This window comes from Paenibacillus sp. RC67 (assembly GCF_030020805.1).
Taxonomy (GTDB): Bacteria; Bacillota; Bacilli; order Paenibacillales; family NBRC-103111; genus Paenibacillus_S.
In genome coordinates this window covers 430,685-546,027 of sequence record NZ_CP125098.1, presented here as the reverse complement: position 1 = coordinate 546,027, position 115,343 = coordinate 430,685, and the positions used below count along the sequence as shown (strand labels likewise).

Here is a 115,343-nt window from a genome sequence, read left to right as displayed (position 1 = left end):
GATAAAATATATTGATAAGCACTCAATGTGAATTCAGTAGGAAACAATACAAACGGCTTGCGTGCCATCTCTTCAGCTGTAGTAAACGAGCCCATAACCACGTGAAGGAACGGCAGAAGCATAAGCAGCGAAACGATGATAAGGAGAAAAATATTAAAAAAGTCGAATAATCGGCTGGCTATTGTTTTATCTTGAACCATGTGGATGCCTCCTTTGAAGTAAACGGCTTAGTAAATTCCGTCCTCACCGAATTTCTTAGCCAGCCAGTTGGAGAATAGTACCAGAATTAGGCCAATGACGGATTTGAACAAGCCGACTGCGGTACTAAAGCTGAATTGTCCTTGCTTCAAGCCGGCAGTATAAACGAAAGTATCGAGAATCTCGGCCACATTTTTATTCATTGAGTTCAACAGCAAGTAAATATGCTCAAAGCTGGTATCCAGGACGCTGCCCACTTTCAGAATAAGCAGAACGATAACGACGCTTCGGATACTCGGAATCGTAATATGCCAGATTTGACGGAATCGTCCAGCTCCATCCATTCTTGCCGCTTCATAAAGACCTGGGTCAATAGCTGCCATTGCGGCTAAATAGACGATGGTTCCCCAGCCCGCTTCGCGCCAAATGACTTGAAGGACATAAATCGGGTTAAACCACTCCTCGCTCATGAGGAAGTTGACCGGCTGTCCGCCGAAATAAGTAATTAGCTCGTTAATAAGCCCGCCATCCATCGTCAGCATTACGAACGAGATGGATACAACGATAACCCATGACAAAAAGTGAGGGATATAAACAATCGTCTGCACGACGCGCTTGAAATACGAATGAGTGACTTCATTAAGCATAAGTGCCAATACTATCGGTACCGGAAAATAAAACACAATGTTGACGACAAACACAACCAACGTATTTTTGAATATGTTCCAAAATTCCGAATCGGTAAACAGTCTTTTAAAATGCTCCAGCCCTACCCATTCGCTTCCCATAATCCCTTTATACGGCTGGTAATCCTGAAACGAGATAATTAGACCGAACATTGGAACATATTTAAATATTAGAAAATAGAGAAATCCCGGCAAAATCATCAGGTAAATGTAACGGTTGCGAACGACCCTTTTCCAAAGACTGCTTGTTGGCTTGGGAACAATCACTGCGGTTGACTGTGCAGCCGTATTATTCATAACGTTCATTCCTTTCTATCGTTAGCAATCATGAGATGCATGAATAAATGAGATAGGCTTAGGCTGCCGATCGGCTCAGCAGCCCTTGCCATGAATCACCTCTTATGGGATCAGCTTATTTGCCACCGTTGCTTTTATACTGTTCGTTGAATTCATCGATGATTTTTTGACCACCGTCATTTTGCCACTTCTTAATTGCTGTTTGGTAAGCAGCTTCATCGATTTTACCCATTACGAATTGGTAGGTTGCATCTTTAATCTGATCCTGAAGTCTTGCGCCCTTCTCGTTGTATGTTTTGGAATCCAGAGCCACAGTAGGATCTGTAACCATAAATTTAACTGCTGCATTGGATAAATTGTTCGCTTTCTCAGCAACAGGCAATGTGTAGAAGGAAGGCGTAATATTGGTTGTTTCATACAGAGCCATGTTCAAGTAAGGTCTTACTTCTTTCTCTACCAATTTGCTGTCTGTCGAAGGCAATACTTTACCGTCTTTCTTGGTGTAATGCTCGCCTTCCACGCCGAATTTCAACAGGTCAGCAATTTCAGGAGAGTAGAACTTATCCATAACGGTCAGGATGCTTTTCAAATCCTTCTCGGTTTTAACAGACGATTTAGGGAAGAGTACAACCGTTCCATATCCTGGAAGGCCCCATGTAATAGTTTTACCAGTGTTATCTTTAATCTCGTTAACGACATCGAACTTCGCTTCAGGGAAGTTTTTCTCCGTTTTCTCCTGCATCGTTTTAACATCGCCCATCGTTCCGATGTACGCTCCCGCTCTGCCTGTATACATCAGGTTTTGCTGGTCGGTTTTGCTTGTTACAGGGAAGTCTTGGTTGATCAAGCCCTCTTCACGCAGCTTTTTATAAAATTTAAGTGTATCTAAATAGCCTTTGCTCATGAAATCTGGTGTCAGCTTGCCATCTTGAACGCCCCAGCCATTTGGAGTGCCGAAGTACATGGCGACCGTTTTGAAAGATCCGTAAACCAAATCATTACGGTCTGCCAACGGAATTGTTTTGCCTCCGCCCGCCAAATCAGCTTCTTTAAATTTCTTCAGCATGTTATAAAAATCGTCTACGGTTTGAGGAGCTGGGATGCCTAGTTTATCAGCCCAATCCTTCCGGTAGATTAAACCGGAGCGAGCTGGTTGTCTTTCTTGGTACAGGGAATAAATCTTGCCCGCTACTTCTGTATTTTTCAAAACTTTAGGATCCAAATTTTTCAGATTCGGATAATCCTTCAAGTAAGGACCGATTTCCCAGAACTGACCGTTCTTGATAGCATCTCTCATCAGAATGAAGGAAGCTTGGTTCTTAAGATAAACCACTTGAGGCAGGGAACCGGTTGCAAAAGCTGCTTGGAATTTCTCATCATACGAACCGTCTGGAACCCATTGAATATCAAGCTGGGAGTTTGTTTTTTCTTCCAATATTTTTTCGAGCTTATCTGAAGGTACCTCAGTTGTCTGCAAGTCAGCCATCATTGTAATTTTTACAGGTTGTTTATTGTTATCATTGGAGCCTGCGGCTGCATCTTTTGTTTCAGTTCCTTTACTGCTGCTGCATCCCGCAACGACTGAACCAGCCAAAGCGAGTGTACAAATAGCGCTTACCCATTTCAAATCTTTAGAAGACTTTCTCATTTTCTCTTCCTCCCCATTTTCCTAACTCTGTATTTATAAACTATAAACTGCTGCTCATGTGCTGCTATTCCGTCTGTCGATTAATAATGTAACCTCTATTACAGATTTCGTACATTATCCCTGACTCACATCTTATAAACCCAGTATTGGCGCGGGTTCACGCTAATCGGATATGCAGAAATTAACCTGATATAGCCCCTGTACAGCGTTTTTGTAATGACATAAAACGACAAAAAACCCGCCAAGCTGGAGCCTGGCAGGTTCAATTTATCATTCATTTATCGGGCAGCTGTCTTACTTTTATTGTACGCTTCCTCAAACTCCTTAATAATCTGAGCTCCGCCCCTGTTCTTCCAAGATTCGATTTCATTACGGAAGCCTGCGGCGTCAATTTTGCCGAGAATATAATTATAGGTCGCGTTGGTCATGATTGAGCCCAGTTCCGTTCCATGAGCATCATTGGTTAGCGAAGACAAGCCTACGGTCGGATCATGAATCAGCATACTTTCGTTATCCGCAACCAGCTGATTCACTTTTTGAAGAATAGGCTCCTGTCCCTTTTCGCTTGGCTTCAACAGATTAGGATTGCTGATGTTCGCTATCATAAGAGACAAGAGAGGGCGAACCTCCGCATTCATCCGCTGGAACATCTCTGTAGGAACGGCAACCTGCCCATCCTTAATCAAATAATGCTTGCCCTCCTGGCCGTAGAGCATCAGGTTAGCTGCATCCTTATTCATCGTTTTATCGAAGAATGCAAGAATCGCTTTCAGCTCTTCTTGAGTTTTGATCGACTTTTTGGAGAAGAGGAACAGCCCGCTATAATGCGGAATGGACCAAACTCCATAGCCCTTTGGCCCCTGAATGTGGTTGATGAGCGTTAAATCGGCGTTGGCATTCACCTGCTTCATTTCCTCAAACATCCTTGGCGCATCGGAAAGGCTGCCCACATAGACGCCTGCCTTCCCGCTAATCATCATATAACGCTGCACTTGTTTGCTGGCTACTGGAAAATCCTTATTCATGATATTCTCGCTGTACAGCTTTTTCATAAAGTTCATGGTGTCCATATATTCTGGCGTCTCAAAGTCAGGAATAAAGGTGCCTTTGGACAACAGCCAATTGTTTGGCGTTCCGAAATAGGAGCTTAACGTTTTGAACGCGCCATAAACCAAATCATTACGGTCGGTCATTCCCATCGTATCCTGTTTTCCGTTGCCATCAGGATCATCCAAGGTGAACGCTTTAATAACCTGATAAAGCTCATCCATCGTAGTCGGTTCTTTCAGGCCCAGCCGTTCCAGCCAATCCTTGCGGATCATGATTCCTTGACGTGAGGAAGGACGCTCATTGTACAAGCCATAATATTTGCCGTCCAGCATAGTCTCGTTGAGCGTATCCTTACTTAGCGTTTTTAAGTTCGGATAATAGTCCAGGTAGGGTCCGATGTCCCAGAACATATCTGATCGAATGGAGTTTTTCACCAGATTGTAGTCAATTTGCCTGACATAGGTCACCTGTTTTAAGGTGTTGGTTTCCAGTGCATTCAACATCTTACTCGTATAAATATCATCCGGAATCCACTGAACATTCAGTTCAGCGCCGGTTTTCTCATTCAGCTCGCGCATAAGCTCATCCGTGGGCGGTTGAGGCTGGAACAACGGTACCATCATACTAATCGGGGTCAGCGCCAGCTTGGCTTTTTCCTTCTCTGCATCAGGTACTCCAGAGGAACAGGAACTGAGCAGCACTCCAGCGCTAATAACCAGTATAGCCAGCCTAATCCAACGTAGAGCATATTTATTCATCCTAGTCCAACCTCCTTCCAACTCATTCTAACATCTCATTATACACGAAAAAAGTCGAAAACCTGGCTTGTCGTGACGAATTTTTGTTATATTTGTCATGAATACGCATTGCTCTTACCTCTTTAACCTTGCTACAATTAGGAAGTAAGATCTACAACCAACAGACGGGGAGGTATTCGATGAGAAAATACAGCTTTTTAACTAAGATGACTCTATTTGGCTGTATTTTGTGTACGCTTCCCGTTATTTTTATAGGGTTCTTCTCCTATATGAAATCCTCACAGGAGATTCAGAAGCAGGTTAACTCGGAGCAGCTGCAAATATTGACACAAATGAACTCCAACGTAGAGCAAACTTTACAAACCGTGAATCACGCATTAGACCAATTAAACAATTCTACCGTGATGTCCGAGGCGCTGAAGCGCCCAATTACCGAGCAGGACTTCATTCTATATAAAGATCTTCGCAAAGAAATTAGCAATACCCAGTCGTTCTATACGAACCTAGAGGATGTCGTTATCGTCAACCTTAAACAAAACTGGATGTTAAAAAATTCAGGTTTTTACCGCATGGATCAATACATTCATCGTTCCCAGATTTCCAATCAGATGATGCTCCCGAGCTCCACATCATGGGTTTTGAACCCAAGCATATGGTTCTACAGCGAAGAAAAGGCCAATGCCAGCACATGCCCTTATACGATCAGTCTTGTCCAGAAGCTGCCGACCCAGGACCTGGATAAGTTCGGCTTGTCCATTGCCAACATTTCTTCGTGCAATATGCCGGGTATCCTGAACTATAAGCCCCGGGAATCGGAAACCGTCATGATATTAGATGACCAGGACCGGGTAATATACCATAACGATCAATCCATGATCGGCAGATATGCAATCAACACGGGATTTATCAAAAATCCATCGATTTTTAATAAGCCCTCCGATCAATTTCAAACGGAAGTCGACGGCAAGAAGTATACAGCCACCTATTTGCGTTCTTCCTATAACAATTGGATTTATATGTCGATTATTTCTATAGATAGCCTTACCAAGGAATCGGTCAAAATTCGGAATTTTACCATTCTGGTCAGCGTTATTATTGTATTGGTGTTTATGACCGTTGCCTGGATCTCCTCCAGACGCATGTACAGTCCGATTCGCCGCATGATCAAACAGATTCCGTTGAAAGACACGCATCACAGCGGTCCCCGGCTTAATGAATTCGATATGATCGGCAGAACGATGCAGGACCTCTCCTTATCCAAGAGCAGGTTGGAGCAGGAGACGCACCGCCATTTTCAACAAGCGCGGGACTTTTTCCTTATGAAGCTGTTCCAGGGGACAATGCGCCGTAAAGATATTATTGAAAAAACGGAGCAGCTCGGCTTCAGCGGCAAGTTCGACGAATGGAAAGTCATGTCTGTCATTACCATACAGATTGACACGCTTGAAGATACCTCTTATGAGAAGGAAGACCTGGATCTGCTGCTCTTTGCCATCAGCAACATTACGGAAGAAACCATCCCCGAGGGCTTCCGACTGCCTCCAGTTACTATCGACCAGACTTTGGTTATTTTGGTTGGACAGCAGAGCGGGCATTCTGAGGAATACAACCGATGGATCTACTCGCTGACGGAATCGCTTCAACAGATGATTCAAAACATTTTGAAGATGAAGTTCAGCATCGGAATTAGCCTCCCTTTCAATGACCTGAAGCATACGGCCATCGCCTACCGGGAAGGTCTTGAGGCATTGAAGCACCGCATTCATTTGGGAGTCGGCGTCATTATTCATTATGCCAATATGAATGCTGGGAAGCATCAGATGAATCTGGACTACCCATGGCTGACGGAAAGCGAAATGTTCGACGCTATCCGATTAGCAGACGAGCAGAAGGCAATTGAGCACTTCGAGCATTTGATGAAAACGATCTTCAAGCATGAAATGTCGCCGCAGGAATATCAGGTCCCGATCATGAGACTGCTCAACAATATGCTTATCATGATTCAGGAGGCTGGTATTCGCTTAAACCAATTGAACCCGAGCGGAGAGTCTTACTACGAAGAACTGAATAGGCTGCATATCGGCAAAGAGATTGAGGAATGGTTCTTATCCAGGCTTATTCTGCCGCTGACTCAAATCTTCCGTGAGCGGCTGGATTCGCAGTATCAGAGCATATCCGAGACGGTGCTGGATCGTATCCACAAGGAGTTCGACACTGAGATCACCATTGAGCAATGTGCCGCGGACTTACACTACAATGCTAACTATCTAAGCAGTGTATTTCGGAAGGAAACCGGCCAGACCTTTAGCGATTATCTTACCGCCTTCCGTATAACGATGGCTAAAAAGTGGTTAATAGAGACGGATATGCCTATTAAGGATATTGCTCAGAGGCTGCAGTATCAACCTCAGAACTTCAACCGCTTTTTCCGAAAGCAGGAGGGCATGACCCCAGGGCAGTACCGGGAAAGCTTCCGAAAAAATCAGTCCTGATCCTCTGACTCTACACTATGCACTACCCTGCATCTCAACATAAGAAAGCAAAGCGACCGTTTGCATAACGGTGTGCTTTGCTTTTGTTGCTTTTGCACACTTCTCTCAAGGCTCAATCCTCAAAAAATAGACGGGATCACCGGTCTTCCCCAGTCGATATTCGTTTGGCGTCGCACCGACAAAGGAACGAAACACCTTAATAAAGTAATTCGTGTACTCGAACCCCGCTTCCTTGCCTATCATCTCCACCGTCTTGTCCGTGTGCCTTAAAAGCCAAGCTGCGTGCTCAATCCTGATTTTGCGCAAATATTGATTAGGCTTCAACCCTGTTTTCTTCATAAACTGTCGGCAAAAATGATATTTGCTAAGACCCGCTGCCTCTGCCATATCGTCGATGGACACATCAGTGGAGTACCTCGATTTCATCAGCTTTATAGCCGCTCGCATCGAATCCGGCATATCCTGAGGAGCACGGACGATATCCCTTCCCTCCGCAAGCCTATGAAGCGACATCAACAGTTCATACAGTCTCGAAGAAATCGTGTATTTATCGAGCTGGGGATCGCGGTATACATCTGCATACAATCGGCTCAGTATTGCTAAGGGCTCCTTGTACTCCCGGAACGAGAGTACCGGTCCCATCTTTTTGACTATATCCGTGAAATGATTTAGCGCATCCGCCCCGTTAACGACGATGTAAAGAAATTCCCACTCCTCTTCACCCTCAGGAAAGTAATAATCCTGGTCGCTTGGTACTATCGTAATGAAGCCCGTATCCTTGGACAGCGAATAAAACGTATCCCCATCTCTCAACACCCCGCGTCCCGTGAGCGTATATTGAAACACGATAAAGCCTCCTCCTCGCTCCTTACCGTTCCAACGATAGTCCGGAGAGGTAACGCGGTCCCAGCCGATATTAATTAGGCGGATAGGAAGCTCGGCATGGCTTAAGTATTTGAAACCGTAGCTCGACCGTTCATAAGCCTCATGCTGATACAGCAATATAGTATCATCCTTTCGATAATATGTTATCATTGTAAGCCTTTTCTCTTTGTTTTATTATGGTACTGTCAAATACGGAAGTCAACGAAGATACGGCTGTTATATATCAAATAGCAGGTAGGAGGACTTATCTTTATGTTGAAGATTGCTATGATTGGCGCTGGAAGCATTGGATTTACACGCAGATTGGTTATGGACATCCTCGCGGTTGAGGAATTTCAAAATGCGCAATTTCGTTTCATGGATATCAATGAAGAAAGCTTGGAGATGGCAGCCAGTTTATGTCGCCATATGATTGAGAAGAACAAGCTCCCTGCAACTATCCACGCAACGACCAATCAGCGTGAAGCTCTGTCTGGAGCAGACTATGTATTCTGCACTGCACGCGTCGGCGGACTTGAAGCATTCCGCCATGACATCGAAATCCCGCTCCGCTACGGCGTCGACCAATGTGTCGGAGACACGCTCGGGCCTGGAGGCATCTTCTTCGCACTGCGTACGATTCCCGTTCTGCTCGATATTGCCCGTGACATGCGGGAGGTTGCCCCGAATGCACTGCTTCTCAATTATTCCAACCCCATGGCGATGAATACGTGGGCGGTACGCCGGGCTGGCGGCATTAAGGTTGTCGGACTGTGCCATGGCGTTCAGCACAGCCATTCACTCATTGCCAAAGCTCTTGGGCTGCCTAAACAAGAGTTAGACTATACCGCTGCAGGAATCAACCATCAAACCTGGTTCATCCAGGTGTCACATCAAGGGCGAAACTTACTGTCCGAGATTCTTCCTGCAATGGAGAAGAATCAGGATATTGCCTCCAAGGAGCCTTGCCGCATCGATGTGCTTCGCCGCTTCGGTTATTTCTCTACCGAATCGAACGGTCATCTGAGCGAATATTTGCCTTGGTATCGTAAACGGCCGGAAGAGACCGCTCAATGGATATATCCTGACACGTGGATCGGCGGTGAAACAGGAGGTTATTTAAACCATTGTTTGAGCCGTGGGGATGAGTATAAGGAAAATATTCCGAAGTGGCTTAGCGGTGAGTTGGAATCGATACCGCTCGGCCAGCGGTCGGAGGAGCACGGCTCCTACATACTTGAAGCGCTGGAGACGGGGCGCGTATACCGCGGCCATTTCAACATCGGCAACGATGGCTTGATAACGAATCTGCCAGAGCGCAGCACAATCGAGATTCCCTGCTATGTTGATCGCAGTGGTATTCAGCCAACATTCATCGGTGCTCTCCCGCTTGCTTGCGCCGCAACTTGCCGCACAAGCATCAGTGTACAGGAAATGGCGGTCGAAGCCGCTTTGACCGGCAATCGCGCGCTGGTCAAGCAGGCGGTGCTGCATGATCCGCTGACCGCCGCCGTCTGCACGACAGACGAGGTATGGCGCATGTGCGATGACATGCTCGAAGCGTTAGCTCCTTGGCTCCCGCAATTTAACGGGGACAACCGCACATGGAAGGACATCCCGCTGCCGGACGACGGAAAGCTCTCCTTTATTAAATAGTAGAAATGGCTTGTAGCATAAAGCCGTTCTGATATAAATGGCACCAATCGCTCCACCCAAAAAAAACAAGCTGACTTCATACAACGAAGTCAGCTTGTCTATCCATCAGCTCGCCTCAAACATCTTCTTAGCGAAATCCATGACTCAATCCGATCATCGTCAGCAGTCCCGCAATAAAAGCGAAGGTTGCCGGTCTTTCATGACCGTCCCCGTGACTTTCAGGAATCAACTCCTTATATACGACGTAGAGCATCGCTCCAGCCGCAAATGCCAAGCCGTATGGAACAATCCCGCTAATCCGCGAAGTAAAATGAAAACCGGCGAAACACGCCGCTAGTTCCACTAAAGCGGTCCCCGACGCAAGCAGTATCGCTTTCCATCTGTCAACCTGATGGGAAATGAGGAACAAAGCGATTAAAAATCCTTCCGGTACATTTTGCAGCCCAATGGCAAACGAAACGAGAGGGCCAAGATCCGGGTGATCACTGGCATAGCTCACTCCGACGGAGAGCCCTTCCGGCAAATTATGCAAACCCATGGCAAGCAAAAAGAACATGGACTTATCTTCCATAGCCCGTTTGTCTGAAGAATGAACCGGCTCTACATGCGGAATGGCTTTCTCCATCAACGTTAGCACAGCTGTTCCTGCCAATATGCCTACAGCCAGCACTAGCAGATTGGACAGCTTTAGAGCAGAAGGGATAAGGCTGTATGTCGATGCTGCAACCATAATGCCTGCCGTATAAGCGAGAAGACTATCTCTTCTGCGGTGTGAAACATGCTTGAACAGCAGTGCGGGGATAGCTCCTAGCACCGTGCATAAGGAAGCAATGATCCCGCTTAGCGCCATTTGTTCCATCTGAACCAACTCCATATGAGACATATCAGACCCTTATCATCATATGTACAAGCTCGAAAAAAAGAACTTCAGACTATTGTGCTTCTCTTTCTCAGACAGGCACTGAGCCTCTTTAATACTAGGTCTACTTCCATTTGGTAATAACAAAACCTCCTGCGATGACGGCGAGACCGAAATACGTCTTCCAAGTCGGTATTTCTTTCAGAAACAAATAGCCCATCACAACACAAATGAAAATTTCCAAGCATTTGGATAAGCTAAGCGCTACCGTCAAGCTGCCAAACGATTTGTAACAAAATTTGATTCCGTAGCCTATCATCAAATTAGCTGTAAACAGAACCGGCAGCAGCTTGAGCTGATAAAAAAACGTTGGCCAAAACGAAGAATCGATATGCTTCGCTTGATACGATAATACCCCGTTAATTGCAAACAGTCCCCCTAATAGCAGCCCTATTCCATAAACGACAATCATTTTCACGACTCCTTTTCCTTCTGCAGCTGTGGAAATAATGCTTCTGCTATTTAATGTTTGCTGTTCACAATTTTTTTAACCACAGTGAATTAACTTGCATTAAGGAAAGATATTTCGAATGTTCGGTTAACGAAAACTACGCAACAAAAAAGGACCTCCCAGAGGAGATCCTTTACTATTAGTTTGCCCAGCACTTTATGCCAAGGCTCTTACCGGAAGTCCGGCGGAATACGGCGAGCTAGGCCAGTGCTAATAGCAGCTTCAATAACCGCATGACGCACGTTAGTCACAACATGCTCGTTAAAAATACTTGGAATGATATACAGTTCATTCAACTCAGCATCGCTAACAACCGAAGCGATAGCGCGAGCAGCAGCCAGCTTCATTTCTTCATTGATTCGACGTGCGCGGCAGTCGAGCGCTCCACGGAAAATACCCGGGAAGCAAAGCACGTTGTTGATTTGGTTCGGATAATCGCTTCGTCCAGTCGCCATGACACGTACATAAGGCTGTGCCACTTCCGGATCGATTTCCGGCTGCGGATTAGCAAGTGCAAATACGATCGGATCTTTAGCCATCGATTGAACATGATGAACTTTCAACAATCCTGCGCGCGATACGCCGATGAATACGTCTGCTCCTTGAATTACATCATCCAAGGTTCCTGCTTTCGCTTCTACCTGCGGCTGCTGTGCAAGCCACTGCCACATAGGCTGTTCATACGTACCGCCATGAACAATCGCTCCGTCACGATCGACAGGGACAAGTCTGCCCACACCGGCTGCCAAGAGCATCTTGCAGACGGATACTCCGGCTGCGCCGATCCCGTTAACGACGACGCGGATCGATTCGATAGGCTTGCCAACGACTTTCAATGCGTTAAGCAGTCCCGCCATCATAACGACGGCTGTTCCGTGCTGATCATCGTGGAATACCGGGATGTCCAGCTCTTGCTCCAATCGGGATTCAATCTCGAAGCAGCGAGGGGAGCTAATATCTTCAAGGTTAATGCCTCCAAAAATCGGGCTCATCGCTTTAACAGTACGAATAATTTCTTCCGTGTCTTTGGTATCCAAACAAATCGGGAACGCGTCTACTCCAGCCAGCTGCTTGAATAGCATGGCTTTACCTTCCATTACCGGAGCCGCAGCTTCCGGGCCGATATCTCCAAGACCAAGTACGGCCGTACCGTCCGTAACAACAGCTACCGTATTCCGCTTAATCGTAAGGGAATAAGCTTTATTCGGATCCTCATGAATAGCGGTACATACTCGGGCCACACCTGGTGTATAGACACGAGACAAGTCGTCCCGGTTTTTGATCGGCATGCTTGGAGTAACGGAAATTTTCCCGCCCAGATGCGCCAGAAAGGTCCGGTCGGATACGTTGATTAGCTTGATCCCCGACAGTGCCTTAATGCCTTGAACGACTTGCGCTTCCGCAGAGTCCTGAACGTCTACCGTAATGTCGCGTATCGAGGATTCCTTACCGACACGAATAACGTCGATTGAGGTTACATCACCGCCTGCCCGACTTATAGCAGCTGCTACGTCACCGAATGTAACTTCTCCGTGAGTCAGCTCCACCCGCAAAATAATACTTGTATTGGCCATAAAGAATGCCTCCTTGAGTTCGATATTATGAACTTGTTTCCAAATACTGATTTTTAATATTTCAAATCATATCACGCAAGCTTTTAATTACGCAATATGAAATTTATCCGCTTACATTCCCTATCTTCTATCCGGTCACTTACTTTTCCAGTAAGAAAATCATTTCACCGCTTTTTTCAGCATGTCTTCATCCATTGCGCCTTGATGCTTTTTACGGATTATTCCCTGCTCATCAAGCACATACGTAGCCGGATAGGCCGAAACTTGATAGGTTTTCCCTACTTGTCCATCTACATCCAGTACCAAGGGAAATGTGAGCCCCCAATGCTTTTGGAACGATTCCACTACCGTATGGCTAGCCTCGGTATGCGTAGCATCAACAGATAAAATAACGACATTGTTATCTTGATTCTCGCTATAAAATTTTTGCATAACGGGCATCTCCACTCTACAGGGTGGGCACCATGTAGCCCAGAAGTTGATCATCACCTTTTTCCCTTTATAATCCGAAAGCTTGACCTTCGCTCCTTCGAGAGTCAACAATTCAAAATCAGGAGCAGTCTGACCGATACCAATGCCGATTACATCCGATGCTTGGCTTCCTGAACCCGGTTTATCCCATGTGTTGGCGGCAACAGCACTAAGCAGCGCATGTATAATAACGAAGGACACGAACACCGTCTGCATCCTTGTGCGTCCCGCCTGAGGCTCTCTCATCCATCCGATAACGACGGTACCTATACCCAGTAAAGCTATAATAGCGTTAGTGGTAACATGCCCTTCCAAGAAAGCCACTTCCAAAATTCGATACAACGTATAACCAGACACAATGGAAACTAGCCACGCGTCAAGATAAATGCCACGATTAGACGATGAACGGTCCTTATACCCTACATAACACGCTGCAAGTAGTGTTGCTAGCCAAGCTCCTTTAGTCCCACCGCTAAAATACAACAGTGTCATCGGGTCATTCCACACGCTCTGTGCTTGAAATAGGATTACGCTCAGCTTCCATACCAAAAACCAAATCAGCATCGCTTCAAATGGTCTTTCGTAGCCTGTTCCTTTGGTTAGTGCGCTTCGCAGCCGAAGCCTCATCACTGCATAAGCTGCAACCACCGCAGCCGCAACGACCAGGACTTGGCCAGACACAACCAACGGCCCTAACGTCCACGTATTCAAATCCCGCTACCTCCTAATCCTAGCCTATGTTCATTGTGTATCGGATGTTTGGACATGTCAAATCACGTCTTTTTACACACCATATAGAACTATCTTATAAGGCAAGTAAAGAGGCAGCATTTCATCCTTCTTCCAAGAGAAGTAGCAACTTACTATTCAAAGACTAAGAATCAGCAACTCTCGTCTAATTGGATTATATTCATGATGGAATCAACCTGCTTGCACTCTCCGCCTCCATCCGTCGTTTTCCTTGAAAATCTTAGTTTCGACCCTGTTTTCCCCACTCCATTACGAAGTAAAAAGAAACGATAAATGGCTATAAATTTGGAGGATTAATCCTGAGCTGAACGAAGTCATTCCCTTTGAAGCCATGATTACGGGCATATCCCATTCTACCAATTAACCATTATCATCTAACAACGAATGTTATAATATTAATAACGCTAACTGTTCTTAGCCACCATTGAATATTCTATACCCATGTATGGTATAATACTATTTAAATCATTTTGCTCTAATCGGGGGTACATTCGTATGAAATTCAATTATTTGATCCCTTTATCCGGAATGGTTGCTCTTTCGGTTCTCCTATCCGCCTGCAGCTCCTCGTCCGGCAAATCAACAACAGCCATGGCCCCTCATGCCTCTCATCAGCAGCATGCGCCTAACGGCGATCTGCAAGAAACAACCTCAGGTCTAACGAAGCTCCCCTCGTTCCTTGACAAGCAGCGGCCGGAAATCAAGCAAGCTTATCAGGTAGCAGCCTCTGTTGCCGATCTTCTTGAATGGATTCCTTGCTATTGTGGGTGTGGAGAGAGTGCAGGACACAAGAGCAACAAAAATTGCTTTATTAAAGAAATCAAGCAAGACGGCAGTGTCGTATGGGATGATCACGGAACTCGCTGCGGCGTATGCCTAGAAATTGCCGTCACATCGGCAAGATTGAAGCAGGATGGCAAAACTGCGAAGGAAATCCGGGCCTACATCGACCAGAAATATCAAAAAGGTTATGCCAAGCCTACAGATACCCCATTGCCTGCTTAATTTAGTACCTGTAACAAAAAAGAAGCGAACGAGGACCTATGCCCCGCTCGCTCTTTTTACATCTTCCATAATGAAAGCATTGTCTATCCTAGTTAGTCCGTACTCGGAAGTACAACCGTAACCGTAGTTCCCTCTCCTTCTTTACTGCTCACTGCAACCGTCCCATTGTGCATCGATACAATTTTCCTCACCAGGGACAGCCCTAACCCACTTCCTTCAGCAGCGCCCGTTCGAGAACGGTCCGCTTTATAAAACTGGTGGAAAATCATCGACAGCTCCGCTTCCGGAATGCCTATGCCCGTATCCGTGATAGTCACCTTGACTTGATGTACTTCAGCTGACGCCCTTATTCTGATTTTGCCTTCCTCCGGCGTAAATTTGATGCTGTTGCCAAGCAGATTGATCCATACTTGATTCAGTAAATCCTCGTCGGCGGCAATGACCGTTTTGGGCAGATTCAACTCCAGATGCAGCCGCTTAGCGCTCCATAAAGGCTCGCATACGACAGCTACATGACGAATTTGCTCATCAAGCCGATAAGTCGTCTTCTGAAACGGATGATGCTTGGATTCCAAAGAAGCCAGCTTCAGCAAATTATCGCTCAGACGGGACAAACGCTCGCTTTCGGATTGAATAATATCCAAGTAATACAATCGTTCAGCCACAGGCATGGTGCTGCTTTTTAAAGCTTTTGTAAAACCAATGATGGAGGTTAGTGGTGACTGGATTTCATGCGATACATTCGATACAAAATCCTGCCTCATTTGCTCCAGCTGCTTCAGCTCCTTCGTCATTTCGTCGAAGCTTTGAGTCAAAATACCGATCTCGTCGTTTCGTTTCAAATTCATTTGCACATTGAAATTCCCTTTGGCGAGTTCTCGTGTTGCCTTCGTCAGCATATTCAACGGCTTGACCAAATACTGTGCGGCCACAACCATAACCAAGCCTCCCAATACCAATACAATAAGGAGATTCAATTGGATACTGTTTTTAATGGAGTGACTGATTGTCATATAATTCGGTTGGATAAACAAAGCGAATGCTTCCGTGCCTCGCTTTAACGGAAATCCCATAAGCCATGCCGGGAGCTCATGATTCCGGTTATCAATAAATTCTTGGTATGAGCTTCCGGACAAGACCTGCACCACTTGATCTTCCGAAACCGTGAAGGAGGTTGAAGAACTTGCCTGCTTCTTCCCAGAGGAGTCATATATGCTGATATAGGACGATTTCATGTCCGCAAAGCGCTGCAAAATCAATCCCCATCGCTCCGGATCAGCCTCGCGCAATATAACCATCATGTTTTCTGCCGATCGGCTTGTATCTTCCTTCATCCAATCCTGCATCTGCTTCTCAAACATCCGGTTCGTCACCAGGAGGGAGCCTACCAGACCGATCATGACCGCTATGATAAAAGCTACCACAACTCGAGTATAGAGGGATTTGATCATTCCTCCATCTCCAATCGGTAGCCGAGCCCGCGAATGGTGCTTATTTTGAATGAAGCGTGTTTTTGATGGAATCGTTCCCTCAGCCGTTTGATATGAACGTCTACCGTTCTCTCGTCTCCCTCATAATCCATGCCCCATATTTGCTGAATCAATTGCTCTCTCGTAAATATTTGTCCTGGATAGCTGGCCAATTTGAACAACAGCTCAAATTCCTTTAAGGGCAGCAGGACTGTTTCCTCTCCAACCTTCATTTCATGTGAGGATTGATCCAGCAGGGCATTACCTATCTGAATCACATGAGAGGCTGCAATTTTATATCGTTTCAGCAGCGCTCTGACCCTAATCACAAGCTCTATAGGATCAAATGGCTTCACCAAATAATCGTCTGTACCCAACTGGAAGCCTTTCACTTTCTGTCCGGTTTCCCCTTGGGCTGTAACCATTAGTACCGGAATGTCATAGTGCGCCTTAATTTCCTTGCAGAGCTCCCACCCGTCCATCTCGGGCATCATGATATCTAGTACGACCAAATCCATCCGCTCCGAATCCAGCCGGGCTAATGCTTCCTTCCCGTTATACGCTTCCCGTGTGACCCAGCCTTCCCTCTCCAGGAATAAGGTCATCAGCTTGACGATATGCCGATCATCATCTACAACCAGTATATTAGCCATAACCGTATTCCCCCTGAACTGCTTGTTCTGTCCATAGTATAACCATGTTGCGGGAACGGATGAATGGAGGCAAAAAAAGACTCCGTTCTTTGAACGAAGTCAGACTGATACGAAACCTATGAAATTGAAAAATTTGATCTAGTACTCCGGTGGGGTATCCCCTTCCGACCGCTGTTGTTCTCGGGAAATCATGATTATATCATTCTTATAGTGGATATTTCCCAAGAACAAAGGCGGATGCTGTCGCTCCTACAGGGGATACCCCACCTACCGATAAAGCAAATTTCTCAAAACAGATTCCATAACTCAACCCATTCATTGAACGAAGTCTTTTTATTAATAGCTGCTAGAGCCCCAAAATCGCATCAATCATAGGCTTGGTATCTCCACCTGGATACATAACGTACAGAAGAACGTAAACCACAACGCCTGTAGGCGCTGTAATCAGCCACATAACCGCTGTCCAACGTCCGATCTTTTTGTGCTTGGCAAACCGCTTATTGAAAGCGTGCAGCAAGGTTATGACTCCAAAAACGCCGGCTAACGTAGCCAAGGTAATATGGAAAAAGAGGAACAGATGGTACGCTAGCTTGAGCGATTCCGGACCTCCGAAAGTGGTGTTACCCACAAAGATGGTCCGCGATACATAAATGATGAAAAAGGCCAGGGCAAAACCGGCTCCCCAGAGCATCAACTTCTCATGCCCTTTACGGTTTCCCTTCAAGATTTGTCTCCAGCCGAAGGCTACAAAAATAGCGCTAATAACAATAAACGATGTGCTGATCGTCGGCAATATATGCATTCTCGCTCCACCTCATCTTCCTTAATCAGGCCCGGTTTGCATGGACCGAAGAATGAGCGAACGACTCATTCTGCAAATCTTCTTCTTCTTCCTCCTGGCGTTCTCTGCGATACCAGCGGAAGAAAACGTAGGCTAATGTCATACCATAAACAATCTCTTGGACGATCTTCATAATGACACCGCCCAGCTGCTGATCATTCAAAAGAGACATAAACAAAAATTGCTCCGATACACTCTCGTAATTCGCATACATAGGTTCTCCTGCGAAAATAATGAGTGCACACGCCGGTGTCAGCAATATCCCGTTAACGAAGATGTAAGCCATTTTCTTAAGCTCCGTCATCCGACTGTATTCAGGCAGAGGGCAGAACACGGGAAACCACATTTGAAACGCAGCAAGCAAAAACACGGTATTGTATACCTCATGGAGCAGAGGGTTAGCCATCAGCGTATCCATGATCATTGGAATATGGTAAAAGGAGAATACCATGTTAAACACGAACAACGAAAGCAATGGTGACGTCAGCGCATGCATAATCCGATTGGCTTTCGGACCTCTAAACAACGGTCGCAGCAGCCAACCTGGTATACTCAACAACAATACCGGAGGCATGACCAAGTATAGAAGTGATTGTTGAAACATATGGGTACTAAAGCTGTAGTGATGCCCATAATAGCTTAACGGGCTACCCTCCGCTATATAGTACAAAAGCAAACCGATATAAAAGTACATCTGATGCTTTATTGAAACAGGCTCCGATTCTGCAAACCGATGGCGCCAACGATTGACAGCCATTCCGTACAACCACCCGATAACAATAAGAATAAGCAGCAAGCCGGGACTCCACAATGTAGCAAAATCAGCTGTTGCACCATGACCTCCATGCCCCATCTGTCCCATTGGATCCGTATTCATGCTAACCTCTCCTTTCTTAGCTGATTGAGTCAAAATTTGGATTGTTACTAATTTGTGAAAAATAGTGCAAGCTTAAGAAAAAAAGAGGGGCTTTCATCTCTAAAAGCCCCCCCCCTTACTACCACCACGTCCAGAAAACACCTGCTGCTACTGCTGTCAGGGCAACAATCGCCCCGAAAATCAGACCCACGATCGGGAATAAATGTCCTCTTTCCTTCATGTGCATCCAATAAGCTAACTGGAACAATATTTGCACGACCCCAAGGCCGGTCAAGAACCAAAGCAAAAATGCGCGATCCAAACCGCCGTACAGCACAGCTGCAAAAGCGATCATAGTTAGTACAATGGATACAATATAGGACAAGTAATGGTTCTTAGGGCCTTCCAACTTATGCCGATTTCCGGCAGACGACGAATGCTGTTGGCTGCTCATTTACGGTCCCACCTTCCCCATCAAGTACACTACGGTGAAGATAAATACCCAAACTACGTCGATAAAGTGCCAGTAAAGACCAGCAACGTAAAACTTCGGTGCCGTTACTACCGTTAATCCTTTTTTTAAGGAAGAGATAATCAACAGCGTGATCCACAATACCCCGAACGCAACGTGCGCTCCATGGAAACCAACTAACGTATAGAACGAAGTTGCAAATGCGCTCTTGGAGAATACGTGACCTTCGTGTACGTACTCCCTAAACTCATAAATCTCAAGACCCAAGAAGCAAAGACCCAAAAGTACCGTTATACCCATCCAAGTCAGAAGCTTACCAAGCTGACCGCGGTGTAATGCCATCGTTGCAAATACACTGGTTAAGGAGCTCGTCAACAAAATGAATGTTGACAAAGCTACCGTACCCAATTGGAAAATCTCTTGTCCCGTAGGACCGTCAGGAACTTGATTGCGCAAAGCGATAAATGAAGCGAATAACGTACCGAACAATACGCACTCTCCACCAAGGAAGAGCCAGAAGCCCAATACTTTATTTTTACCTTCTAATGTTGCTGTTTCCGCGTGAGGTGGCAGGGCACCGCCTACTTCGTGATGTGCACTCATGCCTTTACCCCCTTATCATTGAGTTCTTCCGGTTCAATATGATAACCGTGATCATCATATACGGATCTTAAGAACATGCTGAGCAGCATAATTCCCAAGCCTACTCCAGATACCCAATACGTATGGTACATGAAGCCGAAACCGGCGATGAAGAAACCAATTGAGAATACAAGCGGCAAAATTGATGGAGACGGCATATGAATTGAACCGATTGGTTCTGCAGGTGTCATCTCTTTATTGCCAGCCATTTTTTCTTTCCACAATGGATCCAAACCGCGAACGAGCGGAGTTTGTTTAAAGTTGTACTCTGGAGGCGGAGATGGAATCGCCCACTCCAATGTACGGCCATCCCACGGATCCGCAGGAGCATTCTTAGGCTTCATGGATGCTGCAATAATATTGATCAAGAATACGATCGTACCGATACCCATCAAGAAAGCACCGATCGTACTAATAAAGTTACCTTCTTCTAAACCAACGCCTGGCTGGTATGTAAATACGCGACGCGGCATCCCCATCAATCCTAAGAAATGCTGCGGGAAGAATGTCATATGGAAGCCTATGAAGAACGTCCAGAAATGAACTCTACCTAATGTTTCGTTCAGCATACGACCGAACATTTTTGGCCACCAGTAGTAAGCACCGGCGAACAAACCAAGCACCAAACCACCTACGATAACGTAGTGGAAATGCGCTACAACGAAGTACGTATCGTGGTACTGATAGTCAGCTGCAGGAACCGCAAGCATAACCCCTGTAATACCACCCATAGTAAATGTCGGGATAAACGATGTTGCAAAAATACTTGCTGTCGTAAATGTGATTTGACCGCCCCAAAGCGTGAACAGCCAGTTAAAGATTTTAACTCCTGTAGGTATGGCGATAGCCATCGTAGCAATCGCGAAGATTGCGTTACCGACAGGACCGATACCCGTTGTAAACATATGGTGAACCCAAACCATGAAGCCCAGGAACCCGATCAGTGCTGTTGCAAATACCATGGAGCTATATCCGAACAAACGTTTTTTCGAGAATGTACTTACAATCTCAGAGATAATACCAAATGCAGGCAAAATCAAAATGTAAACTTCAGGGTGACCGAAGATCCAGAATAAGTGTTCCCACAGTACCGCGTTACCACCTTTGGATACATCGAAGAACGCACCGCCGAACAAACGGTCAAACATCAATTCTACCAAACCTACAGTAATCGCAGGGAAAGCGAACAAAATCAAAGCGGATGTGATGAATGCAGTCCATGTAAACAACGGCATTCTCATATATGTCATACCAGGAGCACGCATGTTGATGATCGTAACAAGGAAGTTAATCCCCCCGATCAGCGTTCCCAAACCGGCAATCTGCAGACCAAGGACGTAGAAGTCTACACCGTGATAACCCGTCGTTGTATCAATGATACTAGAAAGCGGTGAATATGCCGTCCAGCCCGCTGCAGGCGCTCCGCCCAAGAACCAACTGGTATTGAGCATTACACCACCGAAGAAAAACAACCAAAATCCAAGCGCATTCACAAAAGGGAATGCTACGTCGCGCGCACCGATTTGAAGCGGCACTACCGCATTCATAAAAGCGAATATGATCGGCATCGCTGCAAAGAAGATCATTGTCGTACCATGCATGGTAGTCAGCGCATTAAAGGTATCGCCAATAAAAATCTTTTGGTCTGGATACAAAAGCTGAATCCGGATTAGGATCGCTTCTACACCGCCCATCAGGAAGAACAAGCCTCCTGCAATCAGGTACAATATCCCGATTTTCTTATGGTCAACTGTAGTAAGCCAATCCATTAAACCGGTGTAATGTTTTGTTTTGTGAGAGTGAGCCAACGTATTAACCTCCTTTGTTCCAAGATGTTCGTTATCTCAATGAATTCAAATATTTAACCAAGTCGTTGATTTGGTTATCCTGCAATGGAACTTGAGGCATTTTGTTGCCCGGTTTCACCGATTGAGGATCTTTGATCCATTTTTTAATGCTTTCATCGTCGTGAGGCAGAATACCTGCAACCATTTCACGAGTTCCAAATCCGTTCAAGTTAGGTCCAAAGCCCAGTCCTTGTGCGTTAACCGCGTGACAGGACAAGCAGTTATCTTTAAAGACTTGCTCTCCGTTCTTAGCCTCAGCAGGGATCGAAGCCGGAGTTTTCATTTTTTCTACCCATTTGTTGAAGTCCGCTTCTGATTTGGACACAACTTTAAAGTCCATCAGAGCATGGGACGCTCCACAGAGCTCGGCGCATTTACCCATAAAGGTATCTGCATCATCCGCTTCCAAATAGAATACATTCGTCATCCCTACGTTCGTATCTTGTTTACCGCCCAGGGAAGGTACCCAGAAAGCGTGAAGTACGTCAGCAGAAGTAAGCTCGAATGCAATTTTTTTGCCTGCAGGAATAACCAGATCTTGTGCTGTAGCGATTCCAAGTTCCGGATACTCAAATTGCCACCAGAATTGGTGAGCGGTTACTTTAACGTGTACTGCATCTTTGTCACCGATGTGATTCTCCGCCAATTTCACCGTATAGCTCACTGTTGGCACCGCCAAAATGAGCAGCAAAATGATCGGAATCACTGTCCAAATGATTTCAAGCGTATGGCTTCCTTCTACTTGCTTCGGAATAATATCTTTATCGCCTTTCTTCTTCCGGAAGCGAACTAACACGTAAATGTAGATTACGAATACAACCACGACAACCAAGATCATAATGCCCAAGCTCAGCTTCATCAAGAACAGCTGGTCTCTGGCTACCGGACCTCTTGGCCTCAAGGCGGAAATCCTATCGTCTCCACACCCCGTCAGAAGCAACATCATCAACCCGAAAAGAGGGATGAAACGCCACAGATTTTGCCATCGATTCATCTTATCAATCCCACCTCTAAAGCTAATATTTTTCGAACAAAAGGTCATATATTGTCAATGAACCTAATCACCATATTAACTATAAATTCGTACCACTTTTTTGTCAATGAATCTGAAGAAGTTCACAAATTGTTCTCAAACAGCCATTTTCATAGCATTTTCATTGGTTTTTCTCCTTTGCCTCTCTTGTTTTATTTCCATAATTCAGGGCTTTTATGCATCTCAACACCTTTTGTCGAATAACGCATATTTCTCCCGAATTAACGGATTCTAATGTAGAAGAAACTCATTTTTCATTTCGCAATACGAACCGCTATGTGAATCAGTTTTCTCAACAGTGCCCCCAATTTATGCTTACATTGCAAAACTTATGAGGAGGTTATGATGATGTTCCATCTACGGCTTACCTGGGCGGCTGTTTGTACAAGCTCCCTCATTCTCCTTAGCGGATGCTTCTCAACTTATGATTACAACAGCGCCAACAACTTCGGAAGTAAGCGAGATGCCCCTAGACAAGACACCACCCGGGCCTATCAAACGCAACAGCAATATGCCATTGTATCTCACAAACACTCCAGTCTAGAAATGAATCAGTTCTTGTCGGATCAGATAGCAGCGATGGATGGAGTCAACAGCGCCATTGTGATGCTCGCCGACAACACCGCTTATGTTGCCATCACCATTGATAAGTCAGCAACCGGGACACGCAGCGGACTTTCCGGCCAAGAAACGAATAATGCAGGTACGGTGCGTGGCTTATACAACCCTGCTACCCCATTTAACGATTATGCGGATCCAAAGAAACTGGCGACCGGAACCAACTCTTACGAAACAGTGAAAAACCATGCCCATTTAAGTCATCTGTTCAAGCAAAAAATCGCCGAGAAAATTCGTTCCCTTCAGCCAACCGTATCGGATGTATATATATCGGCTAATCGTAACTTTATTAATGAAATGAACCGAATGGCCCAAGAGGCTTGGAAGGGGCAAGATTTGAAGCCGTTTCTTCCTCAATTCGACGCTATGTCCGAGGATATTTTCGGAACGCAGCCCACTCATCCGACAAGCACTGAAAACTAATCCGCAACCTTCGACTATAAGCCTCATGATTCGCCCTGAGTATCGCTTCATATTATATATGAAGAAACTCGGGGTTTTTGAGCTGCAAAGAATATATAATCGCATGTAACCGATACTGGTAATAATCCCTTTTTTGAGCCATAAGCTAAGGAAGTCGTATATAGCGATTATTTTTGTGATGAAAAGGAATAACGTCGGTTTCTTTTTCCTACGGCTTCCTGTAGAATGCATGTAGACGCCACAAGTCTGTTCAACGTATCTTGTCTTGCGGTCGATCTCGTTTGAACGGCCTAAGATCTTGAACGGCTCGCATCCTATTATAGAAGAGAAATTTTTGGCTGCTGCTTATTGATAAGGATAAATCTCCGTTTGAGACGGTTAGGGAACAGACTTATGATGAATGAACTGGAAGATAAGGAGACAATCTATAATGAAAACCAATTTATTTGCCTCACTAGGCATTAGTGAAGAGATTGTGGAAGCCTTGAGCAATCAAGGGTATACGGAACCTACGCCGATTCAGCAGGAATCTATTCCTGTTGTGCTCGCAGGTGAAGATGTTATCGCTCAAGCACAGACAGGAACCGGTAAAACGTTAGCCTTCGTTCTGCCGATCCTAGAGCGTATTGACCCTAAGAAAAACTTCACTCAAGCTCTGATCGTAACGCCTACCCGTGAGCTGGCTATTCAAATCGCAGGTGAGGTGCAGAAATGGGCGCCGGTTAAGGGTGTTCGTGTCCTAGCCGCATATGGTGGACAAGATGTCGAGCGGCAATTGAAAAAGCTCGAAGGCACTGTCCATATGATCATTGCAACGCCAGGCCGTTTGCTTGACCATTTGCGCAGAGAAACGGTACAACTGCAGCGTCTATCCACCTTGGTTCTTGATGAAGCGGATCAAATGCTGCACATGGGTTTTCTGAAGGAAGTTGAGGAAATCATCGTACAGACATCCCCGAAAAGACAAACCTTGCTGTTCTCAGCTACGATGCCAGGGCCTATTCGCAATCTGGCAAAAAGCTATATGAGAGATCCACAGGAAATCAAGGTAAAAACCAAGCAGGTTACGCTAACCGAAATCGAGCAAATTGCCATCAAAACGACAGACCGCGGCAAGCAGGACGCACTGGTTCGTCTGATCGACGAATATCAGCCTTATTTGGCCATGATCTTCTGCCGGACCAAACTTCGTGCCTCCAAGTTGAATGAAGCTTTGCAGGATCTAGGCTATGCCTCTGACGAGCTGCACGGCGATCTCACTCAAGCCAAACGGGAACAGGTTATGAAACGATTCCGCGAAGCCAAAATCCAGCTTCTTGTAGCTACGGACATTGCAGCACGCGGCTTGGATGTTGAAGGCATTACTCATGTGTTCAACTACGATATGCCTCACGATGTCGAAGGCTATATTCATCGAATCGGGCGGACGGGACGCGCAGGCCAACGTGGTATGGCCATTACGATGGTTGCACAACGGGATCAAGGAACACTTGAGGCAATTGAAAGAGGCATAAATGCCGAACTGCCAAGGCGGACAGTGAAAGCGGACGGCGAGCTGAGCGAAGCAAGAACTAGCGGTCCACGCAAAGGAAGCGAGCGCGAAGAATCAGGACGCGGGCGGACAGCGGAGCCACGCAGGGGTGAAAGACGCGGCGGCTCACGCCAAGTTAAAGCTAGCGGCGGACGTGGGCGCGGCGACAGAGCTCAGTCTGCGGGACGCGAGCAGCGCGATTGGAACGCTGGCGGAGAACGCAGCGGACAGCAGGCGCGCGGGCGCGGCGACAGAGCTCAGTCTGCGGGACGCGAGCAGCGCGATTGGAACGCTGGCGGAGAACGCAGCGGACAGCAGGCGCGCGGGCGCGGCGACAGAGCTCAGACGGCGGGACGCGAGCAACGCGATTGGAACGCTGGCGGAGAACGCAGCGGACAGCAGGCGCGCGGGCGTGGTGACAGAGCTCAGACAGCGGGACGCGAGCAGCGCGATTGGAACGCTGGCGGCGAGCGCGGTGGACAGCAGGCACGTGGGCGTGGCGACAGAGCCCAGTCTGCGGGACGCGAGCAGCGCGATTGGAACGCTGGCGGTGAGCGCGGCGGACAGCAGGCGCGTGGGCGTGGCGACAGAGCTCAAACGGCGGGACGCGAGCAGCGCGATTGGAACGCTAGCGGCGAGCGCGGCGGGCAGCATACTCGCGGGCGTGGCGAAAGAGCTCAGTCAGCGGGCGGTGCACAGCGTTCCTGGAACGCGGGTAACGACCGTGCTGGGCAGCAAGCTCGTGGGCGCGGCGATAAACAGCGTAGCGGACAATCAAGCAGCAGTCCACGTACCGGACGTAACGACACTAGCGCTCGTGGACGCCGCGGACGCTAAAATCCCGTAGGTTCACCGTATAACTTGTTTGTTAAAATGCATAAGCCTTTACCTTGGCATGGAAAACATGTAAAATAAGGTATACGGTAAGTCGGCAAGGAACTTCCAAAACCAAGGAGGGGTTTCTATGTACGAACTAAGGGATAAGGATTTTATCTTTATTTTTACGGGACCTAATGGTGCCGGACGCAAAACTGTAGCTCAGATGTCAGGCGAGACACTCGGAATGAAGAAGGTCATTTCGTATACAACACGGGCCCCTCGTTCCTCCGAGTTCGACGGACAGGATTACCATTTTGTATCTCTAGATACCTTTCTTGAGGCGGAAAACAATAACGAGTTTGTGGAAGTCATCGAAATGGATGGCAACCGTTATGGCGTTAAAGAAAAGGATGTCGCCCAAATGCTTGATAAGTATGGCGCGATTTATCTGGTTCTTAACCGTTTTGGGGCCGAGTCGCTTAAGAAGCTGTATGGCAATAAAGCCGTGCGGATCTTCATTCATGCCGATTTGAAAACCATTGTAAAACGTGAGGAAGATCGTGGAGATTCTCCGGAATTAATCCAACGTTATACATCTCATTATGATGAGGAAATGGCGTACAAGGACCAATGCGAGCACATTTTCGAAAATCTTGATTTGGCTCATACGGTATTCGATCTTACGAAGACTTTGGATGACAACTACTTGCACCGCAATTTGGTCGATAAAGACTAACACAGCTCATCCGATATAATAGGTACAAAAAAGAGTCCCGCTTGAAAAAGCCGGACTCTTTTTGTACCTTCATTATTATTTTTTCTTTAAGCCTTCGATTAACTTAGTGATCTCTTCATCGCCTTCTCGAAGCGCCGTATTAATATCCTTGCCATCCAGAATAACATCCAGAAGCTTATTATTAACAACGGCATCAGCACCTGTAGGGATTAGTGACATCAACTCAGGAGCACCACCGGATCCAGGGGTCGGAGCAGATTGATTGTAATAGTAAGCGCCTACATTTTTACCACCCATTAACGGTGAATCGGAGCCGAATGCTTTCTTAATCGCATCATTCGTCGTTGGAGTACGTACGCCGCGCTTAGATTCCGTCATGAAGAATTCATCCGATGTCAAATAGGACAATACTTCAAAGGCCGCTTCCTTGTGCTGGCTTGTTTTCATAATACTATACATCCAAGGTGACGGTTGATCGGCGATTTTAGGTTTATCGGCAAAAGTAGGCATCGAAACGACATCCCAATTCATGCCTTCCGGTATTAACTTTACGTGATTCAAGTCATTGTTGATAACAGCCATCGCAATCGTCTGCTCCTTAGCGAACGCCTGAAGCTCCGGATTCGTCGATCTTGAATTAGGTCTGTTGTTGCCAGGGATTTGATAAATACGGACCAGATTTTGATACAGCTTCTTCCACTCTTCGGTGTTCAGGCTTGCTTTTCCCGTAGTCGGATCAAGCGGTCTTAAACCGTATGGATTTTCCCTTAACAAATATCCGTGGAATGTCGATAAACCGCGATATTTTGTTCCGTCGACTTGCCGTGTCATTTTCGTCGCCAAATCGTATACTTCATCCCAAGTCATTCCGTCTTTCGGATACGGCATTCCGAACTTATCGAACACATCTTTGTTATAATACATAACGGAAGTGCTAGCTACGAAAGGAAGACCATAGATGCCCTTACCGCCAGTGTATTGATCCAGTGCTTTTAATGAAGCAGGGTCCAGACGGCTCGTATCGTATTTATTCTTTTTGATCAAGTCCGACATATCGTAATCAAGACCTAATCCTTGAATCAAATTCGGGTAACGGTTATAAACGTACCAGAAAATATCCGGTGTCGTTCCTGCCGTAACAAGATCCTCAAGGTTGCTGCCTTTACCGCGTTCAATATATTTTACTGTAATCCAAGGGAATTTTTTCCTAATGGGATCCCCGATTTCTTTCTCGAAATCCTCCGGCGTCTTACCTAATTCCGAGGAAAAAACAAGTTCAACCGGTTCTCTATTTTGCGGTTCGTTTGCTTTTCCCGATTCGCTGGATTTACCGCCAGAGCCCCCCTGGCCGCCAGAGCATGCCGTGACCAACATACTTAAAGCTAGAAAAGGAACCACCTTACTCATTTTCATTACTGTAACCCCTCCTGAAGAAATGTGATGTGTCATTCCCAAACCATCGATGCTTTCACACCGGAGTACAGCGACATATGTAATCGCTTGCAAATCTATTATATCAGCACATTTCCAACATTTGTGTTGTTGTATTCGTATTAAATGTTGCTGCGCTATCCTAAGCGAAGCTTACAATATGTTGATAACTTTTACATATAATTCAAACACGCAAAAAAGAGCTGAGCATTTGCTCAACTCCTTTTTGGCTTATGATATAAACTACTGTGCGGCAAGAAATTTGCGCAACCTTAGGGTCTCAATCCCGGCTAGCAGCACAATTCCGATCCCATGAGTATCGTTTAACAACCAGGATAATTGATCCTTATAATATAATGGAGAGTAAGAATAGCCCGATCCCCGGCATACGCCGTAAATATTGCCGTACTTATCGATGCAAGTGGCGGCCAGACCGTCCCAGCCCTTAAATACTGCTTGAATGTAAGGCTCCGGATTCGTTATCCATCCAAAACGTACCGCACGAGCAAAAGCATACATGAACATGGATGTGCAGGAGGCTTCATCGTAGGATTCCGGATCAGTCAATACTTGATGCCATAAGCCCCGAACTCCCTGCAAGCGCAAATAACCTTCACACAGCTCCTGCAAGAAGCTTATCAGCTCCTCCCGAAGTCCATGATCTTCAGGCATTACCGATAACAGCTCCGTCAGCGAGAACAGCACCCAGCCGTTCCCCCTTCCCCAAGGCACACCATTGGTCTTATTGAACTTCATATCATAGACATGATGCATAATTTGCTTCTCGGGCATGAACAGCTTGCTTTTATATAGTAGAAACTGTTTCGCGGCATCATCCAAATAGGAAATATCCTTCGTCAGCTCATAGTACCTGCACAAGAATGGGGTGCTCATGTACAAGTCGTCGCACCAAATCGTATCCTTCATAAAATCGACCGTACCCCGTACCCGATATAAGCAGCCGTCATCCAGCCTGTCCTGCACGTTGGTTATGTAGTGGGCAATTTGATCTGCCGCCCCTCGCGCCCCTTGCAGCTCGCGTTCTTTATTGGCCTGCAGCATGGTAGCACCGAAAGATCCGCAATCGTCCAGACTATCAATAAGCGTCAGCTGACTGTTCAAACCCGGAGCTCCATATTGTCGGCTGTCCCAATGAGCGTATTCATTGTATGAGGTACACTGCTCTATGTGGTCGGCCACATAATCGATGTATGGATTGCAGGCCAACTCCCTGCCTGTCTGCAAAATACCGTACAGGGTGACACCGAGCGGATAATTCCATTTTCCGAACATGGTATTCTCCAAATAAGGTCTTACCCAAGTATCCGGTTGATCCGCACGCCAGTACGTTTCTTCGCCTTCCGGCCCAAATACTTTGTCGAGCCTTGCCGTATCACCCGCAGCAGGAGCAGAGGATACAGAGAATGGCCCTAAGTAAAGCCATGTATCCGTTAATCCCTCTATAGGATGTGGCGAAGTCCATTGAATAGCTCCCTCACTTAACTCCTCCCATTGAACGCCCCATTCACTCGATGTGCATGTCGACTTCACTACAAGATCGTGGGTTCCGGGTGAAAGAGATAACGGGAGTTCAAAGCTGCCGCTATCCTCACTTCCCTGATGGATAAGCTCCCCATTCATATAAAGTGCCCATGGGCCCTGATGCTTTCCTTGCAGTGTAAGCTGCTGTGGCTTATAGTCCTTGTTATGCAGCTTGGACCATGCGAAAGCCTGCTGTCCCATTGCATTTCCGAATATACGTGAGAAGCTGCCCCGATTCGAGTCCTCTTCCGACCATTGGTTACGGGGGAGCCACTGAAACCCTGTGCCCGCTTCTGTTGCTTCCGCTCGGGGCAAGCTGGAGACGGACCATCTCTCGCTTTGAGGCCCGCTGTATATCCAGCCCTCCTGCCCTTCCCTCTCGGCCGATGGTGCCAGAAAATGCAGCGGGAACCCTTTGGCAGAACCTGTACCGAATCTGGCGCCGCAACCGGTACCCGTTTTTTCAAACTCGATGACAAAGTGGTTCCAGCCCTGGGATAGCTTTGCACGGAAATCCGTCTTGAGCTCTGGGAAAACATCTTGATTGATATTGGATTGAAATTTTTTCTCTCCATTAATATAGACTCGAACAGGTCCGTAACAGCTCACCCGAAAAGGAAGATCGTTCTCCTGCTCCATCCACAATTTGCCCCAAACGTAGACGAAGCTTCCCACCGGCATATCCGGGAATTTTTCGTGCAAATTCATCTCATATCGATAGTCCGACCTTCTTAAAAATCCACCTCGATTAAAAGTGCGAAACAACGGAGCCTTCCTCGGATGAGAACCGATAAACCGGTTAGTCACCGTCGTCAACACATCCTCGATCAGTACATCAGCGCCCTTGGCTATCGACTCGCGTTCATGAAAATAGGTCATAAAGGTACCTCATCTCACCGTTAGATTTCCCCACCGGGATAAAGCGTGGAATGATACAATCTTTTGCTTTGCGGCAAAGCATGGCCTGATGCTGATACAGCCACATCGTAATTGCCTTTTGAATAAATGGAGGCCTTATCGTTATCATAGATAACGATTTGTTCATTACTTGAGCCAAGCAAATCTGCATGCGTCACATACCCGTCCGTCGGGAATTGAACGACAATGTTCATATGCCCATCATATAAAGCAGGAAGAACACCGCCGCCCCTTCTATAAGCCAATATGTAATCCAAACGGCTATCGTCCCATCGGCTTACCGTTTCAATAATAGTCAGCCATCCGTCTGTCTTCCGATCTTCCTTCCACACTTCTTGCCCTTCGGCATCGAGAAGAAACATCCCATCTTTCCCTTTGCGTTTGCCTGCTCCATCCCCTCTTACAATGCGGTCAAGTCCAGCAACCTGCAATCCGGGAAGGTCATTACGGAATTTGCCTAACGCTACATGCTGCGATTCTATAGATCCGTCATAACGCCATAGCTCTTGGCCGCGTGAATCGTACATTACCGTTACACTTCCACCGATGACCAGCTCCGGTTGTCCATCGTCGTTCACATCTCCAACCCAGATGCAATCGGCATGATCGTCCAGATCACGACAGCTCCACAGCAGCTTGCCTTGATGATCAAGCAGATCATAGCCTGCCATAACTTCATCGTATCCATCGCCATCCAGGTCGACTGGCCACGGGAAGTGACCCGGATTGCCGGTATGGGTCCACAGAAGCTCAAACTCCGAGTTCAGAGCCCACATGCGGTGATATCGATCCTTCAGGATGAGATCACTTGGTCTTTTCCCTCCCGTGAGATTGGCAATCATAATGCAGTCGTGAGCTTGCGGATCTGGAAGTTCAAAGCTCCGCTTCACTTTTCCGGTCTGTCCGTCGAGAATGTGGAACCGACCGTTCATGACGCAAAGCACCTCAAGGTGCCCATCACCATCCAAATCGTAAATTTGAGCCGGATAATCCGAGCCAGGCCCTCCCGCTTCGGTGTCAGGCGTACCTGTTTGCCACAGCAGCTTGCCCTGAAGATCAAACACCGTTATACACTGAACTTGATGGGGAATGTATCGTACATCCTGACGATGATCCGGCTGTACCATCACAATTTCCATCCTGCCGTCTCCGTCAAGATCCCCCAGCAGCATTTTGCATCGCGGACCTGCTGCACTGATATCCAACTCGCTTAATAAAAATAAATCAGCGTTTACCGCTCTCATCTTTCCCCCTGCCTTCCGTTACATCGTTTGGGTCTTTTGTTATTAGCTATGAATCATAGCGATAAAAACAAACTACCCGCTCCTTAGCTAGACGTTTCCCCTGTAATTCAGCTCCCTCCTAATCATATCCAGCTTGAACATTTATCTACAACCATACTTTTTTGCTAAAAGGACTATCTAAGCCGCCTTACACCGCATAAAGCTTGGACTTTTTTGTTTCATTAAGGCTTTTCATATAAAACCGGAGTTTGGATCATTTCTACTTCTAGACCAGCGTAATAAAATTGGGTCCTCAAGATGATCTGTCAAAAAGGTTACCTGGTGTCCGTTCGCATCAAAGCTCAAAATAAGTTAAACTGAAGGGGAGAACCAACCAACTATAACCTTCGGAGGATTCCTTATGAAGCTTATTTCTATAGAACCTACGCCAAGTCCTAATTCCATGAAACTGAATGTGGATGAAGTGCTGCCGAGAGGGGTACGGCTTACTTACAAAGCCAATCAAGCCGAGGAAGCGCCTGAACCACTCAAAGGCTTGTTAGCAATAGAGGGAGTACGCAGCGTGTTCAGAACGGCGGACTTCATTGCTCTGGACCGTACCCCTAGCGCTGACTGGGCGGCCATTCTTGCAGCGGCCAGACTGCTGCTGCTAACGGATAGCAGCGAAGGCCAGTCTGCTGAGCAAGCTGTGAGCCCGACGACCAGCTACGGGGAAGCGCAAGTACTTGTCCAGATGTACCGTGGAATTCCTATGCAGGTACGTGTCAAAACCGGAGATAGAGAAGTACGCTCTGCTTTGCCTGCTCTATTCGGCGAGGCTGTTCAGCAAGCGGCAGGCTCCTCCATGATCAGGGAACGCAAGCTGGAGGAATTCGGTGTTCGTTACGGGGAACTCGAAGAAATTGCAGCTGAAATTGTGAGTGAATTGGAAGCCTCTTATCCTCAGGAGAGGCTCGATGAGCTTGTAAAGCTGGCTAAAGAACAGGGAAGCGACTCCGGTCAGGAGAATTCATCTATAACCCGCCCGGCTCCATTGTCCTTGTCTGAGCTAGAGGAGCAGCTCCAGTCCGAGGATTGGAAGCAGCGTTATGCTGCTCTGGAGAGATTCGAACCGTCCGTCGAGGCGCTATCGGTGCTTGCTAAGGCATTGATGGATGACAATGCTTCCATCCGCCGTCTCGCGGTGGTCTACTTGGGGGATCTGCGCCAAACCGAAGCACTGCCTTATTTATTTCAGGCGCTGAAGGACTCTACAGCGGCGGTTCGCCGTACAGCTGGCGATACTTTGTCGGATCTCGGAGATCCGGCAGCGATAGGGCCTATGATTCAAGCATTAAGCGATAAGAACAAGCTCGTCCGCTGGCGCGCCGCACGCTTCCTCTACGAGGTGGGGGACGAATCAGCCATAGAAGCTCTCCGCCTAGCTTCTAACGATCCGGAGTTTGAAGTACAGCTGCAAGCCAAAATTGCACTGGAGCGAATAGAACGCGGTGAGGAAGCCGCGGGTTCTGTCTGGCAGCAAATGACGGAAAGCCGCAAGGAAGGCAAGGAATGAGCAAGAAACCCCCTGGGTAGCCCTAGGGGGTTTCTTGCTTTATTGTCTCTCCGTGCAGGAGAATACGCAGTGCCTGCTCCGGTAGCTCTCTGCGCCGCCACTCAGCGGTAAGTCGATCCAGTGCTTCTCGCGGCGTATCGTCTGCAAGGCGGAAAGCGCCATAGTGCATCGGGACGAAGATGTCCCCCTTCACATCGAGGAATGCTTGCACGGCCTCCTCAGGCGTTACGTGCTGCATCGACATGAACCATTCCGGCTCATAAGCGCCGATGGGCATAAGAGCATAGCGGATCGCGAATCGCTCGCCGATCTGGCGGAAGCCGGGGAAGTAGCCGCTATCCCCGGCAAAATAAACCGCCTCGCGCTTACCGCTCTGCTGCGCGGGCTGTATGACCCAACCGCCCCAATGGGAGCGGTTGGTGTCCCACAGCGTGCGGCGCGTCCAGTGCTGCGCCGGAACAAAATGCAGCTCAAGTCCCTCGAGCTGCACGTGCTCCCACCAGCCCAGCTCCGTTACGCTGGCAAAGCCCTTCGCCCGCAGCTTGCCGCCGAGCCCTTCGGGCACGAACAAACGTGCCGCTTTGAAGGCTCGCAGCGTGCGTAAATCCATATGGTCATAATGGCTGTGCGAGAGCAGCACGGCATCTATCGGAGGCAGCTCAGCCAAGCTCAAGCCCGGAGGAGCCAGCCTTTTGGCAAATCCCATTCGCTCGGCCCACACCGGATCGGTTAAGATATTAACCCCGCCGATCTGAATAAGGAAGGAGGAATGGCCGATCCATGTCATCGTCGTCTCCTGACGGTTGCTGCGCAAATAATCAATCTGTTTATGCTCGGCAGGAGGAACCGTAAAAGACAAATCCTTTACCTTCGCCTTCCGCTCCTTTTGCCACTGACGAAGCTCTTTGAAACCTTTTAAGTTTTTGACGCCGTTCATGTTCTCATATCGTTTCTCCGCCATGGAATCTCTCGCCCCACTCTCTGCCCTTTTACCGAACCCTCATCAGTTCTTCAATTCATCTATTTCTCATTCTACTATACCGTTTACGATGGCTCATCGCAAAAGATGCAGGTTATAGCGCGCTCAAGCCGTATTCCATAGAAGGCCTTGTTCAAGGAAGGCACACTGCCTTAGCCATGCCCATTGGCAACTATTTGTTTAAACAGATTCATGGCGATATGCAAAAAGCCTTCATCATTCGGATGTAAATAAGCATCACCGAATAAAGCCGGTAAGTGTGGAATTAGCTTCTGTCCGTCCACCACCGTTATATTCGGATACGCTTCGCCTATTTCACGCAGGATGTCACTGAGCTGCTGCAGCGTTCCCATCGGAACCTCCTTATTTTGATCAGCTCTCCAATACGGAGTTAGTACGTACATCGGAATACCGGCATATAGCTTGGCTGCTTTAGACATAAATTCAGCACAATGGTAGCGGAATAGGTCCAATGTTTCAAACCTGCCCCAATCATTGGTTCCGTAGGCGATGGTGATCAAATCCGGCTTGTACGGCAAGCTCTCATCCAGGCTGTTCGCATCGAACACATAGCCGCCAACCCCGTGGTTAAGAAGGTTCATCTCCAGCGCTCGGGATAGCAATACTGCATAAGTAGAGGACGGCTTCTTCGCATCCATCCCTTGAGTAATGGAGTCACCCAAACAAAGCAGATTGCGTCGATGAGGCTTAGCCGCCTCGATGGTTGCTCCTTCCGAGAGCTTCAGCGAATGAAACGTCAGCGTCGCATTCTGCGGCAAGTAAATCGTCCATCTTCTTTGCTCGCCAACCGGGAGCGCAGTATCCAGTTCATAAAAGACCTTTCCTTGATCTTCCTCTAAAGTGTCCGACCCCAGGCTTGCCACCATTTCATCGTTCAGCCAAATATCGAAATAGGCCCATTTACGAACCATGCTGCCCAACGTATAATTCAACTCAACAGACGTCGTGTCCGATACGAAATCGAGGCAAATGCCCGCCGGACAATGACTGCGGACATGAAATCTTTCCTCCTTGCTGTATAATTTCATTTGGCTCTCTGTGAATCGAACCGGAACCAACTCTTCTCCTGTCTGCTCAATACGCAGCGTGTTAGCAAATAATCCACGAGCGATAATAGCTTCCATTTTCATTCGTTATTCCCCCAGTATTGAATTCCTTATCAAAAAAACGGTTTTTGCATACTTATAAATTGTTTTCCATTTCAATATCTGCACACGTTAACATTATCATAGAAATATTCCAACTGTACACCTGTTACTAACGTAATAAGAAGGCCCGATATTTCAGGGATTCTCGCAAAAAGCTTGACAGCCTCATGGCTTCCTTCATCCTATAATCCACGCTTGCAATAAGAATTTTTCCGCTTCCAAGGTCTCTTGAAATTGTTTCTTGGCTGTACTTTACGCTCTCCCTTATATGCTACAATATAATGACTTATAAGCAGGTAAAAGGAAAGGAACAGAGTACAATGTCAGACGCTTCTCGCATTATCATTTTTTCCGGAGGAAATCTCGGTCCGTGGGCGCTTAGGCTTATACAGCCCGGAGACCTGCTGGTCGGAGCAGACAAAGGAGCTCTTTTCCTGCTGCAGCATGGATTTACGCCAGACCTTGCTCTTGGAGATTTCGATTCGGTTACTCCGGAGGAGGCGCTTCGAATCGAGCGTGATAGTAAGCGATTCATAACCTGCGATCCGGTGATGAAGGACTTGACCGACACCGAAATGGCCATGAACTGGGCATTAGAGCAGCAGCCGACAGAAATCGTACTGTGCGGCGTCCTTGGCACACGCTGGGACCATTCGCTGGCTAATCTCCATTTGCTGCGCAAAGGGCTGGAGGCAGGTGTCTTATGCAGCATTGTCGATGCGTATAATCGCATCACATTGACCGATAATAGACGTCCACTGCAAATTCATAATAATCAATACTCTCACGTCTCATTGCTCCCGCTGAGCCTAGATGTGACTGGGATTACACTCGAAGGATTTCAGTACCCTCTACACAACGCAACCTTGACGATAGGTCAATCTCTTGGCATCAGCAATGTGCTCATAGAACCTGTTGGGGTCATTACGATTTCATCCGGAATGCTTATTGTCATTCAGAGCAGCGATACGCCGCAATAAGCTATCAAGATAGCGCTGGCCGCTTTTACTCCTATGTACAAAAAGAACCCCTTCATGAGGGGCTGAGTCTATGAAACTTATTAATCGAAGGTAGCTGCAGGTGTCAGGTGGGGTATACCTGAGGAAGGATACCCCATCTGAATACCGCGTACGCTTACGAAGTTACATGGGTTTCTCTTGACATTCCTTGCTCCTTCACAAGGACCTCTTTTTCTACCCCATCTTACTGCTGAACCTCTCATTCTGCCCTGTCCTATCACTTGGTGTGTTACTATTTCAAGATTGTTTTAAATGACTAATTCATGGCGTTAATGAGCCGATCCGTTGGAAAGCCCAATCCGTTCAATAATTTTGCGGCTTTCCGAATTCAAACCGGTGAGCGTGACTTTTTTTCCCAGTCCGGCATATTTCTGAGTAACCTTGGTTAACGCCGTCACAGCGGAATGGTCCCATACATGAGATGCGCTCATGTCGATCACGATTTGTTCAGGGTCTGACGCATAATCAAACAGGTCCACAAAATGCATCATCGTCCCAAAAAACAGCTGTCCGGAAATTTCGTACACCTTATGTCCGTTCTCATCCGTGAAGGTGCTGCAGCGTAGACGCGCCATTTTCCAGCCGAAATGTACCGCACTCAGGATAACCCCGGAAACAACACCAATGGCCAAATCAGAGGTCGCTACAACAATGGCAACTGTCAGCACCATGACGATGGCGTCACCACGTGGAATTTTTCCAATGGTCCGAATGGAATTCCAGTCGAACGTTCCAATCGACACCATGAACATAACCCCTACAAGAGCAGCCATCGGAATCTGCTTCACGACGTCACCAAGCACCATGATGAGAAATAACAGAAAAATGCCCGCTACCAACGTAGACAGCCTCGTCCTACCACCTGATTTAACATTAATAACCGTTTGTCCGATCATCGCACAGCCTGCCATGCCGCCGAAGAAGCCTGTGACGATATTGGCAATGCCCTGACCGCGAATTTCACGGTTTTTGTTGCTCTTGGTCTCCGTCATTTCATCCACAATCGTTGCTGTCAGCAGCGTTTCCGTCATCCCGACAACAGCCAGAGCCAACGAATAAGGCAGCAATGTGAGCAGCGTACCCAGCGTTAGAGGTACTTCTGGAAGATGAAACATCGGCAGCGCTTGGCGAATATCGCCCATGTCTCCGACCGTCCGCAAGTCAGCCCCCGTTGCTATCGTAATGATCGTCATCATGATAATAGCGACTAATGCAGAAGGAACTGCCTTCGTGAGGCGCGGCAGCAAATAAATAATGGCCAACGTTCCTGCAACCATCAAATACATCCCCCATGTCGCTCCAACGAAGTTAGGAAGCTGAGCCATGAAAATAATGATAGCCAAAGCATTGACGAACCCGACTATAACCGATTGCGGGACAAAGGTAATAAAGCGTCCTACTTTGCAAGCCCCTAATATCCACTGCAGTATCCCTGTCAAAAGTGTCGCCGCAAACAAATAATCCAAGCCGTATTTCACGATAATCGGCCCCATTAAAGAAGCCATCGCTCCCGTCGCAGCGGAGATCATACCAGGCCGCCCGCCTACGATAGATATCGTCACGGCAATCGTGAAGGAAGCATACAAGCCCACCATCGGGTCTACGCCCGCCATTATGGAGAACGCGATTGCTTCCGGTATTAAGGCAAAAGCAACCGTCAACCCCGATAAAATATCATTGCGGACATTACCAAAATAGCCTTGTTTCAATCGTTCAAAAAACAAGAAAAATCCTCTCCTATTCTGTTCATCTCTCTATTGGCGCTCCACTCTCAGGATTGCCGGGGCCGATATTCACTGCCCTAGATTATAAACGGTCAGGAGGAATCTTTCACTTTCAAAATCAAGCTTGTGAGGCAATCTAGGTGCATCTTGCTTAAATAGAACCGCATTATCGTCTTTTTTCTCCGTTTTATAAGCTTCTTATTTGAACCAGCCTTTATGACGGAACCATAAAAACATGCCGACCCCGATCCCAAACATCACAGCCAACACCCCGAAATAGCCCCATGACCAGTTCAACTCCGGCATATTTTGAAAATTCATCCCGTAGATCCCGGCAATAAAGGTTAATGGCATAAATATAGTGGTTATGACCGTGAGGGTTTTCATAATATTATTCATCCGGTTGGAGTTCAAAGAGATGTAGCTGTCCCGCAAATCCGCTGTCACATCCCGGTTCGATTCCAAAATCTCCGAAAGCTTGAGCAAATGATCATAAATATCCGAAAAGAAGAACACTTGATCTTTCAAGCCCATAATTCGATCCGAGCTGATTACACGGTAAAGAAGGTCACGCATCGGAAAAATCGTACGCCGCAGCTTCAGCAGCTTGGAACGGACTTCGAACGTCTCGCTCATTAGCTTCTCGATCGATTTTTGACCTGTATTGCTTTCAAGCTCGTTGAGCTGGTCTTCGATTTGGTACACGCAGGGAAAGTATTGATCGACCAGATGATCTATCACCGTATAAGCGCAAAAAAGATGATTGATCTCCTGTACCTGTTTGGATTCCTTAATCCGCAGCCACGCTTCGTCGACCGCTTTGAGCTGAGCAAAGTGAAAGGAGACAACATAACGGTCCCCCAAAAATATATCGACCTCTTCTGCCCCCAACGTCATTTCATTAATGGCATGAAGTACGAAGAACTGAACATCTTCATAATAATCCAGCTTGGGTCTCTGCAGCAGATGAAAGCAATCCTCTATAGCGAGTGGGTGAAAATGAAAAAAATCGCTCAGCTCCTTCGCTTCCTCTTCAGTGGGACGGTCAAAATCGACCCAAAACCATCGCACGTCAGAGCGATGCAGCTCCTGCAAGGATAGCTCCTCGACCATCCCATCGCTTTCCGTAAACGCTAAGATTCGAATCAATAGCCATCACCCTTCCTTTACTATCATAATACCCATTGAGCTGTAATTTTACGGAACGGGTCAGTAGGAAAATGAGATTTTGTTTACTGCAAGTCTCAGCGATCTGTTGCCATCCCCGTCAATCCAGAATGTCATAATCCATCCTAGCCCTAGTACAAAAAATGCTCCAACCCGGTCAGGTTGAAGCACATGTCAACAGTTGAAAATTGAAGGGTTACTTTCTGCCGTAGTCGGCTTTAATTTCTCCCCACGCCTTGGTATCCCATTTCATGATCTTATTGCTGTATGTGTTGCTTCGTAACCAAGCAAGCGCCCGGTCTACCAGCGTCCATATCTCCTGTGTCGAAGCATCGCGAGCCAAGTTGGTCGCGACTTCCTTCTTGCGCACCCAACTCATCGCCGTTACCGAGTCGCTGTAGATGGTCATATTGCTGCCCTTCTGCTGCAAGTACGCCAACGCATGAACGATAGCAAGAAACTCGCCCAAATTGTTCGTGCCCTTGGCAATAGGAGGGTGTTGGAACACAACCTCTCCCGTTCGGGTGTGCACGCCCTTGTATTCGACGATGCCGGGGTTACCTCGACTTCCGACGTCAACTGAGAGGCTATCGAGGTCCGCCTCCTCTTTAACGGAGCTTCCGCCAGCAGATTTACGGCTGCCGGAAGCAGACGTTGCTGCAGTCGAACTGCCTTTAGCGTTGGCTGCCGCAAACGACGCCTTCCAGCCGCGCGATAGAGCCGTCTTGGCTTCCGCTTCGCTCTCATAAGCTTTGAAGCGCGCCTGTGGGTAGCCGTTCGTCTGTGCCTGGCATTCCGCCCAAGTATTGTATATCCCAGGCACTTTTCCTTCCCATACGACGTAATACTTTGCTTTGGCCACTACGCTACGCACCTACTATCCATTTTGATTTTTGAAAAAGTCGATAAAATATGCTCCGTATTTGAAAAACTTCGCTTCCCCCACGCCCTTGATCTTGAGCATAGCCGCCGGATTGGTCGGCTTGATGCCGCACATCTCGCGCAGCGTGCTGTCTGGAAAAACGATATACGGTGGAATGCCTTCCTTCTTGGCAATCTCCATTCGCAAGCTGCGCAGCTGATCGAACAGCTCTGTCTCCACATCACGTGCAGCCGGCTCTGTGCGGATGCGCATCTTCTGCACAACTTGCTCCTCACCCGATAGCACGGCCTGTGCTTTGGCCTGCAGTCTTAGAACCGGGTATTTGCCTTCTGTAATCAGCAAGTAGCCTTCGGCGACCAGAAGCTGTATTAAGTCAACAATCTCTTTCTCCGTACGGTCTTTCAACAAGCCGTACGTGCTGAGCTCTTGAAAGCCCATTTCCAGCACCTTCTTGCTGCGGGAGCCCTTCAGTACGGCAGCGACCATCGTCGCGCCGAAGCGCTCCTTCATCCGGCGAACGCAGGAAAATATTTTCTGCGCTTCAACCGTAATATCCGTCAGCTGTCGCTCCGTGCTGCAGCTGCTGCATCTTCCACAATCCTCACAGTCATCTCCAAAATAACGGACAATGTACCGCTGCAAGCATTGGGATGTGTGGCAATAATCTGCCATCTGCTGCAAGCGCCGATATTCCTGCGCCTGCCTTGCAGGGTCACTGATCGATTGCTCTATAAGAAACTTCTGAATATGAATATCCTGAGGACTGAATAGAAGCATGCACTCGCTTGGCTCGCCGTCACGGCCAGCACGGCCTGCCTCCTGATAATAGGCCTCCATATTTTTGGGCATATTATAATGGATAACATAACGAACGTTGGATTTATCGATTCCCATGCCAAACGCGTTGCTAGCTACAATGACGCGAACTTCGTCGTATAGGAATTGTTCCTGTGCTGCTGCACGCTCTCCATCGCTTAAGCCTGCATGGTATTTGCCTACAGGTACTCTTTGCTTGCGGAGCAGCTCATAAAGGTTGTCCACTTCCTTGCGAGTTGCGGCATACACAATACCCACTTCGTCTTGATGCTCTCGAATATAATCCAGCATCACGTCACGCTTATTCTCTCCTTTAATAACCGAGAAGGCGAGATTTTCACGAGCGAAGCCTGTTACATGCAGATCCGGCTCATGAAGCTGCAGATGCTTGACGATATCATTGCGTACTTGGTCGGTTGCTGTAGCAGTGAAAGCTGCAAGGATAGGCCTCTGCGGCAAATGCTCCACCAGCCTGCTTATGGCAAGGTAGCTTGGGCGGAAATCATGTCCCCATTGCGAAACGCAGTGGGCTTCATCTACCGCTACCATGGGAACCTCAAGCTCCGTCAGCAGGTCGATGAACCGCTCCGATTCCAGACGCTCCGGTGCCACATAGAGCAGCTTGTATTCTCCACGGCTCGCCTTGCGAATGCGCACCTCTACCTGAGCGTATGTCAGGGAACTGTTAATGTAGGTTGCCGGAATGCCGATACTGTCCAATCCGTCTACCTGGTCTTTCATAAGAGAGATCAGCGGAGAAACGACGATCGTCGTACCCTGCATCAGCATCGCAGGCACCTGATAGCAGATCGACTTTCCTCCTCCGGTTGGCATAATCCCTAGCGTATCCTGCTTGTCCAATATGCTGTGAATAACTTTTTTCTGACCGTCCCTAAATGTTCCGTAACCATAATATGATTTGAGCACTCTTTCAGCCCGTTCCATCATGCCTGCCAAACTGCGCTCCTCCTTTATGCCCTTACCTGATATCGAAGGGAAGGATGGCTCCTTAATCCCTGTTCCCTTGCCGACATCAAACTTGTTCCATTACTTTGCTATATCTATATTGTCATCCCTAGGGGCGCATACATCAAGCCTTTTTTCATAAAGCACCCGATCGATTTACGCCTTTGGATGCTTTGATTCTTCAATCGTCCATTCCGCTATTCGAGAAACGAACGGCTCCCCGTCCCACAGCACTTCCGTAACCGCCCTGCGGCTTTGCATTTCAGGCTCCTCTAGCAGAATAAAGAAATTTTTCGTAGGCAGCTCACCCAGATGGTGCTTAGCAGACAATCGATCCAGAAAAGGACGCATATCCTCATGCGCTCCCGACATATTGCCTCCATTTTGAGAGAATGCATAGAGTGCACTCGCCGCTGGTACCCGTTTTACCCGTCCGTGCTCAGATGCCCTTAAGAAAAAATCCCAGTCCCAGTAGTGGTACATCTCTGCATCGAACAAACCAATCCTGTCATGCAAGCTTCTTCGATATAGACATCCCGATGAAACGAACGTAGAGAAACTACGCATGGCCTCCAGATCATGCTCATAAGCAAACACGAAACGCTTCGTCGCTCGTCGCGTTACTCCCTCAAGCACATACTCGAAAATTTCCACATCAGAATACACCATATCCGCATCCGTTATAGCCGCTAGCATCCGCTCCACATGCGTTGGCAGGAGCAGATCATCGTCGTCACATAGTAACACATATTCACCACGAGCATACGAAAGACCCCTATTTCTCGCCTGAACGTGCCTGACGTTCTTCTCTAGATCGACAATCGTCAAATCCAGCTCCGGATACAGTTCTTCTACAAGACGAACCGACTCTCCGGCATCGTTCACGAGTATAATTTGCAGAGCACGGTAAGTTTGCCTGTACAACGATTCCACAAGCTCGCATACACTATTGAGCCGATTGTATGTTGGAATAATAACTGAAACGAGCGGTTGCTCCATTTGCCGGTTCGCCTCCCTCATTTACCTGTCGTTCCCTAATGCTTCTTTGTTCAAAAGCTGTTATTGTCAAGATACCAAAAAAAACGCCAGAGGGAAACTGCCGCAATACCCTTTTCCATTTTTCTTTAATTCATAGCTTTTATACCAATTTACGATTTTGGACTCATTTGGTAAAAGGATTTCCGCTTTAAATGTGGAAGTCCTATTAATGCGAAACTGAACCTTCATACAAATAATCGGGATTAGAACCTAATAATCGACGAATGTTCCGAATCCATATAGAGACCTATGAAAAATACAACTAGAGCCAGGAGGTATGTTTCCATGTCTTGGTTAACGAAAACAAGGTTTTCTCACCTTGCCCTGTTCGTGTCCATGCTGCTGCCTTTCGATTTTCCGATTTTGGCAAACGCTCAAGAGGCACCGCCGGTTCAAGTCTACCTGCAACAGGATAAAATGAATTGGGAGCAGCAGCCTTATATCGAAAATGGCAGCACTATGGTACCAATGCGTGCCTTGTTTGAAAAGCTCGGCTTCACGGTAACTTGGGAGCAAAGCACTCAAACCGCATCCGCCAAAAAAGGAGATCTCACACTAACATTAACCATTAACAAAGGGACGGCTTCCGTCAATCGGAATCAGTACAATTTGGAAGTATCGCCTAAAATAAAAGATGGCAGCACCTTTATCCCGCTGCGGTTCGTGAGTGAAGCCGCCGGTGCCGATGTCACCTGGAATGAAGCAACGCGTACGGTCAATATTGGATTCCCAACCGCGAATCCGGAGCAGCAAATCCGCAAGCTGATTGATAACATGGCGCAAAGCAGCAGCTTTACCCAGACCGCTATGTCTATCACGGAAGCAGACGGAATCAAGAAGAACGAATTAAACGTTGTCAATGTTGCCATGGACGCTAACGGCGCTGCTGCTAACGTCACATTCGATGCAAGCTTCACCGTCTCCAAAGCTGTAAAAAACAGCGGCGGCATTACCATCTCTCCGACGGAATCCGTCGTGTACCAATTCAAATGTCAAGTGTACAAAGACTCCGCAGGTCAATGGCTGTTGAGTTCTTCAACGTCAGGGATGACTTATGAATTAAAGGATAAAAAGCCTTTTATGGACGCTCAGTAGCCATAATTTATAAAAGGTCCTCGGGATATCGCCGGGGACCTTTTGTTTTGCAGAGTGTTACCAGTGTGAGTCTTCTGAAAACATCATAGCATTGCCCAAACGTAGTAAAAAAGAGTAGTTACTCATACGCAATTGGGTTTCCCATCATATACATCCACGGCTTGGTTACTTTCACTACAATATATTTAGGGTCCACGACCTGATTTAACAGCTTCATGTTCTTATCCATCGTGTCTGGTATGTTCACTTCGATTGACGTGTTGTATCATACCCTTCCACTATTCCGACGAACAATTTCCCCGCAGCACTATCCATATAGGTACCGGCGAAGCCAGGCAGCTTCCCCCCTATTGCCGCGTCTCGAACCTGTTCTCCTAGTTGGCTTGCGTAGCTTCGCTTCTCCTCTAAATCCTTCTCTATTAAGGTTTCAATAGGTTTATTAGAATTTCTTCGTTCCTCCTGAGTCCAACCTTCTTGAAGCCAATTATAGAGAAACGGCGATTTATACCTTTCCCGCTTATAATTGGGCGTCGTTACAAGGATTTCACCTTTAACCAGACCACATTGCCTCAATACACTCCCGTCTTTATTGGAATGCTGCTCGCAGCGGTACGCCGGCTCAACCACAATCATTCGGTTATTGGTTAGCTTAAATTCCAATACGTTAGGATAGCCATGCCTGCCAAAATGTGTTGGACCGTCTACCGCCACTGACTTATTTAACCAATCCGTTATTTTCTGAATGACAGCTCTTTCTTTTGGGTCTGTTATGTTAAAGGGTTCGGGCTTCTCCGTGGACGGAAGTCCTCCGGCTATGGCAACAGCAGTGACTTCGGCTGTCCCGATGAAAGGAATCAAGTAGGAAGTCCCCGTAAGCACAACCATCATAGACCATAGCACTACACATTTAACGATATAAAATAAGCGCGCCCTCTTCATCACAGCCGCTGCAGCCTCCGATTACACAAATTGGAGTTCTCTTCGTCAAATAGACGCAGCGAAATGGAATCAAGTTCCATAGGGTAACGAAAAAATTTTATCCCAAATCAAATAACCCGCGGCAGCGAAGCAGCGAGTTATTGAACCTAAACGTCCTATATAGTTAACCTAGCTAATATAAGCCAAGCCTTATTAAGCCTCTTTTGTTTTGGTAGATGTGTAGTACACTGCTGCAGCTGCTATTCCTGCGTATAAGACTAGCGGAGCATGAAGTAAGGAAGCTGTAATAGCGGAGGCACTCAATAAAGTCAGTGAAAGGAGAATACGGGCTGGTTGGGTCGGCTTCTGATCGTCCCAATAGGTTAACGAATCGATTAAATAGCCGTTATCAGCCAGCTCCTCGCCGCAGTGCACGCAAGTAAACTTGTAAGCCGAACAGGATTCCGAGCAATGAGGACAATGCTTCTGCTTCATAGAATGGTTCCCTCCGTTCCACACTGTTAATTCATAGTTATTATATAGGAATTATAGATTATATGCTATATCTTTTTGCAAAAAAATCGGCTCTCAAGCACAGTATCCTGCACTCGAGAGCCGAAATCCTACAATGATGAAATTTACATTGGAAGCAACCCGACTTGTTCACGCTGCTTTAATTGAGCAACCATCTCATACCATGCGGCTGGTTTATTCGGTAGTACCGTATAGTACCGCTCCAGAAACCCGCTGATCAGGCTAGCAGGAATCGATTCTACGGAATCGGCATCCTCGCCGAACGGCATAAACCCTAAGTCCAGCTCCTGCACAGCAGCCCCATCATTATGCCATGACGGATGCACGTAGGCTAGATCCAGCCTGCGATAACCGAGATGGGCAAGCACTTCGCGGCGGACAAACGGATTCATCGGCTTCACACCGCCAAACCCGTGATCCTCAGCCAAGTACGGATTGTAGATCTCGGCAAACATGCCGATCAGCTTACCGCCATGCTGTCGGACAAGCGACAGCAAATCCTGTGTCCGGTGCTTAACCAGGAAAGGTCCGATACCCAGCCCTTCACGTCCAATGATCGTGAAATCGGTCATAGCTACCTGCATATCCTCATAATAGCGGTACTCGGTAGCACCAACGACTTGTCCTTCATGAATCGCTACGAACACCCGAATGCCTTCGTCCTGAAGCGGCTCCTCCCATAAGGAGAATTCCAGTACTTCCTCCGGCGGAAATACGGTTTGCATCAGCTCGTGCATCTGCTTAAAATACGGATCCGCAATATTTGTAATACGATGATATTCCATGTTCCCCACTCCCATCTTCAAAGCTTACAGCTAGTATAACAAGGGAAAAGGGGCATTTCCAAATTTCCTATGGGGGAAAAAAGAACCTGACGGAATATGCCGTCAGGTGGTGTGTTGTGAAGCCGATGAAGACGAACATTTGCTGCGGTACTCCGGGTGAGATATGCCCCTCCAGCCGCTGTTGTTCTTGGGAAATTTTCAATACATTCGCTTTAAAGCGGAGATTTCCCAAGGACAAAGGCGGGCGCTCTCGCTCCTCCGAGGCATACCCCACCTACGATATAGCAAATGCTCAAAAACTGGCTTCTCGACAGACAAAGAACCTGACGAAAACAAACCGTCAGGTTCTTTGTTCATTATTCCTCTACTAATAGAGGCACGACCTTGCCGCGGTTGACATCAATGAGGCCGTAATCGGTTATTTTCAAAGCCGGACTAACCGGTAAGGAATGCGTGCTGATCGACATAATCGGATTGTAATGGTTATATCCGAGCTGCTCCATCGCTTCGCGAAGCTGCTGCACCTCTGCAGCCGTCTTCTCCAAAGGCTCCTCGGTCAGAATGCCTCCGACCGGCAAATGCAGGCTCGCCAGCACTTGACCGTTCTCCACGACGCAGAAGCCGCCTTGATTGCGAATGACTTCATTGGCCGCCAGCATCATGTCGGCACGGCTGTGCCCGACAACCAGCAGATTGTGGTTGTCGTGGGAATACGTCGTCGCAATCGCGCCGCGTTGAATCGTATCGCCGCCGATCAAGCCGTAAGCTCGGCCCCCGGTCTTGCCATAGCGATCAAAGGTCGCGATCAAGCCGTACTCGCTCTCTTCCCAGCGCACTTCTCCTTCGCTTACAGCAACCTCTCCATGATGCTCCTCCGTAAAGGTAGAACCATTCTTTACAAGCATCACTCTGCCTTTGTAAGCTCCGTCCTTAGCCTCCGTACGGATAGCGAAATCCGCTTTCGTCAAGAGCGGAAGCTTCACACTTTGGTAAAAATGAGCAGGAAACGGATGACGATGACCTTGCGGTTTGTACTCCTGCTGCGCATCATACACCTTGCGTCCGCCTTTATATACTTGACCAATGGTCAATTGTTCCAGATCGGACACGAGCGAGAAGTCCGCAATCTTGCCCGGTGCTACCGCTCCACGATCGCTCAGCTTCATCCTGCGCGCAGGCGTGAAGGTTGCGGCATAGATCGCTTTCTCTGGTGCCATCCCCATCTGGATTGCTTTGCGTACGATATGGTTCAAATGTCCACGGCGCTGGAACGAATCTGGCATGACATCGTCGGTTACAAAGCAGAAATGCTCCGCAACATCCCGTTCGTTCAAATATTGCATGACCTCTTCGGTCATGGATTTCTCTTGAATTTCAATAAACATGCCCGCTGCAATTCGGGCTTCCATGCCTTCAATCGATTGATGCGTATGATCGGAATCGATTCCCGCATAGATGATCCTCTGCAAATCAAGGTCCAGCAGCTTAGGCACATGGCCCTCGATGACTAGCTTCGGATACTTCGAGCGGATATGATTCAATATCCGGTTTGTCTTGCAATCCGGATCATTAATGACGTCGACATAGTTCATAATCTCGCCCAAGCAGGCGATCGTCTCCGATTCCATCAACGCATCCATATCCTCTATTTCCATTGCTCCACCTGTTGTCTCCATCGACGTTGCGGGTACAGAGCTTGGAATGGCATAGATCATGTCCGCCACGCATTGCTCGCTGGCCCGAATCATCTCAGTGACACCTTGCAGACCGAATACGTTAGCCATCTCGTGCGGCTCCGGCACAATGGTCGTCACACCGTTACGGATCAAGCCGTAAGAGAATGTCTCCGGCGTAACCATCGTGCTTTCGATGTGCAAGTGAATGTCCACGAGACCAGGGATCATATATTGTCCCTGTCCATCGATAACTTGAGCGGCTTCGAAGCTGTCTTCTCCCCGGTCGCCGATGTATAAGAATTTGCCGTCAAGCACGGCGGCATTGCCTTGAATGAATGTTTTGAAGTAACTGTTATATATGTTCACGTTCTTGATGTATAAATCGACTCGCATGCCTGTACCTCCCAAGTAGCACGTTACTCCACTAATACCAATTTTTCAGCAGGGAACAGCAGGCGAACCTCCCGGCCGTTGACATAAGGAAGCTCCATTTCTTTGTTGACCGTAAAGTCACCGAGCGCTGTTTCCACGACATACTGATAGCTTCTGCCCAGGAACGTGCTGACCTTCACACGTCCGGGGAGACGGTTCGTTCCTTCTCCCGACAGCTCGTCTGCCGTACCCATAACGACGTCATCCGGACGAATGGCGCCCTTGAGGCTTCCGTTAGCGTTCGTCCCCAAGTTCTTAGCTACGCGGAATACCAGGTCATTGACCTTCAGCTCGACCTCTCCGCCCAGCTCCTGGCGTTCATTGAAGTGAATAAAATTATTAAATCCAATAAACCGAGCGACGAACTCCGTCTTCGGATATTTGAAGATCGTGGCTGGACTATCAAGCTGCTCGATAATCCCTTTGTTCATAATCGCCACCTGATCCGAGATCGAGAAGCATTCCTCTTGATCATGAGAGACATAAACGGTTGTAATGCCCAGCTCCTGCTGAATACGGCGAATTTCCACACGCATGTTAATTCTCAGATTCGCGTCCAGGTTGCTGAGCGGCTCATCGAAGAGCAGCAGGTCAGGCTCAATGACAAGCGCACGAGCGATGGCTACACGCTGCTTCTGCCCACCGGACAGCGCTTTGGGGAACCGTTTCTCGAAGCCTGCCAAACTGACGACTTCCAGAATGTTTTTCACTCTTTTTGCAACTTCCGACTCGTTTACTTTTCTCAATCTCAGACCAAATGCTACATTATCGTACACCGATAAATGCGGGAACAGCGCATAGCTCTGAAACACGAAGCCGAAGTTCCGTTTGTTAACCGGTACTCGCGTATAATCTTTGCCGCCCAGCATGAATTTGCCGTCTTTGGCTTCCAAAAAACCGGCGATAAGCCGTAGTGTCGTCGTTTTACCGCAGCCGCTCGGGCCGAGCAGCGAAATGAGCTTACCTTTTTCAATATTCAGGTTGAAATCCTTCAATATCACATTTTGCTCATAGGCAACCGATACGTTTTCCAAGGATAGCAATGCCATGGATTAAATCCCCCGTTATCGTTTTGTAAAGTAGGACAATCCCATAATGCGTTCGATAATGAACATTAGGACCGCCGTAAAAATCATAAGCAGCACCGAAATCGCAGCAATCGTCGGGTCAAAATGGTTCTCAACATAGGTCAGCATTTGGATAGGCAGCGTACTGACTCCCGGACCTGTCATGAAGACGGAAATATCCACGTTATTGAACGATTCCAAGAAGGCGATCAGCACCGCGGCAATAATCCCCGACTTGATGTTCGGCAGCACCACCTTGAAGAAGGTCGCCAGATGCCCTGCTCCCAAGCTCAAAGCCGCCTCCTCGATCGAGAAATCGAAGTTAGACAAGCTGGAAGCGATGACTCGGATAATGAACGGCAGCATGATAACCGTATGACCGAACAGCAGAGAAAGGTAAATCGGCAAATGATACATAATGATGAGATACTTCAGCATCGTAAAGCCAAGCACGATACCCGGAATCAGTACCGGCGAAATAAATACGGCATTCAGCGTATCCTTGCCCTTGAACTGGAACCGGCTTAAAGCGTAAGCGGCCGGAACCCCTAGAATAAGCGCAAATACATTGCCAAGCAGCGAAACGAATATGGACGTTTTGAACGTCTCCATGAACATTTTCACTTTGAAAATATTTTCATACCATTTGAATGAGAAGCCTTGCGGCGGAAATTTCAGTACCGTTCCCGGGTCAAACGAGGCGGCAGCAATAATAATGAGAGGACCCAGCAAAAATGCGTAGACCAGAAGCGTAAACAGGCCAAGCCCTCGATTTTTCTCCTGCATACGGATCTACTCCTTCGGATTGAATTTATTCGCCAGTTTATTCATAATTCCAATAACTACAAACGTGATCGCAATCATGATCGTAGCGACGACAGAAGCCAAATACCAGTCGTTTAATGTAATCGCATTTTGGTACAAGAAGGTCGAGATAACCTTCTGCTTGCCTCCAAGCAAAGCCGGTGTCGTATAAGCCGTCAAGCTGCCGACGAACACCAGAATACTGCCGATAATCAAGCCCGGAATACTGAGCGGTACTATCACCTTACGAAAAGCGGTAAACCGGGGCGCCCCCCAGACTCTCCGCGGCTTTGATCAAGTCAGGATCGATATTCTCCATAACTCCTACAAGCGTAATGATAATGAGCGGCAGGAATAAGTGAATAAGACCGATCATCATCGCTACTGGCGTGTACAAAATGTCCAACGGCTCTTGAATGATTCCAAGCCCAATCAAGGCATTGTTCAGCAATCCTTTTTTCCCGAGAACGATCATCCAGCTGAAGGAACGAACGACAGAGCTTGTAAGCAGCGGGAAAATAGCAAGCGCGAGCAAGATACCCTTTTTTCTCAAGCTTTGCTTGGAAATGTAATAGGACACCGGAAAGCCTAGCAGAATACATAGCAGTGTGGTTACTACGCTGACTTCCAGAGTCGTCCATAATATTTTCAGAAAATACGGGTCTTTAAAGAAATGAAGATACCCTTCCAGTGTGAAATGGCCCTCTTGAAAAAAGTGGACCCTATCGTCATTACAATCGGGATCAGCATAAAAAACAGCAAAAACAGAAATCCCGGCAGCAGTAATACATAGTAGTACGTTTTCTTCATGTAGCTATGGCTCCTGTTCTTGTAAGGCTAGGCTTTTAGCGATTGCGTAAATAGCTGTAAAAAAGCTTCGGTATCGACATCCACGCAAACGTCCATATTAGCCTGCTTCGACAAGCGGTTTTGAAAATCGCAGACGGTTTGTCCATCGCACAGGTCGCTGCGGGTCTCGACATCTACATAATAGCGACGAGTCGTTACGATATCGGGGTTCAAAGCTACGCCTACGGCGAGCGGATCATGCATAACACAGGCGTGAATGCCATTGCGCTCATAGTAGCGCTTCATATAATCCAAGGTGCTCTCCCTAACGTATTGAGCAATAGGCGTATCCCCAAGCTGCCGCATATGTTCCTCAGTGAGAAGAGCCTTACGCGTCACATCAAGCCCTACCAGCGTCAGCGACGGGAACCCGGCATGAAACACGATTTTGGCTGCCTCGGGATCTACGTACATGTTGTACTCCGCCGTAGGCGTCACATTGCCGTAGCTGCTGACAACTCCACCCATCACAACGACCTCCTTGAGGAGATCGACCAGCTCGGGAGCTTGACGTACTGCCAAAGCGACATTCGTAAGCGGTCCGGTTGCGACGAGGGTCAGCTCGCCTGGATAGCGTCGCGCAGTCTCGATGATGACATCCGGCGCAAAGCCGTGGGAAGCCGTCTTGTGCACGGACATGTCGGTTAGAGCGCCGCCAATGCCGTCTTGTCCATGGACGCGGTGCTCGAAGAAGGAGTCCCTCAGGAGCGGACGGTCTGCTCCCTTATAGACCGGAATCGAATCCTCACAGCCCAATAGCTGCAATATTTTGCATGTGTTCAAGGTTGCCTGATCCCGCGATACGTTGCCGTTCACCGTCGTAATCCCTAGAACATCGAACTGACCGCTGCGAACCGCCAACAGAATACCGAGCGCATCATCGACTCCTGTATCTACATCAAGAATGACTTTTTTCCTCATTGTGGCCCTCCTTAGGAGAAAAAATGAGGGTACATGCCATGATCATGTCATATCCCCCTCACTGAACTGCTTTCTATTCCTGCTTATTGTGTTACTTCTTTATTGAAACGGTCGATCCATTTTTTAAGGTTTTGGTTCACGAATTTCATATCGAGCTTGCGAAGCTTAGCTACTACATCTGCCCCGTAAGTAATGCCTTGAGCCTCTTCAGGCGTCAACGTCAACGTTTTATTAACCGGCGAGTCAATGTGTGCTTTGGCCGATTTCTCTTGCGCTTCCTTGCTCAAGTGCCAGTTGATGAAGTCTTCAGCCAATTGCTTGTTCTTGCTGCCTTTAACGACGTTAATTGTATTCATGACTGCGTAAGCACCTTCCGTCGGCGTTACGAATTTCACATCCGGGGAAGCGGCTTTCAAATCTTTGACATACATTTCCATGATCGGACCGGCAGCAATTTCGCCTTGTGCCAGCATGTTCACGTATTCGGATGTTTGACCGTAGTATTTCACGACGGATTTATTCAGCTCTTTCAATTTCGCAAAGGCTTGGTCTTCATTAAACGTGCTGCTGCCAGCTACGAGAGATGCCGCATCGACGATCATCGGGCCGCTTGTTGCCGTAATGTTAGGCATAGTCAGCTTTTTCGCCAATTCAGGACTCCACAGGTCAGCCCAGGATTTAACCTCTTTACCGCCAAGTGCTTTCGGGTTGTAAGCAATCCCTAGTTGGCCGATTGTATAGGCAGGACCGTAGTCTTCACCAAGTGGAGCTTTAGCCACATCATAGATGTTGTTCAGGTTCGGTATACGGCTGCGGTCGATTTTCTCGAATAGTCCCGCTTCAATAGCTTGTTGAGCATAATAATCGGATAAGTACATGATATCGACGTTAGAGCTGCCTTGCTTAACCTTGTTCAAACGCTCGGCGTTGTTACCGATTTCGAGGACGATTTTGACATTATGCTGCTTCTCGAACGGTTCATAAATTTCTTTGCGGAAGAAGTCTTCGGAGAAGCCCCAAGTGGAGATAACCAGCTGTGTCGGTGCTCCTTTATCTGCTCCCTTGTCTGTTGCTGCTCCTCCTTGTTCTTTCGGCGCGCCGCATCCGGTAAGAGCCAGTCCCAGAACAGAAAGTGAAAGTACACCTTGAACCCATCTTTTTTGCATCGTCATTGACCTCCAATAGAATTAAATATAGTGTTGTAACCATCGGCTGCATGAAATATTTACTAGTATTTTGCAAACACGGCAATCTATGCACGTATCCTATACTATCTCTATAACTTCAACCGACGCCCCCTCTTGCTTGTATAGATATATGAAAAAAGGAAAGTACCCCTGATAGAAAAAAAGCTTCTAACAAGAGCACTTTCCATTGTAAACAATGTCCAGCGGATCTGTTGTTCTTAAAGTAGGTTCGGTTTCCTCTTCAGATAGATCCAAGGAGAAACAGCCGATTTATTCAGTTTTACGGTCGTTCCCGACTAAAATAATATTGGTTATTGCCCACTGCGTCGGCGGGTCATAGTCTCTAAGGACTGCTTCGATGGAAAGCCCCATCTCCTGCTCTAGCCTTTCACGGATTCGCTTCTTATAGATCGACGACATGTAGAAATCAACCTCGTACTTCAGTGTCGGCGCTTCGCCCTCCAAAGCGGTAGACCGCGGTGAGCGGCGGTGCCGGGCCTGAAACGTGATGATATTGTTCTCAATCGATGCTTTAAGCAGTGTGGTGCCGAATCCGAACAATTCCTTTGACACCTCGTTGTAGATGTGACACAGCTTCTTTTTAAATTCATTAGAATCGATTAGGGACACAGGTTCACCTTCTAAAACTGTCATCGGATTCGAATATAAGATAATAATACTGAATTAAATGCTCTTTTTCAAGCAATCGTTCGGATTTCTTTATTTAAAAAGACTTCCAATCCTAATTTTTAACAAAAAACAGGGAATTTTCCGAATGAAAAACAAATCATCGTTAGGACAAACCCATTTGCGCTTCCAAAAAAATCCGTTTTTTCAAAGCTCCGATCCCCCAACCGCGCTTCTCCCCGGCTCTTTCCGGTACTCCGATGGCGTGCAGCCGTTCCACTTTTTGAAGGTATTGCTGAAGTAGGCTACGTCTGAATAGCCCACCCGATCGGCTACTTCACTGATCCGCAGCGAGGTGGCGCTCAACAGCCGCTTCGCCTCCTGCATCCTCACCTCGGCGATGTAATCGACGAAATTACGGTTTAGCTGCTGCTTGAACAGCTGACTCAAATAGCTCGGGTTCAGGTGAACGAGTGCAGCCGCCTTGGTTAACGTAATCTCTCCCGATAGGTGGGCATGGATATAAGCCTGCACCTGCTCAACAGATGACTGCTCCAGCTTATGCGGCGTTACTGGAATCTTGGGGGGTTCGGTATGCTGTGGTCGCGTATGCTGATTCATCCATTTGGCTAGGCACAGCCGCATATCCTCTTGCTCCACCGGCTTCAGTAAATAGTCGAACACGCCCGAGCGGAGCGCCTGCTGCACATATTGGAAATCATCATAGCCGCTCACAACAATAACAGGCTGTCCGCGATTATGCTGGCGCACCTCTTGTACGAACCGCAGTCCTTCCATCACAGGCATTTTGACATCGGTCATGATCAGATCCACTTCGTTGCTATTGAGCCAATCCAACGCTTCCAATCCGTCCGATGCTTCTTTGACCACACTGAAGGGCAGCCCTGTCTTCTCTATCACTTTTTTTAAGGAAGTGCGTACCCACCGCTCGTCATCAATCAGCATAACGCGATACACCGATGTGCCTGCCCCCTTTTATGTCCTCAAAGTAATGAAGTTACACTATACGTCTAAAGCCCGGATGATTTCATCAGAACCCCTTGTTCCCGCCGCAGTTCTTCGCTGGCCTCTATATAAGGAAGCCGTATCCGCACTACGGTTCCATGCCCGCTCGCACTTTGCAGCGATACGCCAAACGTCGGACCGTATAAATAAGCAATTCGCCGATGTACATTCGCAATTCCTATATGCGCTCCCCCAGCAAGCACATCCTTCCCTTCCAAATCACGGTGAATGTACTGCAACTGCTCATCCGACATGCCAACACCGGTATCCAATATAACGACGCAGAAGGAATGCTCTGAATCACGCTCCGCCGTAATACGAATATGCATTAAGCCCACACCCGGCTCGATGCCGTGGATCATACTGTTTTCCACAATGGGCTGCAGCGAGAACTTTGCGATATTTTGCTCCAATGCCCAATCCGGCACGTCCAGCTCATATTCGAGTCTCTCCTCGAAGCGATACTTCTGAATGCGCAGATACACCTCGCAGAAGCTCAGTTCCTCTTGCAGCGTTACCTTCGGAGAAGCATTCTTGAGGTTATAACGCAGCAGCTTGGCAAGCGATGCAGCCATGGAACCGATATCGTCCATATCCTGATCCAGCGCCATACCGCGCAGCGTTTCCAGAGAATTGTACAAAAAATGCGGATTCATCTGCGATTGCAGCACTTTCAGCTCCGTTTCCTTTTGACGCAAGGAAGCCTCCGTTTCACGCAAGCGGGTGAAGTAGATTTCCTCCAGCAGGTCTTCGAGCTTCTCCACCATCTTATTGAACCCATGCGTTAGCAAGCCCAGCTCATCCTTCGAGTGCACCTCCAGCTTGCCGGAGAAATCACCAACCTCAACCTTTTTCATAAAACGCTGCAGCCGACGGATCGGGTTCACCAGGCTGGCCGCAAAGCCGATGCCAAGCAAATAAGCAACAGCAAGAGAAACAATCAACGTCCAAAAGATCGTCCGACCAATGTACGCGGCACCGTTCGTCAGCTCTGAGTAGGGGATCGAGGTGACAAGACGCCAGCCCAAATAATGAGATAAGCTGAACGTCAAAAAGTTGCGCGGCTTGTCTTCATCCGTCATCGTGCCGCTCTCCTGATCCAGCATCATGTTGAAGCTTTTGCCGTTTGCAGGCTTGCCGACCTGCTGTAAATCAGGATGGTACACATAATGGTTCTGTGCGTCGATGATGTAGAGAAACCCCGTACGTCCGATCGCCACCTTCTCCGCAATTTCTTGTATGCGCTTAAAATTGACATCCATAATCATAATCCCGATCGGCTCCAGCGTATTCGGACTAATTAACCGGCGCACAATCGATATGACCTGCTCCTGATGATCTCTTCCCCGTACGACCCGGCTTATGAGCTTGGGTGAGCTGTCCTCCGGAATGGAAGCGTACCAATACTCCTGCTGCAGCTGTTTGGCCGAATAGGGGCTATCGTAATCAATGGCGTCAATAACCTGCTCATCGTGAACGATAACTGTGATGTTGCTGATGTCCGAACGGGAGTACGCGGCATTTTTCAACACCTGCTCGATATCCGTCTGGATTCCGCTCTGCTTCATTTCCTCCATCGTCCGCATCTTTAAGAAACGGTTCATATCGGGATGGTTAATGATGCGAAGCGTATCGATCTCAAAATCCTGAACGTAATATTCGACATGTGCCTTCACCTGCTCAATGATTTGCCAGCTGTACTGTCCTGCCTCCTGCTCCAGCACCTCCGACGACCGATGGTACGATATCGTCCCTACAAGCAGCAACGGAAAAACGACGATCAACGCCGAGTAAAAAAACATTTTGGCCGTTAGCGTTCGGTTGCGAAGCAGCACATACCGTTGGAACGCATCAACAGTTTGGTTCCATGCTTGCAAGGGCGACATCACCTCTGGGGTCCGACTTGATTACAGCTCCTGCTTCAACCGGATCATATCTCTACACTGAAGGCCGTTCTCATATATAGGCTCCTCATAGTTTCGGACAAAATAGTCCGCATCCACGCCAATGATTCGAAATCCGGATTTCTGGTATAAGTACAGCTGTCCGACGCTCGAATTGCCCGTCCCTATCTCCACGCTGCGAAAGCCTAGTTCCTTGGAAGCTTGAATGGCATGCGACAGCAGGCGTTTCCCTAGTCCTTGTCCTTGCATGGTCTCCAGCACCGCTATGTTCATAATCTCAACCGTCAACGGTCTGGTTGGCAGCAGGGCAATGACGCCGACAATGCTCCCTTCGAGTTCCATCACATAACAGCGGCATCGTTTAATATAGGTTTGAATAACGCTCTCTTCTGGGTCCGCCAACAGCAGCAGTTCCATCGGATACGGTTCGTTGACTTGTAATTCTCTAATGTTCATATCGTTCTCCTTCATCGGTTCTTGTTCGGTAGTGCGGTTCACTCCTTAGCGATCCATAATGTCTCTGAACAGCTGATCCCGCTCCGCCCTCTTTCCTTCATATAGATTCAAATAGTCAAACAGCTCGAAGGAGAAATCCACAAAGGCCCGGCCCTTCGCCGTAATGACATGCCCATCTCTCACCGCTCGCTGCTCGACGTAATGCTCACGCGGAAACGGGTCGTCGACGCCCAGTTGCTGTATTCGCTCTATAGAGCAAGAAGTCGTAAATTTCCTGTTCGCTAAAATACCAGATCTGCCCAAATATTGCGGACCGTTGCAGATGGCTGCAAGAAGCTTTTGCTCCTTGTCCAGCTTGCGTATTAACTCAGTCAGCTCCTGCCCTTGATTGCGTATCGGGCCGCCTGGAATAACGAGTCCTTCCACTTCCTTCAGCTCCATAGCCTCTTTTAGAGTCACGTTAGGCTTGTACACTAGGCCGGATTCGCTGACCACCTGATCATGCTCATACCCAACGCACAACACTTCTTTTTTGCCCACATTTTTTATTTTATGGAAGGCTAATGTGATCTCAAAGTCCGCAAAATCCTCAGATATAAAACACAGGATTTGTCCCATGATATCTCGCTCCAATCTATGTATAGTAAAAAAATAATTTCCAAAAAAATGAAGGGTGCCACTTCAAGATCATCGTCTTGTATTGCAATAATAATAATAGAGGAGTGAGCCTCACATGTTTAAAAAAGTATCCATTCGTTTGGTCGTTTCCTTCTTAGCGTTTGTTCTGCTTGCCTATGTCATTATGCAGTATGGATTTGCAGACCCCCATAAAGCAGGGCTAATAACTCAAAAGCTGAGAAAACCGGATTTTCACTATTCCCCTTGGATTTATGTGCTTTACTTGCATATCGTATCGGCCTGTTTGGCCGTAGCTATCGGGCCTTTTCAATTATTCATTCAGCCTAAAAGAAAAGGGATTCGCCGCCATCGGATACTGGGCTATACGTACGTGCTCTCCATTACAGCGAGCGGATTGATAAGCATTTATTTATCCATATTCGCCACGGGCGGCTGGATGGCGGGATTGGGCTTCTTTGTACTAGACGTTCTGTGGGTACTCTCTACTTGGGTTGCCGTTAGAAAAGCAGTGAATAAGCAAATTCAGGCTCATAGGGAATGGATGCTGCGCAGCTACGCTCTCACATTAGCCGCAGTTACGTTCCGCGTATGGCTAATAACGCTCACGCCTCTATTCGGAGGTCCATTGGAGCCTCCCTACAGGTTATCCGCCTGGATGTGCTGGATTGGCAATTTGATCTTTATCGAGGTGCTGATCCGCTTGTCCCGTAAGAAAGCAGTTAGCAAATCACTAACAGCTTGATTATTCCGACTTGCTCTTCCACTTCCAGCGCGGATGCACCTCACCCTGCTCGGATTCAGCAATGAGCTCGTGAAGCCGTTTAAGCCGGGTCTCCTCTTTCTTCGCACTGGCAACCCAGTGAATGGCCGTCTTCCGGTAAGAGGGAGGCTTCTGCTGAAAATAAGCCCACGCCTTCTCATTGGCGCGAAACACAGCCTCATAGGCGTCTCCCAGCTCCGCTGGTTTCTCTTGCTCGTAGGAGTAAATCGCGGTTTGATCTTCCTTCCGTTCGGCAAAGGCCCGGAGTCCCTCCGGAAGCATCTTCCCAAGCTTCGTCAGCTCCTCCATCTTCTGAACGTTAACGGCGCTCCAAATGCTCCCCCGCTTGCGGGGCGTGAATCGGATCGTATAACTTTCCTCATCGATTCCTTTGCGTACGCCATCGATCCATCCGAAGCACAGCGCTTCGTCTACCGACTCCGGCCAAGTAATACTTGGCTTTCCGGAGCCTTTTTTATAGAAACCCACCTGCAGCTGTTGAGCTTTATCATGATTCTCCTCAAGCCAGGTGCGAAATTCAGCTGGGGATGCGAAAAACAATGGTTCCATTTCATTCACTCCTTTGTACTGGAAACAACGGATCATCGCCCGTCCTTGTACGTGCATATCTTATACCAGCGTTTCTTCTATATTATAAATTCAATCAGCGGAATCCGTTTTCCTGTTATTTTAATGATATATTAATAGAAAAGGGAATAAAACCCATGAACAAGAACAGGAGGCATCTAGCGTGAAATTGCCCATAATGTCAGAAACGCTTGCCAGGCGTCTTCAGCAGGCCGAAATCGACTACTTCCGTTCAAGAATCAGCTCTATCGCCGAACGGGCCGGCAATCCGGAAGGCGTTGAAATTCGCACCTTCGGCAGCACTACCGGCTTTTATATTAAAACGATGCCATGGGGTTTATTTAATAGTGTTAAAGGTTTATCCGATGAGGACACGTGCAAGGTTGGGGATATAGCAGCCTTTTACCGAGAAAGAGATAGGAAGCCGCAAGTCGATATATCCCCGGTCGGTTCCAGCCCCAAGCTGTTGAGTAGCTTGACCGAGCACGGGTTGGTACAAGAAGGCTTTCATTCCGTGCTTTACGGCCTTCCGCTCCAAGAGCTGCCTGCTGTTCCTGATTCAGTGGACATTCATGAGATTACTGACAGCGCACAATTTGACCAATACGCCGAGGTTCATTGTGCCGCCTCAGGCATGTCCCTTGTCCATAAGCATCATTTCATCAACAATAACATCGGCCTGCTGCACAGGCCAGGCTGGAAGCTGTTTCTTGCTTACACTGACGGGATTCCGGCTGCTGTGGCCGCGATGCACATTAGCGGTGGAATCGCTTCATGCGCGTTGGCTGCTACTCTTCCTCCCTACAGGAGAAGAGGACTGCAAACCGCGCTTCTCCAGCGGCGCATACATGAAGCTTATAAGGAGGACTGTGAGCTTGTAACAGCTCAGGCGAGCTTTGCCAGCACCAGCCATAACAATATGGAGAGAGTAGGAATGCAGTTGGCTTGGACAAGGGCAGTATGGACTTTTCCACAATGAGTTTTATTAATATCATTATCAATAAACCGCACCTCGAAGGCCACAGAAGAGAGCGGGAACATGGCAAATCGGAATTTGTCCTAAGCTCCAAAAGCAGCGTGTATGAAGTTAAAGCCGTTAAATATCCTCAGGGTTAAACATCAGAACAGACCGTTCCTCTACAAGAGGGCGGTCTATTTAATTTCAATCAAGCTCCCCTAGCAAAAAGGGCGACTACCATGCTTACGGGAGTTTTATCATTCACATGTCATAGTCCTTACATTGTAGCCTTGCTTCAGAGAGCCTATGCTAGATATAGGAGCAGTCAAGTGCTGCTAACACACAATGATTCCGTTCACGGGGGTATATTGCATGAGAATTACAAGACGAAAAGTCATTGCCATACTGCTAGTGGCTGCCGCATTAATATATGTCACGAACAGCTCCAGATTTGCCTCCAAACGCGACGGAGCTCCGCTGCTGCTGGCGCACCGCGGACTTGCCCAAACCTTTCATATGGAGGGAATCACCAATGATACCTGTACCGCCGAGCGTATCTACCCACCGGAGTATCCCTATCTGGAAAATACGATTGCCTCCATCAACGCCGCTTTCAGAGAAGGAGCCGACATCGTGGAGTTCGATGTACAACCTACCAAAGACAATCGGTTCGTTGTATTCCACGACTGGACACTGGATTGCCGCACAAACGGCACCGGGGTAACCAGAGATCATACCGCAGCGGAGCTGCAAGCGCTGGATATCGGATACGGCTATACAGCCGATGGTGGCATTACTTTTCCGTTCCGGGGAAAAGGCGTTCAGCAAATGCCTACCCTCGACGATGTACTTGGGACCTTTCCAGATCGTTCCTTTCTTATACATATCAAAAGCAATGACGCCAATGAAGGAGCTCTGCTCGCCCAGTACTTGCAGTCATTGCCGACCAGCCGCCTTGAGCAATTAACCGTATATGGCGGGGACCAACCGGTTGCTGCCGTTAAGGAACAGATGCCTCAATTACGAACGATGTCCAAAGCCTCTCTCATCCGTTCCTTACTCACTTACGAGGCGCTTGGTTGGACAGGTTTTATTCCATCGTCTATGGAGCATAGCCAAATACATATACCGGAGAAGTTTGTCCCGTGGCTGTGGGGATGGCCGAATCGTTTTCTCGACCGTATGGATAAAGCCAATACTCGGGTTATCGTGGTTGGAGGGGATGGATCAGAATTCTCACAAGGATTCGATACGCCAGAGGACGTGCAGCGCCTACCTACTGATTACACCGGGGGCATCTGGACCAATCGAATCGATCTTATCGCTCCTATCTACAGAGGAAAATGAGTTATCTTAGATTTGCTCCGGTTTACGCTGCTACTCGAGGATTTCCCTTCTGAACAATCTGTGCTTTAATGGGAAAGAGAAGATGTTTCGTGGAAAATGTCTCTACTTCAAGATGGGAGCAAACTTTGTGGGAACCGCTAACCGATGGATTTATTCCATTCTGGCCTTTGTCGTTATTTCATGGGGCCTTAATATTGTCATGGTCAAATTTTTGACCGAATTTTCTCCGCCTTTCCTAGTGGCCGCAGTCAGAATGCCGCTTGCAGGTCTGGCACTGCTTCCATTTGTGATAAGCAAATACGGGTGGTATAAGCCTACTGCAAAACAATGGGTTCTGTTAGTGCTGATCGGCCTTACATCCATCTTTATGCACCAGCTGTTCCTTGCTTCGGGTGTGGCAATGACGACAGCAACGAATGCATCGCTCATTCTCGGACTGAATCCGCTCACGACGGCTCTGTTAGCCGCTATTTTCGTCGGCGAAAAGATGAGCCTCCGGCTGCTGCTTGGTATATTGGCAGGCTTCTCCGGTGTAGTTATCGTAGTGCTGTCCAACAGCGCTGGCTCCTCTGTCGAAGTGTCCGGCTGGGGAGATCTGATTATGTTGTTATCGATGCTCGGCTATGTCGTCGGAGGGCTGTTGATCAAAACGATTGCCTCCACCAATATCCCTACTCTTGTTACGACCGCCTACTCTACCTTGATCGGCGGGATTTTCCTTAATGTCGGAGCTTTCGTTAAATATGGACCGACTGCATACCAGGAAGTTCATTTCTCAGGCATGGGCTGGGTTGTCATGCTTTTATCCGCATGGGTGGCCTCTTCTCTCGGAACGCTCGGCTGGAACCATGGTATCAAGCTGCTGGGTGCCAATAAAACGTCCATGTTTATCAATGGCATGCCGTTTGCCAGCATGATCGGGGCCGTACTGTTCCTGGGCGAGCAGATTCACTGGATTCATATGCTGGCCTTCGTATTGACGACCCTGGGCATTGTTATCGGCACTTACTCGCCAAGAAGGTCTCTCGGAGAGTCTCCGGCTACCTCAAGTTCGAAAGAGCTTGGAGCGTAAAAAAAGAAGAACCTTGGAGGTTCTTCCGATCGACGAGAAACCTGTAAGAATTGAAATCTTGCTAGTATACTTCGGTGAGGTACGCCACTCCAGCCGCTGTTGTTCTTGGGAAATTTTCAATTTATTCGCTTTACGGCGGGGATTTCCCAAGAACAAAGGCGGACGCTTTCGCTCCTCCGAGGCATACCTCACCTACCCATATAGCAAATTTCTCGAAGAAACAGGCTTTCTACAGATTAAGAAGAACCTTGCCGGTTCTTCTTTTTTACGTTCCTATGTCCGTCGTTCTCGCTCACTCGCTGAACAGTGAGAATTACTAGACCGGAGCTTCCATGCCAATAGCAGCCCATTCTTCTTTAGTAGGACCGTAAACTCCTGTGATAGGTAGTCCTACCTGACGCATAAGGATGGTCAATTGGCCGCGATGATGAATTTCATGTCTAAGGAATAGATTTAGTGTTAAGCCATTCTTCCATTGCTGTCCGAAAATGGTGTTGGATTCTTGCAATGTATCGTCCGTCCACTGAGTCTCAACCGCCTCAAGCAGTGATCGAGTCGTACTGCGATAAGCTTCAGCAATTGCAGCGGCAGATGCTGGCGGCTCACTCCGCTCTGCGGGAGCTTCGAAGCTTAATCCGGTTGGATTCAACAGGCCGCCTGAAGGGACCAAATGCCATGCTAAGTGACCCAGCGTCCGATAGCCTGTGGCTACTTCTTGAGAGAGCGAGTCGTCTGTTAGGGCATCCAATAGCTTCTGGGTCGTTGCTGATTCGTTCCGATAATCTTCAATAAAGCTTTGAATGGTTACATACATAGGTAAACCCTCCATTTTCATTTACAGTTTACGGAACGATTACGGCTTGTTCCTCTAATGTATTATACGACAAACTGCTGACAACATAATGTCAGCAGTCCGTGAATATCTATAAAATGCTTATTTTTTCTGGCCGCATCGATTTGTTCCAATACCTCTTTATATTCGGCACGGTACTTATCGATGACCGGTTTAACAGCATCCTGCCACGGCTTAACGTCCTTCACTTCCGTAATTTTAACGCCTGCCGCACGGACCTTAGCTTCTGCATCCTTCTCGTATTTGTCCCATGATTCACGTTGGGTTTTGACAGAATCGAGTGCAGCCTGCTTCACGATTTTGCGGTCTTCCTCCGACAGCTTATTCCAAGCCGATTGGCTGATCATGAGTACCTCCGGTACACGCTGATGGCCGTCGAGAATCATATTTTTGGCCACTTCAAAATGGTTCGACGATTGATAGCTCGGGAAGTTGTTCTCGGCCGCATCGATAACTCCGGTCTGCAGGGAGCTGAACACCTCGCCATAAGCCATCGGGGTTGCATTGGCTCCGAGTGCGGACATCAGATCGATATTGATTTTATTCTGGATGACGCGGATCTTCTGCCCTTTCAGCTCCGCCAGATTGGTTACAGGCTTGCGGGAATAGAAATGCCGCGCACCGGAACTGTAGTAGGCCAAGCCCTTCATCTTCGAGCTTTCCAAGCTATCCAAAAGCTTGTTGCCATTATCGCTCTCCAGGAACTTCCATAGATGCTGATCGCTATCGAATACATACGGAAGGCTGAAGACGCCGAAGTTCTTGTTGAACTCCGCCAGCGGTCCGCTGCTAACGCGAGTGAACTCGATAGCGCCGAGCTGAACCTGTTCGATGACAGCCTTTTCCTCACCTAGCTGGGATGACGGAAAGACATCAATTTTGATACGCCCATTACTTCGCTCGCTCACCAGATCAGCAAACTTTTTATCGCCGATAACGGTAGGGTAATCCGGAGGATGCGTATCGGCAAGTCGGAACGTATACTTTTTCCCCTCGGTTTTCTTGTCTCCCCCTGCGGTTGTTGCTTTAGCCGGGTCCTTGGTGCTGCAGCCTGCGATAACACTCCCGGCAATGATCAAGCATGAAAGTACGTTTACCGTTTTCGTGAGCCGTTTCATTCGTACATTTCCCCTTTTTTTACGAATTGGATTATTGCTAATAAAAGTCCGGCAAATGGAGCTGCTGCATTCCGATCACCAGTCTCTTAATGTTTCATCATATTGGGCAACCACATGACTAAATCCGGTACGTATGTCAACACTAGCAGCACTACGCACATCACATAGAAAAAGGGCATCATTGCTTTCGTTCCCTGACTGATCGATATTTTACCTATGGCGCAACCGACGAACAGCACGGTCCCAACCGGTGGGGTCAGCAGGCCGATCCCGAGGTTAAGCATCATAATGATGCCGAAGTGTACCGGGTCCATCCCAAGATGAGTTACGACAGGAAGCAGAATCGGAGTCATAATCAGAATGAGTGGAGCCATATCCATAGGTGCCCCGAGAATCAGCAGCACGATGTTGATAATAAGTAAAATAATGATCGGGCTATCGGAAATGGCGAGCATGGCATCGGTCACCATCGCCGGAATTTTCAAGTAGGCGAGCAGCCAGCTAAAGGCATCCGAAGCGGCAATCAGGAACAGTACCATGGAGACGGTGCGGAATGTTTTTTGCAGGATGATCCACATTCGGCTGATGGGAATGTCTCTATAAATAAGAAACGTAAGGATAAAGGCGTAGAGACAAGCCAGTGCGCCGGATTCTGTAGCCGTAAACCAGCCGCTGAAGATCCCTCCGAGAATAATCGCCGCCGTCAACAGCGACATTAGACCGTCCAGCACAATTTTCGGAATATCCTTGCGCTCTATCGGATCTCCTTTAGCATAACCTCGCTTGATCGCGTACACATAGCTCGTTGCCATTAGCGACACGCATAGTATCACTCCGGGCACAATTCCCGCCAGAAACAAGCTCGCAATCGACACTCCACCGCCCGCCGCCAAAGAATACAGCACAAGATTATGGCTTGGAGGCACGACAACGCCTTGAATCGCAGAGGATACGGTAACACCAACCGCATAGTCCGTATCGTAACCTTTTTTCTTCATCATGGGAATCATGACGGAACCGATTGAGGAAACGTCCGCGACCGCCGAACCGGAAATATTGCCAAAGAACATACATGCGACCGAGTTCACCATCGCCAACCCGCCCCGAATCCTGCCTACAATGAGCTGCGCAAGATTAACAAGCCGCAAGGCTAGCTTTCCTTCACTCATCATATGTCCGGCAAGAATGAAGAACGGAATGGTGAGCAGTGAGTAGGAGCTGATGCCTTGAATCATCCGTTGACCAACCACAGCAAGCGGTATGCCCAAATACATCACGGTCACCAAGGTAGATAACGCCAGCGTCAACGATATGGGAAACCGAAACACCATCAGCACAGTAAAGCTAACACATAAAATCAAAATCGCAATTGTCGTTTCTTCCATCTAGTGACTCCCCTCTTCTATACCCCGATGCCTTCTTGTGTCGATACCCATAAACTGCAGTAAAGAATACACGCATATGAGCAAGCCTGTGATCGGCATCACTGCATAGATAACGCTATTAGGCAGCTTCGTTGCCGCGAGCGTACTCTCGTTCATGAGTATTGTAAACTCCGTACCGGACAGGATCAGATACACACCGAACGCAAATGTGCTCGCATAAATAATCCTATCCAGCACCCAGTTTACCTTAGGGGAAAATTTGCTTGTAAACGTGTCGATGGCCAAATGCAAATGCTCTCTGAAGCCAAACGCGATGCCAAGAAAGGAAAACCAGACTAACAGAAGCAGCGTCACTTCCTCGGACCAGAACAAAACGAAATTAAACAGCTTTCGAGTCAATACTTGAGTCGTTACGATAAGAATCATGGCCAACAGTGCCGTCATCGAAAAAGATTCAAAAAAGCTGTCGATCCACAATGCCGCCTTTTTGAGTGCTTTCACATTTCATCCCCCTTCAGGCTTGATCGTTATATTGTAAGCACTTACATATCTGTTAACAAAACCTATTGTAAAGAATAAGGGAGGGAAACGGTACACCACTGGTTTTAGATTTATTTGTAATTTTTTTAGGTCTTTATTGAATGCTTACGCTTCCATATGGCTGGATGGGGTAGTGAAACTTTTCAACCATATTGTATAATCGGAATGATGGTTCTCATTATAGAGGAAACTACTAACGGTCAATTGAACAGAAAGAGGCTGAACAATGTCAATCAAATCGATATCCCCCTTGGATGGGAGATACAAAGAACAATCAGAAGTGCTAGCCGAGCATTTCTCGGAATGGGCTCTTATGAAGTATCGGGTATATGTGGAAGTAGAATGGCTTATCCATATGTCCAGAAGACCCGAAATTGCTGAAGTTCGAGAGTTCAAAGCGGAAGAAATTACTTTTCTAAAAGGAATCACGGAGCGCTTTGACGATACTTCCGCTCTCCGCATTAAAGAAATCGAAAGAACGACCAAGCATGATGTGAAAGCTGTAGAATATTTCCTTAAAGAAACATTGGATCCGACTTCGCTCGCCGACGTCAAGGAATTCCTTCATTTTAGCTGCACATCTGAAGATATCAATAACTTGTCCCACGCTCTCATGCTGAAAAACGGGATTGAAAGCGGCTGGCTTCCTATGGCTGAGAAGCTCTCTGCTGAAGTGACGCGTATTGCCGAATCCACCAAAGAAGTTTCGATGCTATCTCGCACCCACGGGCAGACTGCAAGCCCTACCACATTAGGTAAAGAACTGGCTGTATTTGTGTACCGCTGGAACCGTCAGCTCAAACAAATCCAAGCGCAGGATTACCTTGGAAAATTCAATGGGGCGGTCGGCAATTTCAATGCTCATTCGATTGCTTATCCGGAAGCGCCATGGGAAGAAATCGCCCGGACCTTCGTTGAGCATCTCGGGTTGACTTACAATCCGCTTACGACTCAAATTGAATCCCATGATTACATGGCCGAGCTCTTCCATGCGATGATGCGTTTCAATAATATTACGCTTGATTTTGACCGTGACGTTTGGCAGTACATCTCTCTGGCGTATTTCAAACAAAATGTCGTAGCCGGTGAAGTAGGCTCTTCAACGATGCCGCATAAGGTTAACCCTATTAACTTTGAGAATTCGGAAGCTAACATGGGCATAAGCAACGCGATGCTGGATCATTTGGCTAATAAACTTCCTATTTCGCGGCTCCAGCGCGACTTAACGGATTCTTCCGCATTACGTAATATGGGAGTTGGCATCGCTCATTCTTATATTGCTATTGCAGCTACGCTGCGAGGACTCAGCAGCTTGTCCGTTAATGAAGCAGCTATTCAACAAGATCTCAATGAGAGCTGGGAAGTGCTCGGTGAAGCCATTCAAACGGTTATGCGTCGAGTTGGCTATGAAAATCCTTATGAGAAATTGAAAGAGCTAACGCGAGGCGTAGAGGTTACACCACAGCGCATCGCAGAATTTATCCATGAGCTGGGCTTGCCTGATGCAGAGAGAGATCGTCTCCTGAAGTTAACTCCAGGAAGCTATATCGGTATTGCGGACAAGCTTATCCGCCATATTCGCTAGTAAAAACAACTTGCTCCGCCTCTAATTACCATTGAATACCATACTAGCTTTAAGGTTAACTTAATAAGTAGGGATTATTCTTACATGGTAGATAAAGAATGAGGGAGTGAGTCGTCATGGAAATAGATACCCTATTAAATGAGCTATTCAATTCGCAAGAGGATTGGTCGGTCAAGACCAATGAGCATTCATATGTCGTGAAACCTAATGAATATAATAAAGATGAAGAAGATAAAGAAGAGAAAGCCCATTAGGACTCTCTCTTCTTTATTTATTCACTCAAATGGAAAGGAACGGTTGCCACTACAACATCCTTTTCCTTTAGCAGTCTGGACCGTATTCGGTAAGCGGACTGATTATGAAGCAGACGGTGCCACCATTTTCTGGCTACGAATTGAGGAAGAAGCACCATGATGGTCTGCTTCTCTTTGACATGTGTATCAATCCGTTCGATAAAGTCAACCAATGGCTTAACAATAGTCCGATACCTTGAACGGAAAACAACCAGCCGAACCCCGGGATTCCATTGCTCCCATTTCTTCTCCATCTTCTCCTCATCTTCATCAGAAAAAGAGATATAGAACGCAACCACGTTAGGCGACAGTGTCTTTGCATAGGCAATGGTAGAAGCAACCACTCGATGAATCCCCGCAATCGGGATAATAATAATCGATTCCTTATGGGGCAGCGGTTCATCCAAATTGATGCGAAGCTGGTCTGCTACATCCTCGTAATGATCATATATTTTGGTAATGAACCATAAAAGGATTGGAGTCAAAACAATAACAATCCAAGCGCCTTCCACAAATTTGGTCACACAAAAAATGATAAGCACCGCAAACGAAACGAGAGCGCCCACCCCGTTAACAATTAACCGGCCCTGCCAACCCTTTTGTCTTTCCTTGAGCCATTTACGAACTAAGCCGCTCTGAGCCAGCGTAAAGGACAAGAAGACACCGATTGCATATAAAGGAATCAGTGCATCGGTTTTCCCACGAAAGGCAATAAGCAGTAGACTAGCCAAAACGCCCAAAGTGACAATCCCGAAGTGAAAAGACAACCGATCTCCCCGGTTAGCGAACATTCTCGGGAAATTTTTATCCTGTGCCATAATTGATGCCAAGATTGGAAATCCGTTAAAGCTGGTGTTCGCTGCGAGAGTCAAAATCATCATCGTAGCGATTTGCGTTGCGTAGTACATGATACCCCGGCCAAACGCGCTCTCCGTCACCATGGACAGCACGGAGGTATGACCCTTAGGATCAGGCGTAATGCCATAAGCCATCGTCAAGATCGTAACGCCGCCGAAAATAATGGCTAGTAAAATGCCCAATGACAGCAAAGTCCTTTTGGCATTGTCTTTGGATGGTGTCTTAAAGTGAGGCACCGCGTCGGAAATGGCCTCAATCCCGGTAACGGCCGAACAGCCGGAAGAGAAAGCTTTCAACAATACGAACATCGTCAGCCCCGAAGGGACTGAAGCTGGGATTACATGGATCGATGACGCATGACTGGCACCGGTTATTAGGTCAAAAATCCCTTTGCCAATTAACACCAGCACACAGAGAATAAAGAAATAAGTCGGGAAGGCAAACACGGTTCCCGATTCTGAAGTCCCCCTCAGATTTAGCCATACCATAAGCCAAACCAGGAACAGCGCTATCGGCACGATATAAGGAATTGCAATGGGAAAGGCGGATGTTATAGCCTGCACACCTGCTGAGACGGAAACAGCAACTGTCAATGTGTAGTCGATTAATAATGAAACGCCGGTCAATCTCCCGAAGGACATACCCAGGTTTTCCTTGGAAACCATATAGGCTCCGCCACCTTGCGGATAGGCATCGATAACCTGCCTGTAGCTGATGACCAAGATGGTAATTAGCAAGATGATGGCAATAGCAATAGGCAAGGAATAAGCAAAAGCCGCCACAGCTCCAACGGTAGCAAGTGCGAGCAAGATTTGCTCCGTTCCGTAAGCTACAGACGATAACGCATCCGATGATAAAATCGGAAGAGCCTTCCAAACTGGCATCTTTTCATGTTCCAGTTCGTTGGATTTGAGCGGCCTGCCAAAAATTACTCTTTTTAAAGAATCTGTTGTCACCCTGTGTGCACCCCGGTTAGAAATTATTGGTTTTATAAATCTTTGTGTTTAATATGTCCCGTTAAAACACAAAAAACACAAGGCAAGAGTCCTGTGTTCATCTCTCCTTCTCACTTCTTGCTTACGAGGTTAGCTGTCGGATTAGGGCTGTGAGAAGCATGCCCTTCCTATTGCTTAAGCAATAGGATTCACCCCATGTGGTGGGTCCCCCGCTCTTCTTTTAGAAGATTAAGCAATATGAAATTATTAAAGCACCATTGAATATTACTTACTAATTAATCAAAAGTAAATGAGTCTAAACATCACTAATAGCGCAATTTGAGTCTGCTTTAAGTCAAGATAGCGCATACATCTCCATCGCAGCACATCTGCTATGCTATTTTAACGAATTGCTTTCATTTACAAAAAAACATTTTTCTTGCAAATTAAATTGTTTGCTAACAGACTCCATATCACCCATGTGTCAGCCTAATATCAGAAGAATTTATAGAAATTAATGGTAGTATTACCATATACGAATTTGCACTTATATTTTTTAAAAAATCAAAGTTCAGGAGGCTGACCAAATGGCAATGCCAACACATATTGTAGCTGTAGGCGGTTTTGTAGAAAACGAGGACGGACATCTTCTGCTAGTGAAGACGCAGCATGACGGGTGGGTGTACCCAGGCGGACAGGTGGAAGTCGGAGAGAATCTGCTGGATGCATTAAGCAGAGAGATCAAGGAGGAAAGCGGGATCGACGCGGTTGCCGTTCAATTGATCGGGGTGTATTCGAATACAGCTACCTACAAATGGCATGACGGTGTAACGGACGTGCCTACCAAAGTCATGTTCGACTATGTCTGCAAGCCGTTAGGTGGAGAGCTGTGTACCTCAGAGGAGACCTCCGATAGCCGCTGGGTGCCTAAGGATCAAGTGCTTGAATTGATTAAATCACCGGCCATCCGAGCACGGTATCAGGCTTATCTGGACTTTGCCGGCCAAGTTCATTATATGGAATACGTGACCAAACCCCAATTTGAATTAAAGCTCCAAAGGACCATGTAAAAAGCGGCTTCTATCAAGGTGATTAAGGAGGGATACCCTTGTATAATCATGCTCCTTCGGATTACATATGCCCTGTCTGTTTATTAATTAAAGGGAACGATAACCCTCTATCTAAACAAGCGGATATTGTATATAAAGATGAATTCATTATGGCGTTCATCTGCGCCAACTGGAAAGTGAATAATCCCGGACATGTGCTCATCGTGCCAAACCAGCATGTAGAAAACATTTATGAGCTGCCAGTAGACCTGTCTAATCAAATACACGCATTTGAGATTGATTTAGCCAAAGCCTTTAAAGAGGTCTATCGGTGCGACGGCGTTTCATCAAGGCAGCATAACGAACCAGCCGGCAGCCAGGATACGTGGCATTATCACCTCCACGTATTTCCACGTTATAGGGATGATAACCTGTATAAAAGCCCTTCTCGTAGATCGACACCGGAAGAAAGAAAGCCCTATGCGGACCTATTACGCGGCTACTTTGGTTATTCTGATGCCACTACTTCGTAAAATTTAGATCACCGTCATTCGCTCAATAAACAAACAAAGAGGCTTTCCCTCAAGTTCTTTCACTCGAGGAAAAGCCTCTTCTAAGTTATGCGAGCGGCGCCATACCGCGTTCGATCCAATCTTCACGGGTAGGTCCATAAATGTCCGGTACCCGCAATCCTGCCTGACGCATAAGTACCGTCATTTGTCCGCGATGATGAATTTCATGTTGAATAAGCAGGTGGAGAGTCAATCCATTCGGCCATTCCTCGCCATACATAGAGGTTGTACGAACCAGGTCCTCATCCTTCCACTGAGCTTGTACCGCTTCCAGCAGGGCATTTCTTTGGCTACGGTAGGCGTCGGCAATAGCTTTTGCGGAAGCTGGTGCTGGTGCATGCTCGTCCTCAGCTGCTGGAGTGAACTCAAGACCAGTACGAGACGTCATCTCGTGAATGGTTGTGGTCAAGTGCCAAGCAAGCTGTCCCAGGCTGCGATGATCAGCGGTAATTTTTTGATTCAGTGAAGCATCCGTTAATACATCCATCACACGCTGCGTGGCAGCCGTCTCATTGCTCCAGCTTGCTGCAAATTGTTGTATAGAAGTAAACATGTTCAATACATCCTCCTTTAATAGTCACCTAATGTTGTAATCCCACTTGCTTACCCTGACTATACACCAACAACCCTGACAGCCCTATGTCAAGGTTAATTGATATTGATCTATTAGTTTTTGTGCCATCTCTCTAACGGTCTGAGCAACCGAATCCGGTTCCACTATGAAAACGTCAGCTCCGTAGCTGAGCAGCATCCCGTAAAGCCAAGGCTCATCCGGCTGCGTAGCTGTTACGAGAATCATACCATCAGGCTGCGTCTCTATTTGTCCAAACGTAAAATAATCCTGAAGCCGCGCTTTCGCACGGGGATGAAACCGCAGCACCAACCTAATAAGATTCGGGTGATTGTCCTGACGTGCCCATTGAAAATCAAGCTGCTCCAGCGTCTTGGGTCGGCGTATGAAGGTCTCATCCAAGACCGTTAGATGCTCTATTCGTGTTAAGCGGAAAATCCGGTAATCTTCCCGAAGCTTGCAGTAGCCGTACAAGTACCATACATATCCCTTTAATACGACGCCGATTGGCTCGCACATCCGCTCGGATGAATCCCCCTGTGAGGAGGTATAGGCAAAACGGATGACTTTGCAATCACGTGCAGCTGAACGGAGGATACCAAGCTTTTCCTTTTCCGCTCTCCCACCATGCCATGGATTCAGATCAATCATCAGCTGCTGGCTCATATCGTTCAGCTCTCGCTGTTCAGATCGGGCTACCAGTGCGCCTACCTTATCCAATAAGCTGCTAATATCCTGATCCCCGAAGGAAGATCCTACTCCCTTAAGCGCAATAATAATCGACTGCAGTTCCTCCAGCGATAAAAACTGCCTATCCAGCCGATATTGATCCATAATTTCATAGCCCCCGGCGGCTCCCGCAAAAGAAACAATTGGAATCCCAGCCTGATTGAGAGCCTCCAAATCACGGTAAATGGTTCTTAGCGATACCTCAAACCGTTCAGACAGCTCTTGGGCTCCTACTCGTTTACGATTAAGAAGCAGCATGGTGATGGCTAACAAGCGGTCAAGCTTCAAACGCATTACCTCCTCCATACTTTTTCTTTTTATGTTACCGTTGACGCCCTTTCAATACAACAAAAAAATGCAGCCTGTTTCCCTAATAGGAACCAAGCTGCATCTTCATTTAGGCAATCTATCTTATACCGCGTTCAATTCCATTTGATCTTCTTCGTCACGGTCGAACGACTCACGGTCGAATTCCCCTTCGGAATTAGCGATGATCAAGGAGCAAACCGTTGTACCTGTTGCATTTACAGCTGTACGGCCCATGTCTACAACAGCGTCGATAGCCAATACAAGACCCAATCCTTCAACCGGCAAACCAAGTGCTGTAAGTACGACGGTTGTCGAGATAGCAGCTGGTCCAGGTACCCCTGCAACGCCGATAGAAGAAATCATGCTTACCAATACGATCAAAATATATTCAGAGAAACCAAGCGGAATGTTATATACACGTGCTACGAAAATCGCTACTACAGCAGGCCAAACGCCGCCGCAGCCATTCATGTTCATCGTTGCGCCAAGTGGAGCTACGAAGCTTGCGATACGCGGTGAAACGCGCAATCTTTTCGTAATAACTTCCATGTTCACTGGCAGAGTTACATAACTGCTTCGCGTAGTAAATGCTACAGCAATCGTAGGATATGCTTTGCGGAAAAACTTGAATGGATTTACTTTCGCTACGAAAGTAACCAATCCGCCGAATGTAATGATGAAGTGAGCCAACAGCGCTACATATGTCGCCAAAATAACTTTCACAAGCGGTGCCAATGTTTCCAAACCGTATTTAGCAGCCATTGCACCGATCAGCGCATACACACCGTATGGAGTCAAACGAATAATGTATTTAGTAACCTGATGCATCACTTGTGCAAAAGATTCGATAAACGCTTTAACAGGTTGAATAACTTCCGGCTTCTTGCTTCCTACTTGAACCATAGCGATAGCTACGAAAATCGAGAAGACAAGGACAGGAACGACTTTAGCACCAGCCATATCACCTATAGGATTGCTTGGTACCAAATCCAAAATAACTTGTGAGAACGTTGGGATATCCCGAGGCTTGAACGTCTTAGGAATTTCCTGCACAATACCTGAACCCGGATCGAAGATCAAAGCTACAATCAAACCGATTAATGCGGCAATCCCTGTTGTTATAAAGAACAAGGAGATCGTTTTTACACCAATTTTACGCAAATGACCCAAACTCGAGATCGACGTGATACTGTTGATGACCAACACGACAACCAGCGGAATAACAAGCATTTTCACGAGGTTGACGTAGATCGTACCGATCGTGCTTACACTGATTGCACTCAGCTTGTAGGTGTTGAAGAAAATTCCTGCGATAAGACCCAGTGCAAGTGCGAGGAGAACCCGGTTACCGAAACCTACGCGCTTTTTGCCTAAGAAATAAAGAAAACCAATAATAACTAAAGAAACAAGCAAGCTTACCCAGTTCGTTTGAAACGCGGTAACCAAGTTGTTGTTCACGCGACCCATCTCCTTCAATACCCTACTATTTTAGTAGGATTTATGCGATACAAGAATAATACTTCCAACCTTTCCAACTGTCAAGAATATTTTTGCAAAAAACTAATTTGTCAAGTTTTGCCTGTTGTACAGCGAAAAAGGCTTGTTTCGGCTAATCCGTGAATCCGATAATCTCTATTATCATCTTACGATGGGCATTTCAAATAAGAACCTAGTGAGTAAATAACTAGCGCTGCTCGATTTCGATTGCAAAAAAATAGCCATGCATTGAAGTCGAATTCGACCTGTCCTGCACGGCTGTTGCTTCAGATTAGGGTATTGCTCGAGGTGGACTTGCGCTCCATTAACCGCTTTATTTTAGCTTCCGTTGATGTATCCGGGGCAGGAGTATAGATGCTGCAGCGTAAATCGGCATCTCCTTGTACCTGCAAGGATGTCAGATGAAAGAGCATCTTCCCCGCCTTGGCATGGCGGAATTCAATCAATACCTCTGGGGCAGAGCTTACTCTGCTCTGTTCCCAAAGAGTGTGAAAATCGGGATGCAGCGCCTTCATTTCCTCAAGAAACTGCCCATACCACTCGTCATCGACATATTGGCCGTAATAGGCTCGAAAAATCGAAAGAAAACCGCTGACAAAGTGCTCCCAATTGACAGCCAGGCTGCGGAATTCTTTTCTTGTGAACAGAAGTCGAATCATATTGCGCTGGTCCTGCGGAATTTGTTCAAAGTCCAGAAAAATATGGGAGGCGGCCTGATTCCATCCTACAATCTGACACCTTCTGTCCGAAATGATGGTAGGACAATTGCGCAGCTCTTGCAAAATCGTCTGCAAGGACGGACTGATCTGAGGCTGCTCTTCCTGCAGCAGACTGGTCCCGGAGCCGCTATCCAGCGCCAATGAAAATAAATATTTGCGCTCATCTCCTGTCAGCCGCAAAGCCGCAGCTATGCAGTCCAGTACCGAGACGGATACTTTAATATCCCTCCCCTGCTCGAGCCACGTGTACCAGGTTGCGCTGACTCCCGCCAGCTGTGCAACCTCTTCTCTTCGCAGACCCGGCGTTCTTCTTCGGCTTCCCGATACCAGTCCCACGGATTCAGGAGAGATTTTGGCACGCTGTGATTTCAAAAAAACCGATAGTGCCTGAAGTCTTGTCTGATGATTCATAAAACAGCCCGACCTTTCCCAACAATAACGTTATCATGGTACCTATTATACTAGTATAAACAACAACTTGTAATAGGATAAATGATGTGACATCATAAGTCTCATCACAACGAAACTGAAAGGGAGAATGACGATGGAACGCGTAGTTATTACGGGAATGGGCGTCATTTCGCCGCTTGGCAACGATGTAGGCCGATTCTGGGACCGATTGGTTCGAGGCGAATCGGGCATATCCCTTATTGATACTTTTGATTGTACAAGACATAAAGCCAAAATAGCCGGGCTTGTCCGCGACTTCGATGCAGAAGCCCGCTTTGGACGCAAGGAAGCGAGACAGATGGACCGGTTCTGCCAATTTGCATTGGCGGCTGCCGAGCAAGCTATAGAGGATGCCGGGATTCAGCTTGAGCATGTGGATCATGAAAGACTCGGGGTGTATGTCGGCTCCGGTATCGGAGGAATACAGACTCTTCTGGATCAAGCTGCCGTATTGCGGGAGCGCGGACCTGAACGTGTCAGTCCGTCGTTAGTGCCTATGATGATTTCTAATATGGCTGCCGCCATGATCAGTATGAGGTTCAATGCGTTAGGCCCTACTTTATCTCCGGTAACGGCATGCTCCGTCGGAAATACCGCCATCGGCGAAGCGATGCGCCTCATCCGATATGGAGGCGCCGATGTGATCTTAGCCGGCGGCACGGAAGCTGCCGTCACGGAAATCTCACTGGCCAGCTTCGGCAATGCTACGGCCTTGTCCACACGAAATGACGAACCGGCTCGTGCCAGTCGGCCATTTGATGCAGGACGTGACGGATTCGTCTTGGCCGAGGGCGCAGGCATTCTCGTATTGGAATCGCTAAGCCATGCGATTCGCAGAAATGCCCGCATCTACGCAGAAGTCATCGGCTATGGAGCGAGCTCCGACGCCTATCATCGAGTGGCAACCCACCCGGAAGGAATCGGTGCGTATCAAGCGATGAAATCGGCGCTTCACGAAGCGGCTATCCGCCCGGAAGACGTTGATGTAATTAGCGCCCATGCCACCAGTACCGAAGCCGGTGATAAATCGGAAACATTCGCCATCAAAAGGCTGTTCGGCGACAAAGCCTACCGTATTCCCGTCACGGCGAATAAATCGATGATCGGGCATATGCTCGGCGCTGCCGGTGGAGTTGAAGCGATTGCCCTCGTAAAGAGCCTGCAGGAAGGGATCATTCCCCCTACGATAAACCAAGAGCAGCAGGATGATATTTGCGATCTGGACTATGTGCCGAATACCGCCCGCCGCGCGGATCTGACTATTGGTATGTCGAATTCTTTCGGGTTCGGGGGCCATAACGCGGTCATTATTTTGAAACGCTACAACGAATAACCCCTTCTTTTAGTAAATATCAAAAGGCGGCTGTGCAGCCGCCTTTTCGTTTTTGAGAAACCTACTACTCCAAAATTGCGAAGGAAGTAGGTGGGGTATCTCCTGTAGGAGCGATAGCGTCCGCCTTTGTTCTCGGGAAATCCCCTCTAAAAAATACAATCAAATTTCCCGAGAACAACAGCGGCCGGAAGGGGATACTCTACCGGAGAGCCGACGCGTTTTCATGCTTCCTAGGTTTCTCCTCAAACAAACTTATGCTCAGCCGCCTTACACCTGCCGAGCCTCCAACCGCCGAGCCACAACAGACAACGTATAGTTGACCACAAAATACATAAGAGCCGTCATGAGCAGCGTCGGAATGACGAAATTAACATTTTGCCCGTTAATAATTTGGGCGTTATGCATCAATTCAGCCAAAGAAATAACAACCGCAAGCGAAGTATCCTTCAGCAGCGAAATAAATTGGCTCACCATCGGAGGCATCATTCTTCTTAGCGCCTGCGGCAGAACGATGTAACGAAGCGTCTGAGTGTAGCTCATACCCGAGGAACGGGCCGCTTCAATCTGTCCCTTATCAATAGAGTTCAGTCCGCCTCGTACAATTTCCGAGATCATCGCCGCCTCGAATACAGTTAGCGCCGCAATCGCTGCGCTTTCGATGCTGAGCTTCAATCCTATCTCCGGCAGCGCAAAGTAAGTAAAAAATATAATGAGCAGCAGAGGCAGGTTACGAATCACTTCTACGCATAAAGCAGTCAGCTGAGACACTACTGGAAGCTTCGTATAACGTATCGTCCCCAGGAGGCAGCCGATAAGGAAGCTGAGCACCACAGCAATAAAAGCAACTCGGATCGTAACTCCAAGACCTTCAAGTAAGAATCGAATATGATCCCACGTATACGCTTCCGCAAAATTCATGGGCCCTCACCTCCCGTCTTCAGCTAGTGGGTTCTCGCCATCCGGCGCTCCAAGTAAGCTACTCCGAAGCTAAGCGGAATCGTAATAACCAAGTAAAAAAGTGCTACAAATATGTACACGCTGAACGTAACGAAGGATTTGGTCGAAATGAGGTCTGCATAATACATTAAGTCCAAGCCGGCGACGACGCTCAGCACGGATGAATTTTTCACAAGGTTAAGGAATTGGTTGCCCAGCGCGGGGATTACCATTTTCAAAGCCTGCGGCAGTATAATGTATCCCATCGTTTGCCCGTAGGTAAGCCCAGACGAACGGGCAGCTTCATTCTGACCCTTAGGCACTGCCTGAATTCCTGCACGGATAGCTTCCGCAATGAAAGAAGCCGTGTAAATGGTCAGTCCGATCGTGCCCGCGGCAAACCCGCTTAAGCTCAAACCAAGCGCGGAAGGACCGAGAAAGAACAAGAATACGATCAACAGAATCGGTATGTTGCGGATAAATTCGACATAAGCCGTGCCGAGCCAGTTCAGAGGCTTGACAGGAGATATTCGCATGATCGCTATGAGTGTTCCTAGCACGAAACTCCCTATTAATGCGATTACGCTCACTTGCAGCGTGTTGAGGAAGCCTTCAAGGTACAAGTCCCAGTACTTCCACAAAATATTGAACTGGATAGCCCCCATCCTCTCCGCCTCCTTTCATCAGCTTGGAACGAAAAGGATGAATAGCCTCCCAGACTATCCACCCCTCTCCTCCTCAAAATCGAAATTATTTTGCCGGTTTTTCACCGATCCATTTCAAATACAATTTATCGTAGTCGCCACTAGATTTCATCGCTTTGAGGAAATCATTCACGTACGTCACAAACTCCGTATCGCCTTTGCGAATCGCGATGCCGTATGGCTCATCCGTAAAGGTGCCATCTACCACCTGATAGTTCGGGTCCTGCTTGGTCATTCCGTACAAGATGGCATTATCTGTTGTAAGAGCATCTCCTTGCCCCGCTTTTAGCGCTGTGAAGGCTTCCTGATAATTTTCAAACTCTAACACTGTCGCGTCCGGAGCTTTCTCACGAATATTTTGCGCAGAGGTCGAGCCTTTGGCCGTTAAGATCTTCATCCCTTTTTTAATGTCAGCTATCGATTTGATAGGACTGCCTTTCTTAACCAGCAGCGACTGCCCGGCTTTGAAATAAACGTCTGTAAAATCAACCTCCTGCTTGCGCTCCTCCGTAATGGTCATCGTTGCAATGATCATATCGATATCGCCGTTTTTAAGCATAGGAATGCGCGTCTTCGATGTAACTTCCTTCAACTCGACTTTGTTCTCGTCGCCAAGCACTTTTTTAGCCAAAGCCTTCGCTATATCGATATCAAAGCCCTCAACCACACCCGTTCCGGGGTCCTTCAATCCGAACAGCTTCGTATCGTATTTTACGCCTACGACGAGCTTGCCTCGTTTTTTAATATCATCCAATGTTTTTCCGGACGTTTGGGCAGGGCTTGTCGACGAGCCTCCCCCTGATCCTTTGTACCACAACCCGCCACTACAACAGCTAGTAAAGTTAGCAAAGCTAACATAGTAAATCCCAGCTTCCTTCTCATCATCCCCATCTACCTGTCCCCTCTCTATGATCCGTGTTGTAATAACCGCTTAAGAAACAATTGCGCCCTCTCTTCACGAGGATTGGAAAAAAACGCATTCGGCTCGGATTCTTCTACAATTTGTCCTTGGTCCATAAACACAATCCGGTCAGCCACCTCGCGGGCAAAGCCCATTTCGTGAGTGACGACGACCATAGTCATTCCTTCATGTGCCAAACCTTTAATGACATCCAGCACCTCCCCGATCATTTCGGGGTCCAGAGCTGAAGTAGGCTCATCGAACAGCATAATTTGCGGCTTCATAGCAAGTCCTCTGGCTATAGCTACCCGCTGCTGCTGCCCCCCAGATAGCTCGGAGGGATAAGCTTTGGCTTTTTCCGGAATGCCAACCTTGTTGAGATACAACGTGGCGGTTCGTTCCGCTTCCTCTTTGTTTAGCTTGAGTACTTTCCTCGGTGCGAGGGTAATGTTGTCCAGCACGGACTTATGCGGGTACAGGTTAAAATGCTGAAACACCATTCCGATATTTCGCCTCAGCTTGTTGACGTCCGTTTTCTTATCATGCAGCTTCGCTTCTCCCACATACAGTTCTCCATCCGTAATAACCTCCAGCCGATTGATGCAGCGCAGCAGGGTGCTTTTGCCGGAACCGGACGGACCTATAACCACGACCACTTCGCCCTGTTGAATCGATAAGTTGATGCCCTTAAGTACATGAAACTGCCCATAGTGCTTATTGACATTGCGAAATTGAATCATAGGTCACCTCCTGCCTTGCAGCAATTTTCCTTACATCAACTTGACCTGGACCATGGATTTTCTGGTCAACAGGTAATTACAAGTTATTACCCCAATGTGAAAAATATGACACTCGAAAGCGTTTCACTTCATTTCTCCAGCTTTTTTGTTGCAAAAACGAAAAAACCATCCTTTAAAAAGGACGGTTTTGCAATCATGAAGGAGCTCATGGCTCCATTCTCCAGATAAGATGCAACATATCTAGGGTATGCAATGGGCAAATTGTAAGTGTGCGATTGGACGGAGATCTCCTCGCATAATAAAGCTTAGAAAAGGACGATACGACATCATGGCTACTTTACTTCATATTATTGCGCATCCTAACGATGAGACACAATCCTTCAGTATGGCGGTCGGCAATGCTTTCGTTCAAGCTTACCGAGAGGCTAACCCCAAAGATGAAGTGATTCACTTGGATCTGTATAAAGCCCATATCCCTCATATTGACGCCGATGTATTCAGTGGTTGGGGCAAGCTTCGTTCCGGAAGTGAGCTCAATTCATTGTCTGCCGAAGAAAAATCCAAAGTGAACCGGCTTAATGAGCTCGTAGACCAATTTGTTGCGGCCGACAAATATGTGTTTATAAGTCCCATGTGGAACTTCTCTTACCCGCCGATTATGAAGGCCTACATCGATGCGATCTGTGCCGCAGGCAAGACATTTAAGTATACGCCCGAAGGGCCTGTCGGTCTTCTTCCTGACAAAAAGTCACTGCATATTCAGGCGCGAGGCGGCATTTACTCCACTGCGCCAATGTCGGATATGGAAATGGGACATCGACACTTGGCTGCTATTATGCAGTTTTTCGGTATAACCGATTTTCAAGGCTTATTTATTGAGGGACATAATCAATTCCCGGATCGTGCCGCAGCTATTAAGCAGGAAAGTATCGATAAAGCTGTAGCTTTAGCGAAATCCTTTTAAAATAATCCATATGGAGAAAGCACTGCCCGTCAAGGATGGGTCGGTGCTTTTTTATTGTAATATCCACCACTTGAAGTCCTGTTATGCAAAAGAACATTGAAAAAAGGGATCCCCTTGCGGGTATCCCTTCAAAAGCCGTTTGTACAGCGGATATTAGAAGCTTTCGCGAATCACTTGCTGCTCTAGTGGCAAACGATCCGTAGCACGCCCAGGGGCCGCTGCTTTACCAATCGGAATGATCATTACCGGAACATAGCGATCCGGGATATTCAGCTCTTTAACAAGAGCGTCACGATCATAACCACCCATTGGAACCGAATCGTAACCCTTGGCTTTTGCCGCCAGCATAAGCTGCATTGCCGCCAAGGAGGCATTACGGATAGCTTCATCGCGTGCCAAAGCAGGGTTGTTGTTATAAGCTCCGTTGATTTGTCCAATCATCATATCACGAATCTGGGAGGCTGCTTGTTCGTATACGGTTGGGGCGATAAGATTCGCCTGAAGATCCCCTAGTACTACAACCACAACGGATGCATCTACGGTTTGCTTTTGGTTATATGTGATCGGAAGCAATCTTTCTTTATTAGCTTGCTCACTAACGACCAGAAAGCGCCAGTGCTGAAGGTTCCAAGAAGAGGGCGCGCTTGCAGCCAGCGATAAGATTTCATTTAATTCTGCTTCCGGAATTTGTACTCCCGGTTGAAATTGACGTACTGAATGACGGCCTAGGATCGTCTCTTCTGCTGTTACTTTTTGCTCGATTTGGCTCATGTTGTATTCACTCCTATAAATGAAAGGTTATAAAACGCATAATAGGTCCTCATCCGTTAAGGACTAGGCGAAGTGAGTATATCACATTCGCTTACTTTTGTTAAGCTGGTATCCTTTTGTAATTAAAAAAGAATCATATCATTTCATTAAGAAACGACCCCTTTAGGGTCGCCTGCTGTCTTTTAAATATGCAGTTTACCCATCGCACATCTTCTGGGCAGAAAACAACCTCTCTTATCCAAAGAGAGGTCCTATCACCAAGAACCACGAAGGTCTCTGGTAAGTATGTATTATTACTCTACACGGAATTTGATAACGAGCTGATGTAAGTCCTCGGAGATGCCGGATAACGTCGTAGCCGAAGAGGTTATCTCCTGGATGGAAGCCAACTGCTGCTCGGTTGTTGCGGCAACCGTCTGAGCCAAGCCTGATGTTTGCTCGGCTATGTGTCCCATACTCGTTATCGTTGCAGTCACTTCTTCGGTACTTGCGGACATTTGCTGCGCGGCAGCAGCCGCCTCTTGAACACGTCTGGATATCTCAATTGACGAATTGACGATCCAACTGAAAGTCTCTTCCGCTTGGGACATCGCTTGGAGTCCGCCTTCTACCTCAACCATTCCTTCATCCATGCTAAGAACAGCTTGTCCGGTTCCTTCACGGATTCCATCAATAACACGATTGATCTCCTCGATGGAGTCTGCCGTTTGGGTAGCCAACTTGCGGATTTCATCCGCAACTACCGCGAAGCCGCGGCCGTGTTCTCCGGCTCTGGCAGCTTCAATAGCCGCATTGAGCGATAGCAGGTTCGTCTGTCTGGCGATATCACCAATAAATAAGGAGATCCGATTGATGCTGTGTGATTGCTCCTCCAGCTTTCGAATGACTTCGCCCGTTTTGCCAACTGCCTTGCTGATGGAATGAATTTTGGCTGACGCATCTTGCAGGACGGTCGTCCCTTGCTCTGCCTGCTGTGAAGCCTCGATCGTAATCTCCGATATTTCAGACGTCGATTCCGCAATGCGTTGGACGCCGACAGCCATTTCGTCCATTGCCCTTGCGCACTCCATTGCGCTCTGTGCTTGATTCTCCGAACCGGAAGCTACATCTTGAATGGATTGTGTGACATGCTCCGATGCCGCGGCGTTCTCCTCGGAGCTCGCCGAAAGCTGCTGAGCCGAAGCTGCAACAAGGTGAGAGGTTTCCTGCATTTGAAGCACGGATTCCTTTAAGGAATGAGATACTGTATTCACAGCGGTAATCAGCGTTCCCAGCTCATCCTTGGACTTGCTGGCCAGCTGTTTGCCCGTCAAGTCTCCTTGCGATATACGGACTAATGCTTGCGAGGCTTCTACCATCGGTCTGGAAATGATTCGAGTTACCAAGTAACCTATGACAGCGACAACCACGAAGGCAAGAACGATAAGCACTGCAAATTCGATAATGCTTCTGCGGTATAGCTCCTCGCTGTCCTGCTGAGCTTGGTCCGCTCCCTTCTTATTGTAGCTTACAATGACGGAGATGCTGTCCTGGACATCCTGAAATGCTTTAGACACCTCAGCAGAGGCTTCTTCCATTCCTTTGCCCCCTGCTTTTTGGCGGGTATTCAAGTCCTTGAATTGATTCCATTTTATCTTGAGTTGATTCAGATTAGCTCTATCCTGCTCATCGGCTACTGACGACTCATAAGCGGTCAGCCCCTGATCAATATCAGCAAACGTTTCTGTAATCTGGTTATTGAGCTCTACTTTTTTTGCCGCATTTGGTTCCGCAATCATCTGATAATAAAGAACGGATATATGCTCTTTGGCAAAGTTCACTTGATTGGCGACCTGCGTTCCAACCAACCAATTTTGTGTAATTTGTCTCGTATTGTTTTGCAAGATCCTCATGCTAATCAAATCCAAGGTACCCATTACACCCATAATGAGCAATATAACCGCATACGATATCATTAGCTTTTTCCCAATGGTCATTCTCATATGAACCTCCTGAAATAAAAAGACATCATCTCTTGTGAAGGAATATATCATACAATGTTTAGAATTATTATTTATAACCTATGTGCTTTGTATTAGAATCGCTAATAGTTCCCTAACATATTGGATTATAAGGTCCCAGGCTTGTCCTCTCTTTACAATATTTATAGGTTAATGTACCTTGAGGTTATACTTATTCGTATGAAGGGAGACGGAAATGAAATGAGTATTTTAAAATGGGATGGGCATACTCATACGCGCTTTTGCTATCATGGCAGCAGCGCTCCGCAAGAAGAATATATCGATAGAGCGATCGAGCTCGGCTTCGAACGTTACACTATCAGCGAGCATCCTCCCCTGCCGCAGGGTTGGATTGCCGATACACGTTTGTTGCAGGAACTGGCGATGCCCGAAGAAGAGCTGCCTCAATATATGTCATACGCTCAACAAATGAAGCAGCTGTACAACGGGAAAATGGACATAACCGTCGGGCTGGAGATTGATTATTTGCCTGGCCAGCTTTCCTATACGGAACGTATCGTCGAGCAATGGCAGTCTCAGTTGGAAGACATCGTCTATTCCGTTCACTATTTACCGGGAGTAGGGGGCACACGCTGTATCGATTTCACTGCAGATGATTTCCGCAACGGACTGCTGTCATATTACGGTTCGATGGAAAGTGTTGTTGAGGAATACTACAATCATGTAGAAGCAGCAATCGAATGGGCAGCCCAACTGCCCATGCGCAAGCGGCTCGGTCACATTAATCTTATAGAGAAATTCCGCCAGGTACTTCCGGAAATCAATCCGAATCAGATCGAACGCCGCCTGAAAGCCATCATACCGAAGCTGGCCAAGGCAGGTCTCGGAATTGACGTCAATACGGCAGGTCTTCGCGTAGCCACCTGCGGCAAGCCGTATGCTCCGGAATGGTTTATCCAGGAATGCTTACAGCAGGGCATCCCTTGCATTTATGGATCGGATTCGCATAAACCGGAGCATGTAGGCACCGGCTGGGATTGGTATGAACAACAGCTATCGGCATTTAAGCCTGCATCTTCCTAACTATAGTTCGGCCTCCAATGGTCGCAACGACTTGCCCTAATACCGTCGGTATCGTCGATAACGAGGATACCGGCTGGGCTGTCGGGTCGCCTCCCGTCACTATTTTCTGCAAATAAGCAAAATCCGGGAACGTGACTTCATCCATCAAATAGGCAGAAACTGTGCTTCCTTGAATTCTAACCCTATTCAGCTTTTCAATAACCTCATCCCCTGTTTTAATCCCCATACCATGACCATAATACAGTCCGGCTCCCATCTTAATCACATTTTCCCCCTGCCATTCTATCCATTCCGGGTTGACATCGGGATTTTTGAAATATTGGATATCCCCTCCGAATGCTTCAGCTCCATGGTTCAAAGTAATCAACCGCAAATCATGATCATAAGTCCATGAATATAGATACAAGTTATTAAATAGTTTATCGAATTTCTGGTCGCCAATTACATTGAGAACAGCTTTATACAACAGGATGATAATAGCGGTTGCACATTCAAAAGCATACAAGCTCCCATTCTCAAAAATATCCCTTATCGCTTCGCTCGACCTCACATTTTTTCTTTGAAGAAAAGCCCCGTTCTCCTTACGCTCCCAGAATTGCTCATTACAGCGAGACTTCTTGAAGGAGGCAAACGATACTTCGCTGTTATTCAGAGCTAATGCAGCCTCCATTATGGCAGCTCTTACCTGCAGCTCGAATAATAAAGAATTCCATGAATCATACGTATAGGTCCGACTGCTCCTGTCCTTTTCTCGATACACCATTCTTTCCGCATCATTCAAAGACGCCAAGTCCGGCGAACCATTGGTAATTACTATCATCGCCTCTTCACCTGCCTTTCCAGTCCACTTATGACAAAGAGGACCTATGGATACCCTAATACCATCCTATGTACAGATGCTTGGACGAATCCCTATGATTGCAAGATACATGGGGTGGTCAGGCAAGGAGGCGAGTTCAATTGAGCTTAATCAATGAAACCCAGATCGAACGATTCGAGAAAGCGTTGTGGAGCGCCACCCGCAAGCTAAGCCCCGAGTTGACAGCGGAGCTCAGCATCCCGCTAACCTGGCAGCAATTCTACATGCTGTATTTTATTAATGACAAAGGAACCTGCAAAGTAACGGATTTGGCAGAAACGATGGAGGTTAAGCCCAGTGCCATTACTGTTATGATCGATCGTCTGATTAAGCATGGAGTAGTAGACCGCAGGCATGATGAGAAAGACCGTCGTGTCGTCTGGATCGAATTGACGGATAAGGGCCGAGATGTGTTGGAGGAAGTGAATGTCTCCCGCAAAAAAATGATTCGCGGCTACATGACGGATGTGGATTCCAAACAGTTTGAGACCTTCCTGCGAGTATTCGAGCAAATGAACGATCAAATAACCAAAGCTCACGCAGAACACGATTATGCGATAAAGCTTTCCTGAAGCTGAATTCAACGAACGTTCCCCCAGAGAAAAAGGGCTGCGTGTTGTGCAGTCCTTTTTACTCATCAATGAAGGATTAAATATTCATTTTTTGGTTAAAATAGGCAACGGAGCGCATTGATGACTAACGGCTCCTTATCGTTCATTTGAAAATGGGATTGACCTCCCAAAATAGAGATAACTGCGAGTTTTTAGCTTAATGATTTTTAAATTAAAAACTCAAAAACCATTCTAATTACCTTTTGTTATTCATAAAAATATGGTATAATAAATTATTGGAATAAAAGGAGACAATAATTCACATATTAGAAAGGTTATCACTTAAGCGATAGGGTGCTCTTTCTAATGTGTGAATTTTTTTATTCATGCAAATATTAAGCAACAATTTATTGGAGGGTTTTAAGAAGATGGAAACAGGAACAGTGAAATGGTTTAACGCGGAAAAAGGATTTGGCTTTATCGAAGTAGAAGGCGGCAAAGATGTATTCGTACACTTTAGCGCTATTACAGGGGACGGCTACAAATCCCTTGACGAAGGACAACGCGTACAATTCAACGTTGTTCAAGGCAACCGTGGACCACAAGCTGAGAATGTTGTAAAACTGTAAGGTTTGCAACTTTGAAGGGAGAACTGCCCGGCAATGGGCAGTTCTTTTTCAGTGACAAAATGCTCGTACCGTCATGTACTTCTCTGGAATATAGAGAAAAACATACTCGTTGCTTCCCCCCGTTCAAGGACCATCCGGTCATTCGCATTAGGAACGCTTAGCGCACAAACCAAAGGAGGGGTTACATTGTATTTCTCAAAGAAAACCATGGAACCGGTTCAAGAAGAACAGACATCTGTGTGGATGTGCAGTAACGAAGGATGCTCTTGCTGGATGAGGGAAAACTTTTCCTTGGAAGAAGTCCCTTCCTGTCCTATTTGTCATTCCGGGATGGTTAAGAATACCAAAATGCTCCCCGCTTTATTTAATCACCATAAATCGTATTAAACGTACGTTATTCCGCTGTGAGGTTCTTGGCGATATAACGCAAAAAGCACTAACCGCGGAGGTTAGTGCTTTTTTTGTGTTTAGAATCCTTTTTTACTGTTCGGATCTTCTGCTGCTGAAGGTATCGCAAACTCTTCGTTATAATTCGGAAGTGCCTCTTTGGTCAGGTAATCCTGATCGATATATTTGGCCAAATATTGCTTTCCGAACAGCTGGTCATACTGGAAGTCACGGTATTCGTTGACCGTTGCCTGAGCTTGCTCCGGCACCGTCTGGTGCAGGCCTCCGGATGCATCAACGACCAGATTCCGCAGCAGTCCAGGAGTTTGATGAAGCAGGGACTCATTTAAAGCTAGCGTTGCTGGCTTCTCCATACCGAGCTTATCCAGCACGTAGGTTCCTAGAAAGGAGTCGCTTATTGTAGGCACCTGTTCCTTCGGCAAATCGACGTTAGACCACATGACGAACGGAACGCTATGCATTTTTTTGTTCTCCTCTAACGTCCACGAGCTGCTGCCTACCATCCCGCCTTGTTTGTATACATCGTAGTCCATGCCAAGCATCGGCAAGTGGTCGCCATAGAACACGATGACAGTCGGCTCATCCGACTGCTGGAAGTGATCGATCAGCATTTGCAAGCTTTGATCTGCATCATGTGCGCCTTGAGTATAAGTTTCTAATATAGAACGGGCAGAATCCGTCAAATTTCCATCCGCTTTAATAGCTGTCTCGCCATAACGGTTATCGTCATATGGACCATGATTTTGCATCGTTACAGCGTAAATGAACATCGGTTTATCGGTTTCATCGACCTGTTTAATAATATTGCGAGATACTTCATCATCCGATATGAACAAGCCCTTGTACTCCGGATTTTGGAATTGATCCTTACTCATAAAGCTTTCGAACCCAAGCTGTTTATACACATTCTCGCGGTTCCAGAACCAGCCCTCATAGGAGTGAATCCCCATACTTTTGTAGCCCTTCGATTCAAAGTAGCTGGCCAAGCTAGGAACCGGCTTACTAATGTATTGCTGATATGGAACTGAGCCGTCAGGAAGGAAGCTCATGGACTGTCCCGTAAGTACCTCATACTCCACATTGCTCGTTCCCCCGCCGAATTGCGGCGACAATAAATAACCGGAAGTAGATTCCTGCTGCAGCTTATGAATTGTCGGAACCGGATCTTCACTATACGTGACATTAGGCAGTAAAGTCGGATCCCAGAACGCTTCGTTCATAATAAAAATAACGTTCGGCTGTTTGCCGTTAAACGGATCTGCCGTAGCTTTGGCGGATGCCGTCTTCACTTGACTTTGATCCGCTAAATTTTGTGCGAGTGCAGCCATTGCCGGTTCACCATAACCCTCCGGCTTAGGAACAATCGCATTTTTCACATTCATCGTGAAGGCTAGTGCCATCCCGTTATTGCTGTAATTCTCCTGCTGATTCCATACGATTTCATTCACACCCATTTTATCAAGCATCTGGCTGGCCCAATGGGTTCTAACACCGAACGAATACAGTGCAAACAGGGATAACAGGCCGAGGACGATGCGGCTTCCGTTACGCATTTTCAACCGTGGCCAAACAAAGCAGAACACGATCATCAATACGACGATGCCCCCAACCAGAGAGAGACGCTTGATTGCTGCGGGCCCGGTAACCAGCGGCAGGATATTCATGCTTTCTTTTTTCAAGAAGATATCCCAAGGGAAGAACGGTTCCCCAATCAGCTTCGTTTTAAAATACGTAATAAGCGCCATAATAAATAATAATAACGAGGTGACCGTAACCCCTGGCATCATAGCCCCGAACAAGCTGTAAAAGAAGACCAGCACAAATAGATTAATCAGTGCGTTCATTAGCACCAACTTGTCATTTTGCACCATCCAAACCCATGTTTCCTGAAAGGAACCCCGTTGCAAAAGCTCCACTCCATAAACAAGCAATACCGGTATGATCGCGAGCATAGTTAGGATTAGGCCGTATTGTAGAGTCCGGTTTTGGACGACTAAAGCTGTTTTTTTATGCCGGGCTTTGCGCTTAAGCTTCATCTTTCCTTCACTCCTTTATTCATTTCCTTCGAGTACCGTGTACCTAGGATATGAACATATTGTAAAGGTTCAAACTTAAAATCAGCTGAAAATGCATCGGAGAGGAACAAATTGGAGCAAGCCCGATTTTTACAGGTATAAAATCGGCAGCTTTCGTACATCCTTTTTAGTAGAATCGATAGATTCATAGAATCGTTCTGGAAGAGGTGCGCAGGAATGAATCGACAGCTATTAAGCTATGCCATTTGTGTTATTATTGCGTTCGGTTATATAGCAGGCGCCTGGGCCGCCCGTGCCGCTGAGGATGGGGACAACAGCTTTGAACTGCTAATGCCCCTGTCGGAGCAGTTCATGACAACAGAGCAAAAAATGATCGTCAAGCACACCGGCACTTATCAATCTTATAAGAACGAGTCGCAATTTTTACAAATCGGGCAGCAGTTAAGTCAACGCTTCCAGCTTCCCGTGTCCGAAGATTTCACACGTGATGGGGATCACTTATTGTATAAAACATCCGTTCAGGACCAGCCTGAAGGTATCGATACTAGCCTCTTGTGGATTGGCTTTGCGGACGGCACAACCGAGCTGATCGTTACTGCCCAAACGACAAAGCCTAATAAAGCAGCCGCTATACGTTCGGTTCAGCAGGATATGGCAGACAAGCTTGCTTCCCTACATATTAAACCGCAGTGGAACGTCATGATCCAAGGTATCGCTTCAGAAGCTTACCGCACCGATGCATCTCCTTTGAACGATTCACTGAGAAGCCGTCTCCTGGCTCAGAAAGTAGAGCAGTACGAGGATGCAGGAAGTACAAGCATTACCTATTATTCCCCGCTGTTTAAGGAGCGTATTACGAATGGCAAGCAGGACATGAATTTGCAGGTCGCTGTTCATCGCAATTCCGTGACGCAGCAAAACCGGATCACTATCGGAATACCCGCTATAACGGTAGAATACTGAATCTATTAAACTCAATTCTCCCTCCTCCAACGGTTTCCTTATTCGGAAGCTTCATGAACGATTGTTCTTTCCTCTCTTTTCATGTACACTCTCATAAGTACGTATGTTTGGGATTTTACCAACCTTGCGTTACAAAAATGATGTGACATAAAGGTGATAGATTCGAATGATTAACGCCATTTACTATAAAAGACCCTTTGGGGCAAGCAGCAAGAAAGTCCCTCAAGCGGCTATCGCACCAACCAAAACAAGCGTGGACTTGGTATCCGATGATCAATCGGATGCTTTTTATTTCCGTGCGCTGGAGAGCCGCGGCATCGCTTTGAACGCCCGTCAAATCCAAGCCGTGCGGCATTTCGAAGGTCCGATGCTTACGCTGGCCGGGGCCGGCTCCGGCAAGACATCCGTATTGGTTGCGCGTACCGGATATTTACTGTCCGTCCGTCAGGTGCAGCCGGCTCATATATTGCTTGTTACCTTCTCAAGCAAAGCGGCCGCGGAGATGAAGCAGCGGATAGCTCAGCTGCCCGGCATTACGAGCCGAATGGCACAGGAGGTTCAGGCGCGTACGTTTCACTCCTTTTTCCTGTTGCTGCTGCGTAAGCAAGGGTATGTCCAGGAGATTTTCAACGAGACCCGGTACCAGCATATTATATTGAAGCGCATGCTGCGTGAACGGGGACTTCAGGATGATTACGAGCCGGAGACACTGCTCTCCGCGCTATCTTCCTACAAAATGAATTTAACCGTCTTGAATGATTTACCCGAGCGTACGCCGGATGAGACTAATCTCAAGCGGATTTTTTTGCAGTATGAGAAGTGGAAAGCCGATAACAATAAAATGGACTTCGACGACATCCTGGTGTTTGCGCATCAGTTGCTAAGCAGCTCGCCAACTCTACTTGCGTCGCTGCAAAACCGCTTTCGCTATGTGATGAACGATGAATTTCAAGACACGAACAGGCTGCAGTACGAATTGGTGCGCATGATTGCGGCTCCCCAAAACCATCTGATGGTCGTCGGCGATGACGATCAGACGATTTATACGTTCCAAGGCGCTAACCATGAATTCATCCTTCAATTCCACAAGGAATATCCGGGAGCCAAAACGATCACACTCGATATCAACTACCGGTCGACTTCCAGCATCGTTGGATTAGGCAATGAGGTTATACGTCATAATACGAGGCGTAAGAGCAAAACACTGCAAGCCACCAAGCAAAGCTCCACATTGCCTCAATACTTGCGTCCCGGGGATACGGATGAAGAGGCACAGGCTGTGCTGAGCCGTATTCGGGAGGAAGTCGCACAAGGGAGCCGTGCTTACAGCGACTTTGCTATTTTATATAGAACCGCAAGCAGCAGCAGGGCCATGCTGGAGGAGCTCGTCATTCAAGGGATTCCGTTCGTCCATTACGGAAGCGTCGAGCTTTTTTATGAGCAGTGGATGGTGAGGCCTGTCATCGATCATTTGCGGTTGGCCTTGAACCGGCGCGACTTTGAGGCGCTGGCGGGCATCTTGCAGACATTGTATTTGAGCCGCGACAAGTGCATGGACTACATTCTCCACTGTGAGGGCATCCAACGTAAAAAAGGACCAATGATTCATCTGCTATCCTTTCCCGATTTGAAGGATTATCAAAAAGAAAAGGTCAAGGAACGTGTCGAGCTTATTTGGCTGCTGTCCGATATGAAGCCTCAGGATGCCATCCGTGAAATACGCCGCAAGTTCTATGACGCTTTCCTCGAAACGGCAGATAGCCGTTCGTTGACGCCGCATAAGGAATTGTTGAAGGAGACGCTTGACGAATTGGAATCATCTGCCAAGCGATTCGATACGATTGCCGAGTTCATCAAGCATATCGATCATATGGTGGAAATGCATCAAGCTATGGAGCAAATGCGAAGTAATCCGGGCGCCGATACGGTCACCTTAATGACCATTCATAAGGCAAAGGGGCTTGAGTTCCCGGTCGTCTTTGCCATAGGCTTGTCGGAAGGCATCCTGCCGCACAGCTCAGCCATTGAAGCAGGAGGCTCCCCAGGCAAGGGGGACAAGAGAACAAGGCAGCAAATCCAGGAGGAAGCTATAGCCGCCCTGGAGGAAGAACGGCGGCTCGCTTATGTGGCCATAACCCGGGCCAAGGAGGAGCTTATCGTAAGCTCACCAGCTTACTACCGCGGTAAAAAGGCAACCGTGTCGCGATTCATCCTCGCGCCTTTTACCGATGCCTCATCGGCTCCAAGCAGCTCTTCGAAGGCTGTGGTACCTTCGGCTGCTGTAAAGCCGGCTAGTCCGGGGAGCATGAGCCGTACTCATGCGCCGAGACCTGAGCGCAGCTCGGCGTCAAGGAAGCTGCACACCGTACCCGCCTGGGTATGCACCAGCGGCAGCTGCCCTGCATGGGCGCGGATTAGCAGCGCCAAGGAAAGCAGGCTTGAGAGCAAGGCTTGCCCCCTGTGCCAAGCACCGATGGAACGCGGGAGCAAAGAGGTTCCGATGTAGAGAAGCCTGTAATAGGCAGCGCCTCAACCGGTTGAATACGCAACGCCGCACCGCTGCGATAAAGGAATCCACCATAAAAGCGCCGATGCACAGATGCAGTTTCGCATTAATAGGAATTCTTGCACAGATTCTGAATCCGTCTTATAATCCTCAAAAAACGGGATGAGGGATTTCAATGATTCGGCAGCTTCAACGGTATATGATGATAGCGGCAGGCACCTTGGTCGTCGCTCTCGGCTTCAACTGGTTTTTAAGCCCGAACCATATTGCCTCCGGCGGGTTGTCAGGGGCTTCGATATTGCTTGGAGGTATATTCCATACCGACCCTATGATCATTTTGTGGATAGGCAGCTTACTCATTCTGGTGGTTAGCGCGTTCAGCCTTGGCATTCGCTCGCTTGCCGCCTCCGTGATCGGCTCGGTACTCATGCCGTTCTTCGTTCTGCTTACTCATTCCTGGCAGCAGCTGACGGACAACCCGCTGCTCGCCTCTATATATGGCGGTGTTATGACGGGAGTCGGGCTTGGCATCGTCTTCCGTGCTCATGGCAATACGGGAGGATTCACCCTCTTAGCCCAACTGCTTCAGAAGTGGATGGGCATCAAGCCGAGTCAAGCCATTATGGCTATGGACTCCATCGTTGTTATCTCAGCAGGCATTTTGCTTGCTCCAGAGAAAGCCTTGTACGCGCTCGTCAGCGTGTTTGTGACCCGCAAAGCGATGGAAATGGTGTTGAAGCTGCAAAGAAGCTCCAAGATGGCCTACATCATTACTTCATTTGAATATGAACAAGCTCTCAGCAGGGCCGTCCTGCAAGATTTGGACCGGGGCCTGACCAAGCTATCCGGAACAGGCGGGTATACGGACGATCACCGCGTCATTATGATGGTTGTTCTGGCGGCCGATAAAGCCCACAAGCTGAAGCTGCTTGTGCAAGCCTTGGACCCTCATGCTTTTATCGTCTTTACGGATGCAGACGATGTCGCAGGAGAAGGCTTTAACCATGAGCTGGGGCAAGTCCCGGCCTCATTGAATCGTACACCTAAATCGACCGTCCGGCTTTAGCCTTTCGATCGTTGAGTCGGAAAGAAAGATTTACTATTTTTTTAGATTAATATGAACTGCCTCTTCCGTTCCTATATTAGTCAAATAATCTATATTAAACCCAAGCGGACTATCAACAATATAAGTTAAACTTGTTATATTATTAATCTCCCCTTTTAATTCAAAAACAATGTCACCCTGCTTCTGTTGCTTCCCATAAAACTTTCCATCTACTTGATCTGAAATCATGGGCAGACCTGTTTGAATATATTCTCTTGTATTTAACACAATCTGCCCTCGAACTAAATTCCATATAACTTCTCTGTCGGATGTATTTTCTAAGTTTACAGATACAATCAAAGCTTTTATAGCTTCTTTTTTTGAATCGTATTGATATGCCGGGGATAAAGTTATTTTTGATATATCCAACATCATTGGACCGTTTTCGACATGGATATCAACGGGGTAGCAGTTCCCCCCATCATTAGTCGGTATACCTTCATTTGATATACTATCTTTACTATAGGAATTGTTTATATTAATTGTACGTTTGTCTTCATTCCAATTCACTTTTGCACCTAGAAGTTCTGTTACTACGCGCAAAGGAACATAGGCATTTCCGTCTTTAATATCAAGTGGTGCATTTACTTCGTGATTGTTAACAAACAATCTAATATCAGTTACTGCATAAACTCCAATAGTAAGTGACAGAGAAACGATAATACTCATCATCATTACTATTATCTGTTTTTTTTGCATAGGAACACGCTCCTTTGCTTAACATTACCCAGGAAAACTCAGATGCTGGAAGGCTATGTGGTTCCGGTCCGGTCTTCCCAGCCACCCTTTTCGTCTTTAGATATCATCTATCAAGAGACGATATCCTGAGGATAGTTATTCCTTTAGTTTGAACCTGTTGAATCCAACTCTACCGCAAACTGTCCGAACAAGTAGGCTACACTTCTAATAAATTTAACTGCAACAGGCAGGAGCAGAAGCCCGATTCCCATAAAAATAAAGGAAATTAGAAGCGGCGACTGTGGCAGCAAGGAATGAAGCGGGTGATCCTCAAAAATATTGATGTGGATCGTTTGAAGCAGCACCCAATAAACGATAGGGGTCGACACCAATGCAATCTCCACGCTGATGACGGTCACTGCGACTGTAAAAGCAAGGATACCGACTGGAAGACGAGCTATTTGCCAAATAATTGCAGTATAGGTTCCAGGATCGCTGAGCAGTTCCGATAGCTTGCGCCATAGACCCGAGGAGGGATAAGCAGTAATGCTGCTTGTTGGACTGTTTGTTGATGTATCCAGAGCAAGGAGTCTTCTCGCCAATCGAGCATCTATTGAGTTCAGTAACTTCACACCATGGAGCCAAACCAGCAGCATAGGGAAACCGATGAACAGAGGCATGAAGCCTATGGACAGAACCAGTCCGACAATAGTTATGATAAAGTTGCATATTCCTGTTGGAAACAGGTAGAACAAGTAAAAGGTCGACGCACCAAAGCTGGGGGGTTGTTTCAATTCCATCACCATCCTTAAATCATTGATACTTGATCAGACGTTCGGAACAAAACCTTCCCTTCATTTGGTAATATGAAAAATACTCTGCTTCATTGAATCGTGCACCTAAATTGTCCGTCCGGCTTTAGCCATTCGATATTGGCGTTAAAAACATCCGTGCGATTCAAACACCGCTCAATCATCGCTCTGTAGTAATCAGGAACCCTTTCGTTAGTCGCCAAGGTCGACAGGTCGACCCACTCGGGAATATGCTTTTCCGGTTCCATCGTGATTAACTCGCCCTCCACGCGTGTGCTTACATAAAATAGGGTTACCGCGTGACCCTCGTTCGTATGGTTAATATATGAGATGATCCCCCGCAGCTTCGGGTCAGACACGATTAAGCCCGTCTCCTCATGCATTTCGCGGATACATGCCTGCTCTAACGTTTCATGCAGCTCCACTCCTCCTCCCGGTGGTGTGAGCTGATCAAAGTTAAAATAAGAACGAATGAGCTTCTTCATTAACACAATCTTATTCTCCTTTACACTGATGCAAGCCACTCTTACTCGAATAGACATAGTTACCCTCTCCTTTTGATTGGTAACTGAAAAACCCCCCTTCCAACGAAAGGGGGAATGTGTCTATTCAACGCGTCCGTCCCTCTCATCTATCGAGGCTGCTAACGCCTCGCAGGAATTTGCACCGTGCTTGCTAAGAACAAGTCGGTTGCCGCGGCTTCATAGGGCCAGTCCCTCCGCCGAACTCTGGATAAGAGAAGTTTTCAATTATGATTTTGATTATAATCTTAATTATCTATTTTTGGCAATCATTTAAAATATTGGATATTCATAGCTTCACGTACCTCCAGCATTGTTTCCTTTGCAATAGCTCGTGCCTTCTCCGTACCAGAGATGAGTATCTCATCCATAAATCCCTTTTTAGCTGCATACTGCTCTCTACGCTCTCGGATCGGTTCCAGCAGCTCGTTCATCGAATCAGTAATCAGCTTCTTGCAATCAGCACAACCAATACGCCCGTTGGAGCAGCTCTCATGGATCTCCTGCTGGCTTTCTGGGCGAAAAGCGGTATGGTAGCCATATATAGGGCAAATATCCGGATGACCAGGGTCCGACTTATGAACACGGCTCGGGTCTGTCTTCGCTTTTTTGATTTTATCCGTCAGCTCTTCCTTAGACGAATCGAGATAGATTGCATTACCGAGACTTTTGCTCATCTTGCTCCCGCCATCCAATCCATCCAGGCGCTCTCCTACAAGAGCTCTCGGCTCAACAAGCACCGGGGCATACAAATCGTTAAACCTCCGGACGATTTTTCTTGTCTGCTCGATATGCGGGATTTGATCCTCCCCCACAGGAATTAACGTCGCTTTGCAGAACGCGATATCCGCCGACTGACTGACTGGATACCCAAGAAAACCGTAGTACATATCCTCGTATCCGCGTTCCTTGGCTTCCGTCTTAATCGTTGGGTTGTGACGCAGCGAGTTCACGGTGACGAACATGGAGAAGTACACCGTAAGCTCGGCAATTTCCGGGATCATTGATTGGATGAAAAGCGTTGCCTTCGCAGGATCGATGCCTACGGCAAGGTAATCCAGAGCTACATTTCTCAAATTATCCCGGATTAGCTGCGGATTTTCAAAATGCGTAGTTAGCGCCTGCACATCCGCTAGCAAAATAAACGTTTCATATTGATGCTGCAGCTCCACCCGATTTTTTAAGCTTCCGACGTAATGACCAAGGTGAAGCTTGCCAGTAATTCGATCTCCTGTTAACACACGTTCTTTCATAGAACTTCCTCCTCAAAAATAGGTTTTGATTTGCTTTGCAGGTATTGCGCCACCACCAGCCATCCTCCATGGCCATCACCTCCCTAAAAAATACTTTTTTCGTGAAACGGTCATGCAGCTGATATTTGCTGGGTTCGAAGCCTGTAAACACAAAAAAACTTCGTCCTATAAAGGACGAAGTTGACTTCGCGGTACCACCTTAATTAGCCTGCCACTCAGGCAGACTCACTTTACAGGTACAGAAGCATAGAAGCTCTGCAATTAAGTTCTTGCTCGATACCCTGTCTCTTGTAACGGTAAGACACCCGCTTCACCTACCAGCCCAAGCCTTCAGATCCGCACTCCGAAGCCCATTCAACGTTTCACCGACACGGATTCGCACCATCCATCCGCTCTCTGAAGTCTTTAGCAACGCCTACTCTTCTTCATCATCATGAGTTATTCATTTGATTCAGTATAGCATACAATGATTGCCAGTTCATACCTAAAAGTCTGGTGAATTACTGTCCGCTGCAGGGAGGATCATTCTTCCGATCGCTGTTGTCTTTTGATTTCTTTTTTTATTGCTACTTAGCAGTTGAAATCTGAAGACAAAGGCGAGCGCTACCGCTTCTCCAGAACGATCCTGCCCTCTCCGCTGTTAATTCAAACGAAGTCTCTAATTATAGAAAATATAGAGGACTAACCTTTAAGAATATTCTCGATCGTAGTCAATTCTTCTTCGCTGAATGCCAAGTTGCTAAGACCTGCCACTGCGTCTTCGATCTGACTCACCTTGCTCGCCCCGATCAGTGCTGTAGTCACACGGCCGCCTCTTAACACCCAAGCAATGGCCATTTGCGACAGCTTTTGTCCGCGCTGCTTGGCCAGCTCGTCGAGACGGCGCACTTTGCCGAGCACTTCATCCGTTAATTCCTCCGGCTTGAGGAACACGCTGGAGCCTGCGGCGCGGGAATCCTGCGGAATACCGTTCAAATAACGGTCGGTCAAGATGCCTTTGAACAACGGAGAATAAGCGATGCTGCCTACGCCCTGCTCTTCCAGCACATCCAGCAAGCCATCCTCGACCCAACGATCCAGCATCGAGTATCTAGGCTGGTGGATTACAATAGGCGTACCCATGCTTTTCAAAATCGCAATAGCTTCCTTCGCGCGATCCGCTCTGTAGTTGGAAATCCCGACATACAATGCCTTACCTTGACGCACCAACAAATCAAGCGCACCCATCGTTTCTTCCAACGGCGTATTGGCATCCGGACGGTGATGGTAGAAAATATCGACGTAATCCAGATTCATCCGTTTCAAGCTTTGATCGAGACTGGATACGATGTATTTCTTCGATCCAAAATCTCCGTACGGTCCAGGCCACATGCGGTATCCCGCTTTGGTGGAAATAATCATTTCATCGCGATACCCTGCAAAATCAGCTTGCAAAATCTTACCGAAGTTTTCTTCCGCGCTGCCTGGAGGCGGCCCGTAGTTATTCGCCAAGTCAAAATGCGTAATACCCAAATCGAACGCACGGCGTATCATTGCTCTACCGTTCTCGTAAGAATCATGCCCGCCGAAATTGTGCCAAAGCCCTAGCGATACAGCCGGCATCATGAGGCCGGTTCTACCGCATCGGTTGTATACCATCGAATCGTATCTTTCATTGCTTGGAATGTAGCTCATTATTTTTCCTCCTTAGAGTTTTCCATAGGTAACTATTTTCGTAAACGTATGCTGAGTTTCTATAACCAAAAGTCAAGTGGTCCCCCGGTGGAGTATCCTCTTCCAGCCGCTGTTGTTATCGGGAAATTTTCAATATATTTGCTTTGCAGCGGAGATTTCCCGATAACAAAGGCGGACGCTTACGCTCTTCCAGAGGACACCCCACCTACAGTCTCTCATTTTTTAAATAATTCATGACCTACATTTCATTACCTACAACCCACAACCCGTTTTCCGTAGGAAAACGGAGTCTATGGAGAAAGCTGTTTCTTCGGGAAATATGCTATATAGGTAAGTGGGGTATGCCTCGGAGGAGTTTACGTCCGCCTTTGAAATCCATGAATATACCGCTAAAATCTAATCAAATTCACGGATTTCAACTGTGGCTGGAGGGGCATACCTCACTGGAGTATACTAGCAATATTTCAAGTATTACTGGTTTCTCGACTCTGCGTTTTCCGTAGGAAAACGATCCTCGTCCCCATACCCAAAGCTTTATTCCATTCTATATCTTAGGACATCCAATCCATATGTCAGCATGAGTTCTATATATGGTATAATGTCTCTCAGTAATCATCGTATCGTACAATGGAGGCCGCTCATGAGTTATGACGACTACAGATTTCATTCAGATCGTTCGATTCGCACTATAGAATTAAAGCTTTTTTACTCTGGATCTGAGCATTGCTCGCCGGGACACTCCTGGGGCCCCGGATTAAAGGACCATTACAAAATCTTATATATCCACAGCGGAAAGGGCATATACCGTGTAGGCGAGCAAACTTACAATTTATCCTCCGGTGACGTTTTCCTGCTCAGTCCTGAAGCCGTTGCTTATTACCGAGCCGACGATCAGGACCCTTGGACCTATTCCTGGATCGCTTTTAACGGACTGAATGCCGAGCTGTATTTACGCCGCGCGCATTTATCGTTGGAGCATCCCGTGTTCCGCTGCACAGAGAGAGGTGCTCTTGAAAGTTGCTTTCAGCAGGTATATGAAGCAAGCAAAATGAGCACTAGCCGAGATACACGCTTGTTGAGCGCTTTATACAGCTTTTTGTCCGTTTTGATCGAAGACGTCCAGAGCAAGCACCCCGAAACCAAGCAGGAAAATACACAGGACCTGTATGTCAAAAAAGCCATCGAATTCGTCCATAACAACTACTCTCAAGCGATTACTATCGGTGAGATGGCGGATTGGATCGGCCTGGAGCGCAAATATATGTCGAAGCTGTTCAAGGCAGCCACGGGACTGACTCCACAGGATTACTTGATCCATTTCCGGATAAGTAAAGCATGCGAGTTAATGAACAATCCTTCCCTTTCGATAGGCGAGATCGCATACTCCGTAGGCTATAAGGATCAGCTGTTATTTTCAAAAATGTTCAAGAAGCTTAGAAAACAATCTCCAAGCGAATATCGCAAATCTTCCTAACCATCATTAGGACAAAGTACCCAGACACGACAACAAATGTCGAATTTTGGGAGGAATTAGTCCTCCAATAGAGAATAGTACATTACACAATTCAAAAACTGGAGGATATTGTAATGTACAAGTCTTTTGTTAAACCGCTCGTAGCAGCCCTGCTGCTATCGCAGATTCCTTTCCCAGCTCTTCCCGGCAGTACCAATACGGCGGAAGCTTCATCGGTTACAGACGCAACCTATGGAACGCCCAAATATACTCGACTCGCTCCTGGAGTTACCGAGATGAAAATGTCGTTAAAGACAATTTATACGACCTACTACTACGTCTACGGGGAAATAGGTGTCTATGCTGAAGTTACGGCATTATGTACCTATTCGATAGCCGATACGAATGTGGCTACTGTCAACTCCAGGGGAGTGGTTACGGCCGTAGGTCCGGGTACTACGGTGCTGACGATCCGCTACAACGACTTGACTGCCTCCATACCGGTTACGGTTGAAAACACACCGCAGGAGCAGCAGCAGCAAGGGCAGCAGAACACGGTCATTAATCCTGTTGTCAACGAACCTGCCGTTCCTACTTCAACCCTCGATGTGTATTCGGGCGTCGATATGTCCCGGCTTGCATCACACCGTCAAGCTTCGCTCGACTTGCTGAATACGCTTAGAAGAGCCGTAGGCGTTCCGACGGTATCCCTCAATGAGAACTTGGGTAAGGCCTCTCAGGCACATGCCAATTATCAGGAGATCGATAAAAAGATGGGACATACCGAAGAGCAAGGCAAACAGGGCTTCTCAGGTGTCGGCCCTTGGGACCGCGCTAAAGCTTTTGGCTATGCTTCTGCAGGCAGCGTAGGGGAAACCGTAGCCTCCACCAATACTTATCCTGCAGGTGCAACCCAAGTATTGATTGACGCTCCTTTTCACCGGATCATCCTGCTCATGCCTTCCTTCCGAGATGTTGGGATAGGTGTGTCCAACGGCTTTACCGTCATCAATCCCGGCACGAAAGAATACGTGTATAACGCCCAAAACTATAGTCAGGTCTATTATCCTTATAACGGTCAGACAGGGATTCCTACATTCTGGCATGCTTATGAAACTCCTAATCCGCTGCAATATTACGGCAAAAGCGGCGCCAAGGTAGGCTATCCGATCTCAATCAGCACAACTACGGGTGGCAAGCTCGATCATATAAGTGCTCAAATTACCGATGCCTCCGGCAATCAGGTCGATTATTATCTAGTGGATTCGCAGCATTCCGGCAACGAAAATGCTATCCTGTACATTCCTAAAGAGCCGCTTAAGCCTAACACCACCTATACGGTAACGGCTCGTTTCCAAGCAAGCAACCGAATCGAGAGCTCAGCTTCATCGGAGCAAAATAAAACGTGGAGCTTCACGACCCTGGCAGACAGCATTGATTCCCTTGTGCCTCCTGGATCTTACCCCACTTCAGTCGAAGTAGGCGGTACGATTAAGGTAGCTGCTTTTTCTGCTAATTATATTAGCGGAACAAAGACCGATGTATCTTCTTCTGTTCAATTTACGTCAGATTCCGATAAGGTGAGCATCAATAACGGGGTGATTCTGGGGGTTAAAGTCGGCTCAGCAAACATTACTGCGAGCTTTGAGGGCAAGACCTACAGCTATACGGTAAATATTAAAGAAAAATCAGGTGCCTCCGCGGACGGCATCATCAATGTATCTCCACCTGTACAGTCCGCTACTTCTTTTGGAGATATTGACTCCCACTGGGCGAAAGCAACCATCGAGTGGGCACAGCAGTACCATATTGTCGATGGTTACTCCGATGGATCATTCCGGCCGGATGGGCAAGTGACTGAAGCTGAATTTTTGGCCATGCTCTTCCGGATGTACCCGAACAGTACGAAAGATTTGAATGTACAGACCGGCGGAGATTGGAGCGATACCTTTTATAGCTATGCCAGTCACTTCCAGCTTGGACTAAAGGGAGACGCTCGCGACCAAGCCATTCATCGGGTTCAAGTCGCCCAACTCATTGCAGGCTTAAGCGGCAAGCATTACACAGACGATCGCGATGCAATTCGTTATCTGCTTAGCAGCGGTTATTCCGAGGGGAAAACGGCTGCTACCGTCGAAGGCTATGCTGGGAACGATCCTTTAACCCGTGCCGAAGCGCTGCAATTTTTGCGGAATCTTCAAGAGAAAGGACTCAGCCAGCTGCAAAAGAAACCGGAAACTGCAACATCTTATTAAAGCAGTGAATTGCGCTCTAAAATGAAACCGAATGTCGCCCCTAATTTTCAAAATTACCGTATAAATGTTGATTTAAAGGGTAAAATTGACAATAACTTGAGAAAAGGGGTGTTCATTCGTGGAAGCTAATATGAGTGTAGTCGATGTCGTGTCGCAAATTCAGCAGCTCAAACAAAGTGGTGATACGTTGAGCAAGAAAAAAATCAAGCAATCGCATCCGGAGCTGTTACAGAACGCTTTGTATTATTTTCCTAGCTGGGAGCATGCCATTCAAAGCTCCGAATCCCTTTAATTAGAACGTGACGAAAGAACAGCAACACACGAAGGCGAGCAAATTTGCTCGTCTTTTTTAATTTATAAATTTCGGGGCTCCCGCAAAGTACCTGAATCAGCCTCGAAGCCAAGGCCCCACTTTGTGGGGTGCGTATGTCGAGAAATCTGTTTCTCCGAGAAATATGCTATATAGGTAAGTGGGGTATGCCTCGGAAGAGTTTACGTCCGCCTTTGAAATTCGTGAAAATACCGCTAATTCTAATCAAATTCACGGATTTCAACAGTGGCTGGAGGGGCATACCCGACTGGAGTATACTAGCAATATTTCAAGTTCTACAGGTTTCTCGACACTCTAGCCTCACTTTGTGGGGTTATTTTATTTCGATTGAAGAGATAAATGCGTAGGGCCAAGCAAATGGAGTCGTTTCAACTGTGTAGCCATGTAGTTTGGCGTATAAGGCATGTTATTCTCCAGCCAATGCTTCATGACGCCAATATGAGCCGATGTCGCATAACGAATAATTAGCTCACGTGGAAGGGAGAGGTGCTGTTCATGAGGTTGTGCTAACGTTTGTCTTTGGAAAAGAGCATCCTCGATAACTTGTTCCATACGTCCTGAGAAGCCCGGTGCTCCATGGGGGCCCAGCATGACTTTATAAAACTTGGCATTGGCAGCCAAGTGCTCAAATTGGCGAACAAACGATGCCGGAGGAGTCGCCTCATTCATATTGAATTGCTCTGCTGAAAAGCTTGTAGGCAATTCCATCGTCATTCTCAACTCGTCAAGCATCCCATCAACTGTTTTCTCCAATAGGTCATACTTGTCCTCATAATGCAAATAAAACGTGGCCCGGTTAATCATAGCGCGAGCCGTAATATCACGGACAGTCGTCCTATCAAAGCCTTGTTCATCCATCAGCGAAATCAACGCATCCTGAATCATTTGCAATGTTCTTCGAACCCGTAGGTCCGTCGACGTTTCTTTAATCGACATGTTGGCCTCCTTTTGTCTAACATGAATACACTTCGCAACACCTTCTTAGTGCTGTGTCAAATATGCAGCAAACACAGTGTTTTTGATGGTTGTCGTTTTCATGCAGGACGTTTAATATAATCGACACAGCATCGTAAAAACAACACAATGTCTATTATATTGGAGGTGTAGTATATTGTCGATTGAAACTCGAAATTCAAAATGGATTACAACCGGGCTGCTAATCGGCTTGATCTTGTCTTCATTGGATCAAACCATCTTGGCCACGGCAATGCCTACGATTACACGGCAGTTAGGAGACCTCAGGCTATATAGCTGGGCATTCTCCGTCTATATGCTCGCTTCAACGACTATGATGCCTATCTACGGAAAGCTCGCAGATCTCTTTGGCCGCAAACGGATTTTTTTATGCGGCCTGCTTCTATTTCTAGTCGGCTCCTTATTGTGCGGGTTGGCTGCAACAATGACAGAGTTAATCGTTTTTCGGGGTATTCAAGGGCTTGGGGCTGGGGTGTTAATGCCGATCTCCTTTACTATTATTGCCGACATTTATCCGCCGGAACAGCGGGTCAAGTTCATGGGACTATTCAGCACCCTATTCGCCGCATCCAGCATCTGCGGACCGGCCATCGGGGGAATGCTGGTCCATTGGAACTGGAGCTGGATTTTTTTCATCAACCTGCCTTTCGGACTGGCAGCATTTCTTATGCTCACATTCGCTCTTAAAGAGAATCAGCCTGTTGTCGGCAATCCAAGCATCGATTGGCTCGGCGCTGTAACTTTCACCGGCGCCGTTATCTCCTTGCTCTTGGCACTTGTGATGGGTGGCAATCCCTATGCATGGAACAGCGGTCCCGTCCTTGGTCTATTTACAGGCGGTGCCTTATTGCTCGCAGCATTCATATGGGCAGAACTAAGAGCTCAGGAGCCGCTGATACCTCTACAGCTGTTTAAAATTCGTACCATTTCATGCAGCAACATCGCCGGATTTTTCATTAGTGCCGCTCTGTTTGGAGCGATAGCTTATATCCCGTTATTTGTCCAAGGAGTTATCGGAGTCTCAGCCTCCATCACCGGCTACATCCTAGTACCGCTTATGCTGGCTACGGTTGTAACCACCATGGGCTCCAGACGCTGGATGCTAATGGTTTCCTATCGAGTAATTCTGGTGGCTAGCTTACTCATAACTTTGGTCGGTTTCTTGCTGTTCTCCCAAATGAGTGTGGAAACAACCAAGCTGCAAATCGTAATCTACATGCTGATAGCCGGGCTGGGGTTGGGGGCGATATTTCCAACCTTGGGAACAGCAGCGCAGCATGCGGTTAGTTGGAATCAACGAGGAGTAGCTACGTCATCGAACCAATTTTTCCGTTCCATCGGCGGTACCTTTGGCATTAGTGTGATGGGTGGAATCCTATCCAGAGGCATCACTACCAGACTGGATAAAGGAACTACGGCTGGTTCGCTTGCGTCAGAGCAAAACCAACACTTCTCCACTGAGATGCTATTGAATCAAGAGCTACGCACAACCATGCCTGATACGGTATTACTAGTGCTGCAAAAAGCATTCAGTGACGCCCTTAACGATATTTTCCTGCTTGCTGCCCTGTTTGTTATAGTCAGTTTGCTCGCCAGCATGGCGATAGGGAATGCAAGATTGAACCAAGGAGCTAAATAATCCAGCTCGTTCCAGTATCTGAAAACCCCTGCACAATCGAGGAATGACGATAACTAAACCAATAAAAAAGAGCAGCAGCCAAGAACATGTAAGCATGCTCTGACTGCCGCTCATTTATTAGGTTACTTCTTCACATTGGCTTTTTTCGCGTCTACTTGTTTAGCCATTTCTTCCTGCGCATCCCTTATTGCGGTATTGATGTCGACATTATCCAAAGTCGTTCTGTCGAATACTTTTTCCGCGATTTTTTTCAGCTCGTTCGGGTTGGCGCCAATTAAGCCTTTATCTCTCTTCGGAGGCGCTGCCGCCGGTTTATATTTGTATACTGCCTGAATATTTTTCCCTTTGAGCTCAGGCACATCTTGACCAATCGATTTAAAAATATCGCTCGACGATTTCAATGATGGAATTAAGCCTACTGTTTTAGCCATATCCAGTTGAACCTCATCCGATAGCATATACGAAATCACATGGAACGAAAGGTCCTTGTTTTTATTCGTGTTGCTAATGTACCAATAATACGCGCCGGATTGGCTGCCCACGTTAGGCAGTTCTTTAAACGTAGGAATCGTGACCATATCCCAGTTCAGCTCTTTAGGGTATTCCAGATATCGAGTCAGTTGGTTTACCTGCATCGCGATGTTCATTTTGGTATGGAAAGCCGTATACTCTTCGGTTTGCGACTTTTTCTTCGGATCACGGTTATTATTCGGGATTTGGTAAAACCGACTGAGATTCGAAAACAGCTGCTTCCATTTCTCAGTATCGTACATTTGATCCGCTTTCGGGTCCAGATACGGGTAAGATAGCTGATTGTCTCTCAGTACGCTGCCAATAAAGGAACTGAAGCCGCGATAAACCTCTCCACCATCCGCTCGGGTCATCTTTTTGGCCAATTCATAGGTGTCGTCCCAAGTCATTCCATCCTTCGGATATGGAACACCGAATTTGTCAAACAAAGCTTTATTGTAAAAGAGCACTTGAACTTGAGAAGACGGCATAGGAAGCCCGTATAAAGCTCCGTCAGGGTTCGTATTCTTAATACTGTCGATATGAACTTGATCAAACCGGCTTAAATTGTAGGCGTTTTTCTTAACAAGCTCCGACATATCGTAAGCCAAACCGTTATCAATCAAAAAACCGTCGATGTCGGATAAACTGCCATACATAATGTCCGGGTAAGTTCCTGCCGCTACGAGATCATTAATCCCCGTCCCTGTCCCCCTCGGAATGAAGTTGATCGTCACATTAGGGAATTTTTTCTTAATGCGGCTGCCGTATAATTTATCGAAATATTCCTGCGTGTCCCCAAATTGCGATACGATAGTCAGCGTTGCGGTTTCGTTGTAATTGACCTCGGCTGATTTAGGCGCTTCCGCTGCCTTTTCTTCTTTAGCGTTCGAGCATGCAGCCAAAGTCGGAATCATTAGCGAAGTCGCAACCAGAGCGATCCCCCATTTTCTATACAGCACTATACTAATCCCCCTTGTACTCTCGTTCTATGGGTTAAGTCCCATAAGAGTTTATTTTGAAATCGTTTTCATAAATGATTATACCCTCTCTTTTCACCTTAATCGATAACCGAAACACACTTCTTCATGTCCGATCTTCATACATTTTAGGAAATCAAACAGTAATTAGGATGGAAAAAGACACCCTTGCGGGTGTCTTGGATTGCTGAAATTATAATTGCTGTTTGATAAGACCTATGATTTCTTCATATTCCGCATCGCTAAGCTGCTTGTTCGGAGCTGGATTCATCTCAAACATTTTGCCCCAAGTGTACTCGTTCTCGTATTTCGGAACGATGTGGAAGTGGACATGCGGCATCGTATCTCCGAATGCGCCGTAATTGATTTTGTTAGGAGCAAAGGCTTTCTCGATAGCCTGGGCCGTTTGGGCGACATCCCGCATGTAAGCATCCTGCTTCTCTTGGGAGAGATGGAAGAACTCCGTCTCATGCTCATTCAGAGCAACAATGCAGCGTCCACGGTACGTTTGCTCCCTGAAAAGATACAATGTCGATACACGAAGCTGGCCGATTTCGATCATCAAGTTGTTGATCCGTTCGTCCTTCGTGCAATAAATACAGCTTTGCGTCATTATAGTTCCCCTGCCTTTGGGTTGATTTTACAAGCTCTGTTTAATAGTAATCCTCCACCCTCCTGTTTGTCCATTCTCTTTTGGCTGCTGGATGGAACGGGCACGACAACGATCGGCTCACCAAACTTTTCTTCACAGAAGAGAACTGCGAACCGAACGACGTGTACCTAGCTTCAGAAAGCTAGTAATAAACAGAGGCTTGTACAGTCCCTCGGCCCGCTCTCCCCGGATAGGCTCCATCATCCGTACTTCCTAGAAGGCCACGATATAGCGAATCGACAAAGCCAACCGACCTTACCTGCTCAAGCACCCGCTCGATCTGCTCGAGCAGCTGATCGGACATCCCTTTAGCCGCTGGGGTCGGCGCTATATGCCCATGTCCAAGGAAGCGGAGCGCTTCCTTCACTCCTCGAAGCGTATCTACCCTTGCCTGAGCAGATATCGAACCGCCCGAATAGGCTTCGTCAGATGACGCGATGGTCATCGCGTCGACCTGCAACGATGCGGCCAAGGCGGCATGCAGCGACGTCGTTACCGAGGATTGCACCCGATCCTCGGTATGCGTCATGAAGCCTATCGGGGCTCCAGGCCAGATCGGCGCATCGATAATTTGCCGCAGCACCTGAATCTTGGCGGTATTGAAATCGATGTAATTATCGTGCATCCGCCCTTGAAGCATGGCTTCGGGCGAGTAACAGAACAGAGGCTGAAGGATCGGACGGCCCCCAGTTAGCCGTCCTAAGGCGCAGCCAATAAGCATTCCCGCGAATGCTTTGTAAGCCGGTACGCCGCACAGCTCCTCGTTGGTCACGATATCGTAAGGAAGCCCGTACTGAGCGGCGTACGTCATAGATGCGATGCCGTCGACGGTCAGACGCTCGGGATCGGTGCCGCCGCCAAGTGAGCCGTAAGCGATATTGATCTTGGTCATATCCGCACCGGCTTCTCCCGCTATAACCACCGTCTCGGGGGTATTAAGACCGCGGTGCGCTCTCACCTGGAACAAGGTCGCGGGCAGCAAGGCGGAACGAAGCAGCCGAATATTGTCCGGTGTAATAACGGTTCCGTCCCCTTGGAATGATAAACAGCCTTCCAGCAATCCTTCCGATCGGGCTCCCCACGCCGGATCGAAGTGAATGACACCCTCTGCTCCCCAAGCCTCAGATACTTTCATATGGGATATATCCATCAACGGCGATCCGGTCCCGTATTGAACGAGGACAACCGGCTTCGCCCCGGCGTGATGGAGCGTGACATCTTGCTTGCAGCCAGCGGAGGCTAAGCAAAATGCTACGGCCTCCTCCAATCGAGAGGTACGAATCCGCTGCACCCGCTCGGGCAAATGGGCAGCAGCATAGTATTCGCGAATATCCTGCGAGCAGCACATGGCGTATTCACGTCTTGCTGCGCCGCTCAGCCGAAAACCGTCAGCAGGATCTCCCTGCATGAAGGCCGACTGGCGCAGCTGCGCTCTGTGCAGAGCGGCTGTCGTGCGTTCCGCTGCCCAATCCACCGTCTCGCGTGCGATGACATCTAGCAAGCTACCGATTCGCTCCTCCCCATAGCGGTACGAGAAGCCAGCCGTCAAATCGGGCTTGTTCCTCCGCGCAGCACCCGACTCCTCCTTGACAGACCTTCCCTCCACAAAGGCGACGGCTTCCTCTACCGTTGTCCCTCGGCCAAAACTTCTGTCAAAGCCCAGCGGATCGACGAGCTCGGGCCTTATCGCCATGCCACCCACTCCGAGTTTGACGCGTTCCCTAATTCCTGCGTTCTTCACAAGCTCGATGAACCGCGTGAGCAGCTCCGTCACCCCGTAACCCATCGTCCGACTGATCAATATGCAATCGTAGTCCGCCTGCAAAGCCCGCTCGACAACCTCCTCTACGGCCAAGTCAGGGGGCAGCAAGGTTGTATCATGTCCCGCTTCGGCAAGCCCGTTGCGGATCATCTTAATGCCGACATCATGCACCGGGTCGAGCGGAACAAGCAATATCCGCTGTACTCTCACACTCATCATTGTCCTGCCTTCCCTATCATTTGCAGCGGAGCTTCATCCGGGGTATGCACATAAGCGCGGCCCCGCACCCGGGCGCCAGGACCTTCATGCTGAACAAACACCACATCACCGTTTGGAAAGCCCATTTGATTCAGCAGCTCCAGCATGAGCTGCCCTGCCTCCTGCTCACTGCGGCAAATCAAAAACGTCTCGATATCGATCGCATCGACGACTCTTTCCAATGCTTCATGAGCTGAATTCATCTTCATCACCTGCAGGTATAATATGTACTGCATCCCCTACTCTTAAGCCCGCTTCCTGTCCCGTCCATTCCTTTTCTCCCGTTACCACGATATTGATATGGTTGGGCGCATGCGTCTCGTCAAATCCGGCAACCGTACCGTTCCATCGGTCTCCTATAATGATGTGATCTCCCGCAACGACAACGGCTCCGCTCGTCACTTCAAAAAAAGCTAAATAAGCGATCTTATCCACCTGTACGCCTGGCTTAGCCTGGGACTCTGCCGTCAAGATCAATTCATGGATGTCATGCTTACGGCAGGCTCTCGAACGGGCGTGAATCAAGACAAGCCCTCTGTTGGACAGACGTCCTTCCAGTACGGCGACCACCTCTCCGGTCATTCGCCTTCGCTCCACGAATGGATTGAAATCGATCAATCCCCTAGCATATGGATCTTGCCCTTTTACCATCCTATTAGCCTCCATTCACACATCGGCTTCGAATGCCCGACGTCACAGCTTATCCAGAGCCTGTGCCAAATCGGCGATAATATCTTCAGGGTCCTCGATACCAATAGAAAATCGTATCATTCCATCAGGAATTGCCCTCTCCAGCCGTTCTTCCCGCGTCATAAAGAAATAGGCCATCGCACTCATTGCCGTCACGCTGATCAGGCTTTCTACGCCGCCCAGGCTGCTGGCGAGACGAGGAATCCGCATCGCGTCGACCACTTGTCGCGCTTGCTCCAGATTATCGACCTCAAACGTTACAACGCCACCGTATCCTCTCATTTGGGATTGGGCTACTGCATAATCCGGGTGAGAAGGAAGTCCTGGATAGTACACCTTGCTTACCTTGGGATGAGCATCCAAATATTGCGCCACCTGCAACGCTGTTGCATTGTGTCTCTCCATTCGAAGCCCCATCGTTTTGAGCCCGCGCGCAACCCAATACGCCATCATCGGCTGAATGGTGCCGCCCATAATTTCCAGGCTGTCGCGCATCCGGTGAATATCGCTCGCCCTCCCAATCAGCACGCCCGCAATGACATCGTTATGCCCGCTTATAAATTTAGTGGCGCTGTGAATGACAAGATCAGCTCCATACTCCAGAGGACGAAGGTTGTACGGTGTGGCGAACGTACTATCAATGATGAAGTATAGCCCTCTAGCCCGGCACAGCCGAACCGCCTGTTCCATATCCATAACCCTCATATGAGGATTCGTCGGGGTTTCTGCGAACATGACTTTCGTATTCGGCTGAATCGCCTGCTCCAGTGCCGTGAAATCGTTGATAGGCACATAGGTTGAAGTAATATTCCATTTCGTTAAATAGCGGTCAACGAACTCCTTGATATGAAAATACGGATCGCCCACCACCACCAGATGGTCGCCCGCAGACAGTAGATCGAGTAGTGCCGTACTGACGGCGCTCATACCGCTAGAGGTCATTAAAGCAGCCTCGCCTCCTTCGAGAGCGGCTAGCTTTTTCTCCAAGGTTTGTTGAGTCGGATTCCCTGTTCGACCATATTTGAATCGGGGGTATCGTTCTTTTTCCAAATCGCTTAATCCATGCTTTTCTCTATAAAAAGCCTCCAGCTCCGCTGTGCTTTCAAAATAAAAATTGACAGTCTGCACAATCGGGGTCGTCACACTGCCGTAAAGATTACGTGTCTCTTCACCTGCATGGACGATGTCCGTAAGAAGCCTTCTTGGCGCAGTCGATGGTTGTTCTTTCTCTAGCATGCCTTCTATCCCCTAACTATCGTGTAATCATCGAGTTAGTACTTGACCAATGCCTTGAGCCACCGCTTGCTCATAAATCCTGGCTGCTATAGCGAGATCCACAACACCAAGGCCAATGGTGCTAACCATAATTCGTTCTGAATCCGACTCCCGCCCGACTATGGCTCCTAGCAGCCTCTGTCCGAGCGTGCCATGAAGGCAAGATGAGCGCCATCGCCCTTCCTGCTCCATGAGCGCTAACGTCTGCACTCCTCTTTGGCGGATCTGCTGCCAATCGTCGACAAAGATTTTGTCAAACCGCTGTACCGCCTCGAAAGTAATCTCATGCCGACCTACCTGGACATACAATACTCCCCGCTTCAGCCATTCGGCCTGTACGATAGGTTCGTTCGTAGAGGTTGCCGTCACCACGATGTCCGATTCCATGACCGCTTCTTGGGCTCCCTCAGTGACGATAATCTCCGTCTTCACTTGATCCTTCCACCGTGTAGCCAGCTCCACAGCCTTATCCCTACTGCGATTGTAGAGGCGGATTTGCTTCAGCTTCGGCAAAGCTTGTGAAAGCAGCTGCAGGTGCTTAGCTCCCTGTGCTCCGGTTCCAATAATCCCGAGCACTTGTGCATCCGGTCGCGCCAGCTCCTGCACGGCTACAGCCGTTACCGCAGCTGAGCGGATAGATGTTATGAGCGTGCCGTCCATTATCGCGGCTGGATAACTAGATTGAGGCGATTGGATCACGATAATAGCCGTAATATCCGGTTGATCCGCCGTATGCGGATGTCCCACGCTAACCCATTTAAAGCCTGCATAGGGGACGTTCCCACCTAGATAGGCTGGCATGGCTACATAATGTGGAAGAGAACCTGATGAGGGCCCTGTTTGCTTATCGAACGAATGTGACAGCGTCATTTTTGGAGGAAGTATGGTCTCCCCTTGACCATGGCACAATAAAGCTCTCCTCACATCCTCCAATGCTGCTCTCACATCATGGCCTCCGCAAGTGGCAACATCGGACTCATTGAGAAAAAGCATGGTCTTATTCCCAAACAACGACTCAACCCCCGTCGATTGATTTTATTATTGAGAACCATTATCATAAGTTTATGTTATAGCTTTTCCCAATTTATGATAATGATAATCACTATCATGTATGGGCTTCGACTATTTTTATCATCGAAGCCCCATGCCCTTCATTAATATATCGATGAATCTTCCCAATCCTAAGGCAAAAAGCCGCTTCGTTCTCTCAAGCGAGAGAATAAAGCGGCTTTAACTATTTGGCCAATTTATCATGCTGCAAGCGGTAGCTCAGTCTTACCTTTTACTTAATCGCGCGGGCTTAACTTTTCTATAAGTATTTCTAATTGGAGAACAAATCCTTAGCGGTTTGAATAAACAGCTTAACGGCTAAAGAAGATTCCTCTATCGAAGGAACGGCCAAAGAAATTTCCCTATAAGGCTGCGGCTCCAAAGATCGGATTCGAACATTAGGCGGCAAGGTCGACAAGGACAATGATACATTGGACATAATAGCCATACCCAAGCCTTCCTGAATCATATTTAAAGCGGTGTTGACATTATGAACGACAAATTTGGCTTGAAGCCGGGCGCCTCCTCGTTCGAACAGCTCATAAATCGGGGTTTCATATCCGCCCTTGCAAATAATCATCGGTTCGTTATCCAGATGCTTGACATGAATGCTGGAGAGGCTTTGCAAAGGGTGGTCCTCCCTCAGAAACAAAAACATGTTTTCTTTGAGCAGGGGAATGGCTTCAAACTCATGATTCGGCGGAATGATCCACCCTACATCAATTGTCCTTGCCACTAACCATTCCTTGATCTCGTCGATGCTTCCTTCGTGAAGCTCAAATCGAACACGCGGGTATTTCTCTCCAATGACACGAAAGATTTTGGGCAAAAAATGAGCCGAAGCCGCCGGAAAAGAGCCGATTCGGATCAATCCGACCTCAAAACCTTTCTCGGCCGCTACCTCTTGGTCGACCTTATCAAAGCCTTTCAAAATATCGCGAAAAAGAACAAGAATTCGCTTACCAACCTCTGTCAGGACAATTCCTTTGCGCCGATCCCTAATTAGGAGAGTAACGCCTAGCTCGGCCTCCAGTGTAGAAATAGCACGGCTTACCGCTGGCTGTGTCATATTCATTTCCTGGCCCGCTCTTGTGAAGCTTCCGGTATCAGCAATTTTGACTAATAGTTTGAGTTGGGAATGGGTCATAACGTATTTGATATACCCCTTATGATTATCATTCATTTTATTTATCAGCGAAACCATTGTATCATGGGAAAAGATGAAACAACAAGGAGTGATCTACATGCCGCAGCTTTCACGTACTCGAGCTGCCGTTTATTTGGCGTTTCTCGTCATCATATGGGGGATTAACTGGCCCTTGTCCAAATATGCGCTGCAATACACACCGCCATTGCTGTTTGCTGGCTTGCGAACTTTGATCGGGGGTGTCATTCTAGTTGTCATTTCACTGCCGCGATTTAAAAAGCTGCAATGGAAGCAAACCTGGCCTATTTACCTGATATCCTCTGTCCTGAACATCATTCTTTATTACGGTCTTCAAACCGTCGGGCTGAACTATTTGCCCGCAGGGCTATTCTCTGCTTTAGTGTTTTTCCAGCCTGTGCTGCTCGGTCTCGGGTCGTGGTTGTGGCTTGGTGAATCCATGTTCGGCTTGAAAATGACGGGCTTGGTTCTAGGATTCCTTGGGGTGGCGGCCATCAGCAGTGGAGGCTTTGCCGGTCCCATCTCTTCTGTAGGGATTTGGCTCGCTATCGGGAGTGCCATTAGCTGGGCCTTAGGTACGCTGTATATGAAGAAAACAACGGGACAGGTGGATGCCATCTGGGTCGTCGCCCTTCAGATTTT

At 47.5% G+C, this 115,343-nt stretch carries 106 protein-coding genes, 1 pseudogene, 2 riboswitches and 1 other annotated feature (2 of these 110 running past the window's edge); of the genes and pseudogenes, 32 read left to right on the top strand and 75 right to left on the bottom strand.

The annotated features are described in order from the left end of the window. The 5 genes from QMA13_RS02480 to QMA13_RS02460 form a co-directional block, all read right to left on the bottom strand. Window positions 1–200 carry the beginning of a carbohydrate ABC transporter permease gene (locus QMA13_RS02480; RefSeq protein WP_282939320.1) on the bottom strand. It extends 673 nt beyond the left edge of the window, so 200 of the gene's 873 nt are visible here — the first part of the coding sequence; it begins with the start codon at window positions 198–200; its stop codon lies beyond the left edge, outside the window. Window positions 201–227: 27 nt separating this feature from the next. After that, window positions 228–1,181 (bottom strand): ABC transporter permease, encoded by a 954-nt coding sequence (locus tag QMA13_RS02475; RefSeq protein ID WP_282939319.1) that lies wholly within the window; start codon window positions 1,179–1,181, stop codon window positions 228–230. Window positions 1,182–1,296: 115 nt separating this feature from the next. Next, window positions 1,297–2,829, bottom strand: a complete 1,533-nt coding sequence (locus QMA13_RS02470; RefSeq protein ID WP_282939318.1) for an extracellular solute-binding protein — start codon at window positions 2,827–2,829, stop codon at window positions 1,297–1,299. A gap of 125 nt (window positions 2,830–2,954) precedes the next feature. Next, complete coding sequence (locus QMA13_RS02465; protein ID WP_282939316.1) at window positions 2,955–3,107, bottom strand: hypothetical protein; 153 nt, start codon at window positions 3,105–3,107, stop codon at window positions 2,955–2,957. After that, a complete protein-coding gene (locus QMA13_RS02460) occupies window positions 3,108–4,637 on the bottom strand; it encodes an extracellular solute-binding protein (protein WP_282939315.1) in 1,530 nt (509 codons plus the stop codon). 179 nt (window positions 4,638–4,816) lie between these two features. On the opposite strand from QMA13_RS02460, the gene QMA13_RS02455 reads away from it, so the two are divergent. Beyond that, a complete protein-coding gene (locus QMA13_RS02455; protein WP_282939314.1) occupies window positions 4,817–7,129 on the top strand; it encodes a helix-turn-helix domain-containing protein in 2,313 nt (770 codons plus the stop codon). A gap of 105 nt (window positions 7,130–7,234) precedes the next feature. Here QMA13_RS02455 and QMA13_RS02450 read toward each other — a convergent pair whose 3' ends face one another. Further along, window positions 7,235–8,131 (bottom strand): helix-turn-helix domain-containing protein, encoded by an 897-nt coding sequence (locus tag QMA13_RS02450; protein ID WP_282939312.1) that lies wholly within the window; start codon window positions 8,129–8,131, stop codon window positions 7,235–7,237. A 135-nt stretch (window positions 8,132–8,266) separates the two neighbouring features. On the opposite strand from QMA13_RS02450, the gene melA reads away from it, so the two are divergent. Further along, the gene (gene melA, locus QMA13_RS02445) at window positions 8,267–9,649 is read left to right on the top strand and encodes an alpha-glucosidase/alpha-galactosidase (protein ID WP_282939311.1); all 1,383 of its coding nucleotides are present in this window, start codon (window positions 8,267–8,269) and stop codon (window positions 9,647–9,649) included. Between the two features lie 127 nt (window positions 9,650–9,776). On the opposite strand, the gene QMA13_RS02440 is transcribed toward melA, so the two are convergent. The 4 genes from QMA13_RS02440 to QMA13_RS02425 all read right to left on the bottom strand — a co-directional run bounded on the left by QMA13_RS02440 (window position 9,777) and on the right by QMA13_RS02425 (window position 13,775). Then, window positions 9,777–10,508: a ZIP family metal transporter gene (locus tag QMA13_RS02440; protein ID WP_282939310.1), complete on the bottom strand. Its 732-nt coding sequence runs from the start codon at window positions 10,506–10,508 to the stop codon at window positions 9,777–9,779. A gap of 124 nt (window positions 10,509–10,632) precedes the next feature. Continuing rightward, window positions 10,633–10,980, bottom strand: a complete 348-nt coding sequence (locus QMA13_RS02435; RefSeq protein ID WP_282939308.1) for a hypothetical protein — start codon at window positions 10,978–10,980, stop codon at window positions 10,633–10,635. 209 nt (window positions 10,981–11,189) lie between these two features. Beyond that, a complete protein-coding gene (locus tag QMA13_RS02430; protein ID WP_282939305.1) occupies window positions 11,190–12,593 on the bottom strand; it encodes an NAD-dependent malic enzyme in 1,404 nt (467 codons plus the stop codon). Between the two features lie 159 nt (window positions 12,594–12,752). After that, window positions 12,753–13,775 (bottom strand): redoxin domain-containing protein, encoded by a 1,023-nt coding sequence (locus QMA13_RS02425; RefSeq protein ID WP_282939303.1) that lies wholly within the window; start codon window positions 13,773–13,775, stop codon window positions 12,753–12,755. A 534-nt stretch (window positions 13,776–14,309) separates the two neighbouring features. Between QMA13_RS02425 and QMA13_RS02420 the strand changes: the two genes are divergently transcribed. Then, complete coding sequence (locus tag QMA13_RS02420; RefSeq protein WP_282939301.1) at window positions 14,310–14,819, top strand: PCYCGC motif-containing (lipo)protein; 510 nt, start codon at window positions 14,310–14,312, stop codon at window positions 14,817–14,819. A gap of 92 nt (window positions 14,820–14,911) precedes the next feature. Here QMA13_RS02420 and QMA13_RS02415 read toward each other — a convergent pair whose 3' ends face one another. The 8 genes from QMA13_RS02415 to coxB all read right to left on the bottom strand — a co-directional run bounded on the left by QMA13_RS02415 (window position 14,912) and on the right by coxB (window position 22,593). Beyond that, on the bottom strand, window positions 14,912–16,270 hold the full coding sequence (locus QMA13_RS02415) for a HAMP domain-containing sensor histidine kinase (RefSeq protein WP_282939299.1): 1,359 nt from the start codon (window positions 16,268–16,270) through the stop codon (window positions 14,912–14,914). Then, window positions 16,267–16,941 carry a response regulator transcription factor gene (locus tag QMA13_RS02410; RefSeq protein ID WP_282939298.1) on the bottom strand — a complete coding sequence of 225 codons (675 nt, stop codon included), beginning with the start codon at window positions 16,939–16,941 and terminating at the stop codon, window positions 16,267–16,269. The genes QMA13_RS02415 and QMA13_RS02410 overlap by 4 nt, the downstream gene beginning before the upstream one ends. A gap of 346 nt (window positions 16,942–17,287) precedes the next feature. Further along, window positions 17,288–17,743 carry a DUF420 domain-containing protein gene (locus QMA13_RS02405; RefSeq protein ID WP_282939297.1) on the bottom strand — a complete coding sequence of 152 codons (456 nt, stop codon included), beginning with the start codon at window positions 17,741–17,743 and terminating at the stop codon, window positions 17,288–17,290. A gap of 25 nt (window positions 17,744–17,768) precedes the next feature. Next, a complete protein-coding gene (locus tag QMA13_RS02400) occupies window positions 17,769–18,659 on the bottom strand; it encodes a cytochrome c oxidase assembly protein (RefSeq protein ID WP_282939295.1) in 891 nt (296 codons plus the stop codon). A gap of 118 nt (window positions 18,660–18,777) precedes the next feature. Then, window positions 18,778–19,092, bottom strand: a complete 315-nt coding sequence (locus QMA13_RS02395) for a cytochrome C oxidase subunit IV family protein (protein WP_282939293.1) — start codon at window positions 19,090–19,092, stop codon at window positions 18,778–18,780. Then, the gene (locus QMA13_RS02390) at window positions 19,093–19,713 is read right to left on the bottom strand and encodes a cytochrome (ubi)quinol oxidase subunit III (RefSeq protein ID WP_282939291.1); all 621 of its coding nucleotides are present in this window, start codon (window positions 19,711–19,713) and stop codon (window positions 19,093–19,095) included. Continuing rightward, window positions 19,710–21,521, bottom strand: coding sequence for a cytochrome c oxidase subunit I (gene ctaD / locus QMA13_RS02385; RefSeq protein WP_282943216.1), 1,812 nt, complete (start codon window positions 21,519–21,521; stop codon window positions 19,710–19,712). Before ctaD ends, QMA13_RS02390 begins: the two co-directional genes overlap by 4 nt. A gap of 70 nt (window positions 21,522–21,591) precedes the next feature. Continuing rightward, window positions 21,592–22,593 (bottom strand): cytochrome c oxidase subunit II, encoded by a 1,002-nt coding sequence (gene coxB, locus QMA13_RS02380; protein ID WP_282939290.1) that lies wholly within the window; start codon window positions 22,591–22,593, stop codon window positions 21,592–21,594. Window positions 22,594–22,974: 381 nt separating this feature from the next. Between coxB and QMA13_RS02375 the strand changes: the two genes are divergently transcribed. The 3 genes from QMA13_RS02375 (at window position 22,975) to QMA13_RS02365 (ending at window position 26,759) form a co-directional block, all read left to right on the top strand. Next, entirely contained in the window at window positions 22,975–23,673 is a 699-nt protein-coding gene (locus QMA13_RS02375; protein ID WP_282939288.1) for a YhcN/YlaJ family sporulation lipoprotein, read from the top strand. 430 nt (window positions 23,674–24,103) lie between these two features. Continuing rightward, entirely contained in the window at window positions 24,104–26,041 is a 1,938-nt protein-coding gene (locus QMA13_RS02370; RefSeq protein ID WP_282939287.1) for a DEAD/DEAH box helicase, read from the top strand. 127 nt (window positions 26,042–26,168) lie between these two features. Beyond that, the gene (locus QMA13_RS02365; protein ID WP_282939286.1) at window positions 26,169–26,759 is read left to right on the top strand and encodes a guanylate kinase; all 591 of its coding nucleotides are present in this window, start codon (window positions 26,169–26,171) and stop codon (window positions 26,757–26,759) included. A 75-nt stretch (window positions 26,760–26,834) separates the two neighbouring features. Here QMA13_RS02365 and QMA13_RS02360 read toward each other — a convergent pair whose 3' ends face one another. The 3 genes from QMA13_RS02360 to QMA13_RS02350 form a co-directional block, all read right to left on the bottom strand. Beyond that, on the bottom strand, window positions 26,835–28,172 hold the full coding sequence (locus QMA13_RS02360; protein WP_282939285.1) for an ABC transporter substrate-binding protein: 1,338 nt from the start codon (window positions 28,170–28,172) through the stop codon (window positions 26,835–26,837). 261 nt (window positions 28,173–28,433) lie between these two features. Then, on the bottom strand, window positions 28,434–30,611 hold the full coding sequence (locus QMA13_RS02355) for a glycoside hydrolase family 88/105 protein (RefSeq protein ID WP_282939284.1): 2,178 nt from the start codon (window positions 30,609–30,611) through the stop codon (window positions 28,434–28,436). A gap of 20 nt (window positions 30,612–30,631) precedes the next feature. Beyond that, window positions 30,632–31,894, bottom strand: a complete 1,263-nt coding sequence (locus tag QMA13_RS02350) for an FG-GAP-like repeat-containing protein (RefSeq protein ID WP_282939283.1) — start codon at window positions 31,892–31,894, stop codon at window positions 30,632–30,634. Window positions 31,895–32,294: 400 nt separating this feature from the next. Here QMA13_RS02350 and QMA13_RS02345 point away from each other — a divergent pair, with 400 nt between their 5' ends. Further along, the gene (locus QMA13_RS02345; RefSeq protein WP_282939281.1) at window positions 32,295–33,449 is read left to right on the top strand and encodes a virulence factor; all 1,155 of its coding nucleotides are present in this window, start codon (window positions 32,295–32,297) and stop codon (window positions 33,447–33,449) included. A 22-nt stretch (window positions 33,450–33,471) separates the two neighbouring features. On the opposite strand, the gene QMA13_RS02340 is transcribed toward QMA13_RS02345, so the two are convergent. After that, the gene (locus QMA13_RS02340; protein WP_282939280.1) at window positions 33,472–34,410 is read right to left on the bottom strand and encodes an MBL fold metallo-hydrolase; all 939 of its coding nucleotides are present in this window, start codon (window positions 34,408–34,410) and stop codon (window positions 33,472–33,474) included. Between the two features lie 170 nt (window positions 34,411–34,580). Continuing rightward, complete coding sequence (locus QMA13_RS02335) at window positions 34,581–35,579, bottom strand: SGNH/GDSL hydrolase family protein (protein WP_282939278.1); 999 nt, start codon at window positions 35,577–35,579, stop codon at window positions 34,581–34,583. Between the two features lie 338 nt (window positions 35,580–35,917). On the opposite strand from QMA13_RS02335, the gene QMA13_RS02330 reads away from it, so the two are divergent. Next, complete coding sequence (locus tag QMA13_RS02330; protein ID WP_282939277.1) at window positions 35,918–36,577, top strand: thiamine diphosphokinase; 660 nt, start codon at window positions 35,918–35,920, stop codon at window positions 36,575–36,577. A gap of 308 nt (window positions 36,578–36,885) precedes the next feature. On the opposite strand, the gene QMA13_RS02325 is transcribed toward QMA13_RS02330, so the two are convergent. The 5 genes from QMA13_RS02325 to QMA13_RS02305 all read right to left on the bottom strand — a co-directional run bounded on the left by QMA13_RS02325 (window position 36,886) and on the right by QMA13_RS02305 (window position 43,171). Then, window positions 36,886–38,340 (bottom strand): SulP family inorganic anion transporter, encoded by a 1,455-nt coding sequence (locus QMA13_RS02325; RefSeq protein WP_282939276.1) that lies wholly within the window; start codon window positions 38,338–38,340, stop codon window positions 36,886–36,888. 198 nt (window positions 38,341–38,538) lie between these two features. After that, complete coding sequence (corA, locus tag QMA13_RS02320; protein WP_282939275.1) at window positions 38,539–39,489, bottom strand: magnesium/cobalt transporter CorA; 951 nt, start codon at window positions 39,487–39,489, stop codon at window positions 38,539–38,541. A 214-nt stretch (window positions 39,490–39,703) separates the two neighbouring features. Next, on the bottom strand, window positions 39,704–40,369 hold the full coding sequence (rnhA, locus tag QMA13_RS02315; protein WP_282939274.1) for a ribonuclease H: 666 nt from the start codon (window positions 40,367–40,369) through the stop codon (window positions 39,704–39,706). Window positions 40,370–40,384: 15 nt separating this feature from the next. Further along, on the bottom strand, window positions 40,385–42,154 hold the full coding sequence (gene recQ, locus QMA13_RS02310; RefSeq protein ID WP_282943215.1) for a DNA helicase RecQ: 1,770 nt from the start codon (window positions 42,152–42,154) through the stop codon (window positions 40,385–40,387). Window positions 42,155–42,328: 174 nt separating this feature from the next. After that, a complete protein-coding gene (locus QMA13_RS02305) occupies window positions 42,329–43,171 on the bottom strand; it encodes a glycosyltransferase family 2 protein (protein ID WP_282939273.1) in 843 nt (280 codons plus the stop codon). A 324-nt stretch (window positions 43,172–43,495) separates the two neighbouring features. Here QMA13_RS02305 and QMA13_RS02300 point away from each other — a divergent pair, with 324 nt between their 5' ends. After that, window positions 43,496–44,305 carry a copper amine oxidase N-terminal domain-containing protein gene (locus QMA13_RS02300; RefSeq protein WP_282939272.1) on the top strand — a complete coding sequence of 270 codons (810 nt, stop codon included), beginning with the start codon at window positions 43,496–43,498 and terminating at the stop codon, window positions 44,303–44,305. 118 nt (window positions 44,306–44,423) lie between these two features. Here QMA13_RS02300 and QMA13_RS02295 read toward each other — a convergent pair whose 3' ends face one another. The 15 genes and pseudogenes from QMA13_RS02295 to QMA13_RS02225 all read right to left on the bottom strand — a co-directional run bounded on the left by QMA13_RS02295 (window position 44,424) and on the right by QMA13_RS02225 (window position 58,109). Then, on the bottom strand, window positions 44,424–44,552 hold the full coding sequence (locus QMA13_RS02295; RefSeq protein ID WP_282939270.1) for a hypothetical protein: 129 nt from the start codon (window positions 44,550–44,552) through the stop codon (window positions 44,424–44,426). Beyond that, window positions 44,549–45,247, bottom strand: a complete 699-nt coding sequence (locus tag QMA13_RS02290; RefSeq protein WP_282939269.1) for a hypothetical protein — start codon at window positions 45,245–45,247, stop codon at window positions 44,549–44,551. Before QMA13_RS02290 ends, QMA13_RS02295 begins: the two co-directional genes overlap by 4 nt. Before the next feature lie 189 nt (window positions 45,248–45,436). After that, entirely contained in the window at window positions 45,437–45,718 is a 282-nt protein-coding gene (locus QMA13_RS02285; RefSeq protein ID WP_282939268.1) for a hypothetical protein, read from the bottom strand. Between the two features lie 143 nt (window positions 45,719–45,861). Next, the gene (locus QMA13_RS02280) at window positions 45,862–46,542 is read right to left on the bottom strand and encodes a GNAT family N-acetyltransferase (RefSeq protein ID WP_282939267.1); all 681 of its coding nucleotides are present in this window, start codon (window positions 46,540–46,542) and stop codon (window positions 45,862–45,864) included. A gap of 356 nt (window positions 46,543–46,898) precedes the next feature. Then, the gene (locus tag QMA13_RS02275) at window positions 46,899–48,611 is read right to left on the bottom strand and encodes an adenine deaminase (RefSeq protein ID WP_282939266.1); all 1,713 of its coding nucleotides are present in this window, start codon (window positions 48,609–48,611) and stop codon (window positions 46,899–46,901) included. A 23-nt stretch (window positions 48,612–48,634) separates the two neighbouring features. After that, a complete protein-coding gene (locus QMA13_RS02270) occupies window positions 48,635–49,699 on the bottom strand; it encodes an ABC transporter ATP-binding protein (protein WP_282939264.1) in 1,065 nt (354 codons plus the stop codon). Window positions 49,700–49,714: 15 nt separating this feature from the next. Then, on the bottom strand, window positions 49,715–50,503 hold the full coding sequence (locus tag QMA13_RS02265) for an ABC transporter permease (protein WP_282939262.1): 789 nt from the start codon (window positions 50,501–50,503) through the stop codon (window positions 49,715–49,717). 6 nt (window positions 50,504–50,509) lie between these two features. Further along, window positions 50,510–51,331 (bottom strand): annotated as a pseudogene (locus tag QMA13_RS02260) (ABC transporter permease). A 27-nt stretch (window positions 51,332–51,358) separates the two neighbouring features. Continuing rightward, window positions 51,359–52,291: a nucleoside hydrolase gene (locus QMA13_RS02255; protein ID WP_282939261.1), complete on the bottom strand. Its 933-nt coding sequence runs from the start codon at window positions 52,289–52,291 to the stop codon at window positions 51,359–51,361. An 83-nt stretch (window positions 52,292–52,374) separates the two neighbouring features. Then, window positions 52,375–53,457, bottom strand: coding sequence for an ABC transporter substrate-binding protein (locus QMA13_RS02250; protein ID WP_282939259.1), 1,083 nt, complete (start codon window positions 53,455–53,457; stop codon window positions 52,375–52,377). Window positions 53,458–53,748: 291 nt separating this feature from the next. Beyond that, complete coding sequence (locus QMA13_RS02245) at window positions 53,749–54,108, bottom strand: DUF2294 domain-containing protein (protein ID WP_282943213.1); 360 nt, start codon at window positions 54,106–54,108, stop codon at window positions 53,749–53,751. Window positions 54,109–54,312: 204 nt separating this feature from the next. Continuing rightward, window positions 54,313–55,083, bottom strand: a complete 771-nt coding sequence (locus QMA13_RS02240) for a response regulator transcription factor (RefSeq protein ID WP_282939258.1) — start codon at window positions 55,081–55,083, stop codon at window positions 54,313–54,315. A gap of 53 nt (window positions 55,084–55,136) precedes the next feature. Next, complete coding sequence (locus QMA13_RS02235) at window positions 55,137–57,008, bottom strand: sensor histidine kinase (protein ID WP_282939256.1); 1,872 nt, start codon at window positions 57,006–57,008, stop codon at window positions 55,137–55,139. A 30-nt stretch (window positions 57,009–57,038) separates the two neighbouring features. Then, complete coding sequence (locus tag QMA13_RS02230; RefSeq protein WP_282943212.1) at window positions 57,039–57,491, bottom strand: GNAT family N-acetyltransferase; 453 nt, start codon at window positions 57,489–57,491, stop codon at window positions 57,039–57,041. A 45-nt stretch (window positions 57,492–57,536) separates the two neighbouring features. After that, a complete protein-coding gene (locus QMA13_RS02225; protein ID WP_282939254.1) occupies window positions 57,537–58,109 on the bottom strand; it encodes a DJ-1/PfpI family protein in 573 nt (190 codons plus the stop codon). Window positions 58,110–58,224: 115 nt separating this feature from the next. Between QMA13_RS02225 and QMA13_RS02220 the strand changes: the two genes are divergently transcribed. Beyond that, window positions 58,225–58,872: a DUF2306 domain-containing protein gene (locus QMA13_RS02220; RefSeq protein ID WP_282939252.1), complete on the top strand. Its 648-nt coding sequence runs from the start codon at window positions 58,225–58,227 to the stop codon at window positions 58,870–58,872. On the opposite strand, the gene QMA13_RS02215 is transcribed toward QMA13_RS02220, so the two are convergent. Next, window positions 58,873–59,460, bottom strand: coding sequence for a YdeI/OmpD-associated family protein (locus tag QMA13_RS02215; RefSeq protein WP_282939250.1), 588 nt, complete (start codon window positions 59,458–59,460; stop codon window positions 58,873–58,875). It abuts the gene before it with no gap. 181 nt (window positions 59,461–59,641) lie between these two features. Between QMA13_RS02215 and QMA13_RS02210 the strand changes: the two genes are divergently transcribed. The 4 genes from QMA13_RS02210 (at window position 59,642) to QMA13_RS02195 (ending at window position 63,165) form a co-directional block, all read left to right on the top strand. Then, complete coding sequence (locus QMA13_RS02210) at window positions 59,642–60,457, top strand: GNAT family N-acetyltransferase (RefSeq protein ID WP_282939248.1); 816 nt, start codon at window positions 59,642–59,644, stop codon at window positions 60,455–60,457. Between the two features lie 351 nt (window positions 60,458–60,808). Continuing rightward, window positions 60,809–61,783: a glycerophosphodiester phosphodiesterase family protein gene (locus QMA13_RS02205; RefSeq protein WP_282939247.1), complete on the top strand. Its 975-nt coding sequence runs from the start codon at window positions 60,809–60,811 to the stop codon at window positions 61,781–61,783. A 112-nt stretch (window positions 61,784–61,895) separates the two neighbouring features. Further along, a complete protein-coding gene (locus QMA13_RS02200) occupies window positions 61,896–62,855 on the top strand; it encodes a DMT family transporter (protein WP_282939245.1) in 960 nt (319 codons plus the stop codon). Next, the gene (locus tag QMA13_RS02195) at window positions 62,845–63,165 is read left to right on the top strand and encodes a hypothetical protein (protein WP_282939243.1); all 321 of its coding nucleotides are present in this window, start codon (window positions 62,845–62,847) and stop codon (window positions 63,163–63,165) included. The genes QMA13_RS02200 and QMA13_RS02195 overlap by 11 nt, the downstream gene beginning before the upstream one ends. 6 nt (window positions 63,166–63,171) lie before the next feature. Here QMA13_RS02195 and QMA13_RS02190 read toward each other — a convergent pair whose 3' ends face one another. The 4 genes from QMA13_RS02190 to QMA13_RS02175 all read right to left on the bottom strand — a co-directional run bounded on the left by QMA13_RS02190 (window position 63,172) and on the right by QMA13_RS02175 (window position 66,712). Next, the gene (locus QMA13_RS02190) at window positions 63,172–63,669 is read right to left on the bottom strand and encodes a DinB family protein (protein ID WP_282939241.1); all 498 of its coding nucleotides are present in this window, start codon (window positions 63,667–63,669) and stop codon (window positions 63,172–63,174) included. 62 nt (window positions 63,670–63,731) lie between these two features. Next, on the bottom strand, window positions 63,732–64,826 hold the full coding sequence (locus QMA13_RS02185; protein ID WP_282939240.1) for a TRAP transporter substrate-binding protein: 1,095 nt from the start codon (window positions 64,824–64,826) through the stop codon (window positions 63,732–63,734). Between the two features lie 86 nt (window positions 64,827–64,912). Further along, a complete protein-coding gene (locus tag QMA13_RS02180; RefSeq protein ID WP_282939238.1) occupies window positions 64,913–66,211 on the bottom strand; it encodes a TRAP transporter large permease in 1,299 nt (432 codons plus the stop codon). Further along, entirely contained in the window at window positions 66,212–66,712 is a 501-nt protein-coding gene (locus tag QMA13_RS02175; RefSeq protein ID WP_282939235.1) for a TRAP transporter small permease, read from the bottom strand. Between the two features lie 265 nt (window positions 66,713–66,977). Between QMA13_RS02175 and purB the strand changes: the two genes are divergently transcribed. Together purB and QMA13_RS02165 are read left to right on the top strand one after the other, a co-directional pair. Beyond that, window positions 66,978–68,336 (top strand): adenylosuccinate lyase, encoded by a 1,359-nt coding sequence (purB, locus tag QMA13_RS02170; protein WP_282939233.1) that lies wholly within the window; start codon window positions 66,978–66,980, stop codon window positions 68,334–68,336. A 116-nt stretch (window positions 68,337–68,452) separates the two neighbouring features. Beyond that, a complete protein-coding gene (locus tag QMA13_RS02165; RefSeq protein WP_282939231.1) occupies window positions 68,453–68,590 on the top strand; it encodes a hypothetical protein in 138 nt (45 codons plus the stop codon). Window positions 68,591–68,607: 17 nt separating this feature from the next. Here QMA13_RS02165 and QMA13_RS02160 read toward each other — a convergent pair whose 3' ends face one another. Next, window positions 68,608–70,371 carry an APC family permease gene (locus tag QMA13_RS02160; RefSeq protein WP_282939229.1) on the bottom strand — a complete coding sequence of 588 codons (1,764 nt, stop codon included), beginning with the start codon at window positions 70,369–70,371 and terminating at the stop codon, window positions 68,608–68,610. Window positions 70,372–70,547: 176 nt separating this feature from the next. Beyond that, a riboswitch (cyclic di-AMP (ydaO/yuaA leader) is annotated at window positions 70,548–70,688 on the bottom strand. Between the two features lie 321 nt (window positions 70,689–71,009). On the opposite strand from QMA13_RS02160, the gene QMA13_RS02155 reads away from it, so the two are divergent. Both QMA13_RS02155 and QMA13_RS02150 read left to right on the top strand, forming a co-directional pair. Next, window positions 71,010–71,492 (top strand): NUDIX hydrolase, encoded by a 483-nt coding sequence (locus tag QMA13_RS02155; protein WP_282939227.1) that lies wholly within the window; start codon window positions 71,010–71,012, stop codon window positions 71,490–71,492. 38 nt (window positions 71,493–71,530) lie between these two features. Beyond that, window positions 71,531–72,004, top strand: a complete 474-nt coding sequence (locus QMA13_RS02150; protein WP_282939226.1) for an HIT family protein — start codon at window positions 71,531–71,533, stop codon at window positions 72,002–72,004. An 85-nt stretch (window positions 72,005–72,089) separates the two neighbouring features. Here QMA13_RS02150 and QMA13_RS02145 read toward each other — a convergent pair whose 3' ends face one another. From QMA13_RS02145 to QMA13_RS02130, 4 genes are all read right to left on the bottom strand, one after another. After that, entirely contained in the window at window positions 72,090–72,596 is a 507-nt protein-coding gene (locus QMA13_RS02145) for a DinB family protein (RefSeq protein WP_282939225.1), read from the bottom strand. 84 nt (window positions 72,597–72,680) lie between these two features. Then, on the bottom strand, window positions 72,681–73,631 hold the full coding sequence (locus tag QMA13_RS02140; protein WP_481858123.1) for a helix-turn-helix transcriptional regulator: 951 nt from the start codon (window positions 73,629–73,631) through the stop codon (window positions 72,681–72,683). Window positions 73,632–73,754: 123 nt separating this feature from the next. Then, window positions 73,755–75,110: a dicarboxylate/amino acid:cation symporter gene (locus tag QMA13_RS02135; RefSeq protein ID WP_282939222.1), complete on the bottom strand. Its 1,356-nt coding sequence runs from the start codon at window positions 75,108–75,110 to the stop codon at window positions 73,755–73,757. Between the two features lie 305 nt (window positions 75,111–75,415). Further along, entirely contained in the window at window positions 75,416–76,279 is an 864-nt protein-coding gene (locus QMA13_RS02130) for a helix-turn-helix transcriptional regulator (protein ID WP_282939220.1), read from the bottom strand. A gap of 133 nt (window positions 76,280–76,412) precedes the next feature. Here QMA13_RS02130 and fabF point away from each other — a divergent pair, with 133 nt between their 5' ends. Further along, complete coding sequence (fabF, locus tag QMA13_RS02125) at window positions 76,413–77,651, top strand: beta-ketoacyl-ACP synthase II (RefSeq protein ID WP_282939218.1); 1,239 nt, start codon at window positions 76,413–76,415, stop codon at window positions 77,649–77,651. Window positions 77,652–77,918: 267 nt separating this feature from the next. Here the strand turns inward: fabF and QMA13_RS02120 are convergent, their stop codons facing one another. From QMA13_RS02120 to QMA13_RS02105, 4 genes are all read right to left on the bottom strand, one after another. Beyond that, window positions 77,919–78,569, bottom strand: a complete 651-nt coding sequence (locus QMA13_RS02120) for an amino acid ABC transporter permease (protein ID WP_282939216.1) — start codon at window positions 78,567–78,569, stop codon at window positions 77,919–77,921. 23 nt (window positions 78,570–78,592) lie between these two features. Beyond that, complete coding sequence (locus QMA13_RS02115) at window positions 78,593–79,252, bottom strand: amino acid ABC transporter permease (protein ID WP_282939215.1); 660 nt, start codon at window positions 79,250–79,252, stop codon at window positions 78,593–78,595. 85 nt (window positions 79,253–79,337) lie between these two features. Further along, the gene (locus tag QMA13_RS02110; protein WP_481858197.1) at window positions 79,338–80,156 is read right to left on the bottom strand and encodes an ABC transporter substrate-binding protein; all 819 of its coding nucleotides are present in this window, start codon (window positions 80,154–80,156) and stop codon (window positions 79,338–79,340) included. Between the two features lie 41 nt (window positions 80,157–80,197). Beyond that, window positions 80,198–80,932: an amino acid ABC transporter ATP-binding protein gene (locus tag QMA13_RS02105; RefSeq protein WP_282939214.1), complete on the bottom strand. Its 735-nt coding sequence runs from the start codon at window positions 80,930–80,932 to the stop codon at window positions 80,198–80,200. A gap of 328 nt (window positions 80,933–81,260) precedes the next feature. Here QMA13_RS02105 and QMA13_RS02100 point away from each other — a divergent pair, with 328 nt between their 5' ends. Beyond that, window positions 81,261–81,896 carry an FMN-dependent NADH-azoreductase gene (locus QMA13_RS02100; protein ID WP_282939212.1) on the top strand — a complete coding sequence of 212 codons (636 nt, stop codon included), beginning with the start codon at window positions 81,261–81,263 and terminating at the stop codon, window positions 81,894–81,896. Between the two features lie 153 nt (window positions 81,897–82,049). Here QMA13_RS02100 and QMA13_RS02095 read toward each other — a convergent pair whose 3' ends face one another. Next, complete coding sequence (locus QMA13_RS02095; RefSeq protein WP_282939211.1) at window positions 82,050–82,667, bottom strand: nitroreductase family protein; 618 nt, start codon at window positions 82,665–82,667, stop codon at window positions 82,050–82,052. 293 nt (window positions 82,668–82,960) lie between these two features. Further along, window positions 82,961–84,649 (bottom strand): methyl-accepting chemotaxis protein, encoded by a 1,689-nt coding sequence (locus tag QMA13_RS02090; RefSeq protein ID WP_282939210.1) that lies wholly within the window; start codon window positions 84,647–84,649, stop codon window positions 82,961–82,963. 219 nt (window positions 84,650–84,868) lie between these two features. On the opposite strand from QMA13_RS02090, the gene hisJ reads away from it, so the two are divergent. Continuing rightward, on the top strand, window positions 84,869–85,711 hold the full coding sequence (gene hisJ, locus QMA13_RS02085; RefSeq protein ID WP_282939209.1) for a histidinol-phosphatase HisJ: 843 nt from the start codon (window positions 84,869–84,871) through the stop codon (window positions 85,709–85,711). Here the strand turns inward: hisJ and QMA13_RS02080 are convergent. Further along, on the bottom strand, window positions 85,692–86,531 hold the full coding sequence (locus QMA13_RS02080) for a protein-glutamine gamma-glutamyltransferase (RefSeq protein WP_282939208.1): 840 nt from the start codon (window positions 86,529–86,531) through the stop codon (window positions 85,692–85,694). The genes hisJ and QMA13_RS02080 overlap by 20 nt on opposite strands. A 140-nt stretch (window positions 86,532–86,671) precedes the next feature. Here QMA13_RS02080 and QMA13_RS02075 point away from each other — a divergent pair, with 140 nt between their 5' ends. From QMA13_RS02075 to QMA13_RS36505, 3 genes are all read left to right on the top strand, one after another. Next, window positions 86,672–87,142: a MarR family winged helix-turn-helix transcriptional regulator gene (locus QMA13_RS02075; RefSeq protein WP_282939207.1), complete on the top strand. Its 471-nt coding sequence runs from the start codon at window positions 86,672–86,674 to the stop codon at window positions 87,140–87,142. Window positions 87,143–87,549: 407 nt separating this feature from the next. Beyond that, window positions 87,550–87,750 (top strand): cold-shock protein, encoded by a 201-nt coding sequence (locus tag QMA13_RS02070; protein ID WP_028549128.1) that lies wholly within the window; start codon window positions 87,550–87,552, stop codon window positions 87,748–87,750. 33 nt (window positions 87,751–87,783) lie between these two features. Continuing rightward, complete coding sequence (locus QMA13_RS36505) at window positions 87,784–88,137, top strand: cold-shock protein (protein ID WP_481858122.1); 354 nt, start codon at window positions 87,784–87,786, stop codon at window positions 88,135–88,137. A gap of 80 nt (window positions 88,138–88,217) precedes the next feature. Here the strand turns inward: QMA13_RS36505 and QMA13_RS02060 are convergent, their stop codons facing one another. Beyond that, window positions 88,218–90,194 (bottom strand): LTA synthase family protein, encoded by a 1,977-nt coding sequence (locus tag QMA13_RS02060; RefSeq protein ID WP_282939205.1) that lies wholly within the window; start codon window positions 90,192–90,194, stop codon window positions 88,218–88,220. 216 nt (window positions 90,195–90,410) lie between these two features. Between QMA13_RS02060 and QMA13_RS02055 the strand changes: the two genes are divergently transcribed. The 3 genes from QMA13_RS02055 (at window position 90,411) to QMA13_RS02045 (ending at window position 94,729) form a co-directional block, all read left to right on the top strand. Beyond that, a complete protein-coding gene (locus QMA13_RS02055; RefSeq protein ID WP_282939203.1) occupies window positions 90,411–91,157 on the top strand; it encodes a YwmB family TATA-box binding protein in 747 nt (248 codons plus the stop codon). Between the two features lie 166 nt (window positions 91,158–91,323). Further along, on the top strand, window positions 91,324–93,663 hold the full coding sequence (locus QMA13_RS02050) for a UvrD-helicase domain-containing protein (protein WP_282939202.1): 2,340 nt from the start codon (window positions 91,324–91,326) through the stop codon (window positions 93,661–93,663). A 175-nt stretch (window positions 93,664–93,838) separates the two neighbouring features. Continuing rightward, complete coding sequence (locus QMA13_RS02045; protein WP_282939201.1) at window positions 93,839–94,729, top strand: YitT family protein; 891 nt, start codon at window positions 93,839–93,841, stop codon at window positions 94,727–94,729. A 33-nt stretch (window positions 94,730–94,762) separates the two neighbouring features. Here the strand turns inward: QMA13_RS02045 and QMA13_RS02040 are convergent, their stop codons facing one another. The 5 genes from QMA13_RS02040 to mgrA all read right to left on the bottom strand — a co-directional run bounded on the left by QMA13_RS02040 (window position 94,763) and on the right by mgrA (window position 99,706). After that, complete coding sequence (locus tag QMA13_RS02040) at window positions 94,763–95,467, bottom strand: stalk domain-containing protein (protein ID WP_282939200.1); 705 nt, start codon at window positions 95,465–95,467, stop codon at window positions 94,763–94,765. A gap of 143 nt (window positions 95,468–95,610) precedes the next feature. Then, entirely contained in the window at window positions 95,611–96,240 is a 630-nt protein-coding gene (locus tag QMA13_RS02035) for a sensor domain-containing protein (RefSeq protein ID WP_282939199.1), read from the bottom strand. 89 nt (window positions 96,241–96,329) lie between these two features. Next, window positions 96,330–96,800, bottom strand: a complete 471-nt coding sequence (locus tag QMA13_RS02030) for an NUDIX hydrolase (RefSeq protein ID WP_282939197.1) — start codon at window positions 96,798–96,800, stop codon at window positions 96,330–96,332. 82 nt (window positions 96,801–96,882) lie between these two features. Continuing rightward, window positions 96,883–96,997: riboswitch (SAM riboswitch) on the bottom strand. 51 nt (window positions 96,998–97,048) lie between these two features. Next, window positions 97,049–98,032, bottom strand: coding sequence for a tryptophan--tRNA ligase (gene trpS, locus QMA13_RS02025; protein WP_282939196.1), 984 nt, complete (start codon window positions 98,030–98,032; stop codon window positions 97,049–97,051). Between the two features lie 167 nt (window positions 98,033–98,199). Then, window positions 98,200–98,473, bottom strand: a binding site (T-box leader). 240 nt (window positions 98,474–98,713) lie between these two features. Beyond that, entirely contained in the window at window positions 98,714–99,706 is a 993-nt protein-coding gene (gene mgrA / locus QMA13_RS02020) for an L-glyceraldehyde 3-phosphate reductase (protein WP_282939195.1), read from the bottom strand. A 640-nt stretch (window positions 99,707–100,346) separates the two neighbouring features. Between mgrA and QMA13_RS02015 the strand changes: the two genes are divergently transcribed. The 3 genes from QMA13_RS02015 (at window position 100,347) to QMA13_RS02005 (ending at window position 103,706) form a co-directional block, all read left to right on the top strand. Beyond that, window positions 100,347–101,180 carry an AraC family transcriptional regulator gene (locus tag QMA13_RS02015; RefSeq protein WP_282939194.1) on the top strand — a complete coding sequence of 278 codons (834 nt, stop codon included), beginning with the start codon at window positions 100,347–100,349 and terminating at the stop codon, window positions 101,178–101,180. A 113-nt stretch (window positions 101,181–101,293) separates the two neighbouring features. Continuing rightward, window positions 101,294–103,414, top strand: a complete 2,121-nt coding sequence (locus tag QMA13_RS02010) for an S-layer homology domain-containing protein (protein ID WP_282939193.1) — start codon at window positions 101,294–101,296, stop codon at window positions 103,412–103,414. Window positions 103,415–103,532: 118 nt separating this feature from the next. Then, entirely contained in the window at window positions 103,533–103,706 is a 174-nt protein-coding gene (locus QMA13_RS02005; protein WP_282939191.1) for a hypothetical protein, read from the top strand. Between the two features lie 357 nt (window positions 103,707–104,063). Here the strand turns inward: QMA13_RS02005 and QMA13_RS02000 are convergent, their stop codons facing one another. Further along, the gene (locus QMA13_RS02000; protein ID WP_282939190.1) at window positions 104,064–104,681 is read right to left on the bottom strand and encodes a TetR/AcrR family transcriptional regulator; all 618 of its coding nucleotides are present in this window, start codon (window positions 104,679–104,681) and stop codon (window positions 104,064–104,066) included. Between the two features lie 175 nt (window positions 104,682–104,856). Between QMA13_RS02000 and QMA13_RS01995 the strand changes: the two genes are divergently transcribed. Next, complete coding sequence (locus QMA13_RS01995) at window positions 104,857–106,359, top strand: MDR family MFS transporter (protein WP_282939189.1); 1,503 nt, start codon at window positions 104,857–104,859, stop codon at window positions 106,357–106,359. Between the two features lie 122 nt (window positions 106,360–106,481). Here the strand turns inward: QMA13_RS01995 and QMA13_RS01990 are convergent, their stop codons facing one another. The 8 genes from QMA13_RS01990 to QMA13_RS01955 form a co-directional block, all read right to left on the bottom strand. Next, window positions 106,482–107,831, bottom strand: coding sequence for an ABC transporter substrate-binding protein (locus tag QMA13_RS01990; RefSeq protein ID WP_282939188.1), 1,350 nt, complete (start codon window positions 107,829–107,831; stop codon window positions 106,482–106,484). Between the two features lie 211 nt (window positions 107,832–108,042). After that, entirely contained in the window at window positions 108,043–108,462 is a 420-nt protein-coding gene (locus QMA13_RS01985; RefSeq protein ID WP_282939187.1) for an HIT family protein, read from the bottom strand. A gap of 181 nt (window positions 108,463–108,643) precedes the next feature. After that, window positions 108,644–110,482: a cobalamin B12-binding domain-containing protein gene (locus QMA13_RS01980; protein WP_282939186.1), complete on the bottom strand. Its 1,839-nt coding sequence runs from the start codon at window positions 110,480–110,482 to the stop codon at window positions 108,644–108,646. After that, window positions 110,479–110,724, bottom strand: a complete 246-nt coding sequence (locus tag QMA13_RS01975; RefSeq protein WP_282939185.1) for a hypothetical protein — start codon at window positions 110,722–110,724, stop codon at window positions 110,479–110,481. The genes QMA13_RS01980 and QMA13_RS01975 overlap by 4 nt, the downstream gene beginning before the upstream one ends. Beyond that, window positions 110,708–111,172 (bottom strand): DUF6917 domain-containing protein, encoded by a 465-nt coding sequence (locus QMA13_RS01970; protein ID WP_282939184.1) that lies wholly within the window; start codon window positions 111,170–111,172, stop codon window positions 110,708–110,710. The genes QMA13_RS01975 and QMA13_RS01970 overlap by 17 nt, the downstream gene beginning before the upstream one ends. A 42-nt stretch (window positions 111,173–111,214) precedes the next feature. Continuing rightward, complete coding sequence (locus tag QMA13_RS01965; RefSeq protein ID WP_282939183.1) at window positions 111,215–112,447, bottom strand: trans-sulfuration enzyme family protein; 1,233 nt, start codon at window positions 112,445–112,447, stop codon at window positions 111,215–111,217. Window positions 112,448–112,474: 27 nt separating this feature from the next. Beyond that, complete coding sequence (locus QMA13_RS01960) at window positions 112,475–113,431, bottom strand: ornithine cyclodeaminase family protein (protein ID WP_282939181.1); 957 nt, start codon at window positions 113,429–113,431, stop codon at window positions 112,475–112,477. A 376-nt stretch (window positions 113,432–113,807) separates the two neighbouring features. After that, window positions 113,808–114,683 carry a LysR family transcriptional regulator gene (locus QMA13_RS01955; protein ID WP_282943211.1) on the bottom strand — a complete coding sequence of 292 codons (876 nt, stop codon included), beginning with the start codon at window positions 114,681–114,683 and terminating at the stop codon, window positions 113,808–113,810. Between the two features lie 97 nt (window positions 114,684–114,780). Here QMA13_RS01955 and QMA13_RS01950 point away from each other — a divergent pair, with 97 nt between their 5' ends. After that, window positions 114,781–115,343: the 5' portion of a DMT family transporter gene (locus QMA13_RS01950; RefSeq protein WP_282943210.1), read on the top strand. It continues 343 nt past the right edge of the window; only the first 563 of its 906 coding nucleotides appear in the window; the start codon lies at window positions 114,781–114,783; the stop codon falls past the right edge of the window.

Coding starts and splice junctions, on each gene's coding strand:
- purB (WP_282939233.1), top strand. CDS start 66,978: ATGTCAATCAAATCGATATCCCCCTTGGATGGGAGATACAAAGAACAA.
- QMA13_RS02130 (WP_282939220.1), bottom strand. CDS start 76,279: ATGAATCATCAGACAAGACTTCAGGCACTATCGGTTTTTTTGAAATCA.
- QMA13_RS01985 (WP_282939187.1), bottom strand. CDS start 108,462: ATGACGCAAAGCTGTATTTATTGCACGAAGGACGAACGGATCAACAAC.
- QMA13_RS02060 (WP_282939205.1), bottom strand. CDS start 90,194: ATGAAGCTTAAGCGCAAAGCCCGGCATAAAAAAACAGCTTTAGTCGTC.
- QMA13_RS01970 (WP_282939184.1), bottom strand. CDS start 111,172: ATGGTAAAAGGGCAAGATCCATATGCTAGGGGATTGATCGATTTCAAT.
- QMA13_RS02090 (WP_282939210.1), bottom strand. CDS start 84,649: ATGAGAATGACCATTGGGAAAAAGCTAATGATATCGTATGCGGTTATA.
- QMA13_RS02335 (WP_282939278.1), bottom strand. CDS start 35,579: ATGAAAATGGAAGCTATTATCGCTCGTGGATTATTTGCTAACACGCTG.
- QMA13_RS02465 (WP_282939316.1), bottom strand. CDS start 3,107: ATGAATGATAAATTGAACCTGCCAGGCTCCAGCTTGGCGGGTTTTTTG.
- QMA13_RS01955 (WP_282943211.1), bottom strand. CDS start 114,683: ATGACCCATTCCCAACTCAAACTATTAGTCAAAATTGCTGATACCGGA.
- QMA13_RS02400 (WP_282939295.1), bottom strand. CDS start 18,659: ATGAATACGGATCCAATGGGACAGATGGGGCATGGAGGTCATGGTGCA.
- QMA13_RS02220 (WP_282939252.1), top strand. CDS start 58,225: ATGTTTAAAAAAGTATCCATTCGTTTGGTCGTTTCCTTCTTAGCGTTT.
- QMA13_RS02395 (WP_282939293.1), bottom strand. CDS start 19,092: ATGAGCAGCCAACAGCATTCGTCGTCTGCCGGAAATCGGCATAAGTTG.
- QMA13_RS01980 (WP_282939186.1), bottom strand. CDS start 110,482: ATGATGAGTGTGAGAGTACAGCGGATATTGCTTGTTCCGCTCGACCCG.
- QMA13_RS02370 (WP_282939287.1), top strand. CDS start 24,104: ATGAAAACCAATTTATTTGCCTCACTAGGCATTAGTGAAGAGATTGTG.
- QMA13_RS02275 (WP_282939266.1), bottom strand. CDS start 48,611: ATGCGAGTCGATTTATACATCAAGAACGTGAACATATATAACAGTTAC.
- QMA13_RS02420 (WP_282939301.1), top strand. CDS start 14,310: ATGAAATTCAATTATTTGATCCCTTTATCCGGAATGGTTGCTCTTTCG.
- mgrA (WP_282939195.1), bottom strand. CDS start 99,706: ATGAGCTACATTCCAAGCAATGAAAGATACGATTCGATGGTATACAAC.
- QMA13_RS02305 (WP_282939273.1), bottom strand. CDS start 43,171: ATGGAGCAACCGCTCGTTTCAGTTATTATTCCAACATACAATCGGCTC.
- recQ (WP_282943215.1), bottom strand. CDS start 42,154: ATGATGGAACGGGCTGAAAGAGTGCTCAAATCATATTATGGTTACGGA.
- QMA13_RS02340 (WP_282939280.1), bottom strand. CDS start 34,410: ATGGCGGAGAAACGATATGAGAACATGAACGGCGTCAAAAACTTAAAA.
- QMA13_RS02115 (WP_282939215.1), bottom strand. CDS start 79,252: ATGGGGGCTATCCAGTTCAATATTTTGTGGAAGTACTGGGACTTGTAC.
- fabF (WP_282939218.1), top strand. CDS start 76,413: ATGGAACGCGTAGTTATTACGGGAATGGGCGTCATTTCGCCGCTTGGC.
- QMA13_RS02030 (WP_282939197.1), bottom strand. CDS start 96,800: ATGTCTATTCGAGTAAGAGTGGCTTGCATCAGTGTAAAGGAGAATAAG.
- QMA13_RS02155 (WP_282939227.1), top strand. CDS start 71,010: ATGGCAATGCCAACACATATTGTAGCTGTAGGCGGTTTTGTAGAAAAC.
- QMA13_RS02000 (WP_282939190.1), bottom strand. CDS start 104,681: ATGTCGATTAAAGAAACGTCGACGGACCTACGGGTTCGAAGAACATTG.
- QMA13_RS02360 (WP_282939285.1), bottom strand. CDS start 28,172: ATGAAAATGAGTAAGGTGGTTCCTTTTCTAGCTTTAAGTATGTTGGTC.
- QMA13_RS02265 (WP_282939262.1), bottom strand. CDS start 50,503: ATGCAGGAGAAAAATCGAGGGCTTGGCCTGTTTACGCTTCTGGTCTAC.
- QMA13_RS02190 (WP_282939241.1), bottom strand. CDS start 63,669: ATGTATGTAACCATTCAAAGCTTTATTGAAGATTATCGGAACGAATCA.
- QMA13_RS02160 (WP_282939229.1), bottom strand. CDS start 70,371: ATGCCAGTTTGGAAGGCTCTTCCGATTTTATCATCGGATGCGTTATCG.
- QMA13_RS02355 (WP_282939284.1), bottom strand. CDS start 30,611: ATGACCTATTTTCATGAACGCGAGTCGATAGCCAAGGGCGCTGATGTA.
- QMA13_RS02180 (WP_282939238.1), bottom strand. CDS start 66,211: ATGGAAGAAACGACAATTGCGATTTTGATTTTATGTGTTAGCTTTACT.
- QMA13_RS02390 (WP_282939291.1), bottom strand. CDS start 19,713: ATGAGTGCACATCACGAAGTAGGCGGTGCCCTGCCACCTCACGCGGAA.
- QMA13_RS02105 (WP_282939214.1), bottom strand. CDS start 80,932: ATGATTCAATTTCGCAATGTCAATAAGCACTATGGGCAGTTTCATGTA.
- trpS (WP_282939196.1), bottom strand. CDS start 98,032: ATGAAAGAACGTGTGTTAACAGGAGATCGAATTACTGGCAAGCTTCAC.
- QMA13_RS02080 (WP_282939208.1), bottom strand. CDS start 86,531: ATGATAGTAATTACCAATGGTTCGCCGGACTTGGCGTCTTTGAATGAT.
- QMA13_RS02415 (WP_282939299.1), bottom strand. CDS start 16,270: ATGATCAAATCCCTCTATACTCGAGTTGTGGTAGCTTTTATCATAGCG.
- coxB (WP_282939290.1), bottom strand. CDS start 22,593: ATGAATCGATGGCAAAATCTGTGGCGTTTCATCCCTCTTTTCGGGTTG.
- QMA13_RS02470 (WP_282939318.1), bottom strand. CDS start 2,829: ATGAGAAAGTCTTCTAAAGATTTGAAATGGGTAAGCGCTATTTGTACA.
- QMA13_RS02430 (WP_282939305.1), bottom strand. CDS start 12,593: ATGGCCAATACAAGTATTATTTTGCGGGTGGAGCTGACTCACGGAGAA.
- QMA13_RS02460 (WP_282939315.1), bottom strand. CDS start 4,637: ATGAATAAATATGCTCTACGTTGGATTAGGCTGGCTATACTGGTTATT.
- melA (WP_282939311.1), top strand. CDS start 8,267: ATGTTGAAGATTGCTATGATTGGCGCTGGAAGCATTGGATTTACACGC.
- QMA13_RS02345 (WP_282939281.1), top strand. CDS start 32,295: ATGAAGCTTATTTCTATAGAACCTACGCCAAGTCCTAATTCCATGAAA.
- QMA13_RS02230 (WP_282943212.1), bottom strand. CDS start 57,491: ATGAACATTAGAGAATTACAAGTCAACGAACCGTATCCGATGGAACTG.
- QMA13_RS02225 (WP_282939254.1), bottom strand. CDS start 58,109: ATGGGACAAATCCTGTGTTTTATATCTGAGGATTTTGCGGACTTTGAG.
- QMA13_RS02120 (WP_282939216.1), bottom strand. CDS start 78,569: ATGAATTTTGCGGAAGCGTATACGTGGGATCATATTCGATTCTTACTT.
- QMA13_RS02015 (WP_282939194.1), top strand. CDS start 100,347: ATGAGTTATGACGACTACAGATTTCATTCAGATCGTTCGATTCGCACT.
- QMA13_RS01975 (WP_282939185.1), bottom strand. CDS start 110,724: ATGAATTCAGCTCATGAAGCATTGGAAAGAGTCGTCGATGCGATCGAT.
- QMA13_RS02300 (WP_282939272.1), top strand. CDS start 43,496: ATGTCTTGGTTAACGAAAACAAGGTTTTCTCACCTTGCCCTGTTCGTG.
- ctaD (WP_282943216.1), bottom strand. CDS start 21,521: ATGGATTGGCTTACTACAGTTGACCATAAGAAAATCGGGATATTGTAC.
- QMA13_RS02280 (WP_282939267.1), bottom strand. CDS start 46,542: ATGGAATATCATCGTATTACAAATATTGCGGATCCGTATTTTAAGCAG.
- QMA13_RS02165 (WP_282939231.1), top strand. CDS start 68,453: ATGGAAATAGATACCCTATTAAATGAGCTATTCAATTCGCAAGAGGAT.
- QMA13_RS02375 (WP_282939288.1), top strand. CDS start 22,975: ATGATGATGTTCCATCTACGGCTTACCTGGGCGGCTGTTTGTACAAGC.
- QMA13_RS02070 (WP_028549128.1), top strand. CDS start 87,550: ATGGAAACAGGAACAGTGAAATGGTTTAACGCGGAAAAAGGATTTGGC.
- QMA13_RS02330 (WP_282939277.1), top strand. CDS start 35,918: ATGTCAGACGCTTCTCGCATTATCATTTTTTCCGGAGGAAATCTCGGT.
- QMA13_RS02100 (WP_282939212.1), top strand. CDS start 81,261: ATGGCTACTTTACTTCATATTATTGCGCATCCTAACGATGAGACACAA.
- hisJ (WP_282939209.1), top strand. CDS start 84,869: ATGAGTATTTTAAAATGGGATGGGCATACTCATACGCGCTTTTGCTAT.
- QMA13_RS02405 (WP_282939297.1), bottom strand. CDS start 17,743: ATGCATATATTGCCGACGATCAGCACATCGTTTATTGTTATTAGCGCT.
- QMA13_RS02050 (WP_282939202.1), top strand. CDS start 91,324: ATGATTAACGCCATTTACTATAAAAGACCCTTTGGGGCAAGCAGCAAG.
- QMA13_RS02435 (WP_282939308.1), bottom strand. CDS start 10,980: ATGATTGTCGTTTATGGAATAGGGCTGCTATTAGGGGGACTGTTTGCA.
- QMA13_RS02440 (WP_282939310.1), bottom strand. CDS start 10,508: ATGGAACAAATGGCGCTAAGCGGGATCATTGCTTCCTTATGCACGGTG.
- QMA13_RS02455 (WP_282939314.1), top strand. CDS start 4,817: ATGAGAAAATACAGCTTTTTAACTAAGATGACTCTATTTGGCTGTATT.
- QMA13_RS02215 (WP_282939250.1), bottom strand. CDS start 59,460: ATGGAACCATTGTTTTTCGCATCCCCAGCTGAATTTCGCACCTGGCTT.
- QMA13_RS02205 (WP_282939247.1), top strand. CDS start 60,809: ATGAGAATTACAAGACGAAAAGTCATTGCCATACTGCTAGTGGCTGCC.
- QMA13_RS02185 (WP_282939240.1), bottom strand. CDS start 64,826: ATGAAACGGCTCACGAAAACGGTAAACGTACTTTCATGCTTGATCATT.
- QMA13_RS01965 (WP_282939183.1), bottom strand. CDS start 112,447: ATGCTAGAGAAAGAACAACCATCGACTGCGCCAAGAAGGCTTCTTACG.
- QMA13_RS02350 (WP_282939283.1), bottom strand. CDS start 31,894: ATGAGAGCGGTAAACGCTGATTTATTTTTATTAAGCGAGTTGGATATC.
- QMA13_RS02270 (WP_282939264.1), bottom strand. CDS start 49,699: ATGGCATTGCTATCCTTGGAAAACGTATCGGTTGCCTATGAGCAAAAT.
- QMA13_RS02365 (WP_282939286.1), top strand. CDS start 26,169: ATGTACGAACTAAGGGATAAGGATTTTATCTTTATTTTTACGGGACCT.
- QMA13_RS02285 (WP_282939268.1), bottom strand. CDS start 45,718: ATGAAGCAGAAGCATTGTCCTCATTGCTCGGAATCCTGTTCGGCTTAC.
- QMA13_RS02145 (WP_282939225.1), bottom strand. CDS start 72,596: ATGTTTACTTCTATACAACAATTTGCAGCAAGCTGGAGCAATGAGACG.
- QMA13_RS02010 (WP_282939193.1), top strand. CDS start 101,294: ATGTACAAGTCTTTTGTTAAACCGCTCGTAGCAGCCCTGCTGCTATCG.
- QMA13_RS02040 (WP_282939200.1), bottom strand. CDS start 95,467: ATGCAAAAAAAACAGATAATAGTAATGATGATGAGTATTATCGTTTCT.
- QMA13_RS02410 (WP_282939298.1), bottom strand. CDS start 16,941: ATGGCTAATATACTGGTTGTAGATGATGATCGGCATATCGTCAAGCTG.
- QMA13_RS36505 (WP_481858122.1), top strand. CDS start 87,784: ATGGGCAGTTCTTTTTCAGTGACAAAATGCTCGTACCGTCATGTACTT.
- QMA13_RS02055 (WP_282939203.1), top strand. CDS start 90,411: ATGAATCGACAGCTATTAAGCTATGCCATTTGTGTTATTATTGCGTTC.
- QMA13_RS02200 (WP_282939245.1), top strand. CDS start 61,896: ATGGGAGCAAACTTTGTGGGAACCGCTAACCGATGGATTTATTCCATT.
- QMA13_RS02255 (WP_282939261.1), bottom strand. CDS start 52,291: ATGAGGAAAAAAGTCATTCTTGATGTAGATACAGGAGTCGATGATGCG.
- QMA13_RS02250 (WP_282939259.1), bottom strand. CDS start 53,457: ATGCAAAAAAGATGGGTTCAAGGTGTACTTTCACTTTCTGTTCTGGGA.
- QMA13_RS02045 (WP_282939201.1), top strand. CDS start 93,839: ATGATTCGGCAGCTTCAACGGTATATGATGATAGCGGCAGGCACCTTG.
- QMA13_RS02475 (WP_282939319.1), bottom strand. CDS start 1,181: ATGAATAATACGGCTGCACAGTCAACCGCAGTGATTGTTCCCAAGCCA.
- QMA13_RS02095 (WP_282939211.1), bottom strand. CDS start 82,667: ATGAGCCAAATCGAGCAAAAAGTAACAGCAGAAGAGACGATCCTAGGC.